Genomic DNA, 115,343 nt, shown 5'->3' on the forward strand with positions numbered 1-115,343 from the left:
TATAAAAAATGATGGCCTTAGCTTAATTATAATTTAACTGTGAGGGGGGTCAAATTTCAGTGTAAAAGGGGGTCAATTTTGCTTGACAATCTACAACTGCTAATAAATTATAAATATAATTTACATTAACTAGACAAAAAATTAATAAATTGTGAAGAAAATGTTAAAACACTAATTAAAAAATTCACAAATAATGATATAATAAAGTGTAATTCAAGATTTAGAATTTTACTTAAGAATTTTGACTAATAAAGTAAGGGGATGGCAGTTTGAAGGTTAAGTATTCTATTGTAATACCAGCTTATAACAGTGAACACACCATTGGTAATTTGACACATAAATTGTCAGAGGTATTTATAAAAGAAAGTTATGAGATTATTATCATTAATGATAATAGTAAAGATAACACCATAGAAGTTTGCAAAGAATTAGTAAAACAAAACCCTCATGTGGTTTTCTTAAATCTATCAAGAAATTTTGGACAACATAACGCCATTATAGCTGGTTTTAATTACGCTAAGGGAGAATATATAATCACTATGGATGATGATTTACAGAATCCTCCAGAAGAAATATTTAAATTGGTACATAAAATTGAAGAAGGCTATGATGTGGTATATGCAAAGTATCCTAGCAAAAAGCATAGTTACGCAAGGAATTTAGGTAGTAAAATAAATGACATAATGGCTAAGCTGATGATAAAAAAGCCTGAAGATATATATTTTACTAGCTTTAGAATAATTAGAAAATATGTAGTGGATGAGATTATTAAGTATAAAGGACCATATTGCTACATAGATGGGCTAATACTAAGAGTCACTACAAATTTATCCTCTGTAGAAGTAACTCATCTTGAGAGAAAGGTGGGCAAATCTAATTACAATTTTATAAAGCTTATAAAACTTTGGATGAATGGCTTTACTAGCTTCTCGGTATTACCTTTAAGAGTAGCTACTTTTTCAGGATTTATTATGTCTTTTATTGGGTTTATTTCTATTATAGTTTTTATAATACAAAAATTTACTAACCACGTTAAAATGGGGTGGACATCCCTTATGGTGTGCGTAATATTTTTTTCAGGCATACAGCTAATATCTGTAGGTTTACTGGGAGAATATATGGGAAGAACTTTCTTGTCTATAAATAACACGCCTCAATATATAGTTAAAGAAGCTATATGTAATAAAGATGATAATGAATAACATTATTTAAATTATATAATTTTTATGTATAGGATGTGAAACTTTGTTTAAAACACTTACTGCTAAAGAAAAGAGATATATTTTGCTTCTAGTTTTATTTTCTTTTTTATTATATCTGCTTTGGGCCATAATAATCCCTTATAATAGGGCTCCAGATGAATATCAAAGATTTGATGTAGTAAGATTTATATTTAAATATAGAAGTCTGCCTTTAGCTGGAGATAAGAGGCTGGAATATGGACCCTATGGCATAACCTATGCCACTACCCCATACTTTCCGTATATAATTTCAGCACTAATGAGCATAGCGCTTAAAGCTATTGGCTTAAATATTCCTTTGTACTTAAGCTCCAGGCTGCTTTCTGTAATATCAGGTACAGGTACGGTATTTTTTACTTTCTTTATATGTAAAAAACTATTTAAAGAATCAAATTTGAAATACTATGTGCCTTGTATTCTAGCTACAATACCTCAATTTGCATTTATAAACAGCTATACCAACCAGGATTCCTTTACTATATTTTTAACCTCCATAATGATCTATCTTTGGTTCAAAGGAGTTGAAAATAATTGGGATTATAAAACGGTAGTTTTAACAGGTATAACCTCAGGGGTAATGCTTTTATCTTATTTAAATGGATATACTATAATCCTTGCTACTTTGTTAATAGTTTTAATATCCTATAAAGACAAGTTATCTAAGATGTTTTTGTACAAGCTTTTCCTGTGTATATTTGTGATGTTTTTAGTTAGTGCATGGTTTTTTATAAGAAATGCAGTGCATTATAACGGAGACTTTTTAGGGCTAAGGTATATGAGTGAACTTTCAGAGACTTTAGCTTGGGATAGGTTTAAACCTTCATTAAGATCAACCTTAGCAAGAAGAAATCTAGGGGTTTGGCATTTATTTTTCCATACTTCTTGGATAAAAACTACATTTAAGAGCTTTTGGGCGGTCTTTGACTATATGACCATACATATAAAATCTAGTTATTATGTATTTATACTTATTTTAAATATAGCAGGTTTAGCAGGAGTTATAGGGCTAATTATAAAGAATGTGAAAAATGGAGTGTTAAAGGGAATAAAAGATAATAAAATATATTTTACATTGATTTTTTCCATTATTATTTCTACCCTGCTGCATATTTATTATTCAGTGTATAGTGATTATCAGCCACAAGGCAGGTATATGTTCCCGGCTTTAGTACCTATAGTACTGCTATTGTTTAAAGGCCTTTATGAGGTTATGGCTGAAAGATATAGAGACTATGCTTATAAGGCATTAACGTTTATATTCATATCAGCGAACTTTTATTGTTTATTTAAAATTTTAATGTTTATGTATTATTTTGGTTAAGGTGATGACATGTTGAAAATAAAAAAAGTATTACCCTATGTAATTGCATTTTTAATAGCCTTAGGGCTACCTATGGCAATATGGAAAACCATGCCTGGTGAAAAAAAGCATACTACTATAAGCAGTGAAAGCGGACACAAGGAAAGTGTAATAGAGGTAACATCTATAGAACAGAGCTTTAAGGCTGTAGATGACAAATTAAGCTCTTTGGCCCTATATGTGCAGCCTCTTTTAAAGGGAAATAAAACCATAATTAATGTTAAGTTATTAGATAGTGAAGGCAAGGGCTACGTAGATAAGGATATTCACATGGCAACGGCTAATCCTAGGCCGCTTTTAAAGATAGATTTTCCGGCAATAGAAAATTCTAATAATAAGGAGTTTGTTCTTCGTATAAGTAAAGTCAGCACCTCAAAAAGTCACCAGGTGCAGCTTTACACTAATGGCCGTAATGAATATAAAGAAGGACTTTTAAAGAAAGATGGTATCCCTCAAGAAAAGGATATTTCTTTAAATACATACTACGCTAAAACTAAAGTGGAGCTATTAAATTATATGGTTTCTCAACTGCCTGTAAGTAAAACTGCATTTTTAATAATTGCTGGACTTTTTGTTGTTATTTTATTTTTATTTATAAAAGAATCTTTAAAAATCTTGGAATAAAGAAGGATGTTTTACAAATGATATCATTTAACCTTCCAGTATTTACTGGCAAAGAATTTAATTATATTAAGGAAGCCATAGAGCATAAGAAAATCTGTGGAGACGGCATATTTACAAAAAGATGTAATAATTGGATGGAGGATAGGTTTGAGACTCCTAAGGCTATGCTTACCACTTCTTGTACTCATGCTTTAGAAATGGCAGCTATATTAGCTAATATTAAAGAAGGGGATGAGGTTATTATGCCTTCTTTTACCTTTGTATCCACTGCGGATGCCTTTGTGGTTAGAGGGGCAAAAATAGTGTTTGTAGACATAAGACCAGACACTATGAATATAGATGAAAACTTAATTGAAGCAGCCATAACAGAAAAAACTAAAGCAATAGTTCCTGTACATTATGCAGGAATAGGCTGTGAAATGGATAAGATTATGGAAATAGCAAAAAAGCATAATATATTTGTTATTGAAGATGCAGCTCAAGGGGTTATGTCACAATATAAAGGTAAAGCTCTAGGTACCATAGGCGATTTTGGCTGTTATAGCTTTCATGAGACAAAAAATTACACCATGGGTGAAGGGGGAGCTATATTAGTAAACAAACCTCAGTTTATAGAAAGAGCTGAAATAATAAGAGAAAAAGGCACAGACAGAAGCAAGTTCTTCAGAGGACAGGTAGATAAATATACTTGGGTAGATTTAGGTTCCTCTTACCTTCCCAGCGAAATGAACGCTGCATATTTGTGGGCTCAATTAGAGATTGCTGATGAAATAAATGATTATAGGTTAGGGGTATGGAATAGATATTATGAAGGTTTCGCCTCTCTTAAAAATGACAAAATAATAGATTTACCTGTAATACCAGAACATTGCAAGCAAAATGCACATATGTTTTATATAAAAGTAAAGGATTTAACTGAGAGGACAAGACTTATAGAATTTCTTAAAGATAATGGTATTCAGTCAGTATTTCATTACATTCCACTGCATAACTCACCTTATGGGAAAAAGGTGGGGGTATTTAATGGAAAAGATGTGCATACCACTGCAGAAAGTGACAGACTGCTTAGACTTCCTATGTATTATGGACTTAAGAGTGAAGAAGTGGATTATGTAGTGTCTAAGATAAAGGAGTTTTATATAACAAGGAACTAGGTGATAAGATGAAGAATAGATTAGTTGTTATTGGTGCCAATGACTTTCAAAATCAACTTATAGTAAAGGCTAAAGAAAAAGGTTATGAAACCCATGTATTTGCCTGGAAAGATGGATCCATTGGAGAAAAAACCGCAGACTTTTTTTATCCTATAAGCATAATTGAAAAGGAAGAGATCTTAGAAAAGGTAAGGGAAATAAACCCTAAAGGCATTGTTTCCATAGCCTCAGATTTAGCTACCGTTACAGTAAACTATGTGGCTAATGAGTTAAACTTAGTAGGTAATAGCAATGTCAGCACCCTTGTATCCACAAATAAATATGAAATGAGAAAAGCTTTTTTAAAAAATCATATACCAAGTCCTAAGTTTTATGTGATAAATAAAGGTTTTGATATAGATACTCTACTAAATATTAACTATAATTTAGAGATGGACAAGTTACATAAGAATCCTAATGTGAATGTTTTACCTTTAAGCTTTCCAGTAATAATAAAACCTACGGACAGGTCTGGAAGCAGAGGCATAAACAAAGTATTTAACAATGAAGAACTAAAAGAAGCTGTATTTAAATCCATAGAGGTTTCCTTTGAGAAAAAGGCTATAATTGAAGAATTTGTAGAAGGTAATGAGTACAGCGCAGAATTTATTTCCTATGATGGAGAACATTATTTTCTCGCTGTAACAAAGAAATTTACCACAGGTGCTCCACATTTTATTGAGACAGCCCATATGGAGCCTGTACAGCTTGAGAAAAGTGAAAAGGAAAACTTAATTAATATAATAAAAGATGCACTAGATTCCCTTCAGGTTAAAAATGGAGCATCACATAGTGAGTTTAAAATTGATAACCATGGTAACATCAAGATCATAGAAATTGGTGCTAGGATGGGGGGAGACTGTATAGGTTCAGACTTAGTAAAAATATCTACAGGCTATGATTTTGTAGATATGGTAATTGATGTAGCCTGCGGAAAAGCTCCAAGCTTTATTAAAGTAAGGGACCCTAAAGCAGCCTTTATAAAATTCATATTTAATGAAGAAGATTTAAAACTTGTAGAAAATATAAAGAAAAATTACCCTGATAAAATATACAGAATCAGTGAAATTGATAAGGTGGGCAGCAGGGAAGTAGTGGACAGCTCCACCAGATATGGTTATATAATATTAGCCTGTGACAGCGTAAAAGAAGGGTATGATATATTAAAGTTGAAGGACTTATAGTGAACCATTATATTAATTACCAATGTTAATAAATACTACCGAGAAACCATGTAAGTGAGGGTTTTAATAAATGTTTAAAGATAATATTGTAAAAAAGAAAAGACTAAATACCATAATGGATATAGCGATGCTTCAAGCCATTATAGTTATATATACCACCACAGGTATATTTGCAAAAAAAGCTTCTTCCTATGATGTGCTTTCCAAAGAGTTTATACTATACTACGGATTAGAAATATTTATCTTAGGAATTTATGCTATTCTTTGGCAGCAAATAATTAAAAAGTTTCAATTAAGTGTAGCCTATGTAAATAGAGCGGTAGCATTATTGTGGTCCTTACTTTGGTCCGTGATATTTTTTAAGGAAGCAATAACCCTTAACAATATATTAGGTGCAGCAATTATAATAATAGGAATAGCAGTGGTGAACAGTGATGATTAATAAACATATATTAATAATGATGATATCTGTGTTAGTGGCAGCTATATCTCAAATACTCCTTAAAATAAGCGCCAATAAAGAACATAAAAATATAATAAATGAATATTTAAATCCTCATGTTATCCTTGGTTATGTGCTCTTATTTGCCTCTACTATCCTGACTATATTAGCCTTAAGAGGTATGGAACTTAAAAACCTCCCTATTATAGAAGCCAGTGGATATATTTATGTGTTAATATTTTCTGCATTGGTATTAAAGGAGAAAATCACTAAGAAAAAGATTATAGGAAATATAATTATAATTCTTGGTATAATAGTGTTCTTTGGAAAATGGTAGAAAGATGTCAGTGCCCCTGGGGCCATTCCTTTTATTGGAATCACCCCAGGGGTACTTACATTTTTAGGGATAAGACTCTATTCAATGACACATGTGGTATCAAAACAGATTCTTCCTATATATGATAAGCCACTGATTTATTATCCACTATCTGTGCTGATGCTGGCTGATGCATTTATTATTGTAGAGGAATTCATATCAGGTATCCACAGTAATTAATGTATAAATGAGAAGATCCATGAGGCTTAATGGAAAGCCATCTGAACGCTAATATATGTAGTTTAGATGGCTTTAATTATGTACTATTTTTTGTTTCAATCTTAACAGTGTATCCATACTTGTTAAATAAGTAAATTAGGTTAGATCCATCAATAATCCTTTACTTTTCTCTCTTTCTAGCCTCTTGTTCTGCCCATTTATTAAGAAGTTCCTCTAGAACTCCTAAAGGTTCCTAAAATTTTTTGCTTAACAATCTTGATTTATTTAAAGGTAAGCATTATGTTTATTTAAATTGATAATAGCAGTAATTTTTAATGATTTTAATAGCTGAATAGTTAGTTATACTTTCACCTCCCCTATTAAATACAAAAAACCTCCTTAGGAGAAATTGATTGAAATGATCTAATAAAATTTACCAAAATATGAAACAAAATTTCAAACCTATGGTATGATATTGAAGGTGGAAGTTGTTGGGTATAGAATAAATTTAAAGATGGAGGGTATCTAATGATAAGCGTAATTACCAAATTACAAGATTATAGCCCTAAAGCCAGTGAAACTGAAAAAGGAATAATAGAATACATACTGAAGAATCCGGAGTCTACAGAAAAATGCAGTATACAGCAATTATCAGAGAAAACCTTTTCTTCTCCATCTACTATTGTTCGTCTTTGTAAAAAGATCGGCTTTGACGGTTATAAACATTTAATTCATTCCTTAGTATATGAATTAGCTATTAGAAGATCAACTGATGAGGAAAGAGTGAAAAATATTAATAAGGAAGATAGCTTAGAAAGTATTATAGAAAAAGTAACACTAAAAAGTATTTCATCCTTAGAGAAAACCAAAAAGTTAATTGATATTAAAGTGTTGGAAGAGTGTGTAGGTCTTCTAGATAAGTCTAAAAATATCTGCCTATTTGGTGTAGGAGCTTCTTTATTAGTAGCAAAAGATGCTCATTTAAAATTCTTAAGAATAAACAAGAGCTGCTCTATTATTGATGATTTTCATGGACAATTGATACAAGCTAAAAACATGAGCATTAATGATGTGGCTATTATTATTAGCTACTCAGGGTTTACAGAAGAAATGATTAAATGTACCAAAATAGTAAAAGCAATAGGTGCTCCTATTATAGCCATCACAAGATCGGAAGAATCACCTATTGCTAAAATGGCAAATTATAAGCTGTTAGTAGCTGCAACAGAGCTTTTATTTAGGGAAGGTGCAATATCTTCTAGAATAGCTCAGTTAAATATAATAGATATATTATATACTGCTTTTGTGAACAGGCATTACGATTCAAATATTAAACAATTTAATAGAACTCACATACAAAAGCCTAATTTAAGCACAAAGTAAACGTTAACTAAAGATCAGAAGCAATCATAACTATTATATCTTGTCATAGGTTAAAAAATTAAATGCATAAATAGATTAAAAATAAAAGGTAGGGTGATAAATTTGAGAATTAAGAAAAAGTTGTGTAGTATTGCAATGGCGATAACATTAGTATCGTCCATTGTAGTTTCACCTGCAATAAAAACAAGTGCAGCTGAAACTAGGTATGGAGTAGTGAGAGAAGCCAGTGGTAATATTAACGTTTCAGGATTACAAGCTAATATAACATTTCCAGACTACTTAAATTATGTAGACGATACATTGATAGTAAACAATATGTATACGTTTAAAGGATATAAGGGACAAGGAAAATTATATGTAACATGTAGTGATGGCTTACAAAGTGTGAGAGTTTTAATTAATGGTAAGGAAATAGATGTTACGGAAGCGTGTAAAAACAATGGAAAGACTTATGAAATAGATTTTTCAGATGTTTCAGCAAATGATAGAAATACTATTCAAGTAACAAACTTTGCTCCTGAAACAGGTAAAGTTAATATAAAAATACCATACCCAGAAGTAGTAAAAGGTAGTGCTGAATCTGTAGGAATGGATAAAAATACTTTAGATTTCATTGATACTTTAATTAATAATGATGTTAAGTATGGATTCACAAGTGCTCAATTAGCAGTTATCAAAGATGGTGTTATGGTTAAAAACAGTGCTTACGGTAATGTAAACTCTTATAACCAAGATGGAACTCCAAAAACAGACTCAGCAAAGGTTACCACCGAAACACTTTATGATCTTGCTTCAAATACAAAGATGTATTCAACAAACTACGCTATTCAAAAGCTAGTTAGCGATGGGAAAATTAATATATCTGATAAGATAACTAAATTCTTCCCCCAATTTGCTGATGGAGAAAATGATCGTATAAAGGGTAAGTCTACTTTAACGATACAACATTTGTTAGAGCATCAAGGAGGCTTTCCAGCTGGTCCACAATATTATAACAAAAAATTTAATCAAGAGACTCAAAAGCCAGATCCAAATGTGGACAACCCATTATACTCACAAGATAAAGCAACAACATTAGAAATGGTTTTAAAAACACCTTTACAATATGAACCTGGAACAAAGACAGTTTACTCAGATGTAGATTACATGCTCTTAGGATTCATTGTTGAAAAGGTAACCGGGATGCCTTTAGATACTTATGTAGAAAATACCTTCTATAAGCCATTAGGATTAAACAATATAGTTTTTAATCCATTACAAAAAGGATTTAACAAAGATAATATAGCAGCAACCGAATTAAACGGAAACACAAGAGATGGAGCTGTAAGTTTTGAAAATATTCGCGATTATACACTTCAAGGTGAAGTACATGACGAAAAAGCTTTTTACTCAATGAATGGAGTTGCAGGACATGCAGGATTGTTTGCAAATGCTTCTGACCTAGCTAAACTAGCTCAAGTTATGTTAAATGACGGTGGATATGGTAACAATAAATTCTTTTCTAAGAATACTATAGAAGAATTTACAAAGAGAAAATCTTCTAGTCCAACTTGGGGATTAGGCTGGTGGAGAGAAGGACATAACGGGAGAGTATGGTACTTTGGAACACAATCTTCAAGTAACACTTATGGCCATCAAGGGTGGACAGGCACCTTAACAGTCATAGATCCTGAAAGTGACTTAGTAGTTGTTTTATTAACAAATAAAATTAACTCACCGGTTATTGATAATACTATAAATTCAAATATGTTCTTAGGAAATAAATTCACTACAGCAACTCTTGGTACAATATCAACACTTATATATGAATCTATGGAGCATGGTAATAAAGAAGCGATAGATGCTAACCTTGCAACTATGGTAACTGAAAAATTAAAGCTTTATAATCCTTCAAACTATCAAGGAGAAGCGGTTTTAAAGGCTGCATATTCTGTAGCTGATACAATGGTTACAAGAGCAGAAGAACGTAAGGTTAAATCTACTGTTGATTATGCTAATACAGCTATAGAAGAAATAAACAAAGTTGATGCAGATAAAACTGTTATTAATGAATTAAAAGCTAGAGTATCTAATATAGCAGTTGGTGAGGAAGCCAAAAGGGATTTGTCTAAGATTTCTTCATCAAAACTATCTGAAGTTCCAAATGCAGATTGGCAAGCAGATATAGCTTTCCCAGACTATTTAAATTATGTAGATGATACATTAATAGTAAATAACATGTATACATTTACTAGCTATCAAAACCAAGGAAAACTATATATTAATGCTAAACCTGGTGTAACATCTGCAAGAATATTTATAAATGGATTTGAGATGGACACAACTGAAATTTGTAAAAATCCAGGAACTAATTTTGTAGTTGATTACTCTAAAGTAGCTAAGAACGGAAGAAATACTATACAAGTTACAAATATAGAACCTAAAAATACTGCTATGAAAGCTGGTATATCTGTAAAGATTCCATATCCACAAGTTATGTCAGGCAGTGCTGAATCCTTAGGAATGAATGAGAAAACCTTAGATTTAATTGATACACTGATCAATAATGATGTTAAATATGGATTCACCAGTGCCCAATTAGCAGTTATCAAAGATGGTGTTATGGTTAAGAATAGCGCATATGGTAATGTAAATTCTTATAACCAAGATGGGACTCCAAAAATAGACTCACCAAAGGTTACCACTGAAACACTTTATGATATAGCTTCAAATACAAAGATGTATGCAACAAACTATGCTATTCAAAAGCTAGTTAGCGATGGAAAAATTAATATATCAGATAAGATAACTAAATTCTTCCCTCAATTTGCTGATGGAGAAAATGATCCAATAAAGGGTAAGACTGGTTTAACAATACAGCATTTATTAGAGCACCAAGGAGGCTTCCCAGCTGATCCACAATATCATAACAATAAATTTAATCAACAAACTCAAAAACCAGATCCAAATGTGAACAATCCATTATATTCACAAGATAAGGCCGCTACAATAGAGATGATTTTAAAAACGCCCTTACAATATGCACCTGGAACAAAGACAGTTTACTCAGATGTAGATTATATGCTTTTAGGACTTATTGTTGAAAAGGTAACAGGGATGAATTTAGATGCTTATGTAGAAAATACCTTCTATAAGCCATTGGGATTAAACAATATAGTATACAATCCGTTACAAAAAGGATTTAGCAAAGATAATATAGCAGCCACTGAACTTAACGGAAACACAAGAGATGGAGCTATAAGTTTTGAAAATATTCGTAAGTATACACTGCAAGGTGAGGTACATGACGAAAAAGCTTACTACTCAATGAATGGAGTTTCAGGACATGCAGGGTTATTTGCAAATGCTTCTGACCTAGCCAAATTAGCTCAAGTTATGCTAAATGACGGTGGGTATGGCAATAATAAATTCTTCTCTAAGAATACTATAGAAGAATTTACAAAGAGAAAATCTTCTAGCCCAACATGGGGATTAGGCTGGTGGAGAGAGGGAGATAACGGCAGAGTATGGTATTTTGGAACACAATCTTCCAGTAACACCTTTGGTCATCAAGGATGGACAGGCACATTAACAGTTATAGATCCAGAAAGTAACTTAGTAATTGTACTATTAACAAATAAAATTAACTCTCCGCTTATCGATAATACTATAAATGCAAATATGTTCTTAGGAAATAAATTTACTACAGCAACCCTTGGTACAATACCAACCCTTGTTTATGAATCAATAATTCATAACAATGATGATGCCATAGATGCCAATATGGCTCAAATGGTAGCTGAAAACTTTAAGTTATATGATTCTAATAGCTATGTAGGAAATGCTGTATTAAAATCTGTTTATTCTAAGATAGATACTCTTATTACAAGAGCAGAAGAAAGAAAGACTACTGATAATATAGCTTATGCAGAAAAAGCTTTAGCTAGGTTAAACGTTGAAAATCATCGTGAGCAAATAGTTAAATTCAATGAGAGAATTAAAAATATTGGAGGAACACCTGTTAAACTACCAGATTATAGTGCTGAAATTAAAGCTTTAAATGATACTATTAATAATTCTAAAGATATATTTGAAAAGGGACAAGATCTAGAAAAACACGTTCATTATCAAACAAGTACTTGGGATAAGTTTGTTAAAGCCTATAAAAATGCAGCCGCTATATTGGAAAAAGGAAATACAGCTAATAGCAAAGAGTTAACTACAACAGCTGAAGAGCTAATAGTAGCAAAGAAAGACTTAGTGAAATTAGATAAAACTAATTTAAATAAAGCCATTGAAGCTGCTAATGTTAAGGTTGAAGAAGGAATATTAGAAGGCTTAGATGAAAAAATTAAGAGTTCCTTTAACAATGCTTTAGAAGCTGCAAAGGCTGTTTATGACAATAAGGATGCAAGTGTTCAAGATATAACGAAAGCATATAACAATATTTTAATACAATACAAGGAATTAGGTATTCCAGTAGGAGATAAGAATAATTTATCTGACTTAGTAAATATGGCTGAAGATATTAACTTAGATAGATTCTTAAACAAGGGTCAAGATGAGTTCAAGAATGCTTTGAAAGCAGCTAAAGACATATTAGCAGTAGAAGATACCTCAGAAATAGATGTTTATAAGGCTTATGAAGCGCTATATAACTCAATGATGAATTTAAAGTTAAAAGCAGATAAGGTTGAATTATGTAAGGCCATTACTGATGCTGAAAAAGTTAACTTAAGCCTATATACTGAAAATAGTAAAGCAAAGCTATTAACAGCAATGGAAGCAGCTAAGGTAGTAAAAGAAAATTCAGAAGCTGCACAAGTAGAGGTAGATAATGCTTTAGAAAATCTAAATAATGCAGTAAAAGCTTTAGTAAAAGCAGCTGACAAGAGTGATCTTGAAGAGATAATAAAGAAAGCAGATGCCGTGGATACAAATAAATATAAGGTTGAAACCGTAGAAGCATTTAGCAAGGCTCTAAAGGAAGCTAAAAATATTATGGCAAATAAGAATATTTCAACCGATGAACAAGAACTTGTAAAAACAGCTTATAAGAACTTAAGAGTTGCTATGGAAGGCCTTCAGTTAAAAGGTACATCCAATGGAAATGCTGGAAATGGCTCAGTTAACCAAGAGGATAATAAAAAGGATCAAGAGGATTCAACTACAAATAATAATAACAGCAATAACAACAATACAAATAATGATTCTGTAACTGGTAAGGAAGATCCTAACCTGCCAAAGACTGGAGGGAATTCACCAGTAATATATGTAGTTATTGGTATTATGAGTATGGCTATTGGTTCTGTTATCTTCAAAAAAAGAAATATAGCTAAATAAAATAAATAAGCTAAATTATATAAGCACTATAGAAAACTCTCTGTTTTCAGAACTTTGTGAACTTACTGCAAGATATTCCCCTTATGAAGAGGATTGGGCAATTAAAAAGGTTTATGTGGATAAAGAACAGATGAGGAATATGGCTAATGATGTTTATAGTAAGATTAAGAGAAATGAGAACTAGAAGTAACTTAAAAATTTGTTATTGACATTTTAATGTGATGTCTAATTTAATCTAATTTAATCTAATTTAATCTAATTTAAGTAAATGGAATAGGAGAAATTTACATTTAAATTTCTATCCTACTCCATTTTTCATAGGATAATATTTAGATTAATTTTAAATCATATTAGTAAATATTAAGCATATTCATTATTCTTAGAAATGCTCAAGATGACATTATTGTAATACTAGATTCCAATGGATGTTAAGTAGCTATGCTATTTTAAAGTTAGGACTTAATTGAAAAATATGTTACTATAAAGACTATACATAATATAGAGTTCTAAATTTAGATTTTAAAATAGAGGGAAGTTTAATGAAAAAAACGGCTTTTATTTTGATGCTTATCTTATAGCTTTAACGGTGCCTGTGGTGATATTCGGATTTATTGGTGCTGGTATATCCACCGGCTATATTCCAATGTACAGCAATATAACTAAAGATTTTGGTGAGGAAGAAGCCTATAGATTTACCAATAATTTAATTAATACTTTACTTATCTTATGTACTATTCTCATAATTTTGGGGCTTATTTTCACTAAACCTTTAGTTAAGCTTTTCGCTTCAGGATTTACAGGAGAAACCCTAACCTTAGCAGTAAATTTTACTAGGATAAGCTTCGTAGGCATATACTTCACTACTATTATTTTAATATTTACAGCCTTCCTGCAAATAAAAAACAATTATTATATTCCAGCGTTAATTGCATTTCCAGCGAATTTAATTATTATTATTTCAATATTTCTTAGCAAAAGTGCGAACATTACAATATTGGTTATTGGTACTTTAATAGCTTCTGCTATTCAATTGTTGCTTATTATACCTTCTGTTAGGAAAGAAGGATATAAGTATAAATTCTTATTAGACATAAAAGACAAACATATAAAGACCATGGTATATATTGCATCTCCAGTAATAATAGGAGTTTCAGTGAATCAAATAAATACTTTAGTGGATAGAACCATGGGTTCTAGGCTAGCTGAAGGCGGCATATCCGCTTTAAATTACGCAACCATGATAAATGGCTTTGTTTATGGAATTTTTGTAGTATCCATTTCTACAGTTATGTACCCCATGATCTCTAAAATGGCTTCTGAAAATAATATCATAGGGCTTAAGAAAGCTATCTTGGATTCAATGGGGGCCATAAACCTCTTGGTTATTCCGGCCACTGTAGGAGCTATGATATTTGCAGAACCTATAGTAAGATTATTATTTGGAAGAGGTGCCTTTAATGTTAATGCTATAGCTATGACCTCACAAGGCTTATTCTTTTATTCTATAGGCATGGTGGCCTATGGAATGAGAGAGGTTGTTTCCCGTACCTTTTATGCACTACAAGATACAAAGACACCTATGATAAATGGAACTATAGCTATGGTAATTAACGTAGCTTTAAATATATTGTTATCCAAAGTATTAGGCATAGGTGGTCTTGCTTTAGCCACCAGCATATCTTCTATAATATGCACAGGTTTGGTATTTATTAGCCTTAGAAAAAAGATAGGTGCCTTTGGCATGATGGGACTAATTATATCCTCTGGTAAAATGCTGATTTCTTCATTGATTATGGCGGTTATAGCTAGGTTTACATATAGCTTGTTACTTAATCATATAAGCGCTAATCTTTCCTTAATATTTGCTACTATTACAGGAGCATCGGTTTATTTTATATTAGTTTATCTTATGAAAGTTAAGGATGTAGAGGTAATAGTAAGAGTGTTAAAGGGGAAAATCCTTAAATGGTAGACATATGAGTTATAACTTATTTAAAATAAGGTAAGAAGTAAGAGCTTTATCCTTCACTCTTACTTCTTACCTTTTACATCTTACCTATATACTATTTTACCTCCCACCAAAGTAAGGCAAACCTTAATATCTCTTATTTTTTCTATAGGAGTATTAAATACATCTCCATCAAGAACCGCTATATCTGCTAGTTTTCCTGGTTCTAAGGTGCCTAGCATATCCTCATGATAAAGGTTATATTGGCCGCCTTTAGTCCATGCTGTTAATAACTCAGAAATGGTTAAGGTGTTTTCCTTATTAAAGGGTTGTCCCCCTTCTGGGAATAAGGCGCCACAGGCGTGGTATATTGATTCTGGGATGTTGGGAATGGTTAAGGGAAGGTCTGTACCACAGGAAATAAGTACACCGCTGTCAGCCATTTTACGACGATTCCAGTAGTATCTGCCTCGTTCCATACCTATTTTTTCTTCAATCATAGATAGCTTGCTATTTCTATTAGCAATGGACATGATTTGTGGGTAGATTTCTGCAATAACGCCCATTCTGCCCATGCGCTCCAAGTCTGCAGGATCAGAAAATTCTATGTCAGTAATAGAATGTCTATTTACTAATTTTCCGTCCTTATGCTGGCACTTCTCATATATATCCAGTACCTTACTAATAGCAGCATCACCTTGAGCATGTAAAGAGAAACGGAATCCCTTAGCATCAGCAGCAAGGGTTTCTTCTTCAATCATTTCATAGTCTATATCCTGAGCACAGTATAGATTTTTGTCACAGCTGTAAGGCTCTTTTAAGTGACCGCAAAGCTCAGAAATGGAGCCATCGGTCATGCGGTTGTAGCCGGAAAATTCAAGGAATTTACCCTTAAAGCGCTGACGCATCTTTTCCCCAAAGTCTAAATTCATATTTGCTGCTACAGGCTGTGACATAAAGGACACACGCAAAGTAAGTTCTTTATTCTTTTCTAACTCTTCAAGCACATCTGTAAAACCATAGAAATCATCAAAGCCCATTTCTTTAACAGCAGTTATCCCTCTTTTATTCAGCATGGACATATATTTCTTAAATTCCTGGGAAATAAAATCTTTATTGCTTAAAATTTCAGGAAGCAGCCTCCAATAGGCTTCAGGATAGCAAGTATCAGGGGTGAAATTATATTTTTTTATAGCAGCTGAATTCATAGCACAGGTTTCATTGCCTTTTGCAAATAAAACTACTGGACGCTGAGGAAAAGCTTCATCTAGCATCTCCTTGGTTAATGACTTTATAATTTTGTTATCCAAGCCATGGGCTAAAAGAGTATCATCAGTTTTTAAAGTTTTAGCATAATCCTTGGTTAATTTGATAATATCATCAGCAGCTTTTGCGTTAGATAAGTCCATACCTACAAAATTTAGAACATAACCTGTGAAAAAACAATGTACATCCACAAAGCCTGGACATACAACTTTATCCCCTAATTCTAGAATTTTGGTGTTGACGTCGATATAATCACTAATATTATTTTCTGTATCTACAGCAATAATTTTGTCCTTTTTGATAGCTACAAAACCCTTCATAGGTAATGAGGTGGTTGCAGTAAAAATGTTATTGCTTTTAAGTAAAAGCTCAGCTTTATCATTGCTCATAATAAAATCCTCCTTAGGTAAACTTGGCGATGATAAAGAGTTGAATATAATTATCAATTTTTGATGTATAGTTTAAATATATAAAGTGGTTATAAAATATATAAACATTATCTAGATGATATGTGAATAAAACTATTGTATTTTCACTATATTAATCTATAGTTTATTTTTATAAATAGAAAGTGGCTGATAAAGATTAAGTTTTCTATGTTAAGTATATAATTTTAAAACCTTATAAGTCAACATTGGTATAAAAAATATTATAACATATTTAATTTATATAGAAAAAAGGAGATTTTGTCTATGTTTAATAAGAATAATGGAGAATATAAATAAAAATTATGTATTTTTGGCTTATTGACGGGTGCTTTAAGGAGTGCTATATTAAAAACATAGAAAGTGGTTACAAAAACATGCGAACACATATAGTTTGAATATTGCGATGTAAAGAGTTGAAAGTGTATTAAATTTTAAGGAAGGAAGTTTTTATATGAAAATTGCAGCTGTGGGAGACAATTGTATGGATGTATACAATAACTTAAATAAGAGTTTCCCTGGTGGAAACCCTGTAAACGTTGCTGTGTACTCTGTAAGATTAGGTGGAGAAGCTTCTTATACTGGTGTAGTAGGCGATGATAAATACGGGCAGATTATGATAGAAGCTTTAAAAGCAAAGGGAGTAGACACCTCACATATAAGAGTAATGCATGGTAATACCGCCCTTACTCAAGTGGAGTTAGTAGATGGGGAGAGAGTTTTTGGAGATTATGATGAAGGAGTTTTAGCTGACTTTAAGCTTACTGATGAGGATATTGAGTTTTTATGCTCTCAAGACTTAGTGGTTACTGGTATTTGGGGAAAGATTGAAAATGATCTATATAAAATAAAAGCAAAAGAAACCCCTATAGCTTTTGATTTTGCTACTAAGTTAGAAGATCTTATTGTTGAAAAAGCCATTCCTCATGTGGATTATGCCTTCTTTGCCTATGATGAAGGTGACACTGAAGTTATTAGACAGTACATGAAAACCATGAAAGAAAAGGGTCCAAAACTTATTATTGTAACTTTAGGTGAAAAAGGAAGCCTTTGCTACGATGGTAAAGAATTCACCACTTATGGCATTGTAAAATGTGATGTTAAGGATACTATGGGAGCTGGTGATTCCTATATAGCAGGTTTTTTAAGAGGAATACTTGAAGGTTGCCCTATAGAAGAATGTATGCACAGGGGAGCAGCAAACTCAGCCATTACCTTAGGGTATGAAGGGGCATGGTAATCCCTTTTGTGTAGAAAATATTAAAGGAAAACTTTGCAAATTACATAAGAGTAATAATCATTATATAGAAAATATTATAGGAGGTTGGACATATGCTGTGGACAGAAGAGATGTTTAAGACAAAAAAACCAATCATAGGTATGCTTCATATTCAAGCATTACCTGGAGATCCTGATTACACTAGAGATAGTAGCATGAAGGCTGTAGTAGAGCAGGCTAGAAAGGATTTAGAAGCCCTTCAGGATGGGGGAGTGGATGGGATATTAATCTCAAATGAGTATAGCTTACCTTATCAGCGTAAGATGGATTTTGTTACTCCAGCGGCTATGGCTCGTGTTATTGGAGAGTTAATGAGTGAAATAAAGGTTCCTTTTGGAGTAGATTGTATTTCCGATGGATTGGCTACTATTGAGCTGGCAGCAGCGGTGGATGCAGATTTTGTCCGTGGTACCTTTTGTGGAGTTTATGTTGGGGATGGGGGCTTTTATAATAATGATTTTTCAAAGATACTTCGCAGAAAAGCTGCATTGGGTTTGGACAAGCTTAAGATGCTTTATTTCCTTAATCCAGAATCAGATATAAATCTTGATACTAGACCTCTTCCAGACATTGCAAAATCTATTATCTTTAAGGCTAAGCCAGATGGCTTTTGCGTATCAGCTAACGCTGCAGGAAGTGAAGTTAAAAGTGAGCTGATGCTTAGTGTAAAAAGAGTATCTGATAAAGTAGCGGTTTTTTGTAATACTGGCTGTAGGCTAGAAAATGTAGAAGAAAAACTTTCCAGTGCTGATGCTGCCTGTGTAGGAACTACTTTCAAGTTTAATGGAGATTTCTATCAGGGAGTGGATGTTCAAAGAGTAAAAGCCTTTATGGAAAAGGTAAGAGAATATCGCACCACAATATAAAGTAAGGAAAGGACTTATGATTACTATGGAAAAGAAATATTTTATGGGAATTGACATTGGTACTTTTGAAAGTAAGGGCGCCATTATTGATAATGAATGCAACATCATTGCTACCCATGCTGCTTCTCATGGTATGGAAAATCCAAAACCTAATTATTTTGAACACGATGCAGAAAAGGTTTGGTGGCATGATTTTTGTGAAATTTCTAAAGCCTTATTAAAGGAATCTGGATTAGAAGCTCAGGAGATTATGGCAGTGGGGTCCAGTGCTTTAGGAGCGGATTGCGTACCAGTAGATGAAAATTGCAATCCTTTAAGAAAAGCTATTTTATATGGCATCGATGCTCGTGCAACCTCTGAAATGGAGTGGTTAACTGAGTATTATGGAGAAGAACAGATTAAGAAATGGTATGGTCGTCCATTGTGTTCCTCAGATGTTATGCCAAAGATATTATGGATTAAAAATAATGAGCCTGAAGTTTATGCTAAGACTTATAAATTTTTAACTGGTTCTTCCTTTATTACTGCAAAACTTACAGGTAACTATACCGTAGATAGATTCTTAGGGCTTGCCTCTTTTAATCCCCTTTATCACAGCGATGGAACTGTGAATGAGGAAACTTGTAAGGTTATCTGCCGCCCAGATCAGCTGGCAAAGGTGATGAATACCATAGATATTGCAGGTTACGTAACATCAAAGGCTTCCAAGGAAACAGGGTTAAAAGAAGGTACGCCTGTTATTGTAGGTACAGATGATTCAGGGGCTGAAGCTATTAGTACAGGGGTTCTACAGCCTGGGGATATGATGATACAATTTGGTTCTTCATTGTATATGATCCTTTGCACAAATAAATTAGTAGATGACAATAGAATCTGGAGAGAGGAATTTATTATTCCTAATACCTTTGATATCTCCGCAGGTACTAATGCTGCAGGTACTTTGACCCGCTGGTATAGGGATAATATATTTACTTATTGCTTAGAAGAGGAAAAGAATACAGGAAAGAACGCTTATGAATTAATGATGGAGGGGATAGAGGATATACCTGTGGGATCTATGGGGCTAATTACCTTACCATACTTTGCAGGAGAGAGAACCCCTATCAATGATCCTTTGGCAAAAGGGATGCTTTTTGGTCTAACTCTTTCCCATACCAAGCAGCATATGTATCGCTCTGCTTTAGAATCAGTGGGATATTCTATAGCTCAGCATTTTAATATTTTTCATGAACATGAAGTGAAAATTAATAAGATTATGGCCGTGGGAGGGGGAACTAAAAACCCAGCATGGATGCAGATGATAGCAGATATAACTAATAAAACTATCTGTACGGCGAAAGTTACTTTAGGTGCATGCTTTGGTGATGCAATGATGGCAGCTATGGGAATAAAATATTTTGATGATTTTTCTGAGCTAAGCAAGATCGTTAAAGCAGGAGAAACCTATACCCCTAATATAGAAAACCATAAAGCTTATGAGAAATATATTAAAATCTTTGATGAGCTTTATGTAGCGACTAAAGACATTATGCACAAATTATAAGGAGAAAAAGGATAATGGCTAGGTTTATAGGTAATATTTATTCCGCTGCTCTTAGAATGACAACTCAGCTTACAGTAATATTGCCAGAGGCTTCTGAAGATGTTACCCCAGAGTTTTTTGGTGAGCCTAAGGTGCTTTATTTACTCCATGGACTGAGCGGAAATTCTTTAGAATGGGCTAGATTTTCTAAAATTGAATACTACGCTAAAAAGTATAACTTTATAATCATTATGCCGGAAGTTCAAAGAAGTTTTTATATGGATGGTTATTATGGAGCTAAATATTTTACCTTTGTTGCAGATGAATTGCCTGAAATTTGTAAAAGGTGGTTTAATATCACCACTTTAAGGGAAAAAACTTTCATTGCTGGTGAGTCTATGGGGGGATATGGAGCGGTTAAAATAGGTTTAAAACGTCCAGAAAAGTTTGCCGGTGTTGGTACTTTGTCTGGGGTATTGGATTTTAAAAGATTTATAGAGGACTCTCTAAAAGGAAATATTCAGGGGCTTTTCCCTTTTGAAGTGGAAGCTTTACTAGGTCCTAATGGATTATTACCGGAAAGCGAGGATACCATAGAGCTTGTACGAAAGACTGTTAAGCTGGAAGACAGGCCAAGATTAATACAAATTTGCGGAACAGAAGATTTTTTATATGAAGATAATTTAAAGTTCCGTGAAGCTGCCTATAGTTCAGGGTATGGACACACTTATATGGAGTGGAAGGGTGAACATGCATGGCCTTTTTGGGATGTTGCTATTCAAAGGGTATTTCAGTACTTTTGCGGGTTGGATGTGAAAAAAAGCCCTATTTATTAGGAAATTGCCATACTCTACTCCCTAGAGAGGAATTACTTATTAAAATGAAAAAGTTGTTGGCTCTGGATTTGGATGGTACTGCCTTAAATGATATAGGAAAGTTAATTTGCACGCATAAAGAAAATATAAGGACCTTTATATAAAAATACTTGCAAAGAAAGGAAGACAATAAATGCTTAAATTTGATGAACAAAAACAATTAGACAGCGTTAATGGAGCGTTAAAGCTTAGAGGAGAGATTAATGAAGTAGTAGATGAAATTTGTAAAAAAGGCTATAAAAATATTTGCTGGCTTGGAATAGGTGGTACTTATGCCTCCTGTATGCAGGCTGTTGTTCACATGAATGAAAAAACAGAAATAGATATTTTTGTAGAAAATGCATCAGAATATCTAACCACTGGTAATAGGAGGGTTGGAGAAGGTACTGTAGTAGTTATATCTTCCGTTACAGGAAGTACTGAAGAAATGGTAGAAGGCGTAAAGAAAGTAAAACAGGCTGGTGCACAAGTAATTGGCTTCGTAGATTTAGAATCATCAACTCTTGCAAAGTCAGTGGATTATAACATTTCCTATCCTTTAAATGAACAGCTAAAGTTTTTCATGGTAGCGGATCGCTTCATGTACAATAAAGGCGAATTTCCAGAATATGATGATTTTTATAAGGAGATGGACAAATACCTTGCCGAGGCATTAGTTGAGGTAGAAAAAGCAGCTGACGACTTTGGAAGAGAATTTGCTGAAAAGCATAAGGATGATGCTATTCATTATTTTGTAGGTGCTGGTAATCAGTGGGGCGCCACTTATTCCTATGCTATGTGTTATTGGGAGGAGCAGCATTGGATTCGTACAAAGTCTATTCATTCAGCAGAATTTTTCCACGGTATGCTGGAGATAGTAGATAGGGATACTGCTGTTACAGTATTTGTGGGAGAAGATTTACAGCGTTCATTAAGCGAAAGGGTTGCAAAATTTCTGCCAAGGATTTGTGGAAACTATACCATTATTGATACAAAGGATTATGAATTAAAAGGAATAAGACCAGAATTTAGAGGAAACATATCTCATCTTGTGATGCACGCTGTTACACAGAGGATAGATGCTCATTTAGAAGCTATTAATCATCATCCTATGGAGATACGTCGTTATTATCGCCGCTTAAAATATTAATTTTCCATGGCACAGCCATAGGCTGATTCATAATACTTATATCTATACAACATGAACAAACTTTAATACCACTATTAAAAAGAAAGTTTTATATTGGAGGGTTAAACCTTATGAAAATAGGTATGTTTACTTCTGGGTATCAGAGAAATCCTCTGGAAGATATATTTAAAGATGCAAAAAGATTTGGCTATGATTATATTGAACTTTGGGGAGGGAGGCCTCATGCCTTTGCCCCAGATTTAAAAGCGGGAGAAATTAATGAGATTAAAAGGATGGTTGATAAGTATCAGATTCCTGTTATAGGTTACACACCAGAACACAATGCTTATCCATATAATTTTATGATAGGAAGCGAATTGCAACGTCAGGATGCAGTAAATTATCTGAAGTTATCCATGGATATGGGAAAAGAGATGGGAGCAGATTTTACTCTGATGTCTCCTGCTAACGCAGGGTATTTAGCCACATCAGAGGAGATTTGGAAAAGGCTTATTAAAACCATGAGGGAATTAACAGAGTATGCAGAAAAAATTCAACATAAGATTGTTTTGGAAGCACTAACTCCTTTTGAAAGCAATGTCTGCAAGAGTGCTAATGATTTAGCAGATATATTTAAGGAGGTTAATTCTCCGTGGCTTCTAGGAATGTGCGATGTGGTGCCTCCGTTTTTACAGCATGAAAGCATAATGGCATATTTTGATAAGCTGGGAGAAAAGATGTATCACATGCATATTATTGATAGCGATGGCAACAGTGACACTCATGTACTTCCTGGAGAAGGAGTGCTGCCATTACAAGAAATGCTTCAAGAGCTAAAAGAAATAGGTTATGAAGGAACTGCCACTTTAGAACTTGTAACCGCATATATTAATGAACCTCGTTTTTATGCAAGGCGCGCAATAAATAATATACGCAATTTAATGAAATAATTTGTGTTAAAAGTATTTTATGAGTTTTTTATAATTAAAGTGATTTTTATTAATTGTGACAACGTTTACCAATGCTGTATATAATTTTATTGCTCTAATGTGAGGAAGATATTAAATACTGTTAACTAATAGTTAGAGGAATGAATATATAGATGAGCACATAACTAAACTGTTTTATTATGTAAGGGGGATTTTATATGTCAAATTCGTCAAACACAGAGCTTAAACGTAAACTAGGCTTAGGAGCCGCTATTGCCATTAGTGTAGGTACCACAGTGGGTTCAGGAATTTTCTCCTCAATGGGTGAGGTTGCAGGTGCTGCAGGCTCAGCTATATTTGTAGTCCTATCATTTTTAATTGGCGGTTTAATTAATTTACCGGCTAACCTTTGCTATGCAGAATTAGCTACGGCTTATCCAGAAGATGGAGGACAATATGTTTATTTTAGGGAAGCAGGGTCACGTCCTCTAGCATTTCTTTGTGGTTGGATTAGCTTTTGGGCAACAGATCCACCATCTATCTCTATTATGGCTCTTGCCATCGCTAATTATTTAGCCTTCTTTACAGGTTTTGCTACTTTGACAGTGAAGTTAGTTGCAGTAGCATTGGTACTTATATTTATGGTAATACACTTAAGAAGTGTAGAAGGCGGTGGAAAGTTTCAGACTTTCATTACAATATTTAAGATTATTCCATTTGCTCTATTAATAGGAGTGGGAGCTTTTTATATTAAAATGGATATGGTAACTACTCCTGCAGTTGTTGGCGCTCCAATGGGAATAGCTGCTTTATTAGCAGGTATTTCTGCTACTACCTGGTCTTTTGATGGTATGGGAGCTGTCTGCTACATGTGTGGCGAAATAAAAGAACCTAAAAAAACAATGCCTAAAGCATTGATTATCACAGTTTTAGTGGTTTCTATATTATATGTAGCCCTTAGTTTTGTAATAACTGGTCTTCTACCAATGGACAGGCTAACAGAATCAAGTGCTCCTATAGCAGAGGCTGCTTCCATGATTCCTATAATAGGAGATAAGGCGGGTACTTTAACTGCTATTATGGCAATTATAGTAATCATTGGATCTTTATCCAGCTGTATTATGTTCCAACCACGTATTGAGTATGCTATGGCAAAAGATGGCTTATTTTTCAAATCTTTTGGAAAGGTTCATCCTAAATGGGAGACACCTTATGTTTCTATCATAGTTCAATGTGCAGTAGCTATTATATTAATTTTTGCATCCTCACTTTCAGATCTGCTTGGGTACTTTACCCTTGTAGCATTAATTAAGAACTTCATGACTTTTGGTACAATATTTGTTTTACGTAAAAAACAGGGTTATAATCCATTATGGAAAATGCCATATGGATATTTAATGGCAGGTATTGCAATGTTTATGACAGGTACTTTAATTGTATCTACATTCTTATGGGCGCCTATTCCAGGAATTATTGCTGCTGTCTTAGCCGTGGTAACAGGCCTTCCAGTCTATTATTACTGGGAAAAGAAGAATAATGCTTCTAAAAATGTTAGTGCATAACTAGCTGAAAAAAGTTAAGTAAAGTCCCAAGGAGGAAACCTTTCCTCTTGGGACTTTTTTAACATTGTAGATAAAATGCTGCTAATGATATGTGGAGTGCAATGGTGTTAAGTTTGGTTTTTATTTTATCTAATAATATTAATGCTATGGTTGTAACACCAGGGTTTATAATTAGCATGGGACATGAAATGTGGTATACTAGTAGGTGATAAAACTATACCAAATAAGATAGGTGATTTAAATGATAGATGAATTCCGTAATAGGCCACGAGAAGAGGCTAGTGAAAAAATTGAATTTTATATTATACAAAATCAATTAAAACCCCATGATAAATTACCCAGTGAAAGGGATATGTGTACTATGTGGGGATTTAATCGTACCACTTTAAGAGGTGCTATTCAGAATTTAATAATATTAGGTAAACTATATAATAAAAAAGGATCAGGAACCTATGTTGCACCTAATAAACTTGAACGAGATCTTCAGGATTTAAAGCCATTTTCTGCAACAGTTTCGGAAGCTGAGAAAAACTTAGAAACAAAAGTAGTTTCTAAAAGGATATTAGAAAGTACGAAACAGATATCTCAAAAATTAAAAATTTTGCTTGGACATAAAGTTTTAGAGTTAATTCGTGTGAGGATTGTAGACGATGAACCCATTATGATTGAAATTTCTTATTTAGATTATGAGAAATTTCAAAGGCTTGATGAACATGATTTTAGTAAGGAATCATTATATAAAGTAATAGAAAAAAATTATGATATAAAGATTGAAAAAGGCAATGAAAAAATCGGGATCACTTATGCAACGGAAGATGAGGCGGAGCTGCTTCAAATAAAAGAAGGGGAACCTTTATATTTTCTTACAGGAGTGGTAACAGATGATCAGGGATTTCCAGTAGAATACTTTAAATCTGTATCTAGAGCTGATAAGATTCGATTTTCTAGTAGACTAACCAGGTAAATCGTTATTTAATAAAGCAAATTATTTGAATTGTTTTTTACGTTACACAGAAAATACATTAGTAAAGCCATTAAGATTTAATAAGAGATGTTCTGATTTTTATCACCATGATACATAGGATGGAAGATATTTATAACAACTAGATTTTCTGAAAGGAGTATAAGTTATTATGGAAAATAATACTATTAACTATAGATCCCCTATTTATGTTCAATTACGAGAGATTATTCGTAATAAAATTGAAGATGGAGAATATTTGCCAGGTATGGCAATCCCTTCAGAAAGTACTTTGGCAGACACCTATGGAATAAATAGACTTACGGTACGTAATGCCATTGATACACTTGTAAATGAAGGACTATTGAAACGAGTTCAAGGGAAAGGTGTATATGTTATGGGGGAAAAGGTTCAGCGAGACTTGGAATACCTTGGTGGGTTTACTCAGACTATGAGAGAAAAGAACAAAACACCTAAAACTAAAGTTTTATCAAAATGGATTCGTAAGGCTGGTGAAAAATTTAGTGTGATTTTTAATATTTCGCCAGAGGATGAGATTTATTATATAAAACGTATTTGCTATACAGATGATGAGCCCGTTTCTTTAGAAGAAATATACATTCCGCATTACATTGTACCTAAGTTAAAAGGAATAGATTTGTCCATATTTACCATATATGAAGTTTATGACTTTTATGGAATTAAACTAAAAAGAGCAAATCAGACTTTAGATATTGTAAAGCTGCAACAAAATGATGCACGTATGCTTAATATAGATTCAAATTTTCCAGTATTCCTTTTTGAATGTATGAGCTATGATGAAAAGGACCGTGTTATTGAGTTTGCCCGCACCTACACCAGAGGGGATATGTGCGATTTCAATGTTAATTTTTATAAATAGTATTAATAATTTAGAATTGAAGGGAAAAGTAATAGGTAAGAAGTAAGAGGTAAGAGGTAAAAAGTAATAAGTAAGAGGGAAGAGTTAGGGATAAAACTCGTGGAGTTTTTTATGATTAAGTATATTTCTTAAATGGTCATTCTTACCTAATTGTTTATTGATAAATTAGAATTTACAATGGAGGAAGTTTTTCTGAAAAAGAGTCGGAAAAAATTATAAAATATAGAGAGAAAGGAGCTCTTCGCTAATTTTTAGTGGGGCAGTTCCTTTGAATATAGAGAGAAGGGTAATAATGTTTAATGGAAAGTCATCTGAACTATGATAATAGATTCAGATGGCTTTAATTAATTTTCCGTAAAATTAAACAGGTATGGGAACCCTGGTGTAATGTTAATGATCTTTTAGGTTAAATAATAAAGCTACTTGTAGAAATAGGTTTAAGATTAAAAACAATGGTGTCATTAAAAGAAATTTATTGACAGGATTCCAATGGGGTGGTAGTATCAAATGGTGAACGATATTAAAAATAATGCATAAAATGTTCGTGTGTTTGTGCTTTTTTTGTAGAAAGGAGTATTTAAATGAAGAATAGAAGTATTTATTTTCTACTCATACCAGGACTTATTGTTATTATATTTTTCTTGTTTTTGCCTGTGCTAGATATTATAATTCCTACCTTTACAGCAGATGGAGGCATAAAAGGATATTTGGATTTTTTTAGAGATGATTATTTTATAAGTATATTAATACGAACATTAAGGATTGGAATTGTTACTACCATAATTTGTGTGGCCTTAGGGGTGCCTGTAGCTTACTTTATTTCTAAAAGCAGCAATAAAATTAAAGGTATACTTCTTGCAGCAGCAATATTTCCTCAGCTTACAGACTCAGTGGTGCGTTCCTTTGCATGGATGACTATATTGGGTAAAAATGGAGTTATTAATAAGGTTTTAATGTCCTTGCATTTAATTAGTGAGCCAAAGACTTTTTTATATACTGAAGGAGCAATCATAGTGGGTTCTGTTTATTTGTTCCTTCCCCTTATGATTATATCTATGGTGGGGGTTATGGATAATATAGAGGATAGCTTAACTGAGGCTGCAGAAAGCTTAGGAGCTAATAGATTTACTGCTTTCTTAAAGGTAATTTTTCCTCTTAGTGTTCCAGGGATGATAGTAGGAAGTGTGCTGGTGTTTACTGGTACCTTTACCGCTTATACTACCCCTCAGCTTTTGGGTGGCAACAAAAACACTGTTTTATCCACATTGCTTTATCAAAAGGCTATGACATTAAATGATTGGACACAGGCTTCTATAATTTCTACCATAATGATTGTAATTACTCTTACAGTGATGGCAGTTATAAATAAAATCGCTTCAAGGTTTAATGAGAGGGGTGTGTAATATGAGAAGCAATAAGCTTTTAACTATATTTGTTTCCTTAATATATGTATTCTTGTGCGCACCTCTTATTATAATTATCGCCACTGCCTTTAACTCCGGCAGCGTTATAGCTTTCCCACCAAAGGGCTTTAGCCTTAAGTGGTTTTCCAATGTGTTTAGCTCAGATACCTTTATGACTACCATGGCTATAAGCCTTAAGGTGTCATTACTGGCTACGGTTATAGCATTGATAATAGGCATTCCTGCAGCCTATGCTTTAAGCAGGAGGGACTACAGAGGAAAAGCTGTGGTAAAAAACATATTTTTCTCTCCTATATTAGTGCCTGGCGTGGTATTGGGATTTGCATTTTTTAAATTTTTAATTATTAAGCTACAGTTAGATGTATTTTTAGGGCTGCTTATCGGACATACTATAATTGTTATTCCCTATATTATACGTGTAATAGGATCCAGCTTGGAGAATTTGGATTTCTCCATGGAAGAAGCAGCGGAAAGCTTAGGGGCAACAAAAGTAAAAGCCTTCTTTTTAGTGGTGCTTCCCAATGTAACCTCTGGAGTGATAGCAGCTTTTATGCTGGCTTTTATAAATTCCTTTAACAATGTTCCTGTATCCTTATTTTTAACAGGTCCAGGAGTAAGTACCTTGCCCATAAGCATGCTTAGCTATGTGGAATATAATTATGATCCTACGGTTTCGGCTTTATCGGTTATATTAATGATGCTTACGGTTTTGGTCATGTTTGTAGTGGAAAAAACTTTAGGATTAAGTAATTTTACGAAGTAGTAAGGGGGATTAGAGATGGCGTTAATAAACTTAAAGGATATAAGGGTTTCCTATGATGGGAAAACAGATATATTAAAAAATTTAAATTTAGATATAGAAAAAGGTCAGCTTGTTTCCCTGCTTGGTCCCAGCGGATGCGGTAAAACCACCACTCTTAGGGTTATAGCTGGTTTTATTGAACCTAAAAGCGGAGATTTTATGTTTAATGAAAATAATTATACAAGGCTTTCTGTGCATAAAAGAAACTTTGGATTGGTATTTCAAAGCTATGCCTTATTTCCTCATTTAAATGTTTTTGACAATGTGGCCTTTGGACTTAAGCTTAGAAAAATCAACAAATCCGAGATAAAGAAGGCTGTGGAGGACATATTGGAAGTAGTAGATTTAAAGGACTACGCCTTGAGGTATCCAGGAGAATTATCCGGTGGACAGAGACAGAGGGTTGCGCTGGCAAGAGCCTTGGTTATTAAGCCGGACCTGCTTCTTTTAGATGAACCCTTAAGCAATTTAGATGCAAAGCTTCGACTTAAAATGAGAGTGGAAATAAGAAGGCTTCAGCAAAAGCTTGGTATTACTACTTTGTTTGTAACCCATGATCAGGAGGAGTGTTTTTCTATCTCTGATAAGGTGGCAGTAATGAATAAGGGCATTGTGGAGCAGTATGACACTCCTGAAAATATATATTCCTATCCTAAAACAGAGTTTGTGGCTAGGTTTGTGGGCTTTGAAAATTTTATTAAGCTTAAAGAAAGTGAACCTGATATCTTTGAAGCACCAGATGGAAGCTTATTTAAAGTGGATAATCTTCCTGAAGTGTGTACCGGTGAATTAAAAGGAACCATCAGACCTGAGGATATTGAGCTTTACAGTGATGAAAAGAGCATAGGTGAAAATGTGTTAGAGGGTATTGTAGAAATAAGGACCTTTCTTGGAAAGGGCTATCAGTACAGCATTGAAACAAAGCTTGGATCCATTATTGTAAATAGCAGTAAAGAAAAAATTTATAATCAAGGACATAAGATAAAGTTACATTTACCTTCAAATAAAATAATTTTAGTTAAAGATTCTAAGGAGGAATAATCATATGAAAAAACTATCATTATTATTGGCAGGAATAGTTGCTACTACCTTTTTTGCAGGCTGTACTGCTAAGGGAACAAGCTCCAAGGATGATGGAGCACAAAAGCAGTTAGTGGTATCTACTTGGGGATTAAACTTAGATAATTATAAAAAGGAAGTAATTGAAACCTTTGAAAAGGAAAATAATTGTAAAGTTGTTTTAGAAACAGGTAATAATGATGAAAGATTAGCAAAGCTTAAGAATAATCCTAACAGTGCTGTAGATGTTATGTATTTAGCTGAATCTTATTCACAACAGGGAATAGAGGATGGACTTTTTGAGAAAATAGATTATAGCAAGGTGCCAAATGCTAAAAAGGTATTGCCTGTAGCACAAAAGTTTGTAGATGCAGGTTATGGACCAGCATATACCTTAAACCGTGCTGCAATAGTTTATAATCCTAAAGCGGTAAAAGAAAAGATAACTTCCTGGAATGATTTATGGAAGCCTGAGTTTAAAGGCAAAATCGCAATTCCAGCCATAACTACTACCTTTGGACCTTCTATGGTATATGTTGCTGCACAAAAAAGTGGCGTAGATATAAAAAGTGATGCTGCTGCCGGTGCTTTTAAGGAATTAGAAGCTTTAAACCCTAATGTGGTTAAGACTTATAGTAAATCTTCTGACTTGGTTAATATGTTTTCCAGCGGAGAAATTACAGTAGCTGTAGCTGCAGATTTTGTTGTGGCTTCCATTAAAAAGGCAGTGCCTGAAGCAGTATATGTAGACCCATCAGAAGGGGCATATTTAAACTTTAATACCATTAACATCAATAAAAATTCAAAGAACAAGGATTTAGCTTTAAAGTTTATAGATCATGTATTAAGTGAAAAAATTGAAACTAAAACTGCTGCAACTGTTGGAGACTCACCTATTAATAAGGATGTAGTATTATCTAAAGAACTTGCAGAAACTTTAACCTATGGGGAAAGTGTTAATAAGGCTAAGTCCTTAGATTACAGCTTTGTAAACAAGGAATTAAAGAGCTGGATAGATAAATGGAACAGATTATTTAACAAATAATATAGGGGGAAGATATGGAAGTAGATTTAATAATTAAAGATGCAAGGGTATATAATGCTTATTTTAAGAGGTTTTTATATAGGGATGTGGCTATATTAGGCAATAAGTTTTTCCATATTTCTAGTGCAGGCTCTATGGAGCTTACCTCTAAAAAAGTATTGGATGCCAAGGGCAAGTATATTGTGCCAGGGCTTATTGATATACACATGCATATAGAAAGTTCTATGACTACTCCCATGGAATTTGCTAAAGCAGTTGTTGCACAGGGTGTAACAACTGTGGTGGCAGACCCTCATGAAATTGCCAATGTATTTGGATTAGAAGGAATAGAAGCCATGCTGGATATAAAATGTAATCATATAATTGATATATTTTACGGTATCCCAAGCTCTGTTCCTTCTACTTCTTTTGCCTTGGAAACCTCAGGGGGGAGCATAGATTCTATGGAAGTAGAAAGGCTCCTTGAAAGGCAGAATATAGTCTGTCTTGGAGAAGTGATGAATTTTAAGGATCTAGTGGAAAATAAGGATTCTAAAATTAATAATATAATTTCAGTAATAAAGGATAAAAGGCCAGAGTTTCTGATAGAGGGACATTGCCCTAAGATTTCAGGTTTGGAGCTTTCAAGATATATATATAGCGGAGTGGATGGAGATCATACTCATCAAACCGTTGAATCACTGCAGGAAAAGATAGAAAAGGGCATGTTCATGGAGATACAGGAAAAATCCATGACCAAGGAAAACCTGGAGTATCTTATGGAAAATAATCTATATGAGCATTTTGCTTTTGTTACAGACGATGTTATGGCGGATTCCTTAAGGGAAGGGCATTTAAACAGGCTGGTGAAAAAGGCCATGAACCTTGGAATGAGTTCTGAAATGGCGGTGTATGCAGCTACCTACACCCCAGCTATGAGGATGAAGCTTAGAGACAGAGGCAGCATAGCTCCAGGGAAAATAGCAGATTTTTTAATTATAGATGACATAGATAATTTTAATATTGAGGCGGTATATAAAAATGGTGTAGAGGCTTCGAAAGATCATGATTCAACCTGTAGCGGTGAGGTCTTTCCTAAACATTTTTACGAAAGCGTAAAGATTAGTCCTCTTAATGAATCAGACTTTATGGTTAAGGCTCCTAAGGCAGAGGGGCAGGTTACCTGTAGGATAATGAAGGTGGAAAGCAGCAGCACCTTTACAGAGGAAGTACAGGCTGATTTAAATATTAGTGATGGATATCTTAACTGGCAGGATTCTGAGAATTGCCTTATAGGAATATTTGAAAGACATGGGATAAATAGTAACAGAGCTTATGGACTGGTTACCGGAGAGGTAATAAAAATTGGAGCTGTAGCCACTACCTATTCCCATGACAGCCATAATTTATTGGTAATGGGAAGAAACTCTGGAGATATGACCTTGGCTTCTAATTGGATTATTGAGCATAATGGAGGTATCTGCGTGGTACACCAGGGTAAAATTCTAGCGGCTTTGGAACTGCCTGTGGCAGGAATATTATCTGAAGAGCCTATAAATATTTTGGGCGGCAAGTTGAAAGAGGTAAGGGAAGCTTTAAGGACTTTAGGTTATAAGCACAATAATGAAATTATGTCCCTTTCTACCTTGTCCCTGCCTGTAAGCCCTGCTTTAAAAATCAGCGATAAGGGCTTAATAAGAGTTAAGGAACAAAAGATAGTAAGCTTGTTTTGTGAGTAAAGCTTGAGCTTCAATGCCTGAGTTACCTACAGGACATAAGATACTAAGCTTGTTTAGTGAGGAGTGATATGGTGGATAGCCTTATAATAAAAAATGTAAATATACTCACCATGAATAGTGAAAGGCAGATTATAGAAAATGGAGTGGTAATAGTAAAGGACAGCACCATTGAAGATGTAGGGGGAGAAGAGCTTCTTGAGAAGTATCCCTCAGGAAATATAATAGATGGGAAAAACGGCATACTAATGCCAGGGATGGTTAATACTCATACTCATGCAGCTATGGTGTTCTTCAGAAGCTTGGGGGATGATGTTCAGGATAGGCTTAAAAAGTATATTTTTCCCTTGGAGAAAAAGATGGTGGATAAGAGTTTTGTGTACTTTGGCTCAAAGTATGGCATAGCGGAAATGCTCCTTGGAGGTGTTACCACCTTTGTAGACATGTACTTCTTTGAGGATGAGGTGGCCAAGGCTGCCAAGGAAATGGGCATAAGAGCGGTGCTAGGGGAAACGGTGGTGGATTTTCCATCTCCGGATTCCAAAGAGCCCTATGGCGGACTTTACTATGGGGAAAGATTCATAGAAAAGTGGAAGCAAGAAGAGCTTATAATTCCTGCCATTGCACCTCATGCCCCTTATTCCAATGATACGGAGCATCTTCAAGCTGCTTCTGCTCTAGCGGAAAAATATAAGGTACCTATGATGATGCATGTGGCAGAGATGGATTATGAGGTGGAGAAATATAGAAAAGAGTACGACATGACACCGGTGCAATACTTGGACAGCATAGGAGTGCTTAAGGAAAATTTTATAGCAGCTCATTTAGTTCACGTAAATGATGAGGACATGGATATTATAGAAAAAAGGAATATAGGCATAGCCCACAATATGGGTGCGAATTCCAAGGGAGCAAAGGGAGTAATGCCCTTAAAGGAAATGTACAGGAGAAAATTAAAGATAGGCCTAGGGAGCGACGGTCCCATGAGTGGCAATACCCTAGACATATTAACTCAAATGCCGCTGGTGGCAAAGGTACACAAGCTTTTTAACCAGGACAGAAGCTTGTTTCCCGCCAGTGAAATAGTTGAAATGGCTACTATAGGCGGTGCAAGAGCATTAAACCTCCAAGATAAAATAGGCTCCATAGAGCCAGGGAAAAAGGCTGACATGGTAATTTTAGAAACCCACTCCGTAAATATGCAGCCCATACATGATTACTACTCAGTGATTGTCTACTCCGCCAATCCCAGCAATGTGGACACTGTCATAGTAAACGGAAAGGTGTTAGTACAGAACAAATGCTTAACTCAAATAGATTTTGGTGAGTTAAGAAATAAAATTAGTCAATGGAAACCGGAGATTAATTGAATGGAGAAAGAAGTTAGAGTGAAGAGTAAGAGGTAAGAGGTAAAAGATAAGAGATAAAAAGTAAGAAGTAAGAAGTAAAAGGTAAGAGAGAAGAGATAAAAAAGTAAGAGATAAGGGTGAATAGTTAAGAAGAAATATATTTAATTAGAAAAAACTCTATGAGTTTTATCCATAACTCTTACCTTTTCACTCTTACCTCTTACTTATAAATAGAGTTTAGGATTTGAAACTATGTGAGAGCATAGTTTTTTTGTTGTGAGTTTAAAGAAATGACATAGGATAAATAATTTTTAATTAGAAGAATGACATCTAACAGGAAATAAACTACCCCTGGGGTGATTCCAATAAAAGGAATCACCCCAGGGGTAGTTACATTAATTTACATTTGTGTTTTATAGCTTAAATTTGGCTACCAAGTTATCTAATCTTTCTGAGAAGTCTTTTAGTTTTTCGGAGAAGGTGTAAATTTCCTGTAAACCAGAGGATTGCTCTTCTGAGGCAGCGCTTACCTCTTCTGTGGTAGCGGCAGTTTCCTGAGCCACGGAGGCTACATTGGTTATTTGTTGAAGAACGGAATCTTTGTATCCCTCTATAATATTTAAAGAGCTGCTTACAGAGGCTGTACTATCTTTTAAAGATATAATCATAGAAGATATCATATCAAACTGCTCTGCGGTTATTTCTATACCTTTACCGGTTTTGGTATTTAAGTCTGCAGTATAGGTAATTTGATTTAAAAGTTCTTTAACGCTATGGTTTATTTCCTCAATGGCTTTTCCTATTTGTTCAGCAGCTGTGGAAGACTCATCGGCTAACTTTCTAACTTCTTCTGATACCACTGCAAAGCCTTTGCCAGCCTCACCAGCTCGAGCAGCTTCTATAGAGGCATTTAAAGCTAAAAGGTTTGTCTGCTCTGTTATAGCTTTTATAGTATCTGTGATAGAAGTTATCTCATTGGATTTTACAGATACGATATTTACTTTTTCTTGTACTTTTATGCTTCCTTCTTCTTGCTCTTTAAAACTAATTTTTAAATCTCTTACTGCTTTAGCTCCTTCTAAGGTACGGGCTTCAACTTCAGTGGATAAGTTCAGCATGGTATTGGAGTTTTCTATAGAATTTTCTATTTCTTCCGCTAATTTAGTGGATATATTAACGCTTTCCTCCAATTGAGAGGCCTGTTCTGTAGACCCTGTAGCAATTTGTTGAATTGCTTTAGCTATTTCTTCTCCAGCAGTACTAGACTCTTTAGTAATAACAAACATGGATTCAGAGGACTCTTGTACACTTTTTGATGTGTTCTTAACCTCTGAAAGCAAAACTACCATATTATCTACAAGAATATTTAAAGAATCCACTATGGTATTTATTTCATGGGTATTTTTTTTGCTTTTTTCTAATTTATTGGTAAAATCTCCGTCTTTTATATGATTTAATACATCAACTATTTCATTTATGGGCTTTGTAAGTTTATTAGAAAAGCTTTTGGATAATATAAATAGGAAGACAAACATTATTATCATGATTACAAAAGGTAAAATCATGGCGTTGATTAATAATTTTGTTATATCCTTTTCAGGAACAAAACTAATGATGTTAAAACCAGATGTATCCTCCAAAATCCTAAAGGCTATAAATTTTTCATCGTCTACATAAACATTTCCTATAGCTTTGTTTTGGATTTTTAAAACGTCATTAATCCATTCGTTATCCTTTCCTGTTTTACCCATTAATTCTTTGTTTGGATGAGCAAGTATAGTGCCATTTGGTGATATAAGTACTGCATAACCATTATTTCCTAATTTTATTTTGGAAGCTAGCTCAGATAAATAGTCTAATTTAATATCTAATCCTACCACACCTACCATATCATTATTGTCATTTAAAACAGCTTTGGAGATGGTTACTATTATCTTTTTTGTTGCCGTATCTATATAAGGCTCTCCAACTATAATTTTGTCTTTATTTTCAAGGGCTAGCTTGTACCAATCTCTTGAAGTAGGGTCAAAATCTTTTGGAATTTCTGCATCAGGACTCAATATCATCCTTTTATCCTTTGTTCCTATATAAATTGAAGAAACATTTTTGTGAGTAGCTGTATAGCTATCAATGCTTTTTTTGAACCAAGCGGTAGAATCTTGAACTGTAATATTTTTGGCATTAGGATCTTTTGAAAAGTAGTCAACAATTTCTTTGTTCTTATTAACCTCTGACATTATGCTTTGAGATACTTGTCCAAGGCCGTTTTCTACTATAGTATTAAAGTCCTTTACTAAATTCTTTTGAAGAATAAAGAAACTTATTATGGCTATAACTATTAATGGAACTAAAGACACTGCTATTAAGAGTTTAATTAATTCTTTTCTTAAAGTTTTTTTCTTCAATTTTAATCTTCCCTCCCTATATTAGATTACTGTAAAAGTTATTCCATAGCTAACCGCTCCTAATACCCCAACCTCTTCAAGTGCTAGGATAATCAGCGCTAAGCTCCTGGATAAGTTCTTCTAAGCTTCAGATGGAGGCGTATTCCTTTTAAGCAAACTCCACCTGCAGCTAAGAATCACTTGATATTTATTTGTTCCTATACCTAATATATCGTTAATATTATAAATAAATGTATATTTTGCAAGAAAAATGTCTAAATTTCAATAACGGTATATATAATTTAATGAAATTTTATAATTATGAAAAGCTTTTATTAAAAATGAGTGATGAAGAGTGAAATAGAATAATATTAGAGTTTAAATAAATAATCGAAAGCACTTTAAAAAGCTTAGATATACTATATAATAAAAGTAAAATTACTCTAGAAGATTATGATGAGATGGTTACGGTCATGGAGAATATAGAGAGTTAATTAGAAAGTAACTACGGAAAAATAATAGGCATAGAGGAGGAGATAAGTACCATGATAAAATCTTTTTATGATCCTAGGGTTGAAGAAAAAGGAATTGTCAATAGTAACAGTAATATTATAGAAGGTTTGGAGAAAAATTAAATGAAAAAATATTTGGTTTGTATATTTTCAATAGTGATATTATTTTCTTTGTCAGCATGCGCTAAAAGCACTATAGAAAACAAGAAAGAGGAAGCTAAAGCTGCAGGGCAAGTGGAAAATATTGAAGAAGAAAAACTTATTACTCCAGTGACAAAACAAGATAAAGAAAATTTAAAAGAAGAAAAGGAAGAGAAGGTAAAACTGGAAGAAAAACAGAATTCTAAAGAAAATAATAAAGAAAAAGCAAAAACTGAAGAAAAGGATAACTCTAAAGAAGGAACTGTAAAAAGTAAAAAAGTAATAGTTATAGATCCTGGACATTCATCAGGGGGAAATAAAGGGCAAGAAAGACAGTCACCAGATTCTAATGTATTAAAGATAAAAGATCCAGGGGGAGCCCAAGGGATTGCTTCCAAAACTCCTGAATATGCAATAAATATGAAGGTAGCACTAAAATTGAAAGCTTTATTAGAAAAGGATAATTACAAGGTTATAATGACAAAAACTCAGCATAAAGAGAATCCAGGAAATGTTGAGAGAGCAGAAGTAGGAAATGCTAATAAGGCAGATTTAGTTATTAGAATACATTGTGATTCTTCAGATAGCCAAAAAGTGCAAGGAGCTTCAATGCTAGTCCCAGGAAAAACAGGGTATGGAAAAAGTATAAATAGTATAAGCAAACAATATGGACAAATTATACTGGAATCCCTAGTAAATGAGTGCAAAATGTCAAGTAAGGGAGTTGTGGAGAGAAACGACTTAACAGGCTTTAACTGGTCCAAGGTTCCAGTGGTACTAGTGGAGATGGGGTTTATGTCTAACCCTAAAGAAGATCAAATGCTAAACGATGAAACTTATCAAAATAAATTGGCCCAGGGGCTTTTTAAAGGGATAAAAAAGGCAATGGTAGCCATATAGTTAATTTAATTCCCATGGAGGATGATTTTGATATTCCAGATAGTATTGAAACTAGGTTGGAAACTCATATAAAACTTTCAGAGTATATTCCTAAATATAAAAGGATGTTTTATCACTATGACTTTGGAGATTCTTGGGAGCATCACATAGTAGTAGAAAAAATCATAGAAGATTATGATAAAAATTATGCTGTTTGTGTAGATGGTGAAGGGCACACCCTTCCAGAGGATGTAGGTGGCAGCTATGGATACTTAGAATTCTTTGAAATAGAGGGGAATCCTCAGCATCCTGATCATAAGAACATAAAAGCTTGGACAGAAAGTCAAGGATATAAGGAATTTAACCTAAAGCAGGTTAATGAAGAACTTAGGTTTTAGAAAATTGGTATTAAATGGAACTACCCCAGGGGCAATTACATTTATTGTAAGCGCCCCTGGGGTAGTTCCATTTAATTTCCATTGAAATTAAATTTGATAACTTAAAATTCTCTATTCAAATATTTAGTGTTTCTGAAAAGCTTTTAACTTTTGAAAAAAGATATAAATTTATTGAAGTTCTGAGGTGGGCTTTCATAAGTGTTTTTCTTGATTTTTTCTAATTTATTAATAAAGTTTCCTTACTTAAGTAGATTTAATACATTAATCACTTATCTATATGCTTTATAAATTTAAAAGAAAACGTCTTAGATATTACAAGTAAAATTTTTAGCGGTTCTATCATAATTACCATAGGTAAAATCATAGCATTAATTAACAAGTTATTTATTTCTTTTTTAGGAACAAAGCTAATGATGTTAAATTGTGAGAGCCTTTCTATAATTTTAAGAGCAGCATAGCTCTATTACTTAGTTCTACTTTCCCAAAATGGCTGAGATAAATAGTATTAAATGAAAGAAGAGGCAATTTAATATGAATAAAAAAATACCATTTTCACCACCGGATATTACAGAAAGAGAAATACAAGCAGTAGTTGAGGTATTAAGATCAGGATGGATAACTACTGGACCTAAAACTTATGAGTTTGAAAAAGAAATTGAAAGGTATTGTAGTACAAATCATGCTGTAACAGTTAACAGTGCTACCGCGGGAATGGAATTAGTATTAAAAGTTCTTAATATAGGACCTGGAGATGAGATTTTAACCACTCCTTATACCTATACTTCTACTTCTAATGTAGGTGTACACAGAGGAATAAAGCCAACTTTTGTAGATCTAAAGAAAGACAGCTTCTTCATGGATGAAGAAAAGTTATTCAATGCTATAACTCCTAAAACCAAGGTTATTATGACAGTAGATTTTGCTGGTATGCCTGTGGATTATGATGCTGTAAAAGAAGTTATAAAGGCTAAAAATCGTGAGGATATAATTCTAATTTCAGACTCAGCCCACTCTTTTGGAGCTAAATACAAAGGGGAAACCGTAGGAGGACAAATGGATTTCCACGTATTCTCCTATCATGCTGTAAAGAATTTAACCACTGCAGAAGGCGGCGCTATAACTTACAATAATAATAACTTTAAAGGCCATGAAGACTTATATAAAGAGTTTAAATATACATCACTTCACGGACAATCTAAAGATGCCTTGTCCAAAATGAAAGCAGGAGCTTGGAAATATGATGTATTAACTGATGGATTTAAATGTAATATGACAGACATAATGTCGGCTATAGGCCTAGTGCAATTAGAAAGATATTCTGAACTTCTAGCTGTAAGAAAGAAAAACTATGAAATATATAATGAAGTGTTAAAGTATAAAGAATGGGCTATGCTACCTTTTCAAAAAGATGGAGATATAGAAACTTGTTATCATTTATATCCTCTTAGACTAAGAGGCTTTAGTGAGGATAAGAGAAATTTAGTCATTGAAAAATTGGCTGAGAAAGATATAGCTACAAATGTACACTTTATACCACTCCCTATGTTTACTTTATATAAAAATTTAGGATATGACATAAAAGATTATCCTAATGCCTTTGCTCAATATGCTAATGAAATAACTTTACCACTATATTCTACATTAACTAATGAAGATGCAGAATATGTTGCAAAGGAATTGGTTAAAGCTGTAGAAAGCATATTATAAAGCTTGAAACTATATTTATAAAAATTAATATAAAAATTTTTATAATAAATAGTTTTATATAATTAAATATAGTATAATAAATATAGGATAGATAGTTAAATAGTACTGTTTGTCCTATATTTTTGTTTGTTCTAATTCTTGTGTTTACTTTCATTATTTTTTACATGAATTAAAGTGAATTTAAATATGTTTATTTTAACAAGTATTAAGAAATTAAGCTATTGCACGATTAAAATAAGTGTACAGTTTAATATTTTATATTATAATATTTAAAAAGAGTATAAATTTATAATGTTAGCATGTGTTATTATAGGAAATTTACTTATGAACAGTGACAGGGTGGGAGTTATGGTTAAAGAAATGAATTTTTCTGAAGAAAATTTAATACTTATAAGATGTCTTATTACCGGTGAAAGCAGTAAGTATTTTAAAGCAAAAGATTACCTAGGAAATAGTTATTTAATTGCTAAAAATAAAAATTCCAAGTCCTTCTCAGTAGACAAGGATAATACCTTTCATGCATATAAAGAACAACAAGGATTAATTTTAAAGAAAACTGTTTTATACCCATTAAGTAATGATGAATATATAGAAATCATAGGGGATAGAGGGGCAGCAGGAAAAACTTTAAAGGAACTAGGCATCAAGTTAGATAATATATAAGCTTTTAATATATTGCAGTTTACTCTATGAAAAAATTAAAAAATCACCAAGAAAAAGATTCTTGGTAACATAATAATCGTACAAGCTATAATAGCGTCTTTTATGCAATGGTAAAAAATGTCACCACCCCTGGGGTGCTCCTATAAAATGGATGCACCCCAGGGGTGGTGACATTTTTTGGGGTTATGTATGTAAATTTTCCTAAGTTTACAAAACAGTAATAAAGGTTATAAAGATAATTCACATTATAAGATAATAACTAGTGATATAATAAGTTTATAAGAAAAACGTAGAAATGTGATTTTAATGGGAGTTATAAATATACAAAAAGAAATTAGGAGGTTTTATTATGTTATACAAAGAATTAATGAATAAACTTGAAAGAGAGAAAAAAAGGATAGAAAGAAAGAAACAGTTAAAAAATATTGCATTGGTTGGAGTGGGTGCAGGTATAGGGGCAATAGCTGCAGCTTTAACCACTCCTAAAAAGGGTGAAGACCTTAGAAAAGATATAAAAAATACTTACAAAGACACAGTGGATAACCTTAAAGAAAAAACTGAAGCTACGGTGGAGAATATAAAAAATAAGAGTGAAAAGATAGCGGACACTCTTAAGGAAACTGCAGATGAAGTGGCTTCTGTGGCTATGGATAAGGTAGGAGAGACTAAGGTTGTAGTAGAAGAAGCGTTGGAAGAAGGAAAAAATAAAGTGGATAAAGTAAAAAAACAAGCTTCTGATGTTAAGGATGATTTAAAAGACGGTGGAGAAGCAGTGAAGGAAGATGTTAAGGAAGCTACAAAAGATATAAAGAACACCATAAAAGAGGTTAAATCTGACCTTAAATAGGTTGGATTTAATTAAAAAAGGAAACAAGTAATATGGATATAATGATATCCCTTAAAGATATGTTTTTAATACTGCTATTCCTACTTATTGCAGGAGTATGCGTGTATCTTATAGTAACCTTAAAAAATGTAACTTCCACTGTTAAAAACTTAAACAAGCTTATAGAAGCTAACACAGAAAATATAAATAGTGTTGTCACCACCCTTCCTAAAATAGCTAAAAATGTGGATAAAATTACAGAAGCCGTGCCACAGGTAGTAAATAATGTGAATGATATAGTTCTAGATGTAAAAGGTAGCGTAGACACTGTCACCGATACTGTAGATGTAGTAGGAGCAGCTGTTACAAAAACCGCTGTAGACGTAACAGAAAAAACAGAACTTGCTGCTCAATATATAAGCATAGGCACTGAACTGGTAAAGAACATAGTAGATATTATAAGAAAATAGCAAAGGAGAGATGTATATGGGATTTTTAAAATGGCTGGGAGGAATAGTATTACTATTTTGGCTATTAGGATTTCTCTTTAAAGTAGGCGGAGGGTTAATTCATATCTTATTAGTTGCCTCTGTAGTAGTTTTTCTTATAGATTTTATTACTGGAAATAAGAAGGTATAGAAGAATTACCGTTAAATGTAACCGCCCCTGGGGTGCTCCCATTAATTGGGAGTGTCCCAGGGGCAGTGGCATTTGTTGGATAGTGTAAAAATTATAGTAATAGACATTATTTAGTTTTAGCTTATTCTATAGAAACCACTGAAGAGAACACCTCTTCACCATTATTATTTAAAAATATTAATTTTAAATTTTTAACATCCTTATTAATATCTATAAATCTAAAAGTTATGTCAGAAAAATTAGAGTCTGTTTCTTTTTTGTTAATGGTGTTGTAGTTGGTGTACTCTTTGTTATTTTCATCCACAACTTTAAGTTTATTTATTTTTGAAAAGTCTATTTTTACAGAAATATCTGTGGTAAAGGGGGTTATGGTTATATCTTTTACTATTACATGCTCTGATTTTACGTTTGGATTTATGGTTTTAATATTTTCAATTTTGGATTTTTTTACAGTGAATTCTAAGTTCCAATTCCCTGAAATTTCCTTTAGAGATAAATCTGATAAGTCCTTAAGCGGATCATAGCTAAATTTTATGTTATTTATGTCTGCTTTTATCTTAAATGTCTGCGGAACGTTCTTGAAGCTAGATAAGTCATATTGAGCTATGCCTACAAAGGTATTGTTATCTGTAAATTTTCCAGGAACGTATCCTCCTTTTTCTGTTAGGGAAAGCATCTTACCGTCCTTAGATAATTCACCGATGATCTCCATAGCTTTCTTAGATGAAATTTTATAATTAGGCTGAAAATCAACTCTATTTATCCCGCCTAAATGCAGGGATGTATTATTAAGTTCAACATATTTCTTTTCATCTTCGCTAAAGCCTTTATCACTTTTAATTTCATAGGATAGCATTAAGTTGTTTTGATTATCTAGTATAGCATCATTAATTTTCACTTCAATTCCATTATCTTTTGAAGATTTGTTGATAGTTTGAGCGTATTTATCATAATCTCTGTAATCTTTATTAATACCCAAGGAAGTATTTAATTGTTGAACAACTTTTCCTATAACGGGAATGCTTTCGGCTAAAGCAGGCTTTGCGACATTTAATAGGCTGAAGCCTCCTACAAAGAGAGCTGCCATAGCTGCCTTTGTAAACTTTTTATGCTTAAGGTACCTTTCGCCTCGTTGAATGGAATGATTAATAGTTGCATCTAACTTTTCTGTGGGAATTTCTATATTAAATAAATTATTATCCATAAATAATTTCCTCCTTTAATATTTTTTTCAAAGATAATAGGCCACGCCTAATATGGGCTTTAACAGTATTTTCTGGTATACCCATTATTTCCGATATCGTAGAGGTTTTTAAGTCATCAAAATACCTAAGAACTATAGCTGTCCTCTGTTTATCCGTTAAAGTATTTATAGCTTCGTAGAGTTCCTCATAATCAAAGGTTAAATCGCTGTCCTCATAGGTAACTTCAAATTTGTTATTATCATTCTCTAATACAATCTTGTTCTTTTTTCTTAGAATACTTATACATTCATTTATCAATATTCTAATTATCCAAGTTTTAAAAAACTCAGACTTTCTAAGTTTTTTAATGGATATATAGGCTTTGTAAGTAGTTTCATCTATGGCTTCCAAGGCATCATCTTGATTTTTCGTATATATGTATGCAATCCTATATAATTCATTCTTATATTGATGAATTAATAGGGCAAAATCATTTTTACTTCCTTTTATAGCCCTTTTAACCAGAAGTTCATTTTCCACCCATTTATCCCCCTTTCGCAAATAGTTTCCCGGGATTTTCACTTATTAGATAAATTAATATCATAAATAGTTGCAGCTATAAATATTTTATTATTAAGTTTGACTTTATTCTAGGAGGCACCACAACAATTATGTTTATAGCAGTAATTATATATGCTATGCACTTAGATATAAATGGACAAGTAGTTGGAAGGCTATAAAATAAATAAGTTTTCAAAATAACTCAAGTCTGCATTAAAAAATCTGATGCAGACTTTTTCTATTATTCTTTGTTTAAAGAAAAGTAAATTTTGTGGAAAATTGGAAGATAAAAAGGGAGAAATAAGTGTTTGTATATTTATTTAGTTAATTATTGTAATAAATAATAAAATATTGCTTATTAAGCTGTTAAATGTTATTATATGGATATAAATGTAATAATATGTATTAATGTAAAATTAATATTATTATTAACAATTGAAAAATATTGTAAGAGGGAATAAAATGTCAAATGTTTTTAAAAAATTAAGTATTTTTATTGCTTCAGTTATATTTATTAATATTATACCCATAACAGCTAAGGCTACAGAAGGTTTATGGAAAGATGAGTATAAGTTAACAGAAGATAAAAACAATGAAGATATAACGGAAGGGTTAATACTTGGTGAGATAAATGAAAAACGTGAAGAGAATATAAAATATTTTATTAAGGATAATTTTACATATGAATTAGCAATTTATCCATATTCAGTGCATTATAACAAGGATGGTAAATGGGAAGAAATTGATAACACAATAGTTGAAGAATTGGATAAGGATAATAATAAGATATATAAAAACAGTAACAACTCCTTTAAGGCTGAGTTTTTATCCAATAATAAATCTAAAGAATTAGTCAGATTGAATAAAGATGGTTATGAATTATCTTGGAGCCTTGAGAATCAAGATAAAGTTAAGCCTTTAATTAAAGAAAAAGACTTGAAAAATTCAGAAAAAACCTTAGAAAAAGCTTCAGAAGAAAAACTTAAAAATGTAAAGAATTATAAAAGTATGTCAAAGAAAGAAAAGGAGAATCTTAAACAAAAAATTAATCACAATGAAAAGAAAAAGAATGCTGAAAAAGCTATTTCTGGAATAAGCTATGAGAACATTATTCCAAGTGTTGACATAAACTACAGACTTATAGGTGATAAGCTAAAGGAAGATATTATATTAAAAGAAAAAATAGAGGCGCCTTCTTTTAGTTTTAATTTTAAAGCAAAAAATCTAATACTTAAAAAGGAAAAAGATAATAGCTATTCCTTCTATGATAAAAAGAATCCATCAATAAAAATTTTTGCACTGCAAAAGCCTTTTATGTATGACTCAAACAATAATTATAGTGAAAATATAGAGTTTAAAGTTAAGGAATTTAAAGATGGATATAATATTACAATAATTCCAGATGAAAAATGGCTTAATGAAGATTCAAGAGTGTATCCTATAACGTTAGATCCTCCTATAGAAACCTCCGTTAAAAGATATGAAATTAAAGATACATTTGTTGCTTCTTTTGATACTGAGGATAAGCATAATAATCAATACTTAAGAATTGGAAATATGGGAAATGTAGGTATAACAAGAGCTTACTTAAAATTCACCTTACCTGAAATAAGCACCTCAGATATGGTTATTGACGGAACTATAAACTTACTTTCTAGTGGGGTAGGTTCTGGAACAGCTCAGATTAATGCTCATAAGGTAACAGGAAGTTGGAATATACCAGGATTGTTTTGGAATAACAAACCATCTTATAATCCTAAAGTTGAAGATTACACTATGGTGGACAATGGCGGTCAAAAGTGGTTCTCTTGGAATATTACTTCTATAGTTAAAGAATGGTATAGTACTGGAATTAATAATGGAATTATGTTTAAAGCTGAAAATGAGTCTTCAGGAAATGTAGCATTTTGGTCTGCAGATATTCATGATGACTTTGCAACTGCAAGACCAGCGGTTACTATTGTTTATGTAAATAATGCTGGCCTTGAAAATTATTGGACTTATCACTCTCAAGATATTGGGAGAGCTGGGACAAGCCATGTAAACGATTATACTGGAAACCTCTCTGTTATACATGAAGATTTAACTCTTACAGGAAATAGGATGCCATTAAGCATAAAGCACATTTTTAATCATAATGAAAGAAATATAAATATTGGATATGGGATAGGGTGGAGACTTAATCTATCTCAAAGAGTAGATTTGAAAAGCATTAATAATAATCAGTATTATCAATATGCAGATGAAGATGGAACCAAGCACTATTTCAAAGTATCTGGAACTCAACCCTACAAAGAAGAATTAGGATTAGAGCTTTATCTTTCAAAAAATTCGGATAATACCATAACCATTAAAGATAAAGAAAACAACAAAGTAAATTTTGATTTATCAGGCAAATTAGATTCTTTGGTAGATAAGAACGGAAATAAGCAACAACTAATTTATTCTGGAGAAAGGCTTATTAATGTTGTTGATGGTGCAGGGAGAAAGGCCGTATTAACCTATGACCCCGAAGGCAGATTAATAGAAATAAATGATGGGAGCTCTAAAATAAATTATCAGTACGAAGGTAATAAGCTTATATCTATCAAGTATGCTGATGGAAGTATATCTACTTATCATTATATTTTAGATAATAGAATAGATTGGATTTCCAATACTAGCGGATACAAAATAATGTATGAGTACTATGATTCACTTCCAAATAGGATAAAAAAAGTAAAAGAATTGGGAACTGATCAAAAAACTGTTGGTGAAGAAATAAGTTATTCATACGGATACAATACCACAATTTTTAAAGATTCTAAAGGGAAGAAAGAAACTTATCAATTTGATAATAGAGGAAAAACCGTTAGTATAAAAAATCCTGATGGCAGTGCTTTATACTATGGGTTTAATCAACCAGAAAATTCTACTAAACTAACTTTACAATCTAAGCTTCAAAAAAGTGTAATTAATATGTTGAAAAACCATAGTTTTGAGTCCTCTAGAGATTGGGAGATAGATGCACATGGTGGAGATGGCAAAGTAGAAGTTACTGATGAAGAAGCTTTTATGGGAAGTGGAGTAGTAAAAATTAACAAGATAGACAATAACGGCTATAAGTCTTTTCAACAAGGGGTAAGGTTAGAGAGAGGAAAGACATATACTTTTTCTACGTATGTTAAAACCTATAATATTACTTCTAAAAATAATGGAGGAGCTCATGTTATAGCGCATTATCAAAATTCAAGTGGAAGTTATATTCCATCTTCATATAATACCATCTTTGGTACAAATGATTGGCAAAGAGTATCTACTACTTTTACAGTTCCAATAGACGCTAAAGATAATCATGTGTTTTTAAGAGTGCAGCTTACAAGTGAAAGCGGAACAGCTTATTTTGATTGTGCTCAACTAGAGGAAGGAGATACTGCAAACAGATATAATATTATAGAAAATGGAGATTTAAATGGCACAGGTGCTTTACCCAGCTATTGGGGAGCTCATGGATTAGAAGATAATGATTCGCTAACTGTAATAAATGATCCAGAGCATCCATCAAATTTAAGCAATGAAGTTTTAAAAGTTACAGGTAAAAATGGTGTTGCAAAAAGACTGGGACAAAGTTTATATGTAAAGGTAAAAAAAGGGGATATATTTACACTGGGAGCATGGGGAAGAGGTGAACCGGTTCCAGATGGATTTTTCGGAGTTCAGTTAGCTTTTATTAGTTCTAAGGGTCCACATTGGGAAAGTGTGAGTTTTAATAATGATTCACTAGATTGGCAGTATATTTCACATATATTTAAAGCAGATGATGATTATGACAGAATAGATATATATTTAGACTACGCTGAAAATGCAAATACAGCAGCATTTGATGGAATTCAACTTTACAAAGAGGAGTTTGGGGAAAGCTATAGATATGATGCAAATGGAAATTTGATTTCTTCATCCAACTTAAATAAAACTAATAGTGAGTTTAAATATAACTCTTCAAATGATTTAGTAAAATCTATAGATCCAAAGGGGAATGAATTTAACTATAACGAATATGATGACAAGCATAATTTGAAAAAGGCTACATCAGCTGAAAATATAGTATATTCCTTTGAATATGATAGTTATGGTAACTCCAAAACTGCAAAGGTTGGGGACAGTAGTTTATTTATAAAATCTACTGCTACCTATACTGCTGATGGAAATTACATTAATTCTTTAACAGATAGTTCTGGAAATAAGATAAATTATAAGTATAATTCATCAAATGGTACCTTGGAAGAAGCTGTAGATGCTAAGGAGAAAAGCACTAAATATACCTATGATCCTTTAAAAAGGATAAAAACAGTTTCCAAAGAGATAACAGAAAAAAGTTTTAATAATGGTACTGAACAAGAGGTTAAAAAAACAATAACTAATAGTTATGATTATGATAAAGATATGATTAAAAAAGTAAATCATAACGGATATTATTACAATTTCAACTACGATATTTTTGGGAATGTTGAATCCGTAGCTGTTAATAATTCATTAACTCCACTTATAAGAAATAATTTCGACAACCAAAATGGAAACCTACTGAAATCTACTTATGGAAATGGGGATACGGTAATAAATGAGTATGATAGCTATGATAGACTTTCCATAAGAAAGTATAACAATAGCAGTACTTATAGATACTCTTATAATTCTAATGGATTAATTGGAAAGCTAGAGGACATTACTAATGGTTATAATGTAAACTATACCTATGATATTTCTGGTAGATTAGCACAAGTAATAGATTCAAGAGGACTAAATTCAAGTTTTAGATATGATCTTAATAGTAATATAAACAGTATAAATCATAAAGTAAATAATCAAGGATATATAACCGATTATACCTATGATAAAGATAATAGAATAACTGAAGTTAATTATAATAGAATGGGGAACAGCAAGGAAACAGAGTTGTTTCCATTGAATGGAACTGGAGTGGGAACCAGGGGAAGTAAACCCTTATTTGAAGATCCAAAAATTAATTTTAATTTTTGGGCAGATATAAAAAATGTAACTTCCGAAGGCTATGATGTAGAGGTTAATTTAATCCATGGAAGTATTCCCATTGACAAAATTTCAATTGCATCATGGACAGATTTAGGATGGCAGGATGATTTAAAATGGCACTATATAACCGATATTAGTGGTACAAAATATACTTACAGAGTTAAGAGATATGAGCATAAAAATGAATATGGTAAGTATAATAGTCATATTTATGTAAATGATAAAGCAGGAAATGTAATTGGTATTCCGTTAAGTACAGATTTATTTTCCTCTCCTTTATCTGCTGAGGCTTATGCAACTAATGTTGATGCAAATGGATATGACGTAATAGTTAAATTAAAATCTTCTCCTAATGCTATAACGAAAGTTCAATTTCCAACATGGACTGAAAATAATGGACAAGATGATTTAATTTGGTATGAAACCCCTGGTAATGGAACTGACTCATACTCTTTTAGAGTTAATAGAACTAACCATAAAGGAGAATATGGAAATTATACCACCCACATTTATATAACAGACTCAGCTAATAACGTAATAGCTATCCCGTTAAGCGGTATTACTATAAAATATTCAGAATTATCAGTAACAGCTAAGGTTATAAATTCTGATTGTAATGGTTATGATGTAGAAGCAACAGTTAATCCAGGGCAGTATGATGTTACTCAAATTGCTTTTCCCACATGGACGGACCATAATTGGCAAGATGATATAACAAATCCATGGCCAATTTTTAATTATAATGGAAGTAAAACTTACAGATATAGAGTAAATAGAAATCAACATAATAATGAGTATGGGTTGTATCATACCCATATTTATGTATGGGACTCATCTGGCAAGTCTGCTTTTGCAGCATTAACGAATAATGTAAATAGGACAGCTTTAAATGGTACAGCGAATATTGCAAATGTAACCTCCGAAGGGTTTGATGTTATAGCAAAGGTGACACAAGGAGACTTCCCAATAACAAAAGTAGAGTTCCCTACCTGGACAACAAGAAATGGCCAAGATGATATGGCTAAAACTTGGCCAAAATTAGATGCAAATTCTAAAAATGAATATGTATATCATGTTAATAGGAAAGACCATAATTTAGAGTTCGGTGAATATAATACTCATGTTTATGCTTTTGACAGTACAGGTAATGCTGTTGTAACACCGGTAAAAGTAATCTTAGACCCTTATCAAGAAGGTCTGAGAATGATAAAAGATGAAGGAAAAACGGTACTATCAGCAGAGGAAAATTCTAAAGCCTCTTATAAACTAGGAGTCAACAAATCATCTGGAACCATGGGGATTAGATTTAAAACAAAGATTCAAGGAATAGAAAGATATATTATATCTAATCAAGCTACTACAGGAGCTGGGATTAATCTTTATGTAGCGCAGGATAATAAATTAAAGGTTTCTGTACTAAATACTTCTGGAAAAGAAGTTGATGTAGTAAGCACTAATGAAACAATAGCTCCTAATACTTGGTACAATGCCGCTATGAGCTGGAAGTTATCTAATGGAGATTTAAATGTTTCTGTATATCTTAATGATAAGACATACACAGCGGTTACTAAGGATTTTATGGATTTTAACAACACACTTACATCCTTAGGCAGCAAGGTGACAGGCAAATTCTCCCTAAATGGAGTAATGGAGCAGTTTATAAATAGTTCAGAGGTTTTAAGCAGTAGTGAAATTATTAATAACGTTAATGGAACCTTTAATAGAAACTCATTAAAGTATTCTTACGATGCTATAAGCAGACTAACAAGTGAATCAATGAACACAGGAAAAACTAGCTTTATAACAAATTATAAGTACAAGGCTGGAATTGACGGTTCAAGCTCTACAATGATAAGCGCAATAAATAATAATGGGAAGGAGATACAGTATACCTACGATGCAAATGGCAATATAGAAACTATATTAGAAAATAATAAAAAGATAAAATATTATTATAATGAGCTTAACGAGCTTGTTAGAGAAGACAATGAAGTATTAAACAAAACTATAGTATATAGTTTTGATGATGGTGGAAACATAAAGAGCAAAAAAGAGTATTCTTATTCAACAGGTATACCAACCACGGAAACTTCAGTAAATTCATATACCTATGACTCAAATTGGAAGGACAAGCTAACAAGTTATAATGGAAAAGCTATAACCTATGATGAAATAGGTAATCCTAAAACTTATAATAATTATACTTATACATGGGAAAGAGGAAGAGCTCTTAAATCCATATCAGGAAATGGACTATCTGCCAGTTACAAATATAATGATGAAGGTATAAGGATAGAAAAGACTGTAAATAACGTAAACACTAAATACTATTTATCAGGAGATAAGGTAGTATTTGAAGATAATGGTACAGATAAGATATACTATACTTATGAAGCTGCTGGACAACTTGCCTCAATGAATCTCAATGGTGTAGAGTATTACTATATTAGAAATGCTCAGGGGGACGTTATAGGTTTATTCGATAAAAATGGAGTTACTGTTGCCTCGTATACCTATGATTCATGGGGAAAGCTTATTAGCATTAAAGATCAGAATGGTGTTAATGTAACTAATACTGTAACTCATGTTGGATATAAGAATCCTTATAGGTATAGAGGGTATAGGTATGATGTGGAGACTCAGATGTACTATCTACAAAGTAGATACTATAATCCTGAGTGGGGTAGGTTTATTAATGCTGATGCACTAATAGGAAACCCAGGTGAGTTGTTGTCACATAACTTGTTTGCATATTGTAAGGATAATCCAATAAATTATAGTGATTCTGATGGGTTTGCTAGGCAAAAAATAGTGGATGATGAAGGAAATGAAGCAAGCGGATGGGAGGATGAAGAACAATATGAGCAAGAGTATGAAGATAATGTAAAGCTAAAGCGACAATTTGGAAATAGCTATAGAAAGGAAAGAGAAGGTAGAGAAACTAAAAGTGCATTCGGAAATGATAGGTCTAAAAATGAAGCAGTAAGACGTGAACTGCATCGAGGAAAAGAAGGTGGAAGGAATGATGACAATAAAAGTTTTAAGGATTTAAAAAACAAAAACTTCTACAAGAGTGCTCCAAGCGTCAATATTAGTATGCCGTTAAAAGTTGGTGCTGGTGTTGGTGGAACATATATAGCATATCGAGTTGTAAGAATGTTACCATCTTTACTTCCTCCACTTTGGTGGACAATACCTGAGAATGCTGTAATACCATAAATGGGTTAATAAGATATTAAATTATTGATTACTAGATAGGTGTTGGTTTATGATAATAAAACTAGTGAGGAGTGATTAATGAATTGACTTTTAATAATTATTATGCGGATGCTGAAAATTATTATATGAGCGGAGAATATGAAAAAGCATTAGTTGCATTTGAAAAATCTTTAGAATTCGAAGAATCCTTTGATAGTTTAAACTATATTGGGTGTTGTTATTTAGAGTTAGAGGAAGTTAATTCAGCTATTAAGATATTTAATAATATTTTAGAAAAGTGCCATGATTGGGAAAGACCAATTTTCAACTTAGGAAGGGCATATTTAAAATTGGGCCAGTTTGAAAATGCACTAGAATGTTTTAAAGAAGCAGTTGCTGTAAATCATAATAGCGAAGATGCATTTTATTATTTAGGAATATATTATTATGAAGTAGGCGAATATCAAGAGGCTATAAAATGTTATATAAAATCATTGAATATAGATAATACACAATCAGAAACTCATCTTAATTTGGGAACGTGTTATATTGAACTAGATATGTATGTAAAGGCATTTAATGAGTTTGAACTTGCATATAAATATAATAATAATTGCAAATACGCTATTAAAAATATGGGATTAGTTTTAATTATATTGAAAAAATATGCTAAAGCATTAGAAAAGTTTCTTATGTACAATAATCTAGATGCTAATGATTCTAATAATATAATGAATATTGCACATTGTTACTATAAGATTAATGACTTAGATAATGCTTACAATTGGGTTAATAAGGTGATACTTATTGATTCAGAAAATAAGACGGCAAAAAAGCTGTTAAAAATAATTATTTCAAAAAAAGGGGAGTAAAAGGCTAATAACCACTAAAATAGAAACAATCTAAAATCAAGTAAAGTAATAGTATTTCATTTTCAAATTATAAACTTTAGTTAAAGCTATTGCTGAAAATTTAATAAGCTCAGTGCATAATAACTAATAAAAACATAAGTGTAATTAAGCATATAGAGTATGAGGTTTTAGAGAACAACAAGACTGCATATTTAAAATTCTGCAGTGATTATCAAATTGAAGCTAACATTTATTAGCCAACAGGTATTTGCAATACTTGTGGGCTTTTCTTTTCATAAGATGTTATCCCGCTAATGGTATTATATGGTAAAATTGAGAAAGAGAAAGAACATTAGCTTAGTATTTGGTAAGCGGTGGAACGGTTCTTTATTTTAGAACAATGAAGATTCAGTAGTATTGGAGGTTGAAAATCTAATAATTAATTTAGAGAGTAAATTGGAGAATTATTAAGATGTAAAGATAAAAAATTATAATATCTGTTTTGATAAAAACACATATTTATTATCAGACAAAATAACAATAGTCAATTAATCTATTACCGCCCTTGCCACAGCAAAGGCGGTTTTGCTTGTGCTCACAGCATGGGCGTATGCTTGTCGGTGAAAGTCCGATACGGGGGCTGATAGCCTCAACCGTTAGCCTAAGACAAGGATGTCCACCTCGAGGAGGAATTTGGAAGGGTTAAGAATGATAAAAGATGAAGGAAAAACGGTACTATCAGCAGAGAAAAATTCTAAAGCCTCTTATAAACTAGGAGTCAACAAATCATCCGGAACCATGGGGATTAGATTTAAAACAAAGATTCTTAGAAAATAATAAAAAGATAAAATATTATTATAATGAGCTTAACGAGCTTGTTAGAGAAGACAATGAAGTATTAAACAAAACTATAGTATATAGTTATGATGATGGTGGAAACATAAAGAGCAAAAAAGAGTATTCTTATTCAACAGGTATACCAACCACCGAAACTTCAGTAAATTCATATACCTATGACTCAAATTGGAAGGACAAGCTAACAATTTATAATGGAAAAGCAGTAACTTATGATGAAATAGGTAATCCTAAAACTTATAATAATTATACTTATACCTGGGAAAGAGGAAGAGCTCTTAAATCCATATCAGGAAATGGACTATCTACCAGTTACAAATATAATGATGAAGGTATAAGGATAGAAAAGACTGTAAATAACGTAAACACTAAATACTATTTATCAGGAGATAAGGTAGTATTTGAAGATAATGGTACAGATAAGATATACTATACTTATGAAGCTGCTGAAAGAATTGCTTCAATGAATCTAAATGGTATAGAGTATTACTATATTAGAAATGCTCAGGGGGACGTTATAGGTTTATTTGATAAAAATGGAGTTACTGTTGCGTCGTATACCTATGATTCATGGGGAAAGCTTATTAGCATTAAAGATCAGAATGGTGTTGATGTAACTAATACTGTAACTCATGTTGGATATAAGAATCCTTATAGGTATAGAGGATATAGGTATGATACTGAGACTGGGGTATATTATCTACAATCAAGGTACTATAATCCTGAGTGGGGTAGGTTTATTAATGCTGATGGATTAGTAGGAGAAACTGGTGATTTAATAGGGCATAATTTGTTTGCATATTGCAAGAATAATCCAGTTAATATGGAAGATGGAAATGGCTTTAAGGCAATGCCGGTTGCTTATATGGATGACTTTAAAATAGTAATAGTATTAATAGCTTCAGCTATCACGTTCTTATATGTACAGCAGCAAATAGTAAATACAACTATTAAAAATACAGCAAGATCTGTAACCAATAATATCAAAAATAAAACAAAGTCTGTTATAAGTAGAGCAAAAGCTGAGGTAAATACAAAGAGTAAAACAAAAACTAAGGAAAAAACAAAAGTTCAGAATAAAGAGGTACTTGAAGAACAAGGTGCTCTCGATAAACTAGGTAAAGAACTTGAATTTAAATTTAGAAAAAATGGTAAAAGGATAACTGAGGAAGAGGCTAATATTATTGACGATTGGTGTAAAGAATATGGAGTTCTTCAACACCACGGAACTGATTTAGGAAAGGATAACCACTGGGATTATGGAAATCACACACATATTAGGGGAAGGCATATACCATTTGAGTGAATTTATGTCTAAAAAGGAGAAATAAAATGAGTGATAGATATATAGGTAAACAAGATTTGTATAGTAATGGATTTGTAATAAAAAGAACTGATAGTAAGTGGGCCAAGAATTTTATTGAAAGTAATCATGGATATAGTTATAAAGGTATTGAAGGGGACACTTGGCCAATAAGTATGGATAGTGAAGAAATAGAGCTACAGGAGCGAAAGTACTTAAATGATTATGTATATCACCATATAGAAGAAATAGCATTTGATGAAAATTTTGTGGCTGTTTGCAATGACTTTAACTTCTTAAATAGATATTTAAAGGCATGCGAAAAGGCTGCATTTAAAGTATGTGTACTATTTTGCGAGACTGAGAAAAAGCAACCTAAATGTGAGAAAAAGATAAAGAGTAATGATAAATATAAATTTATTGGTTATGATTATGCTTATGCTGACCCAGATTATTACTCATGTATTTTTCATGATATCCCAAGAGTTAAGGAATTAAGTCAACAAAAACTAAATGAAAACGGGTTATTTGATACATTGGAGGAAGTTTGCCAGTTTATAGAAATTAGAGAGCGATTAAAGCAAATAAATCCAATCTCAAAATTTGAAATTGGAAATTTCACAATATATAAGCTATGGAAGTATATAGGGAATTTTCAGTTAGAATAAATCTTAAAAAAGAAAAGCCAATGATAACTATTTGGCTTTTCTTTTTTATTTTGGTGCGTCCAGCAAAGTTGAACCATGCTTACTGGTGAAAGCCCAGTCAAGGTAATTACTGTAGATTGTAATTTTGCTTGACGATCTACAAGTAACAACTTGCATCTCTTGATTACCTTACTAGCTAGTTTGTTTTAATTTGAAAATAATATTTCAAATTTCTCCGGAACAATAATTTTCTCTATGCCTATCTAAATTACAAAATATCTATCTGATTTGTATAAGCTTTTCTGCAACATAACAATTCAAATGGAAGCTGGTTTAAATATGACTATGATCAAGTGATTCTTAGCTTCAGATGGAGTTTGATTATAAGGAATACCAGCTCCAACTGAAGCTTAGAAGAACTTATCCAGGAGCTTAGCTCCCCTTATTCTATTACTTAAAGAAGTGGTGGGATTAGGGGCGCTAAGCTATCGGATAAAACCAGTAAAAAGGAAAACTTTATAGGTGGAAAATTGTATTCTACAGCCCTTGAGTTTGATAAGGATGGAAAAACTACAAAGGTAGTTCTTCCATCAGGAAAAGGGTTACAATACACTTGTGATACCCTTGGAAGAAACCTATCTAAAACTTTAAGCTTAGATAATAGCAAGAGTTTTATAGTAAGCTATGGCTACAAAGAAGGATATGCTGGTTCAGGAACAACTATGGTTTCATCTATTAAAAATGGCATTAGTGAAATAAAATATACCTATGTTTCCATGGAAAGAATAGAAACCATAAACAATGGCAAGACAATAAAATAATATTATGATAATTTAGGACAAGTTATAAGAGAAGACAATGGAGAACTCAATAAAACTATAGTATATACTTATGACAAGGCTGGAAATATTCTAAAGGTTACAGAGTATGATTTAACAAGTACTACCACATTAGGAACAGAAGTTAAAACTATAAACTATACCTATGGAGATAATAACTGGAAGGATAAGCTAACTTCATTCAATGGGAAAAGTATAACCTATGATTCCATAGGAAATCCACTAACTTATGATGGTTATACTTTCACATGGGAAGGTGGAAGAACTCTAAGCTCCATTAGTGGAAATGGTAAGACTATTAGTTATAAATACAATATCGATGGTATAAGAACAGAAAAGACAGTAAATGGAGTAAATTATAAATATACATTAGAAGGAAATAATGTAGTCTATGAAGAAGTAACCAATGGAAGTACAGTGGATAAACTAGTTTATAACTATGGAGATAGTGAACTTGTAGGATTTACTTTAAATGGTGCAGAATATTTCTATATTAGAAATGTCCAAGATGATATCATTGGAATACTAGATTCCAATGGAGTAGAGGTAGTAAAATATACCTATGACACTTGGGGCAAATTAATTAGTTTAAGCATTAGAGAAAAAAATAAAGGGGATTTTTTACACAAAGTCTTTCCTAAACTAGAATCTTATTTCCAGAAGAAAATTGAAATTATAGAGGTACATTAGGATGTATAACAAATTAGGTTAACTACATGGTTAGAGAGTAGTATGGATTAAAAGTTTGTGGATAAACAATAAAATAAAAAATTAAATTAAGACAATTTCCATTATTCACCTTATTAAATGAGATTAGTGAAGAGAAAAATATTATTTTAGACAGAACAAGAGTTATTTGGATAATAAGTGAAGATGAGCAGCATAGATATGTTATAGATTAAATCATTTAAAGAACGATATGAGGAACTTGCTAGTTTATCTGATTTTTTAACTGTGTTTTGAATACGCTTTCAAGCAACAGATTATGGTTGAATGCCAAAATAGCAAGGAAAGATCTTGGATACTATTTTAATGGATATACAAATAAACTAACTACTGAGGAAGATTTAAAAAAATTGTAATTTTTATGAATAATCAAAGAATTTATTATGAATTTTAAATGGCATTGGGAATTGGAGGTATAATAAATATAAGATAAGTTTTATGGAAATAACTCCTAATATGCAAATATCATTATAATAATAAAAATATAGTTGGATATAGCGAGTTTACAAGAGGTTATATTACTATTAAAGAAATATTATTGGAAATTAAAGCAATTGAAGAATTAAAACAAAGGTGTAATAAAATTATTTTATACGGAATAGACACTCAATAGATAATCATTAGGAGGGTTTATGTCAAAGAAAAGAAAAGTTAAAATTGGTGATGTATTCAAATTTGTTATAACAGAAGAGATAATGCGGGATTTGGAGGTACAACCAGAAGATGTTATTGAAAGATTATATAAGATATATAATACCCTAGAAAATAAAATTGGCTACGGAATTGTAGTTAATGAAGATGATACTTTTATATTAGTTCAATTAAAGAGGGTAGATGTTGATGAACCTTCTATTATGGAAATAGAGAAAAGCAAATCATTATGTGTTTTATGGACTTGGGGTGAGGTACTCTTTGAGAAGGAATATGAAGTTATAGGACATGTAGAAGTTGAGCCTATAGAAATAGAACATTACTGGTTTGTTAGAGGCAGGGATTACAAAAAATTTCATGATGGTATGGAGGTAGAAATATTAATTCAAACTTTAAAAGATGATGTGATGCAAAGAAAAACAATAGGAAGCACATATGATGTAAATATTATAAGAACTATGGAAAAAGATAGACATACTAATACTCATGTTACTTTAATGATGGAATACCTTAATACTTATAATAGAGATGAAAATGATATTCAAAGCTTAAAATTTTAAGGAGGAGAGACCATGGGAATCTGGGGAATAGATATTTTTGAAGACGATTTAGCATTAGACATAAAAGATATGTTTGAGGAATTAGTTGAAAGTGGAGAAAGCATAGAAAGTGCGGTATCTATAGTTTTAGAAGACTTCGAGGAATCTTTAGAGGACTTTGATGAAGGAGCAACGGTAGTTCTAGCTTTGTGCGAATTAGCTGCAGAAAAAGGAAATATTACTGAAGATCTAAAAAGTGAACTAAGTAGACTTTCTAGTAATAATGAATATTGGAATTATTTAAGAGAAGAAAGCGAAGCGTTATATGAAGCTAGGAGAGGACTATTAAATAAATTAATTAAAAGAATTTAATATGGAATGGAGTTAATTTGTTAGGAACAAATAAACCTTTATTAAAACTTTAATATAATGTCTAATAAATAATGGAGCAAGGAAAATTTATATTTAAATTTTCACATTGCTCCATTTTTATCATAGGATAATATTTAAATCATTTTAAATTCATATTGTTAAATCTTAAGTATATTCATTATTCAGTATCCTTACTTGGATCTTCTGGCCTTTTCCTTAAATTTAAATAAGTTACTTCATTATACTTAATTCTTCTACCTGAGTATTTTCATCAAAGCCCATAATATAGGTTCCTATGAAGGCTCCAGCAAAAGCTATTATGAATCCTATGATATATCTCAATACAAACCCCTTTTGAATTATAGCTATCAATGGTATGGAAGAAAGACCTAAGCTAATGCTTACAACCTTTGAGGCTGCTATGAAGGCTCCACCTAAGGCAGATCCTATGGCTGCAGCTATAAATGGTTTTCCTAGTGGAATGTTACAGCCAAACATAACTGGTTCTGTAATTCCCATAAGAGCTACAGGAATTGAGTTAGCTGCTATACTCTTAATTTTTGGATTTTTGGCTTTGAAGTATACTGCAAGAGCTGCACCAGCTTGTCCCACATCCGCCATGGCCAGTATTGGAAGAAGAGGATTTACACCGGTTTTATTTAGAAGATCTACATATAGTGGTGTCAGTCCTTGGTGCAGACCTGTGGTTACCACAGTGGAGAAGGTACCACCTAAGAATAATCCCGTTAATATGCCTCCTTTATTAATGGCAAAGGTAACTAAATTAGCAAAACCATTAGATAGAGCTGTGCCTATAGGCTGAAGGATATAAATAGCCACAAAGCCTGTTATTACCATAGTTAAAAGAGGAACTAAAATTAATCTAAACACTTGAGGGATAATTTTTCTAATTTTGTTTTCTACGAAGCTCATAAACCAAATGGCGAGAAGTACTGCAAATATACCACCTGCACCTTTCTGTATGGATAGGTTTAATCCAAATAGGTTTACGGATTTGATGTTTACTAAGTCTGGATGCATTAATATACCAGCTATGGCAGCTCCAAGTACAGGTGTACCTCCAAATTCTTTTGCTGCGGTGAAACCAACTAAAATATATAGGAATACAAAGGCTGAGCTGGAGAATATGCCTAATAATTGAGATATTTGATTAGTGTCGCTTACTACTCCAAATTGCTGCAGCAGATAGTTTACCCCCATAAGCATTCCGCCGCCTACTAAAGCTGGGATTAAAGGAACAAATATATTTGAAAGTCTCTTCATAACTCCTTTAACACCTTTTGGATACTTTTTGTTTTGGGAGGAATCTGAAGATAGGTTGCCTGTTATCTGTATTATTTCGTCGTATACTTCATTTACTAAGCCTACTCCTAATATTATTTGAAATTGCTCATTTCTCATAAGTGCAGTAACTACCTTATCTAGTTTTTTAATTTCTTCAGCATTGGCTTTATTGTCATCCTTGAGGGTAATACGCAATCTAGTGGCACAGTGAGTAATTGCTTGGATATTTTCTTTACCACCTATATTTTCTAGTATTTCTTTAGCTAATTCCTTAGAACTCATGTTATAACCTCCTATTAATAATAAAATATTTTTTAGTATAAGATTTTTATGAAAATGGAAATAAAAAAGACCAAAAATATAAAGAGATTCCTTTATATCCTTGGTCTTGCCTGCTTTACCAGTAACAATCCAACATGTTAAATTATTATATAAATAATAACATTTTTTGAATACGTTGTCAATAAAAAATTATATTTTGGTAGTTATTATTTTTTGTTAGTAATTCTTTGTATATGAAGGGCTATATAGGAAAGCTCTGTTTCTCCAAATTCTATTTCATAGGATTGCTTTAAAAAGTTTTTAATTTTAAGTGCGCAAACATAGGCCTCTTTATATTTTAATTTAATTATGGAAATTAGTTCCTGGTCTAAATCATCATATTCATTGCCATCTTCTTTGCGTTGAAGAGCAAAGCGTAAATGAGTTACCAGTCTTTCATAAGAAAGGGTGTTATCTTCTATGGTTACATTCATTTCCCCTTGAACTATGTCTACCAAATCTCTTATAATTAGAGCTATATCTGTAGACTCTTCCAGAGTTGAGTTAGAATAGGCTGTATGGATATGGATGGCTATATAACCTGCCTCATCCACAGGGAGATCCACATTTAATTCTTTTTTTATCATATTAATAGCCCAAATTCCTATTTCAAAGTCTTCCTTATATAACATTTTTATTTCGTTTAATAGCTTGTTTCTAATTTTGATACCTGATTTAGCTCGGTCTATGGCAAAGGAAATATGATCTGTAAGCACTACATAAATATGCTTATTTAGTGGCTTATTAATTGTATCTTCTGCATGACTTATTATTCTTTCACTTATTTTAATGTGTTCTATAGGTATAGTTTCTAATATTTTTTTATAAGCCTCATATTCACCCTTTGTCTGAGGCTCAAAAATTTTCTCTATTTTACTTTCAGGAATTAAATCATAAACTTTTTTTTGAAATCCTATGCCTGCTCCAGTAACAATCTTTTCTTTGCCTTGGTCATCTACTAATACAGCATTGTTATTAAATATTTTTTTAATTCTCAATAGTGATCACCTACTAAAGTACATTTTTTAATCTGCTAATTTAATCTTATAGAATTTGGTGTCTTCGTTAAAAGGATAATTTATTAAATCATATGTTCCACTTTTTAATGCTTTTAATTCTTGTTATTCCGTTGCAGCTGTAGAGTTTAATATCTTTGCTGGATACATCAGGATAAATTCTCTGAGTAAACACTTCTTCACCATGATTTATAAAAATCTCTAGAGAAGAGTTATCAGAGAAAATCTGAATTTTAAAAACATCGCTGTTTAACTTACACTTTCTAACGCCTTTTAAACCTTGTCCGCTATTATTTCTATCTACTAAAATTGTCTTACTTGGCAGATTAAAAGAGATTAAGGTATATTCATCACCATTTTCAGAGCATCTCATTTTTATGCCAAAGTCCTCAGCGGATATTCCCTCTAGGAGAATTTCTAGATCAAATTTTATCCCTTCTATACCTTCCAAAGATATTTCTTCATTTTCTATGATGATGTTTTCATAAGCTATTTCATCTTTTCTTAAGGCTTTTAACTCATCCACAGGTATCTGATGTATTTTGCCATTTACTAGTTTTAGCTCTCTGGGAAGGGTTAGACAATGAACCCAATGATATTTTTCACTAGGGTGTTCTTCCCCGGGCATACCCATCCATGACATCAATAGTATTCTGTTTTTATCATCCACCGTAATTTGAGGGGCATAAAAATCAAAGCCTCTGTCTAATTCTATAAATCCATTATGGTCTAGAAAGCCGGTTTTATAATTTAATTTTCCCACCATATAACCGCATTGATATAAGTTGTTGTACAACATACCTTCAGGCTCAAGGCCTTGAGGACAGGCTATTAACACATCTTTATCGTCTATGTTGAATAGGTTAGGGCATTCCCACATGTATCCAAAGTTCCCTAGTACTCCGATATTTGAGCCAGCTACTTCTCCTATCATTGTCCAATTTTTAAGGTCAGGAGACTTGTATAATATAATCTTACCTTGTTTATCTATGCTCTGAGCTCCGATAACCATATAGCAAAGATTATCTTTCTTCCAAAGTTTAGGGTCTCGAAAGTGCGGTGTGTAGCCCTGGGGTTGATGAGAGATTACAGGGTTATTAGGATATTTAGTAAATTCAATTCCATTAGTACTTTCTGCTAAACATTGATAAGTTTCTCTATTTCCTTTTTCGTCCTTTACGTTACCGGTGTACATTAAAGTAAGTTTTCCTTCATTATCTATAGCAGAGCCGGAGTAACATCCATGGGTTTCATACCAGTTAGCAGGGGAGAGGGCTAAAGGCATGGACTGCCAGTTAGTTAAATCTTTGCTTTTAACATGACCCCAAAATACGGTTTTCTCCTCAGGATAAAAGGGATTAAACTGGTAAAATATATGATATTCTCCATTGAATTGTATGAAGCCATTGGGATCATTTAAAAATCCTACAGGAGGCTGTATGTGATACTCCTGCCTAAAGATATCCTGATTTACCAAGTCTTCATAATCCTTTATTCTTTTATAAGCTTTATTTAAGAGCTGACGCTCCATGTTCATTATAATCACATCCAATAAAGTAGTATTTTTTTATAAGTGTGGGACAGGCTGACATTTTTACAAGTAAATATTTTATCCCATAGCTAATGGCTCCTAATACTCCCACTTCTTCAAGTGGTGGTAATGAGCGCTAAGCTCCTGGATAAGTTCTTCTAAGCTTCAGATGGAGGAGTATTCCTTTTAAGCAAACCTCACCTGAAACTAAGAAGCACTTGATTCATCACTACCAATGTTTATAACCTCATCCAAGGTAGGAAGTGCTGCAATAGCCCCTAATTTGGTGCATACTATAGCTCCCACGGTATTGGCGAAAGCGATAATATCTTTTAATGCTTCAAAATTATCTATAATATTTTTAGGATTATCCATAGATAAAAGTTTATAAAGTACAGCACCCACAAAAGCATCCCCAGCGCCAGTGGAATCAATGGAGGTTACCTTAATGCTAGGTACTTTTTCTATATCATTACCATTAGAAATAAGAGTTCCATCTTTCCCCAAAGTTACAGCTACTACTTTTGCTCCCAGCTCATGAAAAATCTTTATGGCTTTACTTAAATCTTCTTCTTCAGAAATTAATTTTATCTCTTCATCACTTACCTTAACAAAATCACTATAGCCTAGGCAGCTTTTAGAAATTTCTCTAAAGTCATCTTCTTTCCCTTTCCATAAATCCACCCTATAATTAGGATCAAAGCTTATGAAAATATTGTTATCCTTAGCAGATTTCATAGCTTTTATATAACATTCCTTAGAAGTACCACCAAGGAGAGCAGTGGCAGATCCAAAATGAATAATTTTAGCATTAAGCATCTCTTCCTTATTCAGTTCTTCATAGCTAAACTCCTCATCTGCTCCTCGGTTAAATATAAAATCTCTTTCTCCGTTAGATTGTAAGGAAACAAAAGCCAAAGTGGTTTTATACCTTGGATCTAATATCAGCATTGATGCATCCACCCCGGATTCTTCCAAGGTGTTTTTTAAAAATTCTCCAAAAACGTCAGCACCCACCTTACCAGCAAACTGCGCCTCACCACCTAACTTTGAAATAGCTGCAGCAACATTAGCTGGAGCCCCACCAGCTTTCTTGATGAAGTTAACCCCCTGCCTTAAGTCCACATCAAAGTCTGAACATATAAAGTCTATTAATAATTCTCCAATACAAAGTACCTTATCCATTTTATCCTCCCTCCGATTTTTAAAAGGTTTCTTTTAAACTTGAGCTTCTCTTTTCACAAATTACTTTAAACTGCTTTTTCCTCCTAATAATCATAAAGACCTAAAAAGACGGCTCAAGCTATTAACTTTGCTTACCATCCTCTTAGGTCTTGCCTGCATCACCAGTAACAATCCAGCTATTTTAATTTTTATAATATTATATCTTTATAATATTATATTAATGTCTTAAATATTACATGTCAAGGGAATTAAGGAGGTAAATACCAATAAAAGGAATCGCCCCTGGGGTGCATCCATTTTATGGATGCACCCCAGGGGCGGTTACATAAAATGGTATGTTAATAATATTATTAGAATTTGTCTAGTTAAGTGGATAATATATCATGTTATAATTATACTATCAAAGAAATATTAATTAGATTTCAGTGGAAATAACTAAAGAATTTAAATATATTATATATTTTTTTGCATATAGAAGATTTAATATTGATAACTAGAGAAAAATTGAAATTAAACATAAAATGTGAGGTGTTTTATAATGGATGAAAAGTATGATAAGGAAAAGATAGTTAAAATGATTTTGGAAAATAAGGATAGTATAGAAGATATAGATGAAGATATTATACATGATCTTATCAGTGGAAAAGTGTCTAAGGACATAAATCAAATTCATCAGAAAAAGCTAACTTTAGGTGATAGGGCTTCAGATAAAATATCAGATTTTGTAGGGAGCTGGCCTTTTATACTAATTGGATTAGGTCTTATTGCTTTATGGATTATCTTAAATATAGTTGGATACTTCGTACATTTTGATCCATATCCATTTATTCTTTTAAATCTTTTTTTGTCCTGCCTAGCAGGGATACAAGCACCTATAATTATGATGGCACAAAACAGACAAGAAGAAAAAGATAGATTAAGAGCCAAAAATGATTATAAAGTTAATTTGAAATCAGAAATTATAGTACAAGATTTACACAATAAAGTAGATGAAATTATGAGAAACCAAGAAGAGATATTAAGAGAGCTTAGAGAGTTAAAAAAATAAATTATTGTGTATCATTTACCTGAAAACACTGTATCGTATAACTTTTATTTGATACAGTACTTTTATTTGTATTGTTTTCCATATGTTAAAATAATTGGCATGCTTCTTGCTTGTGATATATAGTGTATCAATTACAAAACATAGAGAGGTGGGTCAAACTTGAAAATTATAAAAAGAGCGTTACTTTTATTACTTGCATTAATGGTGATCTTTCCTGTAAATTTAGCTTTAGCCAAGGATAATAATGGGGAAGTGCTAAAAGCTTTTTCAAAGGAAAAGATAATGGCAAAGGACACTGCTAATAAGACCATAGATTTAGAGTATAAAGGGATTGTATCATTATCAGAGAACTATTCAGTTTACAAATATAAAGAGGGTAAATTTATAAAGAGTTCCTTAAGTGAGGTGCTGGTTGGGACTGAAAATGTAACGGTTTACTATAATGAAGGGGGACAAGCTGATTTAATATTCATTGATGGGGAAACACCTACTAAGAATATGAGGGTAGGGATAATGAATTCAGGCTTTGTATCTTTAGAGCATGACGTTATAGATTTTCAGAGTGCAGATGGATATGTTATACAGGATAAAAAAGCTGGTACAAAGTACGAAGTTGTACCTAATACCAGTGCCAAGCTTATAGTAGATAATAATCAATTAAAGGTAACTATAAGTGGGGCAGAAGTATTTAGAAGCTCTAATAGACTATATATATTGCCAAAAACTACTACCAATGAATCTTCTAAGATTAAGATAGATACTTTTAAAAGAGCCTATGGAAACCCTTCTTATAGAGGATTTTTTGAGATTACATTATCAAAAACTCCAGGGAAAATAAACATTATTAATGAAGTGGATATGGAAGATTATTTACTCCAGGTGGTTCCTAGTGAAATGCCAGCAAGCTTTGGAGCTGAAGCTTTAAAAGCTCAAGCAGTAGCAGCTAGAACCTATGCTATGGGAGATTACTTAAGCAATAGATATGCTTCTAAGGGATTCTTTGTAGATGATAGTACATTAAGTCAGGTATATAATAACTCAGCTGAAAATGCTGATACTACTGCTGCAGTAAAGAATACTAGCGGTAAGATAATGATGAGCAATGGTGCTTTGGTAGATGCTAGGTATTACTCTACCTCTGGAGGTTTTGGGGCAGCTAAGCATGAAGTCTGGTCAGATCCAGGTAGTACAAGCTTCCCGGGCACTCCACTACCTTATCTTATAGCTCAAAGCTTTACTTATGATCCAAAAGATCCTAGTAATAAAACTATGCTTAAGTTAAATACTCAAGATGAAGCTGCTATTAATGCCTTTTATAAGGATTTATCTTATTTAGGATATGACTCTACTTCCGCTTATTTTAGATGGAAGGTATCATTAACAAAAGAGCAAATACAAAATACCATTAATAAGAATATTTTAATAAGGTATGCCGCAGAACCAGATTTTATATTGACTAAAGACAGCAATGGAAAGTTTGTAAACAAGCAGATACCTGCAGATGGCATAGGAACTTTTAAAAACATGTATGTGGCTAAAAGAGGTTCTGGTGGAAATATCATGGAGTTAATTGTAGAAGGCAGTAATGGTACATTTAAAATAATAAAAGAATTTAATATTAGATTTACCATAAGACCTAATAAAGTGGATACAGGCGCTTCAACAGATATAATAGCTCAAAGAGCAAAAGGCGGCTCTAAAGATTATGACCCAGGATTTAATTTAAAAAATCCAAGCATATTATATTCTGCATTTTTTACCTTTGATTTTGAAAAAGATTCTAATAATGAAATTACTAACGTGATTTTCTACGGAGGTGGAAATGGACATGGGGCAGGTATGAGTCAATACGGTGCATCTGCTTTAGGTGCAAATGGATGGACCTTTGACAAAATACTAACTGCTTATTATGCAAATATGAACTTTGTAGATTTGAATAAAACTATGGTTAAGCAAACATCACCTTTAAACATGATGATAAACTATGGAAAAGATATAAAAGATAAGGCTGAAGAGGGAATCAAAGCAGGGAACCATAGGATAGGCTCTAAAGGTATACTGCAAAAAGAAATAGATAAGGCTGTAGCTGTAAGCAGCAATTCTAATTCTAGTGAGGAAGAAATAAGACAAGCTGTTTTATCTCTGAGAAATTCCATAGAAGTATTTAATGCATCCATAGTTAGTGAAGAAGAAGCGGCACAATTAGGGAAAGAGAAACAAGCAATAGATGCTATTCAGGCCCTTCCACAGCTTGATAAGCTTACTTTAGATCATGAAGAAGCAGTAAATAAAGCAAGAGAACTAGTAACTGCTGCAAATAATGACTCTGCCATAACAAATTTACCTAAGCTAGTGGCTTTAGAATCTAGAATAAAAGAACTAAAAAATCCATCCATTCCTAAGGATGATGATGATAAAACAGAGGAGCCTAAGGATAATGGCAATGGTGATAGTGAGGTAAAAGACACAGAGAATAATCTTCCTAAAACCGGAAGCTACTTGGATATCTCAACTTTATTATTAATTGGCATCTTGATGTTGTCAGCTGGAATAAAGTATTCAGGATTTCTAAAGAAAACTGAATCTCACAAAAAAATATAGATAATATTCCAATAAATGTTACTACCCCAGGGGTGCATCCTTTTTTTTGTAAGCACCCCTGGGGTGGTGACATTTTATGTAATCACTCTAGGAGTAGTTACATAAGATGGCATATAACTTCTATTTTATGGAAAATATCTTATAATGTTTTATATTAGTTAAAATTAATTATAAAAAATATAGTAAAAGTTAAAAATTTAAGAGGAATTATATGTTTTTTATAGAAATATATTATATGCATAGGAATATATAATGGCATAGGAGGCTTAATATGGAAACAAATAATGTTCAAGTTCAGTCACAACAGAATGAAAGTGTAATAACCATGGGAGATTGGGTGGTTACTTTATTATTAACTTTTATTCCTATAGTTAATATTATTATGCTCTGCATTTGGGCTTTTGGAAGTGATACTCCCTTAAGCAAGAAAAACTTTGCTAAAGCTCAATTGATATTTTTAGCAATAGGTATTGTATTATCAATTTTATTAGGTGGTTCAATTGTAGCACTTATTATGGCGGCTTCAGCCGGTGGTTATTAATAATAAATAAAGTACCATTAATAACAGGAATTTTAATATGTTTTTTATTATTTAATAATTCTGTATTGTGATTTACAATTTAAAAGGATAGCCTATTTTTAGAGGCTATCCTTTTTTGAGCTATATTTTACTTAGTGGATTATATATTAAGTGGGTTTAATTAAGTGCCATTAAGTATTCTTTTGTATATTATAGTGCAGATTTTATATCCATTATATATTGTTCAAGTAAATTATAATCTTTATGTCCCATTAGTTTCATAAAGTTTGAACCTATTATTACGCCATCAGCACTGTTATCTATAATGGATTTTGTGTGTTCCTTGGTGCTTATGCCAAAGCCGATTAACACATCTAGGTCAGAATATTTTCTTATTCTTTTCATGGTTTTTTTGTATTCATCAGGAAGGCTGTTAAAGCTGCCGGTTTTTCCTCTTCCACTCATGGCATAAGCAAATATCATATTATTCTTTAACTTTAATTGCAGTTCTTCTTCGTTAAGATCTTCATTATATAATTGTATAGGATTCACATTGTTTGTATTTTCCACAAATTCGTCTACACATAACAATCCATCATAATAGTCTGAGTTATTTAGAAGGTCATATTTTATTAGCCCTTCTTTATAGGTCATGAGAATAAGCTTAAAATTCTTGTACTTACTCTTTATTTCATGAAGGGTGTCATAGAATTCCTTATTGTCTAGTCCCATATCCAACACTTGCTTATGACTGTCTTTAATTATTTGTCCATCCATGTAGGGGTTGGTAACTGGTACCCCCAATTCTAAGTAATCTACTTTGCATTTTTCTAAAACATCTAAGGTTTTAAAAAATTCTTCTTTATTAGGATAATTTATAGTTACGTATATGGCTAATTTCTTCATACTAAATACCTAATAGTCTTAGTAAACGTCCTAGTAAAGGTCCGTAGAAGGTGTAGTCAGTTTCTGATAATACCCTCATAACAGGCTCATAGCTTCCTACAAGAGGTAATAACAATGCTTGTCCAAAAATTAGTATTAATCCATTCACAAAAGAACCTATAATAGCTCCTCTTCTTCCACCAGTGGCATTACCAAAGATTGCTGTAACTGCTCCTGTAAAGAAAGTTGGTATCAGAGCTGGGAAAACTATTATTGGATATTTTAATAAACCTAATATTGTCATACCCACAAATCCTGCCAGTAAGCTACATATAAAACCTACTAGTACAGAAGTTGGGTGGTTAGGGAATAGTAGTGGAACATCTAATCCAGGTATAGCATTAGGTATAAGTTTGTTGGATATACCGTGGAAAGCTGGTACAATTTCTGCTAACATCATTCTAACACCAGTGATTATTACAGTTATCCATAATCCAAAGTTAAGACCGCTAAGTAATGAGAAAGTGATGATGTCTCTGCCATTGCTTACATTGCTTACAACAAAGGATGGTCCGCTTATTAATGAAATAATTAAAAATATTAAAGACATTACTACAGTTAATGAAATAGTAGTTTCTCTTAAAAATTCAAATCCTTTTGGAAGCTTTATAGCTTCTAAGTCTTTATCTTTATTACCAAAAACCTTTCCTAGGCCTGCAGATATTAAGCAGCCTATAGAACTGGAGTGTCCTATAGTAAAACCTTGCCCGCCTTTTATATGTTTCATTAGTGGAGCTATGTAAGCACAAGTGAAAGTTAAATAAATTCCTAATAATATTGATCCTATAATAACTATAAGTGCTAGGTTTAAACTTGTATTAAACTTTAGTAAAGCCGCTATAAGTCCTGCATAGAAAAAGGATACATGGGCTGAAAGATGCACATATTTAAACTTTGTAAATCTTGCGATTAAAACGTTAACCATAAATCCAATAGCGAAGATTAAAGTTGTTTCTACACCTATTTCTGTAAAGCTTGCTCCAATGGCATTACCTATTTCAGGTATTTTCACGTTAAGGTTAAATACTTTTATTAACATAGGCTGTAATGGAAGTAAAGCCATACCCATGCTTTGAGCTCCCGTTGTTATCATTAGGAATCCTACCATGGTTTTGATAGCGCTAGATGTTATGGCACCCGCCTTTTTCTTTTGCACAGCTAATCCTATGATTGCTACCATACCAATTAAAAATGCTGGTTCAGAGAATACATTTTTAATAAGATATAATATAGAATTACTCATTGATTATTCCTCCTTTTAAAATTTATATAATAATTATTTCTTACTTATTTATTTCATTAATAGTGTTTATCAGTTGTTCTTTTAAATATGCCTTGTCCATAAGGTTGTCAATTTTAACGATTTTTGCAGAGGAGTTTCTTAATATATTGGCAAAATCTGAGGTAGTGATTATTATATCTGTGGAGTTTGGATCTACAGAGCCAATATCAGAACATTCTACTACTGCATCTATTCCTTCTTCTTGTAATATTTGATCTGCAAATATTCTAAGCATCATACTACTTCCTACACCTGCACCGCATACTGTTGTTACTTTTAACATTTTAATCATCCTTTCTATAATAATTTTCAATTTAAACCATGGTTTTATGTAATTGATTTTTAAAACGCTTGTCTATTCATATAAAATTCAACTTGGACTATTTATTATTTCAATGGTAATTAAATTGTATACAGCTTGTCTAACCATATAACCAAATTAAGAGTGATGAATTTTAATAATAACTAATTTTCCATAGCGTATAGTAAAAATAAAACTAGCTGTTAATTAACTCTAAAACAGTGTGTTTATCATTACTGTTAATGATTTTACTAACCTTTTCTTCATCCATTAAAATGCCCATTAATTCTGAAAGAGCCTTAAGATGGGTGTTATGGTCCACAGCGCAAAGTGAAATCATAAGCTTAACAGGATCATTTACTGGATTGCCGAAAGGCACAGGGTTTTTTAGGGTAATAAGGCTGAAACCTATACCTTTGGCTCCACATTCTGGTCTTGCGTGGGGCATTGCTATTCCTGGTGCTATAACTATATAGCTGCCATTTACCTTTACGTTATTAATCATTTCTTCAATATATCTTTCTTCTATGACATCACTTTTTAATAAAAGGGCTCCACCTTTTCTTACGGCCTCTTCCCAATTATCTGCTTCTACATTTACTTCTATGCTATCTTCTGTTAATACCTCTTTTAACATAGGTTCATATCCTCCTTTATATATTTTCATAGGTTTTACATGGCTTGTCCTCGTGAGGTTATTTTCATAACTATCCCTTGAGGCTGAAGGGCTTTCTTTCAAATCCTCCAATATATTTTCTATATCCTTGGACCTAGAGTAATTTGTTTCATAAATGCTTTGCTGAATTTCACTGACGTTTTCTTTTGTCAAAATAGGATTCACCGTAATGCATTTTATATCTATATTTTCTATAGGTACTGTGGATATTACTAAATCAATGTCTTTGCTTTTTAAGCTTCTCATTAACTGCCTAGCGGAAATTATATCTATAATATTTACATTAAACCTGCTGCTAATAGCTTCTGATAGTATTTGAGAGGTACCTATACCAGAATTACATACCAAAAGCACATTGGGTTTGTAGATATTATTTTTCCTTTTTCTCTTTATAGAAGCTGCAAAGTGCAGTGCAATATAGCCAATTTCATGAGAATTTACTTTTTTATTTATGTATCTTTCTAATATATTTATATTTCTTTCAATAATTAGAAAAATATCCTTATAATCTTTCTTAATTTCTTCAATTAATGGATTTTCCAATATCATATGGTTTTTAATCCTATAGATAGCGGGTCTTAAATGGTTAATGAGACCGTAATATAATTTTTCATCATCTATTAAGCTTATGCCCATATCTTCTTGTATGGAGTTAATGAGCTCACCTACGATTAATTGAATATTTACCCAGTTGTCATTAATATCATCATTGCCTTCTAAAGGTGCAATACTGCTGGATACAAGATAGAGAGCTACATAGCCTATTTCCTCATCCTTTATCTTCATATCTAACTTTTTTTCAATGTTTGTGAGGATCTTTTCTGCTATTTTATATTCTTTAGTGTTTACAAGCTCTTTAAAATGACCAACTTCAGAAGAGTTAATATAATTTCCCTGACGAATCCTTTTCAAAGCAAAGCCTAAATGAATGGTTAGGTTAACATAAGAATTATCAGAAAAAACTATGCCTAAGTTATTTTCAGCTTCACTTATACAGGTATTTATTAAGGAAATATCTTCTTTACTAAATAAACTACTAATAACTTTAAAATCTTCATAGTCTAAAGTCACATTTCTATTTAATTTTTTTAGTGAATTTTTATTTATTTCTACTATGGCTTTCCTTATGTTTATTTCATTGCCCTCAATGCAGATGCCCTTATATTTAGAGCTGTTAAGTATGATATTACGTTGTTTTAGCCAGGTTTTAGCATATTTCAAATCGTTTACCACAGTTCCCCGGCTGGAAGATACTTTTAATGCTAGCTCATCTATGGTTATATAATCATTGCTATTGAACAATTCCTTTAAAATAATGTTGATTCTTTCCTCTTTGGAAATATTGTAATAAGCATAATTTAGGTTAGAAGTAATGCTTTTAACCTTTTCACTATTTACAGCATTAAGCTTATATCTTATTCCCGCATTGGACTTTCTTTCTAGTAAAGGCAGAGAGTTTGATTCTAGAAAGTAATCTAGTTCATCTAAATCATATCTAATAGTTCTTTCGCTTACGTTAAATTCTGCTGCAAGCTCTTTTGCGGTGGTGAATTCCTTATGAGTAATTAACTGGTATAAAATGCTTATACACCTGTTATTCAAAGCTATCTCTCCCTTCAGGTTCATTATAAAATAATTAATCTTTTGTTACTAAGACCATTTTCTTTCACTTTCATTACTGCACTTTTGTGTGTATAAATACTGACTAAACTTCATATTAACTATGTCGAAGGCTACTCATATAAATTTAATTTGATTATTCTTTGTGTATGCTTAATAAATTGTAACATGATAAAGTTACTAATGTATATTCCAAATAATGTAATCACCCCAGGGGCGCTTCCATAATATGGAGGCACCCCTGGGGTGATTACATTATTTGTATTTACTTAACTAATCTTCCCACTAGAGCTAATCTACCGTCATCGAATTCGTAGGTACAGGTAGATAAAGTTAAAAATTCATCATTATTACTAAGCTTGATATCCGTAGAAATTGAAGACTTTTCTTGTATAGATTTTGAGAAATTAGCAAAATCTTTTTCGTTATTGAATTGAGATTTAATATAATTAAAATCAGTTTTTGTAATAAACACTGAAAAAATCTCATACTTTTTTCTTCCGTCTTTAGTATCAAGGTATATATATCTATTCTCATTAAAGAAATCTTGGCTCTTAAACTTTTTTAAATCTGCAAACATTGAGCCATCTTTCATGTGATGACCATATAAAACTGTATTTTTATCCTTTGTATTAAAGTTTTCATCTAGAAAGTTACGATAGTCCATAAAAATTGCTCCAGCTTTGTTTGTCTTTTTTTCCACATCACGATTTAAATAGAATTCATTATCGCTAGTTTTAACTACAGGATAGTCTATTTTAGTGTTAGGTATGTAGATCCAGGCTACGATATCTTTATTTATTTCTTGTAATTTGTTAAACTTTTCCTTTCTTAAATCATCAAGATTAGGACTATCCTCTTGTGAATTAAAATTTTGTTCTATATTGTATATATTCTTTAATTTTTTATAGTTTTTATTATTTTTATAAAGATTATAAAAGTGGGAGGTAAGCATAACAGCAGAATATATAAATATCAAAGTAGAAATAAATAACAAAAGAGGACGTACTTTCTTCAACATATAAGACCCCCCTATATTACTTTTAATTTGCTAATGCTAATAAAGAAAAAGCAGTACTATAATATTAAAAACTTTTCTATAGCGCCTTTAATGATTATAACTAAATTAGTACATTTTTTTCTTAGGATTAAATTAATAAATAATATGAGAGATTAAATTACTCTCATATTATTTATTGTAGATAGTATTTAGTTCTCTTTATGTTTTTAAATGCATTAAAAAATTATTTCTTTATGGTTTTAATGATAATTCCAGCGGAGGCTATTAAAGCTATAATTAATAGTGCAGTGTTGCTGCTATTATCTCCGGTATTTGGAATATCAACTTTGTTTTCTGGTTCTTTATTTTCATTATTTTTTGGATTTTCAGGATTAGTAGGTTCTTTAGGTGAATCTTCTTTATTAATTTGGAAATTTACTTCTTTTATGCTTTCAGTTCCATATTTGCTTGCAGCTTTAATTAATAATTTATGTTCTCCTAAAGTAGATATTTCTTTATTGTCATAAGCTTTTCCATCAAGTAATATCTCTACAATTTTATCACTATTTCCAATGGTTATTATTGGTTTTACAGGTTGAGTATAGGTTTTGTTATTTTCTACTCCGGATACATTTATTTCAGGTGATATTGCTTCATATACTATATTTGCTAAATCTCTACTAAATTTAAAAGTGCTTGTATAGTTACCTGATGGTAAAACACCGTTATTTTGTTTATTGGTAAGGGATATAATTTGTAGGTTATTTTCTTTATCAAATACAACTTGTGTTCCAGTAAATCCTGTATGTCCAAAAACATTAATGTCCGCATACTTACCCATATATCCTGAGCTTTCACCGCCACGGTTTATTTCCCAACCATAACCATGACCAAAGGAACTTTGTACTGACGTAAACTCATCTACTGTAGCTTTATCATATAACCTAATGCAGTTATAATTTCCCCCATTTAACATAAGTTGTCCTAAAATTGCTAAATCACTTGTAGTTGAGAATAAACCAGCATGTCCAGCTACACCTTGATTAGCATAAAAGGAGTTTCCATCATTAACTTCACCAACTAATGTATAGTTTCTCCAACCTTTAAAATCGTCAACGTTTTCATCGCATACATAACCAAAGTTATCGTCTGCTACCATACGATATTCATATGGATTTCCCCAAGAAGTGGCTGCAATCCTGCTTTTTAAGGAAGCATCAGGGGTAAACATTGTATCCTTCATTCCTAAAGGCTTATATATAGTATCCTCTAAATATCTATCCAAAGTTTGTCCGGTAATTTTCTCTACCACAAAGGCTAAGGTCATAAAACTAAAGTCGCTGTATTTTCTTGCTGTGCCGGTTTTATATTCTAAAGGTAAATTACATATGAATTCTAACTCTTCTTTTGGATTAGTAGCATGATAAAATGTTGGCTTCCATGGTGTTAATCCAGAAGTATGTGTAAGTAAATCCTTAATTTTAACATTTTCCTTTCCGTTTTTGCCGAATTCAGGTATGTATTTAGATACGGTATCATTTACATTAATCTTATTCTCATAGGATAATTTCATTATAGCTTGAGTGGTACCCATTACTTTGGTAACTGAAGCTAAATCATAAATTGTATCTACATTTGCCTTTCTAGGAGTTTTCAGCTCTGTTCCCATATCATATTTCTGTGCATCTCCAAAGGCTTTTTCATATACAATCACACCGTCTTTTGCAACTAACACCACTCCTCCTGGAAATATTCCATCCTTAATGTTGGAGTTTACTAAATCATCAATCTTGGTTAATTTACTTTCATCTAGTTTGTTAGTAACTCCTTTGCTTAACACCTTATCATTGGCAGTACTAGCTTTAGCGGTAACTGATCCAATAGATAATGCTGAAATTCCAATAGCCATAGAAGCAGCTATGGTTTTCATAATAAAGTTTTTTCTCATTTTTAATACCCCCTAATTCAAATTATATTTATTTTACCTCGCATTTAAATGTTTACATTAGAGTTAGCAGTAAACATTTAAATGACAAGAGAGTAAGCAAACGGATTTTATGTAAGGTTAAAATACTTTTAGTTAGAAAGTTAAATGTACATTATTTTGTATATTGATTTTATGTTAAAATATTATTTATAAAATTATGATATCGTTATATAATTAAATATCAATAAGCTTATTACTTATAGTGATGACTTAAGTAAAATAGAATATTATTTTACAATTTAATGTTTAATAGGATTAAAAAAGAAGCAATGTACGCTATTTTGTATATTAATATGGAAAAGACTTTTATAAATGTATTTAGTACTAATGTACTATGTATTAATGCTTCGTGAGCAAAACGTATTTAATATAAACTGGTTAAGTTATGTAATATATTAAGGATTTCACATTATAGTTTATATTTGCATTAAAATACATTATTCTGTATTCTCCTAATTAAGCCAATTCTAGCACTTATAAAATATTATTTCAACAGATAAAAGCAATATTTGTAGTAATTTGAAGTAAAGCTACGAAAAATGATGAAAACGTTATGAAATGCGATTAAAGAAGTTAAAGAATACTATTAGTAGTGATTAAAATAAGATATTAAGCTTAAAAGGTATAAGAATATTTAGAAAATGCTAATGATAAAAAATGGATTCTATTCAAGGAAGGAGACTAAATATAAAAAAACATAATATTTACAAAGTTTCTCTAAAAATAATAGGATATGTAACAAAAAAATAAAAGTCTAGACAATAAAGTTAGAAGAATATAATAAAGTGGCTATATTTACTAAGTGAGTGGAAAGTTAATTTTAAGGTAAATATTTTACTTGGAAAATATATCATTTTTAATCTCACTCCATTTGTCTTATAATAGTAGGGTATGTTAAGACATATTAAGGTATTTTAATTAAGAGTATATGATATTGTGAAATCAAAAGATTAGGTCTAAACAAAACAATTTCAATTAGGGCAAAAATTATAGAATATTATGGAATCACAAAGGCTGATAGGCCAATAATTAGCCTTAAGATACTTGATGTTAAGTTAATATAGGTTTAATTAGTTGAGATTTATTAAGATACTTTATATAACTTAATTTTTATTTTTTAACTAAGGAGGGATACCATGAGGCCATTGGTAGATTTACATTGTCACACCATATCAAGTGGACACGCCTTTAGTACCTTAAAAGAAAACATAGACGAGGCTAAGTTAAAGGGGTTAAAGGTATTAGGTATATCAGATCACGCCGTGAGCATGCCTGGTACTGCACACGAGTTTTATTTCAGCAATCTTGGAGTAATAAATAGGGAGATCAATGGAGTAAGAATATTAAAGGGCATAGAAGCAAACATAATGGATTATGAAGGAAATATTGACGTATCTAAAGATTTATGTGAAAAGCTAGATTACGTTATTGCCAGCCTGCATCCGCCATGCATAAAGCCATCTTCTCTAGAAGATAATACTAGGGCTGTAATAAAGGCTATAAGAAATCCTTATGTGAAAATCATAGGACATCCTGATGATAGCAGGTACCCATTGGATTACAAGAAAGTTGTACAAGCTGCTAAGGAAAATAACGTACTTATAGAGCTGAACAACTCTTCTTTAAAAACACAAAGCTTTAGACAAAACGCTAAAGAAAACTACATAACCATCCTCAACCTTTGCAGAGAGCAGAGAGTAAAGATAATTTTAAGCAGCGATGCTCATATCTACTATGAGGTAGGGGAGTTTTCCTATGCATTATCTCTATTAGAAGAGGTAAATTTCCCTGAAAGCCTAGTAGCGAATTACTATCCAGAGTGGAGCTTATTCCAGTAAAATAAAGGAAGCACCCAGGGGTACATCCAGGAAATGGATGTACCCCTGGGGCAATTAAATAAAATGGTACCGCCCCTGGGGTGCTCCCATAAAGTGGGAGTACCCCAGGGGCGGTACTAAAAAATGTTAAATGTAGATGAAACTATGCTTTTAACAGCTCTGATAAAAGGAGCTTTTTATCGTCGTAGGTTAATCTCATCTCAATTTCTACATCTTTGTCTAGGATTTCCTTGCATAAGGTTACCTCTTTTTCATTTAAGGAAATTTCTTGGGTGTAGGAGGTAGAGTTATAATGTTCCCTTAGAACACCCAGGTTTAGGCTTTTTATTTCTGGCATGCTATTGATGATGCGATGGGCATTTTCAATGCTGTTTACTATGGCCATAACATTCATTTTACTATTTATATGTGTTCTTAACAGTTCAATAGCTTCATTTACTTCTACAATAATTAGATTTACTCCTGTGGGTTTAGATAAGCCAAGAGTCATTTTAGAAAATTCATCATAGGCTACTTTGTCATCGGCAATAATAATGCTGTGAATTTTTAAATTTCTAACCCAGGAAAAAGCAACCTGGCCATGGAGTAATTTATCGTCTATACGCAGTAGTTTTATCATAATATAACCCTTAGGATATGAAGCTTAAGGCTCGAATTCCTATTTTCCTTTCTATATTATTTTTAAAAAGGTCTACATTTATATGTTCACAAAAATATATTAAAATATATTCTCAAAAATCATATATTCTCAATTAAACATTCTTGATATCACTTAAAAACATTGAGTAATTCATATTTTCTATAAGACTTTCTACCATATCCGGATTATTAGCCCATTTTGAGATTATCTTGCATAGGGTGCTTAGGTCTTTATCCCCGTCCCTTTTGGTTTTAAGCATAATTAGAACCCTCACTACGTCCTGATCCCAAAGTACTGGCTTGTTAAGTACAGCAATAAAAAAGAAGCCTTTTCTACAAATTCTAAATAAATCTTGAAAGTGTACAATACCGTTGCCTATTTCATTGGAAACAAAGGCCTTATTTTTTTCTGGCAGCTTATCAATAAATTTAAGTTCAATAAATTTATCGTATAAATTTTCTAATACTTCCTCTTTGGTATTTCCATCTAAATTAAAGCAGCTATATTCCTCTTTGAAATATTTTTTAAAGTCCAGGTTGTTTACTTTAATTTTGTTTAATGCTTTTCTAATTTCGTCCAAATAGGAGTCATCTTCTATGGTGATGGAAGGAACGTTGGGGGGAGTGGTTAAGGTATAGGTGCTTACTAATAAATCAATATTTTTGTAATCTCCCAGGATAATTTGGGAGTTATCTAACATCTTCACTTCATATTTTTCATGACTGAAGTACTCAGTGATTTCATTTAAGTACATGGTGGATTCTGGTCTTCCTCTTCCACTTACCAGTGCAATTCTAATTTTCTTTTTATTTTCAATTTTACATAAAGCGAGATTGAAATATAAAACTAAATAGCCAAATTCATTAATATCTATTTTAACATCATAAGTCTTTTCTATAATCATACAGGCGGTATAGGTTATCTTTGTAGCAAACAAATATCTTCTAAGATTGTCATGAGCTAGAGGGTTTCGAATAACCATATTATTTCTAAGCCTGGTAATCATTTGAGCGATATGAAGGTATAAATAATCATAAAGCTCTTTATCATTTTCAAAATTCACATCAAAGTTGCTCTTTACTTCTTCTATAATACTTAATATGCAGTCTCTAAGCTTTTGTTTTTCTTGTGCATTTATTTGATCTTCACTGGAAATGCGTTTGCTTTTTAAATGTAGGCTGTAATATATAGTTTCTCCTATAGGCAGCATAAATTCATAATAGTCTTCAAGTTTTTTTGTAAGCTCTGTGGCCGCTTTAAATTCTATGCTGTCTTCCACATTTTCTTTTAAAGTATCTTCAGCTTTAATATAGTTATAGAAAGTACATCTTCTTATAGAAACAAATACATGTATGGCAAAGTTATTTAAGGAAAAATCAGATAATAAAATATTATATTTATCACAAACTTCTTTAATAAATCTTAAGATACTGTCATATTCTTCTTTGCTTTTTCCCACAGTAAACATATTTTCAGAGGCAATACTATAATTTGCCCTGTTATTATAGTGAAAAAAGTATTCTGCAATGCATAATCTCTTATCAATTTCACTTCCTTCAATAATAATACCGTAATTTGATCTGGAGACAACCTTTAGTCTAAATTTTGATAATAAACTCCTAATTTCCTTTAAATCTTGAGTTAAGGTAGACCTGCTTACAAAGATTTCATCCATTAAATCTTCAAGCTTAATATGATAATCTACCACTAGTAATTTTTTTATGATGTAGTTAATGCGCTCATAATTGAATTTTGGCGTATCATCAAACTTTTTTACAATTTTTGCATCGGTGATTTTAGACAATTCTTCAATATCAGCATTCTCATCTATTACTATCCAATAACCTTCTCGAGGTTTGGACATGATACGGATATGATAGTGGGCAATTTTTTCATTTATTTCTACTATATCGCTTTTGATGGTACGCACGGATACCCCTACGAAAAAGGCTAATTGTTTTGAGGTTATGGGCTTATCTTCTAATATTAGTTTATTAATTATTATTATTTGTCGTTTGTGTAGTGACTTCATAGGCCGCCTTTCTTTATAGCACAAAAACAACATTATGAAAATGTTGTTTTTATACTTTTATATGCAATAATCAGCTTATTGTTTTTTTATTATACTATTTTTATTAAAGAAGTCCAATAAGTGAACCAATTATTCCTACTGCTATAGTTATTAATAATATAGTAGTGGATTTGTATCCTTTTTTAAGTAATTTGAACATTAAAAGAGTGTATAGTAGTGGTAGTAACAATGGGAATATCTGATCAAGATATTTTTGTAGAGCAAAGGCTGTCCCACCAATATTGAACTTTAAGGTAGTGGTTAAATTTACCATGGAAGCGCTCATACCACCGATTACCATTAATCCCACTATAGTAGCTCCTTTAGAAATCATGGAAAGTATTCCAGTATCTTTTGCATTAGACATTAAACCAAGACCAAATTTATAACCAAATACTGCACCATAATAACGAATTATTAAATGAGGCACATTGAATATTAGTAAGAATAGTATAGCTCCTAAAAAACTTCCTTGCTGAGCTAAGGATAATCCAATGCCTGTAGCTATAATACGTACGGTTCCCCAAAAGAAGGAATCACCAACGCCTGCTAAAGGTCCCATTAAACCAACCTTTACGTTGTTTATAATATTTTTATCGAATTCAGGGTTTTCACTTGCCTCTTTTTCTAGAACTGTAGCAACTCCTGTTATGGCTGAAACTACATGAGGAGTTGTATTGAAGATGGACATATGTCTAACTAATGCTTCAGCTTGTTCCTCTTTTGTTTTGTAATAACGTTTGATGGCTGGCCACATTCCTATGGCAAAACCTAAAGCTTGTTGTCTTTCGTAGTTATAAGACTCTTCTAAGGCAAAGGAAGACCAGAAGATTTCTCTAATTAACTTCTTTTCATCTTTATCTAATTTAGTGTGCTTACTCATCAAATAATACCTCCTCTTCGCTAGTAGCTGTAACTACTTTTGTTCCGATTTCTGTGGTAAGTATGTAAGCTAGTACTACTCCAAACATTGTAATTGCTAGGATTGGAAGTTTTGCATAGGAAACTAGTATAAATCCTAAAATGAAGTAGATAATATTTTTTGAAGTCATCATAGGTAGTAGTAGTAAAGCAAAACCTACAGCTGGTAATAATCCTCCAGCAACGGTTAATCCATTCATAATTGGCTTAGGAATGCTTGCTACAAAGCCTTCTACTGCTGTGGAACCAAAAGTGATGGCAACAAAAGCTACTACGAAATACATTAGACATTGTAATAATAGTCCTGCAAAGTTTAAAGTAACTAAGCCTTTAATGTTTGCCTCAGAAGCTAACTTCATAGCAAAACTCATAAACCAGCTTCTTACGATAAATACTAGTACTTTTAATGATTGCGCTAAAATTGCTATAGGTAATGCTAAAGCTAGTGCTACTTCTGCACCTTTTCCACTTAATATGGCAAAGGCTGTACCTAAACCTGCACCTACTAGTACATCAGGTGGAACTGCTGCTCCTATCTGAATTGCACCCATAAAAATTAATTCTAGTGTTGCACCAATTAGTACCCCTGCTTGAAGGTCTCCTAGAACTAGTCCAACTATTGGTGATACCACAATGGGACGAATTACCATTGGTGTTCCACCTAACTTTTCAATTAGCCAAAGTACGGCAAGTACTAAACCCACCATTAATGCTGCTTGCATAATTTTTCCTCCTTTAGTTTTTTATTTATTCCATAGCTTACCGCCCATAATACTCACACTTCTTTAAGTGTTGGGATAATGGGTGCTAAGCTCCGGTATAAGTTCTTCTAACCTTCAGTTGCAGTAAGTATTCTTCTTAAGAAAACTCCAGCTGAAGCTAAGTATCACTTGATTATAAAGATATCTTGTTTCTTAAGCTGCTATAGTCTTTCATGGATTTTGATGGAACTTCTTGTACTTCAACTCTGATACCTGATGCTACAAGCTTATCTAGGTATTCTATATCTTCTTTATTTACATATACAGCAGGGGAGAATAAAACCTTGTTAGGTTCCATTTGCATTCCACCTAAATTTACAGCAGGTCTTTCTTCTATTAATTGTAGTAAATCATGTACGCTTTCAGGGTTAGGACATATAACGAACACTTTCATAGAAGATAGTTTTGGGTTTTTTAGTAATGTAGCTGCATCGCTAATGCTACGTATTGCAAGTTTTACTCCATCTGGACAACATAATTTTATCGCCATTTTTCTTATGTCATCATTGGCTGCAGAGTCACTGGCGATAACTATAGCATCATAGCTTAAAGCGGATTTCCAGCTGTAAGCCACTTGCCCATGCAATAAACGATCATCAATTCTAATTTTTACTATCATAGTATCCTTCCTTTCTAAATATCAAAGTCGTCTTCTTGTTCTTGCTCTGCTACATAATCATTTAAAAATAGTATTTGTTTTTTGCTTTCTTCTACAATATTTCTTAAATTATCTAGAGAAACTTTTTCTTCTGGATTTAACAATAATATTTCAAGGACAGTGGCAAGGTTAAAGCCTGATATAATATATACATTTTCCTTCTTTACATAAGGAAATACATTTTGATTAACGCTTCCGCCATAAATATCAGTTAAAATTATTACCTCATCGTTTTCACTTACTCCTTTAAAAAAGTTTTCCAGTTGATCTTTTACTGTTTCTTCACTTACGTAAGCATTTAAATAATGAACATTTTCTTTATTACCAATGATTATATTTGTTGCACTTTTTACACCATCAGCATAATTGCCGTGGGATGCTATTAGAATCTTTAACATAGTTACCTCTTCCTATATTGTTTTAGTTATGTATTTTGTTACTTGGGCATTTACTGCTCTTTTTAAATCACGTCCATGGTCATCTGCTAGTTTATAAGCTATTACTTGCATTGGAGTGATATATTCTAATGTGCTGAAATATTTGCTGCGAGGATTAATTTCTAGGTCTCTTTCTCCCATAGTACTATTGCCTATGATGGCACAAAAACCAATTTCATTTTTAATAAACTTTGCTATGGCTTTTGCTTTTTCTTCATCTTCGCCTTTTCTGCTTAATATAAAGAATACTGTGGAGTCATCAAAGGAGTTTTGAGGTCCATGGATAAATTCCTCCAGCTCAAAGCTTCTAGTAATCATAGGAACCATTTCCATTACCTTTATATCTGATTCCTGGGCAACTGGCCATAAGTCGTTGGTAGCTGCAACCATCATCTTGTTTCTTTTCATTAAAGAAAATTTATTTTCATAGTACCAGGAAAGGGTTTTTCCTTTAATTTCTACTAAACTTTCATATAGATTGCCAAAATCCTCAAGGAGATCTGATACTTGTTCTTCAGTAATATTGTTATATAATCGTGCAATGTCAATGCACATCATATATAAAGTAGCTACTGTAGTAGAATATCCTAAAGTACGGTAATTGTACTCTTCATGCGCACATCCCATTTCTATAGCTACATCTGCATGATTTGCAATAATGGAGTCTAAGCTTGCTGTGATGGAACAGTTTAAATAACCTAGCTTTTTTACCTTTTCCAAGGCTTCATATACTAAACGGGTAGATCCCCCTTGAGAGATTAATACATACAAAGCTTTAGGGTTTAATTTTTCAGTGTAATTTACAAAAATGTTTGGATATACGAGGGTTGCTCTTATACCGCACACATTTTCACAAAAACTCTTAATGGTAAATGCACTATTATAGGATGTGCCGCTTGCTACAAATATTATTTCGTCTATTTCGTCTTTTCTTTCTAAGTATTCCAATAAGCCGGAAAGCCTAACATCTCGTTTATTGGCTATTTCTTCTAATTTTAATGGAATTCTTTCAATACAATCCATTAATGTTACCATTTTCACACCTCCTGTTAGCATTTTCATCTTTTCTATGGTTTTATTATAAAATCCATAGCATCAAATCTCAAAAGGTATAATTGCACCATTAATAGTGCAAATTTAAAATTTACATCAAAAAATAGTGCAGTAAAACTGCACTATTATCTATTACCACACTAAGGAGCTGCCCAACCTTGAGGGGCTTCCATAATGTGGAATTGCCCCTGGGGTGCTCCTATTTTATGGAAGCACCCCAGGGGCGGATACAGAAAGTGGAAGTGGGTTGGTTATGTCTTAAAATCAAGTAAAAACTGAATAGGATATTTGAAGTTGAATTCTATTTATCATTAGAATCAATTAAGCTTTTTATTAAATTCTCATCTATACAGACTTCATCTAAGGAGATATTTTTAGGATTAGTGGTTAGGGGATATTCTTCAAGCCACAGGCTGCCATCCACAAGCTTAGGGGAGGTTATTGCTTCGTCAGGATTCTCGTCGTACACTTCCTCTAAGTCCCCATAGGGAGTCAATACAACTATTCTTCTGCAAGGCTCATCTGACTGGTCGTAAATATTAAAGAAGCTATTATAATTATCAAAAGCCTTTACGGAAGTAACTACTTTTAGATATAAGCCTAATTGTTTTGCTAAATCTTTAGCTTTGATATGGTTGTTCATAGGTTCACCTCTTTTAAATCTTTTATAAATTACTAATAATATAAAATGCAATTAAGACATTCAGCATGTTAATTAATTCATTTTTACAGTGGTATTGCATTGAAATAATCTAATATGTATTTGTAGACATTTTTAAGTTGTAACTTTAAATATTACTTATAGTGCAAATTAAGATTATTTACAGTAGTATAATATCATATATTTATAACTTTTTATAAATCTACTTTAAAGTAAGTTATTTTTAAGAGCATTTTATGTAGTAAAGCAGTAGTTACTTATAAAATACCCATGATAAATGATGATTTACAATTAATTGTATAATATAATTGTTATATACTTTAATGGTAAATAAGGGGGAAAATATGAGACATGTAATTATATTTATTGGTGGTATTGCTGCGGCCTTAGCGGTAAGGATGCTTAATAGGGATGCAGAAAAGAAAGATTTAGAGTTTGATAAAGATGGAGATATAGTGTTAAGAATGAGTAAGATTTATGATTTCTTGGGATATATGATTATTGCCTTTGGATTAATGGCAGTGGCTTTATCACAATTTGGGGCTGAATCTCCTATGGAGAGCTTGATTATAATGATCATAGGGATATTTACTATACTTATGGGGATATTTCAAATTGTATTTGTTAGAGGAATAAAGGTAATGGCTGGACAAGTTGGGATAAGGTATGTAAATTTTACTGGAAAAGAGAAGCAAATATCCTGGGATGAAATAAAAGAAATAAAGTTTGTTAAGTTTAAAAATTCCATATATATTACTTCCAATACTGAAGGTATAAGGATAAGGATGGATTTTGTGGGAGTGAGAAGTTTTATTGATCTAATGAAGGGGAAGCTTCCAGCTTCTCTTTACGGTCAGGCTTTAGACAAGTTTGAAATTCAAAGACCTAGATATAAATAAAAGCATATACCATATTATGGGTTTGCCCCTGGGGTGATGACATTATATGTCAGCACCCCAGGGGCAAACCCATTTATATCCAGTTTAATTATATCCCTTAGGATTATTGCTTTGCCATCTCCAAGAGTCTTTGCACATTTCTTCTATGCCTTCTTCTGCTTTCCAACCTAATTCTTTGTAAGCTTTGGTTGGATCTGCGTAGCAGGTAGCTATGTCTCCTGGCCTTCTTGCTGTTATTTCGTAAGGGATTTCTTTGTCGCTGGCCTTTGAGAAGGCTTCAACTATATCCAAGACACTGTAGCCTATGCCTGTGCCTAGGTTGTAGGTAACAAGGCCACTGTTAGTGCTGAGCTTTTCTAAAGCGCAAATGTGTCCTTTAGCTAAATCCACCACGTGGATGTAGTCCCTTACTCCTGTGCCATCTTTGGTATCATAGTCATTGCCAAAGACATTTAACTTAGGCAGCTCTCCTATGGCAACCTTTGTTATGTAAGGCATTAGGTTGTTTGGAATTCCATTGGGATCTTCTCCTATGGTGCCGCTTTCGTGGGCTCCCACTGGGTTGAAGTAACGCAGTATAGCCACGTTCCAGCTTTTATCAGCCTTGCATATATCTCTTAACATATCCTCTGTCATGAGCTTAGCCATGCCGTAAGGGTTAGTGGCTGAAAGAGGACTATAGTCTTCAGGTATAGGGATAATGGAAGCCTGCCCATAAACTGTAGCAGAGGAACTAAATACGAAGTTCTTCACATTATACTTTTTCATAACCTTTAAAATTATTAGGGTGCTGGTTAAATTGTTATAGTAGTATTCTAAAGGCTTTGCCACAGATTCTCCCACAGCTTTATAGGCTGCAAAGTGTATAACTGAATCTATATTATTTTCTGAGAATAACTTGTCCACCTGGTCTTCTTGAGTTACATCAATGTTATAAAACTTAACGTCTTTTCCTGTTATAGCCTTTATTCTATCCTTTACTATTTCCTTACTATTACTTAAATTATCTGCAATGATAACTTCATAGCCTTTGTTTAACAACTCTACTGTGGTATGACTGCCTATGTAGCCCATACCCCCTGTTACTAATACTGCCATTTTCATTTTCCTCCTTAGGATAATTTTTTTCATACCATAGCTAATGGCTCCTAATCTCTCACTTATTCAAGTTGCGAGATAATAAGCTCTAAGCTCCTGGGTAAGCTATTCTAAGTTTCAACTGGAGAGGTATACATTAAAGTTAATCCATTTGAAGCTAAGAATCACTTGATCTTTTCTAAATTTAACGTGTCTACATTTTATTATATACCATGGATCTATACTGATAAATATTGTAAGATATATATTATAATTTTTACTCAACTTGAAAATACTTTAAGAAAAAGTTATCTATAAGTATTTACACAAACTACTTATGAACATTTACATAAATTATTTATGAGCATTCCCGTAAATTATTTATAGAAGCATTAATTTAAGCAGGAATTTTAATTGGTAAATTTAATATGCCTTTAGTGAGAAGTTTTTAATAGATTACCTCGCAACCAGCTTGTAATATGCTATTTAGAACTTTAGCTGAAGGTTCTTTATCTGTGATTATAGCTTCTATGTTTGCAAAGGAGTCTAGTTTATAGAAATGGGAGGTGTTAAACTTGCTGCTGTCGCATAGAAGTATGGTACTTTTTGAATTTCTAATCATGTGTTGTTTTACCAGAGCTTGAGTTTGGTTGGCCTCATAGGCACCATTTTCATCTAACCCTCTGCAGGATATTATAGAAATATCTGCCTTAAAGTTATCTATAAACCCTCCGGTGAGCTCGCCTACAATGGAGGTGGAGCCAGATTTTAATTGACCACCAGCTATAAAGGTGGTGACAGAATCTAGCTGTACTAGGTCTAGTGCGGTTTTAACTCCATTAGTTACTATGGTAAGGTTATCATAGTCTTTAAGCATGGGACAAATATTGCTTACAGTGCTGCTGGAGTCTAAAAAAATGGCATAACCGTTAGAAATAAAGTCTAAAGCTAGATTACATATATAGTTTTTCTCTTTTTGATTTTCCATTTCTCTAAACATATGAGGATATTCCATGTTGTAGCTGGGAATTAGAGTTACACCGCCGTGACATCGTTTAACCATTCCTGCCTTTTCAAGTTCAATAAGGTCTCTTCTTATGGTGGCTATGCTGCAATATAGCTCTTTACATAAATATTTAGTGGAAACTTGTTTTTTAGTCTTAAGTATTTTTAATATTTCTTCACTGCGTTCTTTTGATAACATTTTTTAGTCTCCTTTAAACAATTTGAACAATTATGAACAAATTATAGCATGGTAAACGTTAAAACATCAACTAATTGTTCAAATATTCAAATTTGAACAAATTAATATATAATGAAATTGTAAACAAACTATGTGCAGAAGATAATTACTAGGTAAGAATATACTTAATAATTAAAATTCAAGTCATAATTAATTCAAGGAGAAATGAAATGAAAGATATAGAGATAAGAGAACAGATATGTGATATATGCCATAAGATGTGGCAGCAAGGGTGGGTAGCAGCTAATGATGGAAATGTCTCTGTAAAAATTGATGAAAATACTTTTTTAGCTACACCTACAGGTATAAGTAAGAGCTTTATGACTCCTGATAAAATAGTAAAGATAAATGAAAAAGGGGAAATGATAGAGGAAAATCCAGGGTACAAACCTTCTAGTGAAATTAAGATGCATTTAAAATGCTATAAAGATAGAGATGATGTGGGAGCAGTAGTACATGCGCATCCACCCACAGCTACAGGTTTTGCCTTAGCTCACAAGCATATGGATGTTTATTCACTAATTGAATGTGTAATAGCTTTAGGTTCAGTACCCATAGCACCTTATGGAACACCCTCCACAGATGAAGTTCCTAAATCCATTGAACCATACCTGCAACAGCATGATGTTATTTTATTAGAAAACCATGGAGCTTTATCTGTAGGATCAGACTTAGTCACTGCTTATTATAGAATGGAAACTTTAGAGCTATGGGCTAAGACAAGCTTGGTGGCACAGCTATTAGGTGGAGAAAAAGAAATATCTAGAGAAAACATAGATAGATTAATAGGAATGAGAAGTTCATATAAGGTAACAGGAAGACATCCTGGATATAAAAAATACAACAAGTAGCAATAAAATTTAATATAAAAGTTTGTCACTTGTCAAGTGCCTGACACCTGACAGATGCCACCTAAAGGAAGGGAGGTGCAACTATGTTAAAAAGAGTTCTTGCTTTTGACTTAGGAGCTTCCAGTGGAAGAGCCATATTAGGATCCTTTGACGGTAATAAAATTCAACTTGAAGAAATACATAGATTTGAAAATAAGCCATTGATAAAAGACAATTCTATGCATTGGAACTTGCCAGAGCTTTTTAATGAAATAAAAAAAGGCATGGTAATAGGAGAAAGTAAGGGTGGATATGACAGCATAGGGATTGATACCTGGGGAGTGGATTATGGAATTATAGATAAGGATGGAGAAGTCTTAGACAATCCAGTGCATTATAGGGATACAAGAACTTTAGGAATTATAGATGAGGTATCAAAAATTATTGGAAAAGATAAGCTATATACTCTTACGGGGAATCAGATTATGGAGATAAATACCTTATTCCAACTTTATTCAGAATACCTCACTAAGGATAAAGATTTTCATAAAGATAAGACTATTTTAATGATGCCTGATCTATTTAACTACTTATTAACAGGGGTTAAAAAAGCTGAAAAGACCATAGCATCCACTACTCAGATATTCGATCCATATAATAAAAAGTGGAACGAATATCTAATAGCGAAAGTTGGTTTAAATAAAGATATATTTCCAGATGTAGTTTCTACAGGTACTGAGGTTGGACTAGTTAAAGAAGAACTGGCAAAAGAGCTGAAGATAGAAAGAAAAACAGTTATTGCTGTATGTGAGCATGATACAGCCAGTGCTGTAGCAGCAGTACCTTCTAAAGAAGATTTTATCTTTGTATCTTGCGGTACTTGGTCACTTTTTGGTACAGAGTTAAAAGAACCTCTAATTAATGAAATGTCCATGAAGTATAATCTTACCAATGAAACAGGGATAAACAATACTACTAGATTTTTAAAAAATATAAAAGGGCTTTGGCTTATTCAAGAAACCAAAAGGCAATTTGAAAAAGAAGGCAAACATTATACTTATGATGATTTTGAAAACCTTGCCAGAGAAGCAAAAGCTTTTACTTGTTTTATAGATACGGATGATGAAAGTTTTAATCTTCCAGGTGACATGCCTTCAAGAATTAAAAGTTATGCTAAAGCTACAGGACAGTATGTTCCTGAAACCCATGGTGAAATAATAAGATGTATTTACGAAAGCTTGGCCTTTAAATATAGATATACTTACGAACAAATAAGCGAATGTACTAAAAAGCAATATAATGTGCTTCATCTGGTGGGTGGAGGATCACAGTCAAAACTACTTTGTCAGTTCACTGCGAATGCATTAGGCTTTGAGGTCATTGCAGGGCCCGTAGAAGCAACTGCCATAGGAAATATAATGGTTCAACTCATTGCACAAGGAGAAATTAAAAATATTCAAGAGGGGAGAGCCATAGTAGAAAAATCCTTTGGCACAAAAAAATATAGCCCTCTTGTAAAGGATTTCTGGGATGAGAGCTATGCTAAGTATAAAAATATTATTGAAAATAGATAAGATCCATAATTGAAAATTATTAATATTAGATAGGATTCAATTTATGTAAAAGTCATCTAATATTGGCTCCATCATTTTGCTTCATTAATATTTCATATGCTTATAGTTATGTAAAATCATTTAAAGCAGGCAATTTGTATGCTATTAAGAATAATTACAAACAGCAAATACCATAATTTATATAAGGAAAAAAACATTCTATAAGGAGGAGAGGAAATGAGTTATGCCAAAATAGGAATAAGACCTACCATTGATGGAAGGTGGGGAGGAATAAGAGAAGGTTTAGAAGAGCAAACTATGAATATGGCAAAAGTAGCAGCAAAATACCTAGAGGATAATTTAGTATATCCAGATGGGACTAAGGTTCAATGCGTCATTTCAGATACTACCATAGGAGGAGCTTATGAAGCATCAAAGTGTGCGGAAAAGTTTTCCAAGGAAAATGTATGTGCAACGTTAACTGTAACTCCATGTTGGTGTTATGGTACGGAGACTATGGATTTAGATCCTCTTACTATTAAGGCTGTATGGGGATTCAATGGTACTGAAAGACCAGGAGCTGTATATTTAGCGGCGGTAATGGCGGCTTATGCACAAAAAGGATTACCTGCTTTTTCTATCTACGGCAAGGATGTACAAGACATGGACTCTAAAGAATTGCCAGAGGATGTTAAAGAAAAGATTCTTAGGTTTGGAAAATGTGCCATTGCTGTAGGAGTTATGAAAAATAAGTCCTATGTAAATATGGGGTCAGTGTCTATGGGTATTATGGGCTCCTTCTGTGATCCGGAATTTTTTCAAAAATATCTGGGCATAAGAGCAGAATGGGTAGATATGACTGAAATACTAAGAAGAATTAATAACGAAATATATGATCATGAAGAGTATGAAAGAGCACTTAAATGGGCTAAGGAAAACTGTAAGGAAGGCTATGATCCAAATCCTGAAGATAAAAGATTAACAGCAGAAAAGAAAGCAGAACAGTGGGAATTTGTAGTTAAAATGACCTTGGTGTGCAGAGATATAATGCTAGGTAATGACAAGCTCAATGATTTAGGATTCCATGAAGAGGCTATGGGTAGAAATGCTATTGCTGGAGGATTCCAAGGTCAAAGAATGTGGACAGACTGGCTGCCTAATGGTGATTTTACTGAAGCAATTCTAAATTCATCTTTTAACTGGAATGGCAAAAAAGAACCTACGGTATTAGCTACAGAAAATGATACTTTAAATGGTGTGGCTATGCTTTTTGGAAAGCTTTTAACCGGTACTGCCAGTATTTTTGCAGATGTTAGAACCTATTGGAGTCCAGAGGCAGTTTTAAGAGTTACAGGTAAGAAACCTACAGGATTAACAGAAAACGGTTTTATCCATCTGATAAATTCAGGCTCAGCGGCACTAGATGCAGTTGGTCTTTCTAAGGATAAAGATGGTAAAAACTGTATGAAAAAATGGTGGGACATGACTGAAGAGGATATTAAGGCATGCACAGAAGCTACAGACTGGTGTCCTGCTAATCTTGGTTATTTTAGAGGAGGTGGATATTCTTCTCACTTTAGAACTCAAAGTGAAATGCCGGTGACTTTAATTAGAGTAAATATAGTTCAAGGCATAGGCCCAGTGCTTCAACTAGCAGAGGGCTACACTGTAGTTTTAGAGGATGAGATACATAAGATATTAGACGAAAGAACAGACAAAACATGGCCTACAACTTGGTTTGTACCTAGATTAGGAGCTAAAGGCTTTGAAGATGTGTACAGTGTGATGAAAAACTGGGGAGCAAATCATGGAGCCTTTAGTTATGGACACATTGGTAAGGATTTAATTACTCTAGCCAGCATGCTTAGGATACCTGTTTCACTTCACAATGTTGAAGATATAGATATATTTAGACCTCATAGCTTTGCAGCTTTTGGCACTAAAGATTTAGAAGCTGCAGATTATAGAGCCTGCAATGCGTATGGACCTTTATACAAATAACTGAAGTGACGGGTTTTTAAAATGAAATTTAAAAATGATGTGGAGGAAGAAAGATGAAAAAAGTATTAGCTTTGGTACTTGCATTAACAATGAGTGTTGGTTTAGCTGGTTGCGCAGGAAAGTCAAATTCCAGCGCTGACAAAGGAAAAGATGAAAAAATAAAAATTAGACTATTAACTAGAATGGCAGGAACAACAAACCAAGTAAAGATTTTTAAAGACATTGTAAAAGACTTTGAAAGCAAACATCCAGATGTAATGGTGGTGGATGAATCTCAAGGAGATGAATCAGCTTTTAATAACAAACTAAAAACAGATTTAGCTTCAGGAACCCTTCCAAATATATTTAGAATTCAAGGGGTTGCTAACCTTGGAGAATACATTAAGAGTGGATTATTAATGGACATGGACCCTATATTAAAAGAAGATGCTAAGTGGGGTGGCGGATTTACAGAAGGAGCTTTAAGCTACTATCAGGTTCAAGGCCATAAGGGTACTTATGCAATACCTATGGAGTCTGGATTAATAGGTGTATATTATAATGAAGAATTATTTAAACAAGCAGGTATAGAAAAGTTCCCAGCAACTTGGGGAGAATTAAAAACTGCTATAGAAAAGCTTAATGCAATTAAAATTAAACCTATTGCTTTAGGAGCTAAAAGCACTTATATGGCTGGACATCTTCATGACCAAATATTCTATAAATGGATGGGAACTGAAGCAGCTAAAAAGCTAGGTTCAAGGGAAATGAAATGGACAGATCCTGAAGTAGTTAAAACCTTAGGTTTTGTTAAAGAATTAAATGATATAAATGCTTTTGGTAAAAACGTTGCTGGTATCAGCGATGATATAGTATTAACAGAATTTCTTCAAGGAAAAGCAGGTATGATTATCACTGGACCTTGGAATATGGGCAAATTTACTAGTGAAAAAGATACTAAATATACTAAATCAATAAAAGTTGCTAAATTCCCTTCTTTTGAAGAAAAACCACAGTTTAAAGATAATGATATGCAGATATTAAGCCCATACATGGTTAACGGAAAGCTTCAAGGAAAAGAAAAAGAATATACTATAGAACTTGTTAAAATGTTAACTTCAGCTGATGCAGCAAAGAGATTTGCTGAGGAATCACAGTTCTTAATTCCAAGAAAAGATATAAACATAGATAAAACAAAAGTTTCAGAATTATTCTTAAAGAATGTAGACTTAGGAGCAACATCCACAGGTATTGCAGTAGACGTGTTTGACTTTGATCCACTTCCATCTATGCAGGATAGAACTAGAAACTCTATAGTTAGTATGTTTGTTGGAAGTACACCAGAAAAAGCTGCACAAGAAATACAAGCTGAAATAGATAAAGCAAAATAAAATTGTTGTGGGTTCCAGAGATTTTGTCTCTGGAACTGCCTTTAAAAAGGGGGGACTAACTTGATACATTTGAAGACTAAAAAAGATAAGTCAAAACTACTACTTTTCTTGTTACCGGCTTTAATAATTTATGTTGTATTTCTAATAATGCCAATGTTTGGAGCTCTTTATTTCTCTATGGCGGATTGGAACGGAATTTTAGGCACGCCAATTAAGTTCGTAGGACTTCAAAACTATTTATCTGTTTTTAAAGATCCTGGTTTTATACTATCCTTAAAAAACATGGGCAGAATGGTGTTTTTTAGCGTACTTTTCCATACTCCTATAGCATTGCTGCTTGCGGTGGCTATAAATACAAAGTGCAGAGGATATAGATTTTTTAAAGTAATGTATTTTGTTCCTACTATATTCCCACTTACAGCTATTGGACTTCTATGGTATTTCATATTTATGCCTAATGGCTCTTTAAATAGTCTATTAGAAATGGTTGGACTAGCAGAAATGGCAAAAGGATGGCTTATAGATTCTTCCACTGCTATGAATACCATAATATTCGTAAATATATGGGCAGGTATCGGTTATTACATGGTTATATTAATTGCTGGATTAACCACTATCCCAGATGAAGTTTATGAAGCGGCTGCCATTGATGGAGCTACATCCGCAAAAAAATTCTTCTATATTACTATTCCTATGTTAAAACCTATTTTAAGCATGTGCGTACTCATGGACATAATTGGTACTGTAAAGGTTTTTGACCTGATATTTGTAATGACAGAAGGGGGACCTAATGGACTAACCAATCTTCCTACTACCCTTATGTACTATGAGGCTTTTAGATACGATAATTACGGAAGAGGTAGTGCTATTGGGGTTATAATTTTAGTAATTGCTTTAGTTCTTACCATAGGCAGTGATTTTATCATGGATAAAAGAAAAGATAGTTAGGAGGGTGAAGGATGAAAGGAAAAAAGAGTAATGTTAATAATAGATGGTCAGGAAAAGTTGGATTGTATGTATTTTTGATAGTTATGTCTTTAGCATTTATTTTTCCAATGCTATTTACCTTGGTTTCTTCTTTAAAAGAGAATAATGAAATATTCAGCTCACCCTTTAGCTTGCCAGAAGTTTTTAGATATGAAAATTATGTAATAGCTTGGAAAGAAGCTAATATGAGCAGATATTTTTTAAATAGCCTTATGATTTCTATGTCCACAGTTATAGTTCTAGTTATAGTGGCTTCTATGGCAGCATATGTACTAGCAAGATTTGATTTTAAGATAAATAAATATCTTTCTATATTCTTTCTTTTAGGCATGATGATACCTATGCATACTATACTTGTACCTGTGGCATACCTGGTAGGAAAATTAGGACTTAAGAATAACCTAGTGGCTCTAGTGCTTATTTATGTAGCATTTTCCTTGTCTTTTAGCATATTCGTGCTTACACGTTTTATGAAGGGAATAAATATGTCCTTAGAAGAAGCAGCTATTATAGATGGAGCAGGATATTTTCAGATATATACAAGAATAATATTGCCTTTGTCAGTACCTGCTATATCTACAGTATCTATTTTTAATTTTCTAGGTGCATGGAATAACATCTTATTCCCACTATTATTTATAAATGATGATAAGTTAAAGCCTATTTCCTTAGGACTTCTTAACTTTAATGGTGAAAGAGGATCTGAATATGGTCCTTTAATGGCAGCCATAGTAATTACCGTGTTTGTACCTCTTGTAATATATCTTTTATTCCAAGAAAAGGTTGAAGGCGGCTTAGCTGCTGGAGCGGTAAAAGAGTAAATTAAGATAAAGATTAGAATAATATTATACATGGCCAATTAATTTGAAAAGAATAAAAAGTCTGTTAAGGAATGAATGTAATTAAGTTTTAAATGGTTTAAGAAACATATCATATATATTTTTGAGGAAAGTACATGAATTAGAAGACAAGCTTACTAAATATGTGGAAAAGGGCGGCAAGGTTATTGGCATATATAAATCCCTCTTAAAATATATTGATGTGTATCTTTCCAATAAAGTTTATGATAAAAGTATATTATCGTGGAGGATTTAGATATGAATGAACTAAGATATAGACAAGTACATTTAGATTTTCATACCAGTGAGTATATTCCTATGGTGGCTCAGGAATTTGACGCAGAAAAGTTTGCAGATACTTTAAAAAAAGCAAATATCGACTCCATTACCTGCTTTGCAAGATGCCATCATGGATGGGTGTATTATCCTTCAAAGAAAACACCGGAGCTTATACATCCTAATTTAGTTAATAAAAATCTTTTATTAGAACAAATTGAAGCTTGTCATAAAAATAATATAAATGTTCCCATATACACCACAGTTCAGTGGGATGGGCATGTAGCAGAAACTCATCCAGAATGGTTATGCGTAGATGAGAATGGTGAGTTTATCAACAGCCAAAATATACCAAAGCCTCATTTTTACTATACTATTTGTTTAAATAGCGGCTATAGGCAGTATTTTAAAGATCATATTCAAGATATCATCGATGTGGTGGGAATAGAAAATATAGATGGTTTCTTTATGGACATACTGTTTAAAGTGGACTGCAATTGCGAGCATTGCATTAGTAAAATGCAAGCCTTAGGCTTTGATCCAAAGGTTAAACATGAAAGAATTGAATATTCTACAGTGATGGTGGATGAATTTAAAAAGGAAATAACAGAGTTTATAAAAGAGAGGGTTCCTAATGCCGGTATTTTTTATAATAGTTCACATATAGGACCTAATAATAAAAGAAGTCTCGATGATTATACTCACTTAGAGTTAGAATCTCTTCCTAGCGGCGGCTGGGGCTATGACCATTTCCCAGCCACTGTTAGATATGCTAGGAATTTAGGAAAAGATATACTAGGGATGACAGGTAAATTTCATACCTATTGGGGGGATTTTCATTCCCTTAAAAACAATGCAGCATTAGAGTTTGAATGTTTTAATATGCTAGCTTTAGGGGCTGGTTGCTCCATAGGAGATCAACTCCACCCTAGTGGCAAGCTATCTAAAGGAGCTTATGAATTAATAGGATCAGTTTATGAAAAGGTTAAAGAAAAAGAGTCTTATTGCAAAGGTGCAAAGGCTATTCCAGAAATTGCAGTATTTACTCCAGAAGAGTTTTACACTTTTAAGGAGCATGATTTAGGTATTCCTCCAGCTTTAATAGGAGCGGTAAGGATGCTTCAAGAATTATCTTATCAGTTTGACATCATAGATAGCAGTTGTGATTTTGATAAGTATAAATTATTAATTTTACCTGATGACATAAATTTTAGTGCTAAATTAGAAGATAAGCTTACTAAATATGTGGAAAAGGGCGGCGAGGTTATTGGCACCTATAAATCCCTTTTAAATAATGAAAGCAAAATCAGCAGCTTATATGGAATTTCTTATGAAAAGGAATCTGACTACTATAGAGATTTTATTTTACCTAATGAGGTTATAGGAAAGGATTTATACAAAGAAGAGTATGTTATGTATTTAAGAGGTATGGAAATAAAGGCTCAAGAAGCCGAGATTTTAATGCATTCTGTACAGCCTTACTTTAATAGAGAAGGGAAAAAATTCTGTTCTCATCAACATACTCCATCCTCAGGAAAGCTTGGCTACCCAGCTGTAACCAAAAAGGATAATGTTATATACTTTTCCCATCCTATATTTAGAATTTACCGCAAAAACTGCGCTAGATGGTGCAAGTTAATAATGAAGGATGCGTTAGAGCTTCTTCTCAAAGATAAGCTAATTACTCACAACGGACCATCTACAATAATTACAGCTTTAAACACTCAGAGTTATGATAAGCTTAAGGAAGAGCTGGGGACTGAAACTGCAGAAGCTAAGCATGTAGTTGGAGTTGTAAGCAACGATGATATAGAATCAGCAAGTGCTGAAACTACACAGGTTAAGCATGTAGGCTTGGACAATTACCATAATGACAGCTGCAACCACAGGGATATACTACATGTTCTGCACTATATAACAGAAAAACGCTCAGAAGATATTTACACCATAGAAGATATTATCCCTCTTTATAACTTAGAATTTAAAATATATGTAGGCAGCAAAAACATAAAGTCCGTGAAAAAAGTCCCTTCTCTTGAAAGTATTGATTTTCAAAAGCTGGACAACTATATAGTATTTAATTTAGACAAAATAGAAGGACATAGTATGGTTTCTATAGAATATTAATTAACATGAATAATAATTTACAATTGATGGAAGCGCCCCTGGGGTGCTTCCATTAAATGTAATCACCCCAGGGGTGGATACTTTTAATGGAAAACATTGAGGAGTGATTTTATGATAGGTGCAGATAACAAACAAAGTTGTGATTTAAAAATTGTGTATGTTTATGGCAAAAATAATAATAGTCATTACAGTAACAAAAATGACCATAAAGAGAATATCAGCAATAACTGCAATATTCCTTCAGCTATTCAAAGAGTATTTGATAGTGGGTATAAGACTTCCATTCCTTATGTTAATAATAGAAATAGTCATGACATGGATGAAGGTGCTAATAAGGATAAAACCCATAATAGTGATGAAAGTAATTGTAAAGAGAATATTGATGTATTAAATGACAAGGTTGTACTATATGTGGGATTGGGAGAACTCTCTAGCTTTAACTTTACAAAAATAAAAGAAATAGCAGCTTATAGCATAAAGGCGCTTAAAAAATATAAGGTTAAAAATGTAGCTATTGATATTTCTTTGTTTTTAAAGGAGTATGGCATAAGTTCCATTAGTGAAATAATTTTAGGCTTAAGGCTAGGGTCATATAAATTTAAAGGGTATGGCACATCCAAGGAAGAAAAGTCCTATGATATATATCTTCAAGGATATGATGAGGAAGATAAAGCTTTAATAAATAATGAAATAATACTTGCCATGAATATTTCAGAAGGGGTTATACTAGCTAGAGACTTGGTAAATGCTCCTGCAAATAAGTTAACTCCTATAATTATGGCGGAAAATATAAAGAAATTAGGTGCAGAGGCAGGTTTTCAGGTAGAGGTTTTTGATGAAAAATATATTGTGGAAAATAAAATGGAAGCCTTTTATACCGTAGGAAAAAGCAGCGGAAATCCACCAAGGCTTATTATAGCAAGGTATTTTGGGGATAAGGAGAGTAAAGAGGTTACAGCTTTAGTAGGAAAGGGAGTAGCTTGTGACACCGGAGGATACTGCTTAAAGCCTGCTAACTCCATGGCTGGAATTAAAGGAGATATGGCGGGAGCAGCTGCAGTTGTTGGTACTATATATGCCTTAGCAAAAAATAAGATAAAGGCAAATGTGGTAGGGGTAATACCTGCTTGTGAAAATCGTATATCTAGAGAAAGTTTCATTCCTGGAGATGTAATTAATTCCATGGCTGGAAAGACTATTGAAGTTTTGAATACTGATGCTGAAGGAAGGCTTATATTAGCAGATGCAGTAACCTATGCTATTAAAAAAGAGAAGGTAGAAAGAATTATAGATATAGCTACTTTAACCGGTGCAGTGGTAAATGCCTTAGGCTTTAGTACTGCTGGGGTTTTAACCAATAATAAAGATTTCTATAAAGAATTTAAAAAGGCTTACAAGAGATCTGGAGAACAATATTGGAGATTCCCCATTTATGATGAGTATAGAGATATGATAAAAAGTGATATAGCAGATGTGAAAAATATAGGAAAAAGCTATTGCGGCACCATAACTGCGGGTTTATTTATAGAAAGTTTTGTGGAAGATAAACCTTGGATACACTTAGATATTGCCGGAACTGCCTGGGTGGATACTCCTCTTTATGAGTATCAATGTACAGGGGCTACAGGAGCAGGGGTAACGTCTGTGTATTATTTGCTTGCAGGGAAATAAAAATTTATAGAGCAGGTAAGAACTAATAGGTAAGAACTAATAGGTAAGAAGTAAGAGCTAATAGGTAAGAAGTAAGAAGTAAAAGGTAAGAGGTAAGGGTTAAGAGTTTTTGAAAAAATTCAGCAAGGCTGAATTTTCACCACAACTATTACTTCTTAGCTATTACCTATTACTTATATATAAATTTCAGTTTACAAGGAGGAATTCCTATGTCATATGTTTTAGAAGCTTGCGTAGATTCTGTAGAGTCAGCTATGGAAGCGGTAAAGGGCGGGGCAAATCGCTTAGAGCTTTGCGGTGACCTAATTATTGGAGGAACCACACCTAACATAAATTTATTTAAATTAATAAAAGAAAAAACCGATGTAAAAATCAATGTTTTAATTAGACCTAGATATGGAGATTTTTGCTATACCCAGGATGAATTTGAAATAATTAAAAGAGATATAAAGATTTTTAAAGAAGCTGGTGCTAATGGAGTTGTTATAGGAATTTTAAAACCAGATGGAGCTTTAGACTTAGAGAGAATGAGGGAACTTATGGCTTTAGCAGAAGGAATGCATGTAACTCTTCATCGTGCATTTGATGTGTGTAAGAATCCTTTTGAAGCCTTGGAAGAGGCAAAGAATTTAGGTGTTAAATCTATTTTAACTTCAGGTCAGAAAAATAAATGTACTGAAGGCATAGAACTTCTGAAAGAACTAGTGGAAAAATCAGAGGACAAAATAGAAATTCTTATAGGAAGCGGAATAAATTCAAAAAATGTACAGCAGGTAGTGAGTTATACCAAGTCTCTTGCGGTGCATACTTCAGGGAAAATTAACGTGGAAAGCCCTATGAAATATAGAAAAGAAGATATCAGCATGGGCTTCCCTATACTCAGCGAATATGTGATATTGAGAACTGACAGTGAAGAAATATTAAGGATTAGGGAGATTCTAGAGAAGTTGTAACTTTTAAATATATTAATCAATGTAAGTGATATTTAGATATTTCCCGTATGTAGAATGAAATTTAACTTGTTAATATAATTGATGCTTATTTAAAATTTATCCGGGAGAATTTATCCAGGAGAATTTATAAAAGGAGATGGATTATGGAATATACTAATGAGGTTAAAGAATATGTAAGCTCTAAGTTTAATGAAGCATTAGATCTATTTGGATATAAGAAAAATAATATCTTATATAAGCTTTCCCTATGTAATGAAAAAGAAAGGTTTTTAATGGAGTACTTATATGCTTCCATGCCTTTAAGCGATATATCAAATTATGATTTTGACTTGTTTCTTAAATATGTTAAACAAGGAATATTTATAAGGGAAAATACTCCTTGGGGCCTTAAGATTCCAGAGGATATTTTCCTGAATTATGTGCTGCACTATCGTGTTAACAACGAAGCCATAGAGGATTGCAGGGATGTATTTTATCAAATGCTTAAGGATAGGATAGAAGGTAAAAGCATGTACGAAGCTGCTCTAGAGGTTAATTATTGGTGTGCAGAAAAAGCTACTTATAAATCTACAGATGAGAGGACAGCCTCTCCCCTTACAGTATTAAGGTGCGGCTATGGAAGATGCGGAGAGGAGTCAACGTTTGCGGTGACTGCCTTGCGAAGCGTGGGAATACCGGCAAGACAGATCTACACTCCTAGATGGGCTCATTGTGATGATAATCATGCTTGGGTAGAGGTGTGGTGTGATGGCAAGTGGCATTATCTTGGAGCTTGCGAGCCAGAACCTGTATTAGACAAAGGCTGGTTTACTTCCGCAGCTTCTAGAGCCATGGTGATTCACAGCAGAATTTTTTCAAATTATATTAAAAGTGAAGAGATAATATCACAAAATAATGTTTTAACTACCATTAGCAATATTGAAAAGTATGCACCTACAAAGAGGGTTCATATTAAGGTTATAAATTCACAAAATCAGCCTATAAAAGGTGCAGAAATTAGGGTGGAGATACTTAATTATTCAGAGTTTGCCACTGTAGCAAAATTAGTCACAGATAGCCAAGGACAAGCATTCATAAGCCTTGGATTAGGGACTGTTTCTTTCCATGTGGTGAAAGAAGGTAAATTTCTTAATAAAATCATAGATTTAAAAGATGTAAAGGTAATTGAATTTAATATGAACGACGCAGTGTCTTATGAAGAAGAGGTTCTTGGACAAGACATAGATATGATTCCTCCAAAAGATAGAAAAATATTACCTTACAGCATCACTGAAGAGGAACAGTCGGCGCATAATGAAAGAGTTAAACATTGCAATGCTGTTAGGGAAGAAAGCATCAATAAAATCTTGAGGGAGATAGAGGATAGAAAATCACAGCTATTAGAAAGTAAAGCGTTAAGCAAATTAAAAGATGAAGATGTAGTAAGGAAAGACAAAGGACAAGCAATATTTGAAGATGAGGGACAAGCGATAGAAAACCAGAGGTTAAGTTGCATAAAATATGCAAATTCAACATGTGAAGAGGTAAAACAACCAATAGGAAGTAGGGAAAATGCTTCACTAAAAGTTGTACAAGCATCTTTTCATGATATTAATGATATATTATTAAAATCTTCAGGAAATTATAATGAAATTTTAAATTTCTTAAAAGTTAGTACTGATTATGAGGATTTAGAAAAGCGGGTTAATTTATTAAAAACCTTGTCCAATAAGGATTATGTAGATAGTAAGTCCAATATATTAGATTCCCATATAAATAATGTAGTTTCTTTTAGTGAAGATTATCCTAAAGAAATATATTTAAAATATGTGCTTTGTCCTAGAATATATCTAGAAAAAATTACTGCTTTTAGGGAGGAAATTAATAATTATTTCTCTAAAGACTTAAAAGAAAGCTTTAAAGAAGAGCCAGTGCTTATATGGAGTTATATTAATGAAAATGTAAAAGAGTTTCCACAACATGAATATGAAGAGCTTTATAACCTTCCATTAGAGACATTAAAAATGGGTAGCGGAAGCTTAATATCTAAAAAGATCTTATTTGTGGCAATTTGTAGAACTTTAGGAATACCAGCAAGGATCAATTCTAATGATTTATCTGTAGAGTATTATAAATATAATGCTATGTACCTAAGTGGCATGAATGAAATTAAAAAAACTATTGATGGCAAGCAAGGTTACAATGCTGACTTTTTATGTACTGAAAAAGACACGGAGGACAAGCTACCTAGGGTAAGAGATAAACATGAAAATCATAATAGTCCAAGCTTAACATGTAATTGCAATATTGGATTTGTAAAGGTGGAAGATGTAAATATTTTAGGAAACTCTATGCTTACAGTTAATAATATCAGTAATTCTGAATTAAAATATTATCAAAACTGGACTATAGCGGTGCTAGATAAGGGAGTATATAGGACTTTATCACTACAGGATAATATACCCTCTCAGGGAAAAGCTTATATTAGTTTAGTGCCAGGTAATTATAGAATCTTAACCTCCAACAGATTGCCTAATGGCAGTATATTTGCAAAGAAGTATCTGTTCTCAGTAAGTGCCAAGGAAAATAAAGAGATAGAAATAGCCATAAGAGATGCAAAAATATCGGACATGCTAGAAAACTATGAGCTTCAAGATTTTATGCTTAAAGACAAAAACAATGATACTATATATGCTTCTCAGCTAATGAAAAAAGACAAAAGTATTCTTATATGGATAGAGGAAGGCAAGGAGCCAACAGAGCATATACTAAACGAAATCATAGATTTCTCCAAAGATTTTGATAACATACCAGGAGGTTTAATCTTTGTGCTCAAAGATATCTCAGCTCTGCAGAATAAAACCTTGCAAAAGGTTTATGAACTAGTTCCAAATATAAAGACTTATTTTGACGATTTTTCCTGCAACGTAAACACTATAGCAAGGCGCATGTACCTAGATCCAGACAAGCTTCCTCTTATATTAGTTGCCAACAAATGGAACCACCCCTGGGGTGATTCCATAAAATGTAATCACCCCAGAGGTGGTGATAATTTATGGAATTCTGTTAATGGAATTTATGCCTGCAGTGGATATAATGTGGGAGTGGGAGAACTACTTATCAAAATAGTAAGATCATGATAAAGTAAAATAATAATATTAAAGGTTAAAGAAAATGTAATTAATAGTTCTCTTCAATCTTTAGTAGACTTAAGACCTACTTTTTTTAAGTGACTTAGGTTTCCCTATTCCAAGAACTATGACAGGAGTAGATGAAATTAAAGTATGGCAGGGACAAGAAGCTAAAGCCAGAGCTCACATAATATGTGAGCATCATCATGAACCAACTACCATTAATGTAAGAACTTATGTGGATGGAAGGTACAAGCTTACCGTGTACTACAATGAAACCTATGGCGAGCTCTTTGACCTAAAAGAAGAGCCTCATGAAGTAAACAACCTTTGGAACAGTGAAGAACATAAAGAATTAAAGATGAATCTCTTATTAAAGTACATTTCAGCAGAGCTTCAAAAAGAGCCCATGTGGATGCCAAGAATAGCTCACGCTTAATTCCCAAATAAAGGGGCTACCCCTGGGGTGATGACATTTTATGTCATCACCCCAGGGGTAGATCCTTTATTTTCCAAGTAGTTCTTTTTTTAGCTGGTCAGCTATTTCTGCTATACCAGCGATGTTAGTTTCAAAGAAGTTGTAATAGGCTTCGCAGAAGTAATTCATGGGCAAACCTGATGCTCCAGTGGAGGTTCTGTAACGCTTGCAACCCCCTCGGCATAGCCTTATATATTTACAGTGGAGGCATTTTTCCTCTATAAAGGTAGATTCTTTTATAAAGCTTGCAGATAGGGGAGTTTGCCTCATTTCATTAAAGGATATTTCATTTATATTACCTAGCTTGTACTTATCCAGTGCAAAAAAATCGCAAGGGTATACGTCCCCATTGGATTCTATAACGTAGTAACAGCTGCATATCCCTGAAACACCGCAGTTTTCCGCTGGATAACCAAGATACATTTGTATGTAATTATCAAACAAACGAATACTGGTATAATCACCTTTGAAGAAATCTTCTTTGTAAAGGGTAAATAAGTTATTTAGTGCATATTTGTAGTCAGAATTCTTTAAGCTGTATTTATTTGAAGGTTCATTTTTATCTAAAGGCTCTAAACAAGGGATGAACTGAGGATAGTTGAAGCCTTCCTTTTTGAAAAACTTATAAACCTTCCTTATGTGCTTTGAGTTGAAGGAAGTTAGGACACAAAGAATATTAAAGGGAACTTCATACTGTTTCAACAGCTTTATAGCCTTCATAACCTGGTTATAGCTTCCTTTATGTTCAGGGGTTATTCTCAATTGGTCATTTATATCCTTTGGACCATCTAAGGAAATTCCTACTAAAAAGTTATTAGCTTTAAAAAATTCTGACCACTCCTCATTTAATAGGCAACCATTAGTTTGAATGGAATAATTCACAGAGATATCTTTAACATTGTGGTTATTTACAGCTTTTATGAAGTTTTTAAAAAAATCAAGGCCTGCCACAGTGGGCTCTCCGCCTTGAAAGGCGAAAGAAATAGCCTTAGTGTCTTCTTCAAAATCTTTTTTTATCAATGAGGTCATGGTATCCTCACTCATAAATCCATGACTAATCACATCTCTATTGTCTGCCACATCACTATAAAAGCAGTATTTGCACCTTAAATTACAACTGGAAGAAGCAGGTTTAATTAATATTGAAATACTTTACATAAATCCTCCTTAGTTTTATTGAAGGCATTTATTAACTAGTAAAGCATTCCTAAGCAAACTTTGTATATTTATATTATTAGTTATTACCAATGAATTTGCTTGGGTCTTAAAAAGAACATTTGATAATAAAATATCCCTTCAAATATGGCATATAATATAAATTAGCGTCAGTTAAATTCAGTTTATTAATAATCTATAACATCAATATTAGTGAATAATACAATATGTTGCCGGCTAAATTTTTAAAATCAATAAGCAATCCATTCCATCAATATAGTATCACTCCTAGGATTCCTACTATTACTATTAGCAGTATAGGGTCTACCTTTTTCAACGAGGCTATAAATACTCCTAAAAATAGAATAATGCTTTTATAATCTATAAATATGCTTTTATTAATAAGGAGCAAGGCAGCTGCGGCAATAAGCCCTATTACTGTGGGACGGATACCTTTAAAGGCATATTCTACATATTTATTTTCCTTAAATTTAACAAAAAACATTGAAATTAAGGTCATTATTATGAAAGATGGAAGTGAAACCCCTAAGGTGGCTAGTGCTGAACCCCACACTGAATTGGTTGCAGTATAGCCTATGTATGTAGCGCTATTTATGGCAATAGGACCTGGAGTAACCTGAGATATAGCTATGATATCAGTAAATTCTCCTAAGCTAAGCCAAAGGTTTTTTACTACTACTTCTTCTTTTATTAAAGGAAGCATAGCATATCCGCCACCAAAGCTAAATAATCCTATTTTGAAAAATGTTAAAAAAAGTTTTAAATATAAGTTCATCTATTTTCCCTCCTTCATTTTTCCATAAACTATGCCACCTATTGCAGCCACTATTATGAAGAATATAGGAGTTATACCTGCAAAGGATATTAAAACAGCCACTAGGATAGGTATAAAAATAGTCTTTTTATTTATTCCCACACTTTTGCTCATATTATAGATGGGGGCTGCTATTAATGCGACTATAGCAGGTCTTATGGCTTTAAAAGCTTTTTCTACATATATGTTGTCTTTTATATTTCTAAAAAATAATGCGATGAGCAAAATTATTATAAAAGAAGGCAAAATAGCTCCTAAGGTGGTACATATTGCTCCTAATATACCGGAACTTTTATATCCTACAAATACCGCAGTATTTACCGCTATAGGTCCTGGCGAAGATTGTGCCAAAGCTAGAGAGTCTATAAATTCTTGTTTATCTAACCACCCTTTATTATCCACCACTTCTTTCTCAATTAAAGGTACCATGGCATATCCTCCGCCTAGTGTAAAGGCACCTATCTTAAAAAAAACCAAAAAAAGATCTAAATAATGCTTCATATAAAGTTTCCTCCTAGTCATTTGTTTACCAGTTACCATTCTATTTTATACTAGTTGTAAATATATATAAAGGATTGTTGAGGTAATATTAATGTCCATTTATTTAGTATTAGCTATATTACAAAAATATTGTGTATTTGATACATTGGTGGACAGGACTAAATTGAAGAAACATACAAAGTTATTACAAGCATATTGTGCGTTTTATACTTTATTATGATTGCCAATGCTAAAGAGCATTCAATGTGAATAAGATGCTTGGTGATAAATGTAATCGCCCCTGGGGTGCTTCCATAAGAATGGAAGCACCCCAGGGGCGATTACATTTATTGGTAGATTTATTGAATCTGCCCGTTACTCTTACCTCTAAGCATCATAACTATATTTTGGGTTTCTTCTATTATATCTTGATAGCTTAGGTAAACTCTTATTCGAATATGATTTTCTTCGAAATTAGTTTCTTTTACAATTCCATACAGGTACTTGCCCCCGTCTAAAAGGTTTTTTAATATGAAGTTATCTTTTTTAGGAATATAACCCAGTACATATCCATCGTGGGTAGTGACCTGTATTGCGTTGTGATCATAGAGGTTATCTTTTTCACGTTTTAGATATACAATGTCATCTTGGGTCAAGTTGTCTTCTATGGGGGTGGTATCCCTATAATAAACTCCTGCTACATTCATGGAAGAAATATAAATATCCTTTATATATGGTCTAATAATTAGATGACGTATATTTACATATTCTCTTTGCTTTAAACTCCTATTTTCTAAAAGCTTTTTAAGACTATTTTTTATATTATAATTTTCTTCATTTTCCGCTGCTTGTCCAATAATTTTCTTATGTTCTTCATTGAGAAGACCTTGATGTTTTCTTAAATTTTTTATGGCGTGCTTTTTGGTTTCATCCAATCTTGCCGAAAGTGCTTTAACATTAAGATTTATCATTTCTTTGGACAAATCACCTAGATTAGCTATGATAATTTCTAGGCATTCATCTTCTTTAAAATTATATTCCTTTAAATCATCATTAACTAGTAAATCATTAAATTCAGGGATGTCTAAGTCTAAATTTAAATTCTTCCAATCTATATCTTTTAAAGAATTGATAATATCTTCATTTTGAAGTTGGTTTTCAGAGTCTATATGAGCACCAATAAAAATTATATCTAAATTAAGATTATTTAAAGCAAACTCTATTAGTTGTCTTTTGGAAGATTCATCTCCTTCTTTCATAATATATTTATAAATATTAGCATCGGAAATATCTTTATTTAAATAACCTATTAAATGATTAAAAGTTAACTTAAAGTCAAAGATTTTGGAGGCTTTTATGATATATTCGCTGGAACCTTCAACGGAGGATATTGAATTTTCTAAAACCCTTATCCATCTTTTTGTAAACAAAATATCTGCTAACATATCCATATACTTAGTAGGTATACTGTTAAGTGCATCATTAATTTCCACATCTTTTTGTACAAACTCCTGGATCTGAATTAGGGCTACTAAATCATCAAGGCTTTTTCCATGTGTCTCAACATTAGGGAGATATTTTTCAAAAATGCTTTTATAAAATTCATAGTGAAATAGACTATTAAATTTAAAATAGCTTTGTAAAAGCCGGGATAAATTAGAGGTTTTTGCACTGTCCATAGTTAAATTATCTATATACCAGCCAATATTTATATCCTCCAAAACCAATGCTGCTCCAATCTCATTGTATATGCCGCTTTTCCAGCCTTCTTCTATACACCAAATTTTAATATCCTCTGTTAAAAATTCAAGATAGGACATAGCTATTATCCTCCCATAGCTATAGGAGCTTTTGGCCAAGTTGTATATAAAGGTGTTTGCATTATTATAATTTTGGGCTAACTTTATAATATAAAAATAAAACTCTGGACTTTTGGAAAATGTGTCTATAATTTTTTGTGCATTATTTAAATACTGTGATTCACATACTGTGGCCAAGGCTATCCCAACCTTAACCTCCTCATAAGTGTTTCCATTATGTAAAAGTTTATGGTACAAGGCATGAAGGGGCTCTATATCCATAAGACCTTCTCTTACTAGTAACTCCAGTTTCTCTGTAAATGCATAATAGTAATCTATAAGGTTATGGTTGTTTATATATGCTGTTAAAGCTCTATAATTCTCATCTTTAAAGTATTGAATTAACGCATCAATGAGACCTTTAGAAATATTCTTTTTATTTAGATGAGATAAACCTTCACTTATATATAATTTTAGAACTTCATGCTTTCCCGCTTCCTGGCTACTATCAAGCTGTCCTTTAATTAATTTATCATAAATGGATATATCATCATTGTTGAGCATAAGGCTCCCCCCAAGTTATTAATTCTGTTAAGTTTATCCCATAGCTAAGCGCTCCTAATACCCCCACTTATTCAATTGGTGGGATAATGGGCGACAAGCTCCTGGATAAGTTCTTCTAAGTTTCCGATGGAGGCGTATTCTTTTTAAGCAAACTCCACCTGGAGCTAAGAATCACTTGATATATTCATTATACTAAAGATATAGGTATAGGTAAAATATACCACCATCCCTGGGGTGATTCCATTTTTATGGAATCACCCCAGAGGTAGTGGATTTAATGATAAGTGGTGGAATAGTATGGTATTATAAACTATAATTAAGTAAGTATTAATTAAGAAAATATTTTTGGAGGACTAATATGTTTGATACTCATATTCATACTAAATATTCAGCTGATTCAGAAATGGCGCTTGCTCAGGCTGTCATTGAAGCAAAGAAGCAAAACCTAGGACTTATAATTACCGAGCATATAGATGTAGATTGTCCAAATGAAAAGTTTCGAATGATTGATTTAGATTCATACTTTAAAGAGTACGAAGAATATAGAAAGCACAATGTTCTTCTTGGTATTGAGATTGGCATGCGCCCTGATAAATTAGAAGAAGTGAATAAAATAATATTGGACAATCCTTTTGATTATGTTATAGGTTCTGTGCATATAGTAGATGGGATTGATATTTTCCAAGGGATTTTTTATGAGGAAAAGTCTAAGGATGAAGCATACAAGCAGTATTTACACTATATGATAGATTGTGTAAAAACTCATGACAATATAGATAGCCTTGGACATATTGACTACATAAGCAGATACAGTCCATATAAAGATAAGGAAATTTATTATGAAGATTATAGTGATTATATAGATGAAGTTTTAAAGATTCTATCTTATAAAGAAAAAGCTATAGAAATTAATAGTAGAAGGCTAGATGATGCTTCCGCGGTTAAAAATCTTATGACTATATACAAAAGATTTCATGAACTAGGAGGGAAATTTTCCACCCTTGGATCTGATGCTCATACACCAGACAATGTTGGGAAAAACCTTTATAAAGCCAAAGAAATAGCAGAAGAATGTAATTTGAAGCCGGTGTATTTTAAAGATAGAAAGATGATTTACATTTAATAGCACCGCCCCTGGGGTGTTCCTAGTTTACTGGAAGCACCTCAGAGGTAGAACTATTATTTTCCATATTCTTATAGAAGAAGTCTACAGCCTACTTTTAGAATTAACAATTTCTACTTTACCCTCATTGCCGACTATAACCATATCCGCCATATTTAAAAATAAACCTGTCTCTACCACTCCAGGTATGGATCTTAGGGTATTGTCTAGTTCATAAGGATATTCTATCTTTTCTAGTGATAAGTCTATAATGTAATGCTCACCATCTGTTATATAGCAGCTATGGTCAATTTTTCTAAGCACTGGGTTTAAGTTTAAGGATTTTAGTTTGTTGAAAACTTGATGATGGGCAAAGGGGATAACCTCTATGGGAAGGGGGAATTTACCCAGGGTACTTACCATTTTGCTTTTATCCACTACCCATATGATTTTTTTGGAGGAGCTAGCTACTAGCTTTTCATATAACAGTGCCCCACCGCCACCTTTAATACCATTTAAGTTATTATCTACTTCATCTGCTCCGTCTATGGTTAAATCTATGTAGTCCACCTCATCAAAGGGTATTATTTCTATGCCAAATTGAGTGGCAAGTTTAGTGGTAGAACTAGAAGTAGAAACTGCCTTGATACTCAGACCTTCTCGCACTTTTTCAGCTAATTTATTAATGGTATAGTAAACTGTTGAACCAGTACCAAGCCCAATAATCATGCCGTCTTTTATGAATTCTACCGCTTTTTCCCCGGCTATTTTCTTACTATTCATCTTTATACCTCCATTTTATAAGAATCACTTGATTATTAAGACTATATGTATAATTAGATTAGATATTTATATTAAAACTTATTGTTAAGACTAACTTTATTATTAACATTAAATTTTATTATGAAGCTTAACTTTATTATGCACATTACAATTTTCATATTATAATTTAATGTAGAGTATATTATTTTAAAATCCATAGAGTGAATAGTTTTTTCATTACAGAAGTAAATTACATTACTTTAGTTTACGTTTATTAATATATAGTTTTATTATAGTACTTATTTATGAAATAATAATTAATAATAGATTAAGCTGCCATATCTTGTCTTATAATCTTATTAATAGTATTCACGAAATAATAACTTAATAATAAATATTTAAAATCAAAAATACTCAAGTGATTTTTTATTAGCTGATTAAATACTTAATATATTGTAAGGGAGTATTAAAATGATGAAATCATTAATAATAGCATCCAATAGCAGTGGCGGAGGCAAGACCACTGTAACATTGGGTATTATGAAAGCTCTTATTAAAAGAGGTTTTGAGGTGCAAGGATATAAAGTAGGGCCAGATTACATAGATACTGCTTTCCACAGCCATATTACAGGTAAGGCTGCAAGAAACTTAGATGTTTTCCTCATGGAAGAGAATGGGGTAAAGACTTCTTATTATAGTGGTAAAGGTGACTATGGAGTGATTGAGGGAGTTATGGGACTTTATGATGGTAAGGGCATAGATACCTATGGTTCCACAGCTCATGTGGCTAAATTACTGAAAGTTCCTATTATTTTAGTGCTTTCGCCTAAGGCTCAAGTTGCTACGCTTTGTGCAGAAATAAAAGGGTTAATGGAATATGAAAATGCTGATATCAAAGGCATAATACTGAATAATATAAATGAAGGCTACTATACTTTACTTAAATATGCTATAGAAGAAAATTGTGGAGTGAAGGTTTTAGGATATGTGCCCATGGATGAGAGACTAAACATAGGAAGTAGGCACTTAGGTCTTGTACAAAGTAGCGAAATAGAAGATATTGATGAAAAAATTGAAATTTGCAGCTGTTTACTAGAAAAATATGTGAATATGGATAATTTGCTCAAGTTATTTAAAGAGGAAATTTCCAGTGAGAAGGAACTATATTCAAAGCTATTGTTTAATGGAGAGGTAAGCACCAAATCATCTACTACTTGCCATAATATATATTTAAAGACACTGTCCAATGAAGAAAGACAAATTAACGAATATCAGCATGGGACAAATGAGGACAAACTGTTGAAAATAGGGAGAGAAGGATGCAAATCTGTGGACAATCTTTCACAACACTTCTCTAAACATAAAATAAGGATAGCAGTGGCAAAGGACAAGGTTTTTAATTTTTATTACACAGAAAATATTGAACTTCTACAAGAATTAGGACAGGTGATTTACTTTAGTCCATTAGAAGATAAGGAGCTTCCAGGAAACATCGACTTTCTATATATAGGCGGGGGATATCCGGAGGTCTTTGTGGATAAGCTTAGCAGTAATGTAACTATGTTAAATAGCATAAAAGAAGCTTTAGATGCTGGGCTGAGATGCTATGCAGAATGCGGGGGGCTTATGTATCTTACAGAATATATAGAAGGACGGAAAGTTGTAGGCTTTTTCAAAGGACAAGCTGAAATGACTAAAAGTCTTCAGAATTTTGGCTATGCAGAAATCACTGTTAATAAAGAAAATAATATTTTGCCTATGGGACTTAAAATAAGATGTCATGAGTTTCATAAATCTAAGATAAATACCCAAGAGGAAACCATTTATAAACTAACTAAAACTTCATATTTAGGTGAAGAGAAAAGTTGGACATGTGGATATTGTAAGAAAAATACTGTGGCAGCATATGCTCATATTCATTTCTTTAGTAATTTGGATTTTTTGAAATATATTATAGGAATTTAAGATTGTTTAGATAAATTTTAGTGATAAGAAAGTAAATAGGTATATGCAGATAAGGAATTTAGGAATGAAGCTGAGGAATATCATCATGTTAAGCAAATAAATATATGTTAGATAAGAGGAATTTATATAAATTAATAATTAAGAGGTTTATAAATTTACATAAGGACAAGATCTATATAATATAAGTGGGAACATAGGAAAGCGCCTATAGGATATATGTCCACACATGGACGAGTTCTTAAAGGACATATCTACATTCAGTCAAGATTCAAAAGGATATATTGACACATGGACAAGCATTATCAAAAGTATAAATATGTGGACAAGCATTATAAGAAGTATAAATATTGGGATATGTACAAGGGATTTTTAAAGCATGAGGATGCATATATGGACAAGTATTATGTAAAGTGCGGGTATGCGGACAAGAAATGTGTAAGTATAAGCAAATACTGGTCCACCGTTATATTTTGCTGTACCTGCATGTGAACAAGCAACATGTAATTATAAGGACTATACTGAAGCTTTATATATTCAGCTAGTGTATTAACAGAGAGTGATAAAAATATATTGGTAATTAATAAGAGCACTTTAATAATTAGGGAGGGACAAGCATGAATAAAGGTTATATTCAAGTATATACAGGCAATGGAAAAGGTAAGACCACAGCCGCTATAGGTCTGGGAGTAAGGGCTGCTGGGTACAAGCGTCAAGTATATATGGTTCAGTTCTTAAAAAATACACCCACAGGAGAATTAGATAGCTTAAAGCTATTAGAGCCATATTTTAAATTGTTTAGATTTCAAAAAACCAAAGGCTTCTTTTGGAATTTAAATGATGAAGAGAAAAAGATTTTAAAAGCTGAGGTTCAGGAAACTTATGATTTTATAGTAAAGGTTATGAGAGAAGGTTCCTGTGAGGTGCTGATTTTGGATGAAATACTAGGAGCATATAAAAATGAACTTATAACAGAAGAACAGATAATATATTTAATTGATATAAAACCTATAGAAATGGAGCTTATCCTTACAGGGAGAAATGCCCCAGAATGGCTAGTTAATAAAGCAGATCTAGTGACCGAAATGAAAGACATAAAGCATTATGCAGAAAAAGGTATTATGGCTAGAAAAGGAATAGAATACTAGAGCTTGTATCTGGTATAAAATGTAACCACCCCAGGGGTGCTTATTTCCATGCAAATAATATTCCTAATGTATGTGTCTTTAGGAATTACAAAAAAGTAAGCGATCATACCAAATCAAAGATTTGGTATATCTGCTTAATTATATAATGAGAAGGGTGTCTTAAAAGTTGTCTTTTTTATTTAATGCTGAATTATTACTAGTGATTTTTGATATTTTATTTATTAGTGTCATGTATAATATTCCAATCAATAATATTATTTAGTTTGTGGAAAATATATATTATTTTGTATACGTATACATGGGGGCTTTTCTACACTATAATTAGAGTAGTAGAAAAAATTCAAACTATTAAAGGTAAGAGCTATAAAGTGCTCTTTTCCCACCAATTTTGTTGAATAAATATTAAAGAGCTACTTTATATCGCTATTATACTAAAATTGATAGAAAAAAGTAGTATTGAGTATAAATTAAGGTTGTAAGCTTAAGCTAAAATAAATTGGATACTATTAAAATCCAGAGAA

Annotated in this window: 88 protein-coding genes and 3 pseudogenes; 62 read left to right on the forward strand and 29 right to left on the reverse strand. The window is 32.6% G+C overall.

Annotated elements, in window-relative coordinates; genetic code table 11:
• Window positions 1-269: 269 nt before the first annotated feature.
• The 11 genes and pseudogenes from BUA82_RS07495 to murJ all read left to right on the forward strand — a co-directional run.
• Entirely contained in the window at window positions 270-1,202 is a 933-nt protein-coding gene (locus BUA82_RS07495) for a glycosyltransferase family 2 protein (protein WP_073006248.1), read from the forward strand.
• A 43-nt stretch (window positions 1,203-1,245) separates the two neighbouring features.
• Window positions 1,246-2,562, forward strand: a complete 1,317-nt coding sequence (locus BUA82_RS07500) for an ArnT family glycosyltransferase (RefSeq protein WP_073006250.1) — start codon at window positions 1,246-1,248, stop codon at window positions 2,560-2,562.
• 12 nt (window positions 2,563-2,574) lie between these two features.
• Window positions 2,575-3,225 carry a hypothetical protein gene (locus tag BUA82_RS07505; protein WP_073006252.1) on the forward strand — a complete coding sequence of 217 codons (651 nt, stop codon included), beginning with the start codon at window positions 2,575-2,577 and terminating at the stop codon, window positions 3,223-3,225.
• Between the two features lie 17 nt (window positions 3,226-3,242).
• On the forward strand, window positions 3,243-4,379 hold the full coding sequence (gene rffA, locus BUA82_RS07510; protein ID WP_073006254.1) for a dTDP-4-amino-4,6-dideoxygalactose transaminase: 1,137 nt from the start codon (window positions 3,243-3,245) through the stop codon (window positions 4,377-4,379).
• 8 nt (window positions 4,380-4,387) lie between these two features.
• A complete protein-coding gene (locus BUA82_RS07515) occupies window positions 4,388-5,602 on the forward strand; it encodes an ATP-grasp domain-containing protein (protein ID WP_073006256.1) in 1,215 nt (404 codons plus the stop codon).
• 70 nt (window positions 5,603-5,672) lie between these two features.
• Window positions 5,673-6,044 (forward strand): EamA family transporter, encoded by a 372-nt coding sequence (locus BUA82_RS07520; protein WP_073006258.1) that lies wholly within the window; start codon window positions 5,673-5,675, stop codon window positions 6,042-6,044.
• On the forward strand, window positions 6,037-6,381 hold the full coding sequence (locus BUA82_RS07525; RefSeq protein WP_073006260.1) for an EamA family transporter: 345 nt from the start codon (window positions 6,037-6,039) through the stop codon (window positions 6,379-6,381). Before BUA82_RS07520 ends, BUA82_RS07525 begins: the two co-directional genes overlap by 8 nt.
• A 39-nt stretch (window positions 6,382-6,420) precedes the next feature.
• A pseudogene (locus BUA82_RS20440) lies at window positions 6,421-6,549 on the forward strand (sugar phosphate nucleotidyltransferase); the annotation flags it as partial.
• A gap of 558 nt (window positions 6,550-7,107) precedes the next feature.
• Complete coding sequence (locus BUA82_RS07530; protein ID WP_073006262.1) at window positions 7,108-7,962, forward strand: MurR/RpiR family transcriptional regulator; 855 nt, start codon at window positions 7,108-7,110, stop codon at window positions 7,960-7,962.
• Window positions 7,963-8,064: 102 nt separating this feature from the next.
• Entirely contained in the window at window positions 8,065-13,284 is a 5,220-nt protein-coding gene (gene pbp4b, locus BUA82_RS07535; protein WP_073006264.1) for a penicillin binding protein PBP4B, read from the forward strand.
• 562 nt (window positions 13,285-13,846) lie between these two features.
• A pseudogene (gene murJ, locus BUA82_RS07540) lies at window positions 13,847-15,256 on the forward strand (murein biosynthesis integral membrane protein MurJ); the annotation flags it as partial.
• Window positions 15,257-15,336: 80 nt separating this feature from the next.
• Here murJ and BUA82_RS07545 read toward each other — a convergent pair.
• Window positions 15,337-16,887 carry an amidohydrolase gene (locus BUA82_RS07545; protein WP_073006268.1) on the reverse strand — a complete coding sequence of 517 codons (1,551 nt, stop codon included), beginning with the start codon at window positions 16,885-16,887 and terminating at the stop codon, window positions 15,337-15,339.
• A 490-nt stretch (window positions 16,888-17,377) separates the two neighbouring features.
• Here BUA82_RS07545 and frlD point away from each other — a divergent pair, with 490 nt between their 5' ends.
• The 15 genes from frlD (at window position 17,378) to BUA82_RS07620 (ending at window position 34,341) form a co-directional block, all read left to right on the forward strand.
• Window positions 17,378-18,163, forward strand: coding sequence for a fructoselysine 6-kinase (frlD, locus tag BUA82_RS07550; protein ID WP_073006270.1), 786 nt, complete (start codon window positions 17,378-17,380; stop codon window positions 18,161-18,163).
• A 92-nt stretch (window positions 18,164-18,255) separates the two neighbouring features.
• Complete coding sequence (locus tag BUA82_RS07555; RefSeq protein ID WP_073006272.1) at window positions 18,256-19,068, forward strand: BtpA family protein; 813 nt, start codon at window positions 18,256-18,258, stop codon at window positions 19,066-19,068.
• 16 nt (window positions 19,069-19,084) lie between these two features.
• Window positions 19,085-20,611, forward strand: a complete 1,527-nt coding sequence (locus BUA82_RS07560) for an FGGY-family carbohydrate kinase (protein WP_242948942.1) — start codon at window positions 19,085-19,087, stop codon at window positions 20,609-20,611.
• A 14-nt stretch (window positions 20,612-20,625) separates the two neighbouring features.
• Window positions 20,626-21,426 carry an alpha/beta hydrolase gene (locus BUA82_RS07565; RefSeq protein ID WP_073006274.1) on the forward strand — a complete coding sequence of 267 codons (801 nt, stop codon included), beginning with the start codon at window positions 20,626-20,628 and terminating at the stop codon, window positions 21,424-21,426.
• Window positions 21,427-21,598: 172 nt separating this feature from the next.
• Entirely contained in the window at window positions 21,599-22,594 is a 996-nt protein-coding gene (locus tag BUA82_RS07570) for an SIS domain-containing protein (protein ID WP_073006276.1), read from the forward strand.
• 110 nt (window positions 22,595-22,704) lie between these two features.
• A complete protein-coding gene (frlC, locus tag BUA82_RS07575) occupies window positions 22,705-23,523 on the forward strand; it encodes a fructoselysine 3-epimerase (protein WP_073006278.1) in 819 nt (272 codons plus the stop codon).
• Between the two features lie 197 nt (window positions 23,524-23,720).
• Entirely contained in the window at window positions 23,721-25,064 is a 1,344-nt protein-coding gene (locus BUA82_RS07580) for an amino acid permease (RefSeq protein WP_073006280.1), read from the forward strand.
• Between the two features lie 241 nt (window positions 25,065-25,305).
• Window positions 25,306-26,028, forward strand: coding sequence for a GntR family transcriptional regulator (locus tag BUA82_RS07585; RefSeq protein ID WP_073006282.1), 723 nt, complete (start codon window positions 25,306-25,308; stop codon window positions 26,026-26,028).
• Window positions 26,029-26,197: 169 nt separating this feature from the next.
• Window positions 26,198-26,926: a GntR family transcriptional regulator gene (locus tag BUA82_RS07590; RefSeq protein WP_073006285.1), complete on the forward strand. Its 729-nt coding sequence runs from the start codon at window positions 26,198-26,200 to the stop codon at window positions 26,924-26,926.
• Between the two features lie 581 nt (window positions 26,927-27,507).
• On the forward strand, window positions 27,508-28,329 hold the full coding sequence (locus BUA82_RS07595; RefSeq protein WP_073006287.1) for an ABC transporter permease: 822 nt from the start codon (window positions 27,508-27,510) through the stop codon (window positions 28,327-28,329).
• Window position 28,330: 1 nt separating this feature from the next.
• Window positions 28,331-29,113, forward strand: coding sequence for an ABC transporter permease (locus tag BUA82_RS07600; RefSeq protein WP_073006289.1), 783 nt, complete (start codon window positions 28,331-28,333; stop codon window positions 29,111-29,113).
• 15 nt (window positions 29,114-29,128) lie between these two features.
• The gene (locus tag BUA82_RS07605; RefSeq protein ID WP_073006291.1) at window positions 29,129-30,193 is read left to right on the forward strand and encodes an ABC transporter ATP-binding protein; all 1,065 of its coding nucleotides are present in this window, start codon (window positions 29,129-29,131) and stop codon (window positions 30,191-30,193) included.
• A gap of 4 nt (window positions 30,194-30,197) precedes the next feature.
• Entirely contained in the window at window positions 30,198-31,256 is a 1,059-nt protein-coding gene (locus tag BUA82_RS07610) for a polyamine ABC transporter substrate-binding protein (RefSeq protein ID WP_073006293.1), read from the forward strand.
• A gap of 14 nt (window positions 31,257-31,270) precedes the next feature.
• Window positions 31,271-32,974, forward strand: a complete 1,704-nt coding sequence (locus BUA82_RS07615; RefSeq protein ID WP_073006295.1) for an adenine deaminase — start codon at window positions 31,271-31,273, stop codon at window positions 32,972-32,974.
• Between the two features lie 68 nt (window positions 32,975-33,042).
• Window positions 33,043-34,341 carry an amidohydrolase gene (locus BUA82_RS07620; RefSeq protein WP_073006299.1) on the forward strand — a complete coding sequence of 433 codons (1,299 nt, stop codon included), beginning with the start codon at window positions 33,043-33,045 and terminating at the stop codon, window positions 34,339-34,341.
• Window positions 34,342-34,733: 392 nt separating this feature from the next.
• Here BUA82_RS07620 and BUA82_RS07625 read toward each other — a convergent pair whose 3' ends face one another.
• Complete coding sequence (locus tag BUA82_RS07625; protein WP_073006304.1) at window positions 34,734-36,725, reverse strand: methyl-accepting chemotaxis protein; 1,992 nt, start codon at window positions 36,723-36,725, stop codon at window positions 34,734-34,736.
• A gap of 614 nt (window positions 36,726-37,339) precedes the next feature.
• Between BUA82_RS07625 and BUA82_RS07630 the strand changes: the two genes are divergently transcribed.
• The 7 genes from BUA82_RS07630 to BUA82_RS20445 all read left to right on the forward strand — a co-directional run bounded on the left by BUA82_RS07630 (window position 37,340) and on the right by BUA82_RS20445 (window position 42,469).
• Window positions 37,340-38,257, forward strand: coding sequence for an N-acetylmuramoyl-L-alanine amidase family protein (locus tag BUA82_RS07630; protein WP_073006306.1), 918 nt, complete (start codon window positions 37,340-37,342; stop codon window positions 38,255-38,257).
• A 14-nt stretch (window positions 38,258-38,271) separates the two neighbouring features.
• Window positions 38,272-38,634 (forward strand): plasmid pRiA4b ORF-3 family protein, encoded by a 363-nt coding sequence (locus BUA82_RS07635; RefSeq protein WP_073006309.1) that lies wholly within the window; start codon window positions 38,272-38,274, stop codon window positions 38,632-38,634.
• Between the two features lie 531 nt (window positions 38,635-39,165).
• Window positions 39,166-40,341: a DegT/DnrJ/EryC1/StrS family aminotransferase gene (locus tag BUA82_RS07640; protein WP_073006313.1), complete on the forward strand. Its 1,176-nt coding sequence runs from the start codon at window positions 39,166-39,168 to the stop codon at window positions 40,339-40,341.
• Window positions 40,342-40,665: 324 nt separating this feature from the next.
• Complete coding sequence (locus BUA82_RS07645; RefSeq protein ID WP_143148595.1) at window positions 40,666-41,004, forward strand: hypothetical protein; 339 nt, start codon at window positions 40,666-40,668, stop codon at window positions 41,002-41,004.
• Window positions 41,005-41,353: 349 nt separating this feature from the next.
• Window positions 41,354-41,851, forward strand: a complete 498-nt coding sequence (locus tag BUA82_RS07650; RefSeq protein ID WP_073006317.1) for a YtxH domain-containing protein — start codon at window positions 41,354-41,356, stop codon at window positions 41,849-41,851.
• A 32-nt stretch (window positions 41,852-41,883) separates the two neighbouring features.
• Complete coding sequence (locus tag BUA82_RS07655; RefSeq protein ID WP_073006319.1) at window positions 41,884-42,300, forward strand: hypothetical protein; 417 nt, start codon at window positions 41,884-41,886, stop codon at window positions 42,298-42,300.
• Between the two features lie 16 nt (window positions 42,301-42,316).
• Complete coding sequence (locus BUA82_RS20445; RefSeq protein ID WP_143148596.1) at window positions 42,317-42,469, forward strand: lmo0937 family membrane protein; 153 nt, start codon at window positions 42,317-42,319, stop codon at window positions 42,467-42,469.
• A gap of 121 nt (window positions 42,470-42,590) precedes the next feature.
• Here BUA82_RS20445 and BUA82_RS07660 read toward each other — a convergent pair whose 3' ends face one another.
• Together BUA82_RS07660 and BUA82_RS07665 are read right to left on the reverse strand one after the other, a co-directional pair.
• Window positions 42,591-43,673: a DUF4179 domain-containing protein gene (locus BUA82_RS07660; protein WP_073006321.1), complete on the reverse strand. Its 1,083-nt coding sequence runs from the start codon at window positions 43,671-43,673 to the stop codon at window positions 42,591-42,593.
• Window positions 43,666-44,193 carry a sigma-70 family RNA polymerase sigma factor gene (locus BUA82_RS07665; protein WP_073006323.1) on the reverse strand — a complete coding sequence of 176 codons (528 nt, stop codon included), beginning with the start codon at window positions 44,191-44,193 and terminating at the stop codon, window positions 43,666-43,668. Before BUA82_RS07665 ends, BUA82_RS07660 begins: the two co-directional genes overlap by 8 nt.
• 483 nt (window positions 44,194-44,676) lie before the next feature.
• Between BUA82_RS07665 and BUA82_RS07670 the strand changes: the two genes are divergently transcribed.
• The 9 genes from BUA82_RS07670 to BUA82_RS07705 all read left to right on the forward strand — a co-directional run bounded on the left by BUA82_RS07670 (window position 44,677) and on the right by BUA82_RS07705 (window position 59,223).
• A complete protein-coding gene (locus BUA82_RS07670) occupies window positions 44,677-52,461 on the forward strand; it encodes a GBS Bsp-like repeat-containing protein (RefSeq protein WP_073006325.1) in 7,785 nt (2,594 codons plus the stop codon).
• 83 nt (window positions 52,462-52,544) lie between these two features.
• Window positions 52,545-53,312, forward strand: a complete 768-nt coding sequence (locus tag BUA82_RS07675) for a tetratricopeptide repeat protein (protein ID WP_073006327.1) — start codon at window positions 52,545-52,547, stop codon at window positions 53,310-53,312.
• 672 nt (window positions 53,313-53,984) lie between these two features.
• Window positions 53,985-54,128 carry a hypothetical protein gene (locus BUA82_RS20665; protein ID WP_178140707.1) on the forward strand — a complete coding sequence of 48 codons (144 nt, stop codon included), beginning with the start codon at window positions 53,985-53,987 and terminating at the stop codon, window positions 54,126-54,128.
• Window positions 54,129-54,135: 7 nt separating this feature from the next.
• Window positions 54,136-55,452 carry an RHS repeat-associated core domain-containing protein gene (locus BUA82_RS21280; protein ID WP_479723163.1) on the forward strand — a complete coding sequence of 439 codons (1,317 nt, stop codon included), beginning with the start codon at window positions 54,136-54,138 and terminating at the stop codon, window positions 55,450-55,452.
• A gap of 26 nt (window positions 55,453-55,478) precedes the next feature.
• Window positions 55,479-56,117, forward strand: coding sequence for a hypothetical protein (locus BUA82_RS07685; protein ID WP_073006332.1), 639 nt, complete (start codon window positions 55,479-55,481; stop codon window positions 56,115-56,117).
• 509 nt (window positions 56,118-56,626) lie between these two features.
• The gene (locus tag BUA82_RS07690) at window positions 56,627-56,917 is read left to right on the forward strand and encodes a hypothetical protein (RefSeq protein WP_073006335.1); all 291 of its coding nucleotides are present in this window, start codon (window positions 56,627-56,629) and stop codon (window positions 56,915-56,917) included.
• A 435-nt stretch (window positions 56,918-57,352) separates the two neighbouring features.
• Entirely contained in the window at window positions 57,353-57,625 is a 273-nt protein-coding gene (locus BUA82_RS07695) for a hypothetical protein (RefSeq protein WP_073006337.1), read from the forward strand.
• 668 nt (window positions 57,626-58,293) lie between these two features.
• A complete protein-coding gene (locus tag BUA82_RS07700) occupies window positions 58,294-58,872 on the forward strand; it encodes a hypothetical protein (protein WP_073006338.1) in 579 nt (192 codons plus the stop codon).
• A 12-nt stretch (window positions 58,873-58,884) separates the two neighbouring features.
• A complete protein-coding gene (locus tag BUA82_RS07705) occupies window positions 58,885-59,223 on the forward strand; it encodes a DUF4259 domain-containing protein (RefSeq protein WP_073006340.1) in 339 nt (112 codons plus the stop codon).
• Between the two features lie 231 nt (window positions 59,224-59,454).
• Here BUA82_RS07705 and BUA82_RS07710 read toward each other — a convergent pair whose 3' ends face one another.
• The 4 genes from BUA82_RS07710 to BUA82_RS07725 all read right to left on the reverse strand — a co-directional run bounded on the left by BUA82_RS07710 (window position 59,455) and on the right by BUA82_RS07725 (window position 64,581).
• Entirely contained in the window at window positions 59,455-60,810 is a 1,356-nt protein-coding gene (locus BUA82_RS07710) for a PTS transporter subunit EIIC (protein ID WP_073006343.1), read from the reverse strand.
• A gap of 206 nt (window positions 60,811-61,016) precedes the next feature.
• Window positions 61,017-61,847: a PRD domain-containing protein gene (locus BUA82_RS07715; protein ID WP_073006344.1), complete on the reverse strand. Its 831-nt coding sequence runs from the start codon at window positions 61,845-61,847 to the stop codon at window positions 61,017-61,019.
• An 88-nt stretch (window positions 61,848-61,935) separates the two neighbouring features.
• Entirely contained in the window at window positions 61,936-63,402 is a 1,467-nt protein-coding gene (locus BUA82_RS07720) for a glycoside hydrolase family 32 protein (RefSeq protein ID WP_073006345.1), read from the reverse strand.
• 201 nt (window positions 63,403-63,603) lie between these two features.
• Window positions 63,604-64,581, reverse strand: a complete 978-nt coding sequence (locus BUA82_RS07725) for a carbohydrate kinase family protein (RefSeq protein WP_073006346.1) — start codon at window positions 64,579-64,581, stop codon at window positions 63,604-63,606.
• Between the two features lie 538 nt (window positions 64,582-65,119).
• On the opposite strand from BUA82_RS07725, the gene BUA82_RS07730 reads away from it, so the two are divergent.
• The 3 genes from BUA82_RS07730 (at window position 65,120) to BUA82_RS07740 (ending at window position 68,771) form a co-directional block, all read left to right on the forward strand.
• Entirely contained in the window at window positions 65,120-65,629 is a 510-nt protein-coding gene (locus BUA82_RS07730) for a DUF1003 domain-containing protein (RefSeq protein WP_073006347.1), read from the forward strand.
• A 159-nt stretch (window positions 65,630-65,788) separates the two neighbouring features.
• A complete protein-coding gene (locus tag BUA82_RS07735) occupies window positions 65,789-68,230 on the forward strand; it encodes a SpoIID/LytB domain-containing protein (RefSeq protein WP_073006348.1) in 2,442 nt (813 codons plus the stop codon).
• 271 nt (window positions 68,231-68,501) lie between these two features.
• Complete coding sequence (locus tag BUA82_RS07740; RefSeq protein ID WP_073006349.1) at window positions 68,502-68,771, forward strand: hypothetical protein; 270 nt, start codon at window positions 68,502-68,504, stop codon at window positions 68,769-68,771.
• A gap of 189 nt (window positions 68,772-68,960) precedes the next feature.
• Here BUA82_RS07740 and trpA read toward each other — a convergent pair whose 3' ends face one another.
• The 6 genes from trpA to BUA82_RS07770 form a co-directional block, all read right to left on the reverse strand.
• Complete coding sequence (gene trpA / locus BUA82_RS07745; RefSeq protein WP_073006350.1) at window positions 68,961-69,656, reverse strand: tryptophan synthase subunit alpha; 696 nt, start codon at window positions 69,654-69,656, stop codon at window positions 68,961-68,963.
• Window position 69,657: 1 nt separating this feature from the next.
• Complete coding sequence (locus tag BUA82_RS07750; RefSeq protein ID WP_073006351.1) at window positions 69,658-70,938, reverse strand: PTS ascorbate transporter subunit IIC; 1,281 nt, start codon at window positions 70,936-70,938, stop codon at window positions 69,658-69,660.
• 40 nt (window positions 70,939-70,978) lie between these two features.
• Window positions 70,979-71,260 carry a PTS sugar transporter subunit IIB gene (locus BUA82_RS07755; RefSeq protein WP_073006352.1) on the reverse strand — a complete coding sequence of 94 codons (282 nt, stop codon included), beginning with the start codon at window positions 71,258-71,260 and terminating at the stop codon, window positions 70,979-70,981.
• Window positions 71,261-71,474: 214 nt separating this feature from the next.
• Window positions 71,475-73,556 carry a BglG family transcription antiterminator gene (locus tag BUA82_RS07760; protein ID WP_178140708.1) on the reverse strand — a complete coding sequence of 694 codons (2,082 nt, stop codon included), beginning with the start codon at window positions 73,554-73,556 and terminating at the stop codon, window positions 71,475-71,477.
• Window positions 73,557-73,839: 283 nt separating this feature from the next.
• The gene (gene srtB / locus BUA82_RS07765; protein ID WP_073006356.1) at window positions 73,840-74,595 is read right to left on the reverse strand and encodes a class B sortase; all 756 of its coding nucleotides are present in this window, start codon (window positions 74,593-74,595) and stop codon (window positions 73,840-73,842) included.
• A 223-nt stretch (window positions 74,596-74,818) separates the two neighbouring features.
• Window positions 74,819-76,522: a serine hydrolase gene (locus BUA82_RS07770; RefSeq protein ID WP_073006358.1), complete on the reverse strand. Its 1,704-nt coding sequence runs from the start codon at window positions 76,520-76,522 to the stop codon at window positions 74,819-74,821.
• A gap of 1,175 nt (window positions 76,523-77,697) precedes the next feature.
• Here BUA82_RS07770 and BUA82_RS07775 point away from each other — a divergent pair.
• Entirely contained in the window at window positions 77,698-78,399 is a 702-nt protein-coding gene (locus tag BUA82_RS07775) for a phosphatase (protein WP_073006360.1), read from the forward strand.
• A gap of 142 nt (window positions 78,400-78,541) precedes the next feature.
• Here the strand turns inward: BUA82_RS07775 and BUA82_RS07780 are convergent, their stop codons facing one another.
• The 8 genes from BUA82_RS07780 to BUA82_RS07815 all read right to left on the reverse strand — a co-directional run bounded on the left by BUA82_RS07780 (window position 78,542) and on the right by BUA82_RS07815 (window position 85,583).
• On the reverse strand, window positions 78,542-79,018 hold the full coding sequence (locus BUA82_RS07780; protein WP_073006362.1) for a PTS sugar transporter subunit IIB: 477 nt from the start codon (window positions 79,016-79,018) through the stop codon (window positions 78,542-78,544).
• Between the two features lie 133 nt (window positions 79,019-79,151).
• Window positions 79,152-81,071 (reverse strand): BglG family transcription antiterminator, encoded by a 1,920-nt coding sequence (locus BUA82_RS07785; protein WP_073006364.1) that lies wholly within the window; start codon window positions 81,069-81,071, stop codon window positions 79,152-79,154.
• A gap of 103 nt (window positions 81,072-81,174) precedes the next feature.
• Entirely contained in the window at window positions 81,175-81,993 is an 819-nt protein-coding gene (locus BUA82_RS07790) for a PTS system mannose/fructose/sorbose family transporter subunit IID (RefSeq protein WP_073006366.1), read from the reverse strand.
• A complete protein-coding gene (locus BUA82_RS07795; protein WP_073006369.1) occupies window positions 81,986-82,753 on the reverse strand; it encodes a PTS mannose/fructose/sorbose/N-acetylgalactosamine transporter subunit IIC in 768 nt (255 codons plus the stop codon). The genes BUA82_RS07790 and BUA82_RS07795 overlap by 8 nt, the downstream gene beginning before the upstream one ends.
• 172 nt (window positions 82,754-82,925) lie before the next feature.
• On the reverse strand, window positions 82,926-83,411 hold the full coding sequence (locus BUA82_RS07800; protein ID WP_073006371.1) for a PTS sugar transporter subunit IIB: 486 nt from the start codon (window positions 83,409-83,411) through the stop codon (window positions 82,926-82,928).
• 14 nt (window positions 83,412-83,425) lie between these two features.
• A complete protein-coding gene (locus BUA82_RS07805; protein WP_073006373.1) occupies window positions 83,426-83,848 on the reverse strand; it encodes a PTS sugar transporter subunit IIA in 423 nt (140 codons plus the stop codon).
• Window positions 83,849-83,860: 12 nt separating this feature from the next.
• The gene (locus BUA82_RS07810) at window positions 83,861-84,922 is read right to left on the reverse strand and encodes an SIS domain-containing protein (RefSeq protein ID WP_073006375.1); all 1,062 of its coding nucleotides are present in this window, start codon (window positions 84,920-84,922) and stop codon (window positions 83,861-83,863) included.
• Between the two features lie 319 nt (window positions 84,923-85,241).
• Window positions 85,242-85,583, reverse strand: coding sequence for a hypothetical protein (locus tag BUA82_RS07815; RefSeq protein WP_073006377.1), 342 nt, complete (start codon window positions 85,581-85,583; stop codon window positions 85,242-85,244).
• Between the two features lie 362 nt (window positions 85,584-85,945).
• Here BUA82_RS07815 and BUA82_RS07820 point away from each other — a divergent pair, with 362 nt between their 5' ends.
• The gene (locus BUA82_RS07820) at window positions 85,946-86,500 is read left to right on the forward strand and encodes a hypothetical protein (protein WP_073006379.1); all 555 of its coding nucleotides are present in this window, start codon (window positions 85,946-85,948) and stop codon (window positions 86,498-86,500) included.
• Window positions 86,501-86,584: 84 nt separating this feature from the next.
• On the opposite strand, the gene galE is transcribed toward BUA82_RS07820, so the two are convergent.
• Both galE and BUA82_RS07830 read right to left on the reverse strand, forming a co-directional pair.
• Window positions 86,585-87,598, reverse strand: a complete 1,014-nt coding sequence (gene galE / locus BUA82_RS07825; RefSeq protein ID WP_073006381.1) for a UDP-glucose 4-epimerase GalE — start codon at window positions 87,596-87,598, stop codon at window positions 86,585-86,587.
• Between the two features lie 427 nt (window positions 87,599-88,025).
• Entirely contained in the window at window positions 88,026-88,781 is a 756-nt protein-coding gene (locus BUA82_RS07830; protein WP_073006383.1) for a DeoR/GlpR family DNA-binding transcription regulator, read from the reverse strand.
• A gap of 209 nt (window positions 88,782-88,990) precedes the next feature.
• Between BUA82_RS07830 and BUA82_RS07835 the strand changes: the two genes are divergently transcribed.
• The 11 genes and pseudogenes from BUA82_RS07835 to BUA82_RS07885 all read left to right on the forward strand — a co-directional run.
• Window positions 88,991-89,671 carry a class II aldolase/adducin family protein gene (locus BUA82_RS07835; protein ID WP_073006385.1) on the forward strand — a complete coding sequence of 227 codons (681 nt, stop codon included), beginning with the start codon at window positions 88,991-88,993 and terminating at the stop codon, window positions 89,669-89,671.
• Window positions 89,672-89,754: 83 nt separating this feature from the next.
• Window positions 89,755-91,224 (forward strand): rhamnulokinase, encoded by a 1,470-nt coding sequence (locus BUA82_RS07840; RefSeq protein WP_073006387.1) that lies wholly within the window; start codon window positions 89,755-89,757, stop codon window positions 91,222-91,224.
• Window positions 91,225-91,440: 216 nt separating this feature from the next.
• Complete coding sequence (locus tag BUA82_RS07845) at window positions 91,441-93,204, forward strand: L-fucose isomerase (protein WP_073006389.1); 1,764 nt, start codon at window positions 91,441-91,443, stop codon at window positions 93,202-93,204.
• Window positions 93,205-93,257: 53 nt separating this feature from the next.
• Window positions 93,258-94,574 (forward strand): ABC transporter substrate-binding protein, encoded by a 1,317-nt coding sequence (locus tag BUA82_RS07850; protein ID WP_073006392.1) that lies wholly within the window; start codon window positions 93,258-93,260, stop codon window positions 94,572-94,574.
• A gap of 60 nt (window positions 94,575-94,634) precedes the next feature.
• The gene (locus BUA82_RS07855) at window positions 94,635-95,522 is read left to right on the forward strand and encodes a carbohydrate ABC transporter permease (RefSeq protein WP_073006394.1); all 888 of its coding nucleotides are present in this window, start codon (window positions 94,635-94,637) and stop codon (window positions 95,520-95,522) included.
• 11 nt (window positions 95,523-95,533) lie between these two features.
• Window positions 95,534-96,382, forward strand: a complete 849-nt coding sequence (locus tag BUA82_RS07860; RefSeq protein ID WP_073006396.1) for a carbohydrate ABC transporter permease — start codon at window positions 95,534-95,536, stop codon at window positions 96,380-96,382.
• A 276-nt stretch (window positions 96,383-96,658) separates the two neighbouring features.
• Complete coding sequence (locus BUA82_RS07865; RefSeq protein ID WP_073006398.1) at window positions 96,659-98,803, forward strand: beta-galactosidase trimerization domain-containing protein; 2,145 nt, start codon at window positions 96,659-96,661, stop codon at window positions 98,801-98,803.
• Between the two features lie 111 nt (window positions 98,804-98,914).
• Window positions 98,915-100,474, forward strand: coding sequence for a leucyl aminopeptidase (locus BUA82_RS07870; protein ID WP_083599840.1), 1,560 nt, complete (start codon window positions 98,915-98,917; stop codon window positions 100,472-100,474).
• A 209-nt stretch (window positions 100,475-100,683) separates the two neighbouring features.
• Window positions 100,684-101,427 (forward strand): copper homeostasis protein CutC, encoded by a 744-nt coding sequence (locus BUA82_RS07875; protein WP_073006400.1) that lies wholly within the window; start codon window positions 100,684-100,686, stop codon window positions 101,425-101,427.
• Window positions 101,428-101,570: 143 nt separating this feature from the next.
• Window positions 101,571-104,546 carry a transglutaminase-like domain-containing protein gene (locus BUA82_RS07880; protein ID WP_073006402.1) on the forward strand — a complete coding sequence of 992 codons (2,976 nt, stop codon included), beginning with the start codon at window positions 101,571-101,573 and terminating at the stop codon, window positions 104,544-104,546.
• A gap of 94 nt (window positions 104,547-104,640) precedes the next feature.
• A pseudogene (locus BUA82_RS07885) lies at window positions 104,641-104,976 on the forward strand (sulfatase/phosphatase domain-containing protein); the annotation flags it as partial.
• Window positions 104,977-105,042: 66 nt separating this feature from the next.
• On the opposite strand, the gene BUA82_RS07890 reads toward BUA82_RS07885, so the two are convergent.
• From BUA82_RS07890 to BUA82_RS07905, 4 genes are all read right to left on the reverse strand, one after another.
• Complete coding sequence (locus BUA82_RS07890) at window positions 105,043-106,164, reverse strand: anaerobic sulfatase maturase (RefSeq protein WP_083599841.1); 1,122 nt, start codon at window positions 106,162-106,164, stop codon at window positions 105,043-105,045.
• A 277-nt stretch (window positions 106,165-106,441) separates the two neighbouring features.
• Complete coding sequence (locus BUA82_RS20450) at window positions 106,442-106,966, reverse strand: chromate transporter (RefSeq protein WP_073006406.1); 525 nt, start codon at window positions 106,964-106,966, stop codon at window positions 106,442-106,444.
• Window positions 106,967-107,506, reverse strand: a complete 540-nt coding sequence (locus tag BUA82_RS20455) for a chromate transporter (protein WP_073006408.1) — start codon at window positions 107,504-107,506, stop codon at window positions 106,967-106,969.
• A gap of 338 nt (window positions 107,507-107,844) precedes the next feature.
• The gene (locus BUA82_RS07905; RefSeq protein WP_073006409.1) at window positions 107,845-109,848 is read right to left on the reverse strand and encodes an HIRAN domain-containing protein; all 2,004 of its coding nucleotides are present in this window, start codon (window positions 109,846-109,848) and stop codon (window positions 107,845-107,847) included.
• A 358-nt stretch (window positions 109,849-110,206) separates the two neighbouring features.
• Between BUA82_RS07905 and BUA82_RS07910 the strand changes: the two genes are divergently transcribed.
• Window positions 110,207-110,971: a histidinol phosphate phosphatase gene (locus BUA82_RS07910; RefSeq protein ID WP_073006410.1), complete on the forward strand. Its 765-nt coding sequence runs from the start codon at window positions 110,207-110,209 to the stop codon at window positions 110,969-110,971.
• A gap of 84 nt (window positions 110,972-111,055) precedes the next feature.
• On the opposite strand, the gene rpiA is transcribed toward BUA82_RS07910, so the two are convergent.
• Window positions 111,056-111,733: a ribose-5-phosphate isomerase RpiA gene (gene rpiA / locus BUA82_RS07915; RefSeq protein WP_073006411.1), complete on the reverse strand. Its 678-nt coding sequence runs from the start codon at window positions 111,731-111,733 to the stop codon at window positions 111,056-111,058.
• Between the two features lie 453 nt (window positions 111,734-112,186).
• Between rpiA and BUA82_RS07920 the strand changes: the two genes are divergently transcribed.
• The 3 genes from BUA82_RS07920 to BUA82_RS07930 all read left to right on the forward strand — a co-directional run bounded on the left by BUA82_RS07920 (window position 112,187) and on the right by BUA82_RS07930 (window position 114,822).
• Window positions 112,187-113,677, forward strand: coding sequence for a cobyrinic acid a,c-diamide synthase CobB (locus BUA82_RS07920; RefSeq protein ID WP_073007138.1), 1,491 nt, complete (start codon window positions 112,187-112,189; stop codon window positions 113,675-113,677).
• 288 nt (window positions 113,678-113,965) lie between these two features.
• Complete coding sequence (locus tag BUA82_RS07925; RefSeq protein ID WP_073006412.1) at window positions 113,966-114,166, forward strand: hypothetical protein; 201 nt, start codon at window positions 113,966-113,968, stop codon at window positions 114,164-114,166.
• Window positions 114,167-114,291: 125 nt separating this feature from the next.
• Entirely contained in the window at window positions 114,292-114,822 is a 531-nt protein-coding gene (locus BUA82_RS07930) for a cob(I)yrinic acid a,c-diamide adenosyltransferase (protein ID WP_073006413.1), read from the forward strand.
• The last annotated feature ends 521 nt before the right edge of the window (window positions 114,823-115,343 follow it).

The sequence above is a fragment of the Clostridium amylolyticum genome, from assembly GCF_900142075.1.
GTDB classification, from domain to species: domain Bacteria; phylum Bacillota; class Clostridia; order Clostridiales; family Clostridiaceae; genus Clostridium_AA; species Clostridium_AA amylolyticum.

Coding starts and splice junctions, on each gene's coding strand:
- BUA82_RS07525 (WP_073006260.1), top strand. CDS start 6,037: ATGATTAATAAACATATATTAATAATGATGATATCTGTGTTAGTGGCA.
- BUA82_RS07705 (WP_073006340.1), top strand. CDS start 58,885: ATGGGAATCTGGGGAATAGATATTTTTGAAGACGATTTAGCATTAGAC.
- BUA82_RS07580 (WP_073006280.1), top strand. CDS start 23,721: ATGTCAAATTCGTCAAACACAGAGCTTAAACGTAAACTAGGCTTAGGA.
- BUA82_RS07655 (WP_073006319.1), top strand. CDS start 41,884: ATGGATATAATGATATCCCTTAAAGATATGTTTTTAATACTGCTATTC.
- BUA82_RS07840 (WP_073006387.1), top strand. CDS start 89,755: ATGTTAAAAAGAGTTCTTGCTTTTGACTTAGGAGCTTCCAGTGGAAGA.
- BUA82_RS20445 (WP_143148596.1), top strand. CDS start 42,317: ATGGGATTTTTAAAATGGCTGGGAGGAATAGTATTACTATTTTGGCTA.
- BUA82_RS07880 (WP_073006402.1), top strand. CDS start 101,571: ATGGAATATACTAATGAGGTTAAAGAATATGTAAGCTCTAAGTTTAAT.
- BUA82_RS07860 (WP_073006396.1), top strand. CDS start 95,534: ATGAAAGGAAAAAAGAGTAATGTTAATAATAGATGGTCAGGAAAAGTT.
- BUA82_RS07720 (WP_073006345.1), bottom strand. CDS start 63,402: ATGAACATGGAGCGTCAGCTCTTAAATAAAGCTTATAAAAGAATAAAG.
- BUA82_RS07750 (WP_073006351.1), bottom strand. CDS start 70,938: ATGAGTAATTCTATATTATATCTTATTAAAAATGTATTCTCTGAACCA.
- galE (WP_073006381.1), bottom strand. CDS start 87,598: ATGGCAGTATTAGTAACAGGGGGTATGGGCTACATAGGCAGTCATACC.
- BUA82_RS07780 (WP_073006362.1), bottom strand. CDS start 79,018: ATGATAAAACTACTGCGTATAGACGATAAATTACTCCATGGCCAGGTT.
- BUA82_RS07870 (WP_083599840.1), top strand. CDS start 98,915: ATGATAGGTGCAGATAACAAACAAAGTTGTGATTTAAAAATTGTGTAT.
- BUA82_RS07800 (WP_073006371.1), bottom strand. CDS start 83,411: ATGATAGTAAAAATTAGAATTGATGATCGTTTATTGCATGGGCAAGTG.
- BUA82_RS07530 (WP_073006262.1), top strand. CDS start 7,108: ATGATAAGCGTAATTACCAAATTACAAGATTATAGCCCTAAAGCCAGT.
- BUA82_RS07685 (WP_073006332.1), top strand. CDS start 55,479: ATGAGTGATAGATATATAGGTAAACAAGATTTGTATAGTAATGGATTT.
- BUA82_RS07830 (WP_073006383.1), bottom strand. CDS start 88,781: ATGTTATCAAAAGAACGCAGTGAAGAAATATTAAAAATACTTAAGACT.
- BUA82_RS07570 (WP_073006276.1), top strand. CDS start 21,599: ATGCTTAAATTTGATGAACAAAAACAATTAGACAGCGTTAATGGAGCG.
- BUA82_RS07605 (WP_073006291.1), top strand. CDS start 29,129: ATGGCGTTAATAAACTTAAAGGATATAAGGGTTTCCTATGATGGGAAA.
- BUA82_RS07790 (WP_073006366.1), bottom strand. CDS start 81,993: ATGAGTAAGCACACTAAATTAGATAAAGATGAAAAGAAGTTAATTAGA.
- BUA82_RS07630 (WP_073006306.1), top strand. CDS start 37,340: ATGAAAAAATATTTGGTTTGTATATTTTCAATAGTGATATTATTTTCT.
- BUA82_RS07835 (WP_073006385.1), top strand. CDS start 88,991: ATGAAAGATATAGAGATAAGAGAACAGATATGTGATATATGCCATAAG.
- BUA82_RS07755 (WP_073006352.1), bottom strand. CDS start 71,260: ATGTTAAAAGTAACAACAGTATGCGGTGCAGGTGTAGGAAGTAGTATG.
- BUA82_RS07795 (WP_073006369.1), bottom strand. CDS start 82,753: ATGCAAGCAGCATTAATGGTGGGTTTAGTACTTGCCGTACTTTGGCTA.
- BUA82_RS07700 (WP_073006338.1), top strand. CDS start 58,294: ATGTCAAAGAAAAGAAAAGTTAAAATTGGTGATGTATTCAAATTTGTT.
- BUA82_RS07850 (WP_073006392.1), top strand. CDS start 93,258: ATGAAAAAAGTATTAGCTTTGGTACTTGCATTAACAATGAGTGTTGGT.
- frlD (WP_073006270.1), top strand. CDS start 17,378: ATGAAAATTGCAGCTGTGGGAGACAATTGTATGGATGTATACAATAAC.
- rpiA (WP_073006411.1), bottom strand. CDS start 111,733: ATGAATAGTAAGAAAATAGCCGGGGAAAAAGCGGTAGAATTCATAAAA.
- BUA82_RS07545 (WP_073006268.1), bottom strand. CDS start 16,887: ATGAGCAATGATAAAGCTGAGCTTTTACTTAAAAGCAATAACATTTTT.
- BUA82_RS07615 (WP_073006295.1), top strand. CDS start 31,271: ATGGAAGTAGATTTAATAATTAAAGATGCAAGGGTATATAATGCTTAT.
- BUA82_RS07905 (WP_073006409.1), bottom strand. CDS start 109,848: ATGCTCAACAATGATGATATATCCATTTATGATAAATTAATTAAAGGA.
- srtB (WP_073006356.1), bottom strand. CDS start 74,595: ATGTTGAAGAAAGTACGTCCTCTTTTGTTATTTATTTCTACTTTGATA.
- BUA82_RS07585 (WP_073006282.1), top strand. CDS start 25,306: ATGATAGATGAATTCCGTAATAGGCCACGAGAAGAGGCTAGTGAAAAA.
- BUA82_RS07635 (WP_073006309.1), top strand. CDS start 38,272: ATGGAGGATGATTTTGATATTCCAGATAGTATTGAAACTAGGTTGGAA.
- BUA82_RS07620 (WP_073006299.1), top strand. CDS start 33,043: ATGGTGGATAGCCTTATAATAAAAAATGTAAATATACTCACCATGAAT.
- BUA82_RS20450 (WP_073006406.1), bottom strand. CDS start 106,966: ATGAACTTATATTTAAAACTTTTTTTAACATTTTTCAAAATAGGATTA.
- BUA82_RS07865 (WP_073006398.1), top strand. CDS start 96,659: ATGAATGAACTAAGATATAGACAAGTACATTTAGATTTTCATACCAGT.
- BUA82_RS07590 (WP_073006285.1), top strand. CDS start 26,198: ATGGAAAATAATACTATTAACTATAGATCCCCTATTTATGTTCAATTA.
- BUA82_RS07875 (WP_073006400.1), top strand. CDS start 100,684: ATGTCATATGTTTTAGAAGCTTGCGTAGATTCTGTAGAGTCAGCTATG.
- BUA82_RS07515 (WP_073006256.1), top strand. CDS start 4,388: ATGAAGAATAGATTAGTTGTTATTGGTGCCAATGACTTTCAAAATCAA.
- BUA82_RS07565 (WP_073006274.1), top strand. CDS start 20,626: ATGGCTAGGTTTATAGGTAATATTTATTCCGCTGCTCTTAGAATGACA.
- BUA82_RS07595 (WP_073006287.1), top strand. CDS start 27,508: ATGAAGAATAGAAGTATTTATTTTCTACTCATACCAGGACTTATTGTT.
- BUA82_RS07650 (WP_073006317.1), top strand. CDS start 41,354: ATGTTATACAAAGAATTAATGAATAAACTTGAAAGAGAGAAAAAAAGG.
- BUA82_RS07820 (WP_073006379.1), top strand. CDS start 85,946: ATGAGACATGTAATTATATTTATTGGTGGTATTGCTGCGGCCTTAGCG.
- BUA82_RS07640 (WP_073006313.1), top strand. CDS start 39,166: ATGAATAAAAAAATACCATTTTCACCACCGGATATTACAGAAAGAGAA.
- rffA (WP_073006254.1), top strand. CDS start 3,243: ATGATATCATTTAACCTTCCAGTATTTACTGGCAAAGAATTTAATTAT.
- BUA82_RS07730 (WP_073006347.1), top strand. CDS start 65,120: ATGGATGAAAAGTATGATAAGGAAAAGATAGTTAAAATGATTTTGGAA.
- BUA82_RS07930 (WP_073006413.1), top strand. CDS start 114,292: ATGAATAAAGGTTATATTCAAGTATATACAGGCAATGGAAAAGGTAAG.
- BUA82_RS07560 (WP_242948942.1), top strand. CDS start 19,085: ATGATTACTATGGAAAAGAAATATTTTATGGGAATTGACATTGGTACT.
- BUA82_RS07770 (WP_073006358.1), bottom strand. CDS start 76,522: ATGAGAAAAAACTTTATTATGAAAACCATAGCTGCTTCTATGGCTATT.
- BUA82_RS20455 (WP_073006408.1), bottom strand. CDS start 107,506: ATGAAGCATTATTTAGATCTTTTTTTGGTTTTTTTTAAGATAGGTGCC.
- BUA82_RS07810 (WP_073006375.1), bottom strand. CDS start 84,922: ATGGTAACATTAATGGATTGTATTGAAAGAATTCCATTAAAATTAGAA.
- BUA82_RS07520 (WP_073006258.1), top strand. CDS start 5,673: ATGTTTAAAGATAATATTGTAAAAAAGAAAAGACTAAATACCATAATG.
- BUA82_RS07600 (WP_073006289.1), top strand. CDS start 28,331: ATGAGAAGCAATAAGCTTTTAACTATATTTGTTTCCTTAATATATGTA.
- BUA82_RS07815 (WP_073006377.1), bottom strand. CDS start 85,583: ATGAACAACCATATCAAAGCTAAAGATTTAGCAAAACAATTAGGCTTA.
- BUA82_RS07610 (WP_073006293.1), top strand. CDS start 30,198: ATGAAAAAACTATCATTATTATTGGCAGGAATAGTTGCTACTACCTTT.
- BUA82_RS07710 (WP_073006343.1), bottom strand. CDS start 60,810: ATGAGTTCTAAGGAATTAGCTAAAGAAATACTAGAAAATATAGGTGGT.
- BUA82_RS07785 (WP_073006364.1), bottom strand. CDS start 81,071: ATGAAGTCACTACACAAACGACAAATAATAATAATTAATAAACTAATA.
- BUA82_RS07805 (WP_073006373.1), bottom strand. CDS start 83,848: ATGTTAAAGATTCTAATAGCATCCCACGGCAATTATGCTGATGGTGTA.
- BUA82_RS07920 (WP_073007138.1), top strand. CDS start 112,187: ATGAAATCATTAATAATAGCATCCAATAGCAGTGGCGGAGGCAAGACC.
- BUA82_RS07645 (WP_143148595.1), top strand. CDS start 40,666: ATGAACAGTGACAGGGTGGGAGTTATGGTTAAAGAAATGAATTTTTCT.
- BUA82_RS07925 (WP_073006412.1), top strand. CDS start 113,966: ATGGACAAGCATTATCAAAAGTATAAATATGTGGACAAGCATTATAAG.
- trpA (WP_073006350.1), bottom strand. CDS start 69,656: ATGAAGAAATTAGCCATATACGTAACTATAAATTATCCTAATAAAGAA.
- BUA82_RS07660 (WP_073006321.1), bottom strand. CDS start 43,673: ATGGATAATAATTTATTTAATATAGAAATTCCCACAGAAAAGTTAGAT.
- frlC (WP_073006278.1), top strand. CDS start 22,705: ATGAAAATAGGTATGTTTACTTCTGGGTATCAGAGAAATCCTCTGGAA.
- BUA82_RS07740 (WP_073006349.1), top strand. CDS start 68,502: ATGGAAACAAATAATGTTCAAGTTCAGTCACAACAGAATGAAAGTGTA.
- BUA82_RS07725 (WP_073006346.1), bottom strand. CDS start 64,581: ATGGATAAGGTACTTTGTATTGGAGAATTATTAATAGACTTTATATGT.
- BUA82_RS07670 (WP_073006325.1), top strand. CDS start 44,677: ATGTCAAATGTTTTTAAAAAATTAAGTATTTTTATTGCTTCAGTTATA.
- BUA82_RS07775 (WP_073006360.1), top strand. CDS start 77,698: ATGAGGCCATTGGTAGATTTACATTGTCACACCATATCAAGTGGACAC.
- BUA82_RS07845 (WP_073006389.1), top strand. CDS start 91,441: ATGAGTTATGCCAAAATAGGAATAAGACCTACCATTGATGGAAGGTGG.
- BUA82_RS07555 (WP_073006272.1), top strand. CDS start 18,256: ATGCTGTGGACAGAAGAGATGTTTAAGACAAAAAAACCAATCATAGGT.
- BUA82_RS07910 (WP_073006410.1), top strand. CDS start 110,207: ATGTTTGATACTCATATTCATACTAAATATTCAGCTGATTCAGAAATG.